Source organism: Nitrobacter hamburgensis X14 (assembly GCF_000013885.1).
In the GTDB taxonomy this organism is placed as follows: Bacteria; Pseudomonadota; Alphaproteobacteria; order Rhizobiales; family Xanthobacteraceae; genus Nitrobacter; species Nitrobacter hamburgensis.
The window spans coordinates 1,190,403-1,305,745 of record NC_007964.1 but is presented as its reverse complement, the minus strand read 5'-3'; the positions used below and the strand labels follow the sequence as shown (position 1 = coordinate 1,305,745).

General features: G+C 62.5%; 91 protein-coding genes, 1 tRNA gene and 2 pseudogenes (2 of these 94 cut by a window edge). 46 read left to right on the top strand and 48 right to left on the bottom strand.

Annotation, left to right across the window (positions count from 1 at the left end):
- From NHAM_RS05875 to NHAM_RS05845, 7 genes are all read left to right on the top strand, one after another.
- A protein-coding gene (locus NHAM_RS05875; protein ID WP_011509688.1) for a DEAD/DEAH box helicase crosses the window boundary here: on the top strand, positions 1-2,404 show its 3' portion. It extends 173 nt beyond the left edge of the window; 2,404 of the gene's 2,577 nt are visible here — the last part of the coding sequence; its start codon lies off the left edge, out of view; its stop codon occupies positions 2,402-2,404.
- A 394-nt stretch (positions 2,405-2,798) separates the two neighbouring features.
- Positions 2,799-3,596 (top strand): hypothetical protein, encoded by a 798-nt coding sequence (locus NHAM_RS05870; protein WP_011509687.1) that lies wholly within the window; start codon positions 2,799-2,801, stop codon positions 3,594-3,596.
- On the top strand, positions 3,589-4,746 hold the full coding sequence (locus tag NHAM_RS28035) for a DEAD/DEAH box helicase (protein ID WP_245270019.1): 1,158 nt from the start codon (positions 3,589-3,591) through the stop codon (positions 4,744-4,746). The genes NHAM_RS05870 and NHAM_RS28035 overlap by 8 nt, the downstream gene beginning before the upstream one ends.
- Positions 4,747-4,790: 44 nt before the next feature.
- Positions 4,791-6,890, top strand: coding sequence for a helicase-related protein (locus NHAM_RS28030; RefSeq protein WP_245270018.1), 2,100 nt, complete (start codon positions 4,791-4,793; stop codon positions 6,888-6,890).
- A gap of 510 nt (positions 6,891-7,400) precedes the next feature.
- Complete coding sequence (locus NHAM_RS05855; RefSeq protein ID WP_011509686.1) at positions 7,401-7,811, top strand: DUF3489 domain-containing protein; 411 nt, start codon at positions 7,401-7,403, stop codon at positions 7,809-7,811.
- Between the two features lie 3 nt (positions 7,812-7,814).
- Positions 7,815-8,315 carry a DUF2924 domain-containing protein gene (locus NHAM_RS05850; protein ID WP_011509685.1) on the top strand — a complete coding sequence of 167 codons (501 nt, stop codon included), beginning with the start codon at positions 7,815-7,817 and terminating at the stop codon, positions 8,313-8,315.
- The gene (locus NHAM_RS05845) at positions 8,312-9,961 is read left to right on the top strand and encodes a recombinase family protein (RefSeq protein WP_011509684.1); all 1,650 of its coding nucleotides are present in this window, start codon (positions 8,312-8,314) and stop codon (positions 9,959-9,961) included. The genes NHAM_RS05850 and NHAM_RS05845 overlap by 4 nt, the downstream gene beginning before the upstream one ends.
- Positions 9,962-10,629: 668 nt before the next feature.
- On the opposite strand, the gene NHAM_RS05840 is transcribed toward NHAM_RS05845, so the two are convergent.
- Positions 10,630-10,704: transfer RNA gene (locus NHAM_RS05840), tRNA-Val, on the bottom strand.
- 74 nt (positions 10,705-10,778) lie between these two features.
- A complete protein-coding gene (gene cpdR / locus NHAM_RS05835; protein ID WP_009797255.1) occupies positions 10,779-11,138 on the bottom strand; it encodes a cell cycle two-component system response regulator CpdR in 360 nt (119 codons plus the stop codon).
- Positions 11,139-11,322: 184 nt separating this feature from the next.
- Here cpdR and NHAM_RS05830 point away from each other — a divergent pair, with 184 nt between their 5' ends.
- A complete protein-coding gene (locus NHAM_RS05830) occupies positions 11,323-12,210 on the top strand; it encodes an N-formylglutamate amidohydrolase (protein WP_011509682.1) in 888 nt (295 codons plus the stop codon).
- A 536-nt stretch (positions 12,211-12,746) separates the two neighbouring features.
- Positions 12,747-13,529, top strand: coding sequence for a histidinol-phosphatase (gene hisN, locus NHAM_RS05825; protein ID WP_041358814.1), 783 nt, complete (start codon positions 12,747-12,749; stop codon positions 13,527-13,529).
- A gap of 120 nt (positions 13,530-13,649) precedes the next feature.
- Here hisN and NHAM_RS05820 read toward each other — a convergent pair whose 3' ends face one another.
- Positions 13,650-14,594, bottom strand: a complete 945-nt coding sequence (locus tag NHAM_RS05820; protein WP_011509680.1) for an alpha/beta fold hydrolase — start codon at positions 14,592-14,594, stop codon at positions 13,650-13,652.
- A gap of 223 nt (positions 14,595-14,817) precedes the next feature.
- Between NHAM_RS05820 and NHAM_RS05815 the strand changes: the two genes are divergently transcribed.
- The 7 genes and pseudogenes from NHAM_RS05815 (at position 14,818) to NHAM_RS05785 (ending at position 24,865) form a co-directional block, all read left to right on the top strand.
- Positions 14,818-15,279, top strand: coding sequence for an Hsp20 family protein (locus tag NHAM_RS05815; protein WP_011509679.1), 462 nt, complete (start codon positions 14,818-14,820; stop codon positions 15,277-15,279).
- 619 nt (positions 15,280-15,898) lie between these two features.
- Positions 15,899-20,662, top strand: coding sequence for a glutamate synthase large subunit (gene gltB, locus NHAM_RS05805; RefSeq protein WP_011509678.1), 4,764 nt, complete (start codon positions 15,899-15,901; stop codon positions 20,660-20,662).
- Between the two features lie 80 nt (positions 20,663-20,742).
- Complete coding sequence (locus tag NHAM_RS05800) at positions 20,743-22,197, top strand: glutamate synthase subunit beta (protein WP_011509677.1); 1,455 nt, start codon at positions 20,743-20,745, stop codon at positions 22,195-22,197.
- Between the two features lie 198 nt (positions 22,198-22,395).
- A pseudogene (locus NHAM_RS29230) lies at positions 22,396-22,572 on the top strand (IS630 family transposase); the annotation flags it as partial.
- Positions 22,573-22,681: 109 nt separating this feature from the next.
- Positions 22,682-22,900 (top strand): annotated as a pseudogene (locus tag NHAM_RS29225) (transposase); the annotation flags it as partial.
- Positions 22,901-22,992: 92 nt separating this feature from the next.
- Positions 22,993-24,102, top strand: coding sequence for an IS5-like element ISNha7 family transposase (locus NHAM_RS05790; RefSeq protein WP_011509106.1), 1,110 nt, complete (start codon positions 22,993-22,995; stop codon positions 24,100-24,102).
- A 436-nt stretch (positions 24,103-24,538) separates the two neighbouring features.
- Positions 24,539-24,865, top strand: coding sequence for a hypothetical protein (locus NHAM_RS05785; protein WP_245270017.1), 327 nt, complete (start codon positions 24,539-24,541; stop codon positions 24,863-24,865).
- Between the two features lie 52 nt (positions 24,866-24,917).
- Here NHAM_RS05785 and NHAM_RS05780 read toward each other — a convergent pair whose 3' ends face one another.
- Both NHAM_RS05780 and NHAM_RS05775 read right to left on the bottom strand, forming a co-directional pair.
- Complete coding sequence (locus tag NHAM_RS05780; protein ID WP_011509675.1) at positions 24,918-26,537, bottom strand: SGNH/GDSL hydrolase family protein; 1,620 nt, start codon at positions 26,535-26,537, stop codon at positions 24,918-24,920.
- Positions 26,538-26,709: 172 nt separating this feature from the next.
- Positions 26,710-28,155 (bottom strand): lytic murein transglycosylase, encoded by a 1,446-nt coding sequence (locus tag NHAM_RS05775; RefSeq protein ID WP_011509674.1) that lies wholly within the window; start codon positions 28,153-28,155, stop codon positions 26,710-26,712.
- A 224-nt stretch (positions 28,156-28,379) separates the two neighbouring features.
- Here NHAM_RS05775 and galU point away from each other — a divergent pair, with 224 nt between their 5' ends.
- The 5 genes from galU to NHAM_RS05750 all read left to right on the top strand — a co-directional run bounded on the left by galU (position 28,380) and on the right by NHAM_RS05750 (position 31,457).
- Entirely contained in the window at positions 28,380-29,255 is an 876-nt protein-coding gene (gene galU / locus NHAM_RS05770) for a UTP--glucose-1-phosphate uridylyltransferase GalU (protein WP_011509673.1), read from the top strand.
- A gap of 4 nt (positions 29,256-29,259) precedes the next feature.
- Entirely contained in the window at positions 29,260-29,529 is a 270-nt protein-coding gene (locus NHAM_RS05765) for a hypothetical protein (RefSeq protein ID WP_011509672.1), read from the top strand.
- Between the two features lie 178 nt (positions 29,530-29,707).
- Positions 29,708-30,430: a peptide-methionine (S)-S-oxide reductase MsrA gene (gene msrA / locus NHAM_RS05760; RefSeq protein ID WP_011509671.1), complete on the top strand. Its 723-nt coding sequence runs from the start codon at positions 29,708-29,710 to the stop codon at positions 30,428-30,430.
- 21 nt (positions 30,431-30,451) lie between these two features.
- A complete protein-coding gene (gene msrB, locus NHAM_RS05755) occupies positions 30,452-30,865 on the top strand; it encodes a peptide-methionine (R)-S-oxide reductase MsrB (RefSeq protein WP_011509670.1) in 414 nt (137 codons plus the stop codon).
- Positions 30,866-31,184: 319 nt separating this feature from the next.
- On the top strand, positions 31,185-31,457 hold the full coding sequence (locus NHAM_RS05750; RefSeq protein ID WP_011509669.1) for a hypothetical protein: 273 nt from the start codon (positions 31,185-31,187) through the stop codon (positions 31,455-31,457).
- A gap of 9 nt (positions 31,458-31,466) precedes the next feature.
- Here NHAM_RS05750 and NHAM_RS05745 read toward each other — a convergent pair whose 3' ends face one another.
- Entirely contained in the window at positions 31,467-32,018 is a 552-nt protein-coding gene (locus NHAM_RS05745) for a DUF4112 domain-containing protein (RefSeq protein ID WP_011509668.1), read from the bottom strand.
- Positions 32,019-32,330: 312 nt separating this feature from the next.
- On the opposite strand from NHAM_RS05745, the gene NHAM_RS05740 reads away from it, so the two are divergent.
- Positions 32,331-32,549, top strand: a complete 219-nt coding sequence (locus tag NHAM_RS05740) for a hypothetical protein (protein WP_011509667.1) — start codon at positions 32,331-32,333, stop codon at positions 32,547-32,549.
- 43 nt (positions 32,550-32,592) lie between these two features.
- Here the strand turns inward: NHAM_RS05740 and NHAM_RS05735 are convergent, their stop codons facing one another.
- Entirely contained in the window at positions 32,593-34,149 is a 1,557-nt protein-coding gene (locus NHAM_RS05735; RefSeq protein ID WP_011509666.1) for a hypothetical protein, read from the bottom strand.
- A 60-nt stretch (positions 34,150-34,209) separates the two neighbouring features.
- A complete protein-coding gene (locus NHAM_RS05730) occupies positions 34,210-35,502 on the bottom strand; it encodes an adenylosuccinate synthase (RefSeq protein ID WP_041357750.1) in 1,293 nt (430 codons plus the stop codon).
- Between the two features lie 416 nt (positions 35,503-35,918).
- Here NHAM_RS05730 and NHAM_RS05725 point away from each other — a divergent pair, with 416 nt between their 5' ends.
- Positions 35,919-37,487, top strand: coding sequence for a S10 family peptidase (locus NHAM_RS05725; RefSeq protein ID WP_011509664.1), 1,569 nt, complete (start codon positions 35,919-35,921; stop codon positions 37,485-37,487).
- 29 nt (positions 37,488-37,516) lie between these two features.
- On the opposite strand, the gene NHAM_RS05720 is transcribed toward NHAM_RS05725, so the two are convergent.
- On the bottom strand, positions 37,517-37,714 hold the full coding sequence (locus NHAM_RS05720) for a DUF2273 domain-containing protein (RefSeq protein WP_011509663.1): 198 nt from the start codon (positions 37,712-37,714) through the stop codon (positions 37,517-37,519).
- 129 nt (positions 37,715-37,843) lie between these two features.
- Here NHAM_RS05720 and ybaK point away from each other — a divergent pair, with 129 nt between their 5' ends.
- Positions 37,844-38,317: a Cys-tRNA(Pro) deacylase gene (gene ybaK, locus NHAM_RS05715; RefSeq protein WP_011509662.1), complete on the top strand. Its 474-nt coding sequence runs from the start codon at positions 37,844-37,846 to the stop codon at positions 38,315-38,317.
- 5 nt (positions 38,318-38,322) lie between these two features.
- On the opposite strand, the gene serA is transcribed toward ybaK, so the two are convergent.
- The 7 genes from serA to NHAM_RS27485 form a co-directional block, all read right to left on the bottom strand.
- Positions 38,323-39,912, bottom strand: a complete 1,590-nt coding sequence (gene serA / locus NHAM_RS05710; protein WP_011509661.1) for a phosphoglycerate dehydrogenase — start codon at positions 39,910-39,912, stop codon at positions 38,323-38,325.
- A 161-nt stretch (positions 39,913-40,073) separates the two neighbouring features.
- The gene (locus NHAM_RS05705) at positions 40,074-41,246 is read right to left on the bottom strand and encodes a phosphoserine transaminase (protein WP_011509660.1); all 1,173 of its coding nucleotides are present in this window, start codon (positions 41,244-41,246) and stop codon (positions 40,074-40,076) included.
- A gap of 610 nt (positions 41,247-41,856) precedes the next feature.
- Positions 41,857-42,681, bottom strand: a complete 825-nt coding sequence (locus tag NHAM_RS05700) for an outer membrane protein (RefSeq protein ID WP_011509659.1) — start codon at positions 42,679-42,681, stop codon at positions 41,857-41,859.
- A 210-nt stretch (positions 42,682-42,891) separates the two neighbouring features.
- Positions 42,892-43,764, bottom strand: a complete 873-nt coding sequence (locus NHAM_RS05695) for an outer membrane protein (RefSeq protein ID WP_011509658.1) — start codon at positions 43,762-43,764, stop codon at positions 42,892-42,894.
- Between the two features lie 301 nt (positions 43,765-44,065).
- On the bottom strand, positions 44,066-45,313 hold the full coding sequence (locus tag NHAM_RS05690; RefSeq protein ID WP_011509657.1) for an MFS transporter: 1,248 nt from the start codon (positions 45,311-45,313) through the stop codon (positions 44,066-44,068).
- A gap of 139 nt (positions 45,314-45,452) precedes the next feature.
- Positions 45,453-46,799, bottom strand: coding sequence for a phosphoglucosamine mutase (glmM, locus tag NHAM_RS05685; protein ID WP_011509656.1), 1,347 nt, complete (start codon positions 46,797-46,799; stop codon positions 45,453-45,455).
- 361 nt (positions 46,800-47,160) lie between these two features.
- Positions 47,161-47,325 (bottom strand): hypothetical protein, encoded by a 165-nt coding sequence (locus NHAM_RS27485; protein ID WP_011509655.1) that lies wholly within the window; start codon positions 47,323-47,325, stop codon positions 47,161-47,163.
- Positions 47,326-47,640: 315 nt separating this feature from the next.
- Here NHAM_RS27485 and NHAM_RS05675 point away from each other — a divergent pair, with 315 nt between their 5' ends.
- Positions 47,641-48,780 carry an alpha-hydroxy acid oxidase gene (locus NHAM_RS05675; RefSeq protein ID WP_041357746.1) on the top strand — a complete coding sequence of 380 codons (1,140 nt, stop codon included), beginning with the start codon at positions 47,641-47,643 and terminating at the stop codon, positions 48,778-48,780.
- A gap of 168 nt (positions 48,781-48,948) precedes the next feature.
- Here the strand turns inward: NHAM_RS05675 and feoB are convergent, their stop codons facing one another.
- From feoB to NHAM_RS05630, 9 genes are all read right to left on the bottom strand, one after another.
- On the bottom strand, positions 48,949-50,829 hold the full coding sequence (gene feoB / locus NHAM_RS05670; RefSeq protein ID WP_011509653.1) for a ferrous iron transporter B: 1,881 nt from the start codon (positions 50,827-50,829) through the stop codon (positions 48,949-48,951).
- Positions 50,826-51,143, bottom strand: a complete 318-nt coding sequence (locus NHAM_RS05665) for a FeoA family protein (RefSeq protein ID WP_041357745.1) — start codon at positions 51,141-51,143, stop codon at positions 50,826-50,828. Before NHAM_RS05665 ends, feoB begins: the two co-directional genes overlap by 4 nt.
- Before the next feature lie 114 nt (positions 51,144-51,257).
- Positions 51,258-52,115 (bottom strand): shikimate dehydrogenase, encoded by an 858-nt coding sequence (locus tag NHAM_RS05660; protein WP_011509651.1) that lies wholly within the window; start codon positions 52,113-52,115, stop codon positions 51,258-51,260.
- Between the two features lie 128 nt (positions 52,116-52,243).
- Complete coding sequence (locus NHAM_RS05655; protein WP_011509650.1) at positions 52,244-53,995, bottom strand: SulP family inorganic anion transporter; 1,752 nt, start codon at positions 53,993-53,995, stop codon at positions 52,244-52,246.
- A 55-nt stretch (positions 53,996-54,050) separates the two neighbouring features.
- On the bottom strand, positions 54,051-54,326 hold the full coding sequence (locus NHAM_RS05650; RefSeq protein ID WP_011509649.1) for a helix-turn-helix domain-containing protein: 276 nt from the start codon (positions 54,324-54,326) through the stop codon (positions 54,051-54,053).
- Positions 54,327-54,447: 121 nt separating this feature from the next.
- On the bottom strand, positions 54,448-56,547 hold the full coding sequence (locus NHAM_RS05645; RefSeq protein WP_011509648.1) for an elongation factor G: 2,100 nt from the start codon (positions 56,545-56,547) through the stop codon (positions 54,448-54,450).
- 145 nt (positions 56,548-56,692) lie between these two features.
- The gene (locus NHAM_RS05640) at positions 56,693-57,175 is read right to left on the bottom strand and encodes a DUF992 domain-containing protein (protein ID WP_011509647.1); all 483 of its coding nucleotides are present in this window, start codon (positions 57,173-57,175) and stop codon (positions 56,693-56,695) included.
- A 180-nt stretch (positions 57,176-57,355) separates the two neighbouring features.
- Positions 57,356-57,916 (bottom strand): DUF992 domain-containing protein, encoded by a 561-nt coding sequence (locus NHAM_RS05635; RefSeq protein ID WP_011509646.1) that lies wholly within the window; start codon positions 57,914-57,916, stop codon positions 57,356-57,358.
- 354 nt (positions 57,917-58,270) lie between these two features.
- On the bottom strand, positions 58,271-59,473 hold the full coding sequence (locus tag NHAM_RS05630; protein ID WP_011509645.1) for a pyridoxal phosphate-dependent aminotransferase: 1,203 nt from the start codon (positions 59,471-59,473) through the stop codon (positions 58,271-58,273).
- A 239-nt stretch (positions 59,474-59,712) separates the two neighbouring features.
- On the opposite strand from NHAM_RS05630, the gene NHAM_RS28835 reads away from it, so the two are divergent.
- From NHAM_RS28835 to NHAM_RS05620, 3 genes are all read left to right on the top strand, one after another.
- A complete protein-coding gene (locus tag NHAM_RS28835; RefSeq protein ID WP_283805367.1) occupies positions 59,713-60,294 on the top strand; it encodes a glycosyltransferase family 87 protein in 582 nt (193 codons plus the stop codon).
- The gene (locus NHAM_RS05625; protein ID WP_283805366.1) at positions 60,252-60,914 is read left to right on the top strand and encodes a glycosyltransferase family 87 protein; all 663 of its coding nucleotides are present in this window, start codon (positions 60,252-60,254) and stop codon (positions 60,912-60,914) included. The genes NHAM_RS28835 and NHAM_RS05625 overlap by 43 nt, the downstream gene beginning before the upstream one ends.
- Before the next feature lie 198 nt (positions 60,915-61,112).
- Positions 61,113-61,766 carry a glutathione S-transferase family protein gene (locus NHAM_RS05620; RefSeq protein ID WP_041357742.1) on the top strand — a complete coding sequence of 218 codons (654 nt, stop codon included), beginning with the start codon at positions 61,113-61,115 and terminating at the stop codon, positions 61,764-61,766.
- A 105-nt stretch (positions 61,767-61,871) separates the two neighbouring features.
- Here NHAM_RS05620 and NHAM_RS26485 read toward each other — a convergent pair whose 3' ends face one another.
- On the bottom strand, positions 61,872-62,123 hold the full coding sequence (locus NHAM_RS26485) for a hypothetical protein (RefSeq protein ID WP_041357741.1): 252 nt from the start codon (positions 62,121-62,123) through the stop codon (positions 61,872-61,874).
- Between the two features lie 118 nt (positions 62,124-62,241).
- On the opposite strand from NHAM_RS26485, the gene NHAM_RS05610 reads away from it, so the two are divergent.
- A complete protein-coding gene (locus NHAM_RS05610; protein WP_011509643.1) occupies positions 62,242-63,393 on the top strand; it encodes a PQQ-dependent sugar dehydrogenase in 1,152 nt (383 codons plus the stop codon).
- A gap of 30 nt (positions 63,394-63,423) precedes the next feature.
- Here NHAM_RS05610 and NHAM_RS05605 read toward each other — a convergent pair whose 3' ends face one another.
- From NHAM_RS05605 to aceA, 3 genes are all read right to left on the bottom strand, one after another.
- Positions 63,424-63,981, bottom strand: coding sequence for a hypothetical protein (locus tag NHAM_RS05605; RefSeq protein ID WP_011509642.1), 558 nt, complete (start codon positions 63,979-63,981; stop codon positions 63,424-63,426).
- Between the two features lie 226 nt (positions 63,982-64,207).
- The gene (locus NHAM_RS05600) at positions 64,208-64,414 is read right to left on the bottom strand and encodes a DUF4170 domain-containing protein (RefSeq protein WP_011509641.1); all 207 of its coding nucleotides are present in this window, start codon (positions 64,412-64,414) and stop codon (positions 64,208-64,210) included.
- A gap of 12 nt (positions 64,415-64,426) precedes the next feature.
- Entirely contained in the window at positions 64,427-65,734 is a 1,308-nt protein-coding gene (gene aceA / locus NHAM_RS05595) for an isocitrate lyase (RefSeq protein WP_011509640.1), read from the bottom strand.
- Between the two features lie 167 nt (positions 65,735-65,901).
- On the opposite strand from aceA, the gene NHAM_RS05590 reads away from it, so the two are divergent.
- Entirely contained in the window at positions 65,902-67,353 is a 1,452-nt protein-coding gene (locus NHAM_RS05590) for a helix-turn-helix domain-containing protein (RefSeq protein WP_011509639.1), read from the top strand.
- Positions 67,354-67,529: 176 nt separating this feature from the next.
- Here the strand turns inward: NHAM_RS05590 and NHAM_RS05585 are convergent, their stop codons facing one another.
- From NHAM_RS05585 to soxC, 3 genes are all read right to left on the bottom strand, one after another.
- Complete coding sequence (locus NHAM_RS05585) at positions 67,530-68,639, bottom strand: IS5-like element ISNha7 family transposase (RefSeq protein ID WP_011509106.1); 1,110 nt, start codon at positions 68,637-68,639, stop codon at positions 67,530-67,532.
- A 332-nt stretch (positions 68,640-68,971) separates the two neighbouring features.
- Positions 68,972-69,538, bottom strand: a complete 567-nt coding sequence (locus tag NHAM_RS05580; protein ID WP_011509638.1) for a c-type cytochrome — start codon at positions 69,536-69,538, stop codon at positions 68,972-68,974.
- A complete protein-coding gene (gene soxC, locus NHAM_RS05575; RefSeq protein WP_011509637.1) occupies positions 69,525-70,802 on the bottom strand; it encodes a sulfite dehydrogenase in 1,278 nt (425 codons plus the stop codon). The genes NHAM_RS05580 and soxC overlap by 14 nt, the downstream gene beginning before the upstream one ends.
- 600 nt (positions 70,803-71,402) lie before the next feature.
- Between soxC and NHAM_RS05570 the strand changes: the two genes are divergently transcribed.
- Positions 71,403-72,707 carry a lytic murein transglycosylase gene (locus NHAM_RS05570; RefSeq protein ID WP_011509636.1) on the top strand — a complete coding sequence of 435 codons (1,305 nt, stop codon included), beginning with the start codon at positions 71,403-71,405 and terminating at the stop codon, positions 72,705-72,707.
- Positions 72,708-72,901: 194 nt separating this feature from the next.
- Positions 72,902-73,405: a DUF1993 domain-containing protein gene (locus NHAM_RS05565; protein WP_041357740.1), complete on the top strand. Its 504-nt coding sequence runs from the start codon at positions 72,902-72,904 to the stop codon at positions 73,403-73,405.
- A gap of 108 nt (positions 73,406-73,513) precedes the next feature.
- Here NHAM_RS05565 and glpD read toward each other — a convergent pair whose 3' ends face one another.
- From glpD to NHAM_RS05530, 6 genes are all read right to left on the bottom strand, one after another.
- Positions 73,514-75,058, bottom strand: coding sequence for a glycerol-3-phosphate dehydrogenase (glpD, locus tag NHAM_RS05560; protein ID WP_011509634.1), 1,545 nt, complete (start codon positions 75,056-75,058; stop codon positions 73,514-73,516).
- Positions 75,059-75,255: 197 nt separating this feature from the next.
- Entirely contained in the window at positions 75,256-75,492 is a 237-nt protein-coding gene (locus tag NHAM_RS28025; RefSeq protein WP_041357739.1) for a hypothetical protein, read from the bottom strand.
- Positions 75,493-75,703: 211 nt separating this feature from the next.
- A complete protein-coding gene (locus NHAM_RS05545) occupies positions 75,704-76,168 on the bottom strand; it encodes an acyl-CoA thioesterase (RefSeq protein WP_011509632.1) in 465 nt (154 codons plus the stop codon).
- 45 nt (positions 76,169-76,213) lie between these two features.
- Positions 76,214-78,304, bottom strand: coding sequence for a 3-hydroxyacyl-CoA dehydrogenase NAD-binding domain-containing protein (locus tag NHAM_RS05540; protein WP_011509631.1), 2,091 nt, complete (start codon positions 78,302-78,304; stop codon positions 76,214-76,216).
- Between the two features lie 7 nt (positions 78,305-78,311).
- Positions 78,312-79,595, bottom strand: coding sequence for an acetyl-CoA C-acetyltransferase (locus NHAM_RS05535; protein ID WP_011509630.1), 1,284 nt, complete (start codon positions 79,593-79,595; stop codon positions 78,312-78,314).
- Positions 79,595-81,865, bottom strand: coding sequence for an acyl-CoA dehydrogenase (locus NHAM_RS05530; RefSeq protein WP_011509629.1), 2,271 nt, complete (start codon positions 81,863-81,865; stop codon positions 79,595-79,597). The genes NHAM_RS05535 and NHAM_RS05530 overlap by 1 nt, the downstream gene beginning before the upstream one ends.
- Positions 81,866-82,404: 539 nt before the next feature.
- Between NHAM_RS05530 and NHAM_RS05525 the strand changes: the two genes are divergently transcribed.
- Positions 82,405-83,844, top strand: coding sequence for an ArnT family glycosyltransferase (locus NHAM_RS05525; protein ID WP_245270016.1), 1,440 nt, complete (start codon positions 82,405-82,407; stop codon positions 83,842-83,844).
- 82 nt (positions 83,845-83,926) lie between these two features.
- Here NHAM_RS05525 and NHAM_RS05520 read toward each other — a convergent pair whose 3' ends face one another.
- From NHAM_RS05520 to NHAM_RS05510, 3 genes are read right to left on the bottom strand one after another with little or no spacing between them, the layout of a single operon-like run.
- Positions 83,927-84,538 (bottom strand): TetR family transcriptional regulator, encoded by a 612-nt coding sequence (locus NHAM_RS05520; RefSeq protein ID WP_011509627.1) that lies wholly within the window; start codon positions 84,536-84,538, stop codon positions 83,927-83,929.
- An 18-nt stretch (positions 84,539-84,556) separates the two neighbouring features.
- Complete coding sequence (locus NHAM_RS05515) at positions 84,557-87,691, bottom strand: efflux RND transporter permease subunit (RefSeq protein WP_011509626.1); 3,135 nt, start codon at positions 87,689-87,691, stop codon at positions 84,557-84,559.
- Between the two features lie 14 nt (positions 87,692-87,705).
- Positions 87,706-88,830 (bottom strand): efflux RND transporter periplasmic adaptor subunit, encoded by a 1,125-nt coding sequence (locus NHAM_RS05510; protein ID WP_011509625.1) that lies wholly within the window; start codon positions 88,828-88,830, stop codon positions 87,706-87,708.
- Positions 88,831-89,349: 519 nt separating this feature from the next.
- Between NHAM_RS05510 and NHAM_RS05505 the strand changes: the two genes are divergently transcribed.
- The 5 genes from NHAM_RS05505 to NHAM_RS05485 all read left to right on the top strand — a co-directional run bounded on the left by NHAM_RS05505 (position 89,350) and on the right by NHAM_RS05485 (position 94,563).
- Positions 89,350-91,446, top strand: a complete 2,097-nt coding sequence (locus NHAM_RS05505; protein ID WP_011509624.1) for a methyl-accepting chemotaxis protein — start codon at positions 89,350-89,352, stop codon at positions 91,444-91,446.
- A 201-nt stretch (positions 91,447-91,647) separates the two neighbouring features.
- Positions 91,648-91,863 carry a CsbD family protein gene (locus NHAM_RS05500; RefSeq protein ID WP_011509623.1) on the top strand — a complete coding sequence of 72 codons (216 nt, stop codon included), beginning with the start codon at positions 91,648-91,650 and terminating at the stop codon, positions 91,861-91,863.
- Positions 91,864-92,121: 258 nt separating this feature from the next.
- Entirely contained in the window at positions 92,122-92,889 is a 768-nt protein-coding gene (locus tag NHAM_RS05495) for a rhodanese-related sulfurtransferase (protein WP_011509622.1), read from the top strand.
- The gene (locus NHAM_RS05490) at positions 92,882-93,094 is read left to right on the top strand and encodes a SlyX family protein (RefSeq protein ID WP_011509621.1); all 213 of its coding nucleotides are present in this window, start codon (positions 92,882-92,884) and stop codon (positions 93,092-93,094) included. Before NHAM_RS05495 ends, NHAM_RS05490 begins: the two co-directional genes overlap by 8 nt.
- A gap of 152 nt (positions 93,095-93,246) precedes the next feature.
- Positions 93,247-94,563, top strand: coding sequence for a DUF3422 family protein (locus NHAM_RS05485; RefSeq protein ID WP_041357737.1), 1,317 nt, complete (start codon positions 93,247-93,249; stop codon positions 94,561-94,563).
- Positions 94,564-94,615: 52 nt separating this feature from the next.
- On the opposite strand, the gene NHAM_RS05480 is transcribed toward NHAM_RS05485, so the two are convergent.
- Positions 94,616-95,602, bottom strand: coding sequence for an NAD(P)H-dependent flavin oxidoreductase (locus tag NHAM_RS05480; RefSeq protein WP_011509619.1), 987 nt, complete (start codon positions 95,600-95,602; stop codon positions 94,616-94,618).
- A gap of 418 nt (positions 95,603-96,020) precedes the next feature.
- Here NHAM_RS05480 and NHAM_RS05475 point away from each other — a divergent pair, with 418 nt between their 5' ends.
- The 4 genes from NHAM_RS05475 (at position 96,021) to NHAM_RS05460 (ending at position 102,380) form a co-directional block, all read left to right on the top strand.
- Positions 96,021-96,650, top strand: a complete 630-nt coding sequence (locus NHAM_RS05475; protein ID WP_049769297.1) for a DUF2478 domain-containing protein — start codon at positions 96,021-96,023, stop codon at positions 96,648-96,650.
- Positions 96,651-96,940: 290 nt separating this feature from the next.
- Positions 96,941-97,228, top strand: coding sequence for a hypothetical protein (locus NHAM_RS05470; protein ID WP_011509617.1), 288 nt, complete (start codon positions 96,941-96,943; stop codon positions 97,226-97,228).
- 799 nt (positions 97,229-98,027) lie between these two features.
- Positions 98,028-101,291, top strand: a complete 3,264-nt coding sequence (locus NHAM_RS05465) for a tetratricopeptide repeat protein (protein WP_011509616.1) — start codon at positions 98,028-98,030, stop codon at positions 101,289-101,291.
- Between the two features lie 270 nt (positions 101,292-101,561).
- Positions 101,562-102,380, top strand: coding sequence for a formate/nitrite transporter family protein (locus NHAM_RS05460; RefSeq protein WP_011509615.1), 819 nt, complete (start codon positions 101,562-101,564; stop codon positions 102,378-102,380).
- Between the two features lie 830 nt (positions 102,381-103,210).
- On the opposite strand, the gene NHAM_RS05450 is transcribed toward NHAM_RS05460, so the two are convergent.
- The 3 genes from NHAM_RS05450 to NHAM_RS05440 all read right to left on the bottom strand — a co-directional run bounded on the left by NHAM_RS05450 (position 103,211) and on the right by NHAM_RS05440 (position 105,038).
- Positions 103,211-103,612, bottom strand: coding sequence for a PadR family transcriptional regulator (locus NHAM_RS05450; protein WP_245270015.1), 402 nt, complete (start codon positions 103,610-103,612; stop codon positions 103,211-103,213).
- Between the two features lie 390 nt (positions 103,613-104,002).
- A complete protein-coding gene (locus NHAM_RS05445) occupies positions 104,003-104,221 on the bottom strand; it encodes a hypothetical protein (protein ID WP_011509613.1) in 219 nt (72 codons plus the stop codon).
- A gap of 619 nt (positions 104,222-104,840) precedes the next feature.
- Complete coding sequence (locus NHAM_RS05440) at positions 104,841-105,038, bottom strand: hypothetical protein (RefSeq protein ID WP_041357734.1); 198 nt, start codon at positions 105,036-105,038, stop codon at positions 104,841-104,843.
- Between the two features lie 445 nt (positions 105,039-105,483).
- Between NHAM_RS05440 and NHAM_RS05435 the strand changes: the two genes are divergently transcribed.
- Positions 105,484-106,233, top strand: a complete 750-nt coding sequence (locus tag NHAM_RS05435) for an HAD-IA family hydrolase (RefSeq protein ID WP_011509611.1) — start codon at positions 105,484-105,486, stop codon at positions 106,231-106,233.
- Positions 106,234-106,338: 105 nt separating this feature from the next.
- Here the strand turns inward: NHAM_RS05435 and NHAM_RS05430 are convergent, their stop codons facing one another.
- Together NHAM_RS05430 and NHAM_RS26480 are read right to left on the bottom strand one after the other, a co-directional pair.
- The gene (locus NHAM_RS05430) at positions 106,339-107,700 is read right to left on the bottom strand and encodes a glycosyltransferase (RefSeq protein ID WP_011509610.1); all 1,362 of its coding nucleotides are present in this window, start codon (positions 107,698-107,700) and stop codon (positions 106,339-106,341) included.
- 294 nt (positions 107,701-107,994) lie between these two features.
- Positions 107,995-108,222 (bottom strand): hypothetical protein, encoded by a 228-nt coding sequence (locus tag NHAM_RS26480; protein ID WP_157043541.1) that lies wholly within the window; start codon positions 108,220-108,222, stop codon positions 107,995-107,997.
- Positions 108,223-108,444: 222 nt separating this feature from the next.
- On the opposite strand from NHAM_RS26480, the gene NHAM_RS05420 reads away from it, so the two are divergent.
- The 3 genes from NHAM_RS05420 (at position 108,445) to NHAM_RS05410 (ending at position 114,308) form a co-directional block, all read left to right on the top strand.
- Positions 108,445-109,338 carry a hypothetical protein gene (locus tag NHAM_RS05420; protein WP_011509608.1) on the top strand — a complete coding sequence of 298 codons (894 nt, stop codon included), beginning with the start codon at positions 108,445-108,447 and terminating at the stop codon, positions 109,336-109,338.
- A 159-nt stretch (positions 109,339-109,497) separates the two neighbouring features.
- On the top strand, positions 109,498-111,954 hold the full coding sequence (locus tag NHAM_RS05415; RefSeq protein ID WP_011509607.1) for a glycosyltransferase family 2 protein: 2,457 nt from the start codon (positions 109,498-109,500) through the stop codon (positions 111,952-111,954).
- Positions 111,955-111,956: 2 nt separating this feature from the next.
- The gene (locus NHAM_RS05410; RefSeq protein ID WP_011509606.1) at positions 111,957-114,308 is read left to right on the top strand and encodes a glycosyltransferase family 2 protein; all 2,352 of its coding nucleotides are present in this window, start codon (positions 111,957-111,959) and stop codon (positions 114,306-114,308) included.
- Between the two features lie 124 nt (positions 114,309-114,432).
- On the opposite strand, the gene rfbD is transcribed toward NHAM_RS05410, so the two are convergent.
- Positions 114,433-115,343, bottom strand: partial view of a dTDP-4-dehydrorhamnose reductase gene (gene rfbD / locus NHAM_RS05405; protein WP_011509605.1) — the 3' portion only. The gene runs 4 nt beyond the window's last position; the window shows 911 of its 915 coding nt (coding positions 5-915); its start codon lies off the right edge, out of view; it ends in the stop codon at positions 114,433-114,435.

The window sequence follows — 115,343 nt, the reverse complement described above, 5'->3', positions numbered from 1 at the left end:
CGCTGACCATCGCGACCAAGCCTATCGAACGATGACGTCCGCTTTCGATCTCTATGGTGCATCGGAACTACCTCTTGACCAAGCCACGCGCGTCGTTTTGGCCCGCTTGGGTAACTTCCCTGCCCTAGCTACGCGTCCCTCTATCCGCGACGCCATGCCCTCCCTGCCAGCCAGCCTTATCACTGAGGAACTCATCGTTTCGGATCGCCGAACCATTACACGTCGCGATCGTTCAGTTCTGCTCACCCACTACCAGTTCGGCCTCTGGCGTCGCTTGGTTGCTGGAGAACGAGTGGCGGTCGCAGCACCGACCTCCGCGGGCAAGTCATTTGTACTGCAGAATTTCATTGCCGCGCGCTTGGAGGGGTCAAGTCCCCAGACGATCGTCTATATCGTTCCGACTCGTGCCCTGATCGCGCAGGTCTCCGCTGACGTTCGCAAACTCCTCATCATCGATGACGGGACTTCCGGCGACGTCGATGTGATCACCGTTCCCGTAGAGGCAGGGCAGCCCCTACCCAGGCGCGCCATCTACGTTCTTACCCAAGAACGGCTTAGAATGATGCTGAGCGCCCATCCCACCTTCCATGCACAGATTATCATAGTCGATGAAGCCCATTCGGTCGGCGATGGCGCGCGGGGCGTACTTCTGCAATGGACAGTAGACGACCTATTGCAGCGTCTACCGACGACCCAACTCCTGTTTGCCAGTCCTGGCATTCGGAACCTCGACGTCTTTGGACGGATGTTCGACGTTGATGACATAACGATCATGCCCAGCGGCGACCCGACGGTCGCCCAGAATTTTCTGGTCGCGGCGTTTGATGACGCGGAAGCAGGAGACCTGACTGTCCGCTACGTTGAGCCCGCACGTACATTGACTGAGATTGGCCGATTGGCCTTGGGGCGTCGCTCGGTCACCCGTGTCGAGAAACAGGTGAATCTCGCCATCAGTTTAGGTCAGGGCGCGTCCAACATTGTCTACGCGAATGGCGCAGGCGACGCCGAGCATATCGCGCTTGAAATCGCTGGCCGACTCGATCGCCCGCCTACGGCACGAAGACAGGCACTCGCCCAGCTGGCGGCGGAGACCGTCCATTGGTCATATGCGTTGGTGACATGCGCGAAGAAGGGAGTCGCGTTCCATTATTCGAACATGCCGACGCAAATTCGCACGGCCGTCGAAGAAGCGGTCATACGGGGCGACATTGACTATCTCGTCTGCACCACGACCCTGCTCCAAGGCGTTAACCTTCCCGCTAAAAACCTCTTTCTCTGCCGTCCTGAAAAGGGCGACCGGGTCCCGCTGGAATCGGTCGACTTCTGGAACTTAGCCGGCCGCGCAGGGCGGCTCATGAAAGAATTCCAAGGCAACATCTTCCTCATCGACTACGATCACTGGCGCAAGAAGCCGCTTGACCACCCTCGCGACGCGACCGTCATTCCAGCCGTCGAGGCGGGCCTCCTTCAGAAAGGCGCCGACCTTTTACGCGTCATCGAGCGGCCAGAGACCCAGCGCCGTGAGATTGACCACGTCGACGCTATATTCGGTCGGCTACTACATGAGCATTTCTCCGGCACACTCTCGAAGATGTTAAGCCGTATCCCTTCGTACGGCGACGCGACACCAGGTTCTCTAGCGCTTCAAAAGGCAATTGCCGAAGCAGCCGTTGACATCACCCTACCTACCAGTGTGCTACGCATTAGCCCTAACATCTCGCCCCACAAGCAACAGGCCCTTTATCAAATGCTGCGCTTGCGGGCCGAAAGTACACCAGCGAGTGCCATGGCCCTCATCCCTAAACATCCGAGTGACCGTGATGCCTACCAATCCTACGCCGACATTCTCGAAATCTGCCATAAGATCATCGAGGGCCGACCCGATACCTCGCGACTACATCGCTTCCTTGCACTCATCGCGGTGTTCTGGATGCGCGGACGGCCCCTACCACAGATCGTTCAAAATCAACTGCGTCGAAACCCTGATCGTGATCGCCGCGAAATCATTCGTGATACGCTCGAACTTGTTGAGAAGCGGGTACGATACCAATGCGTCCGGCTGTTCAGCTGCTACGGCGCAGTACTTGCCGAAGTACTCCAAGACGTTAATCTTCCGGATGCTGTCAAAACGTTGCCATCAATTCCCCTATTTCTGGAGCTTGGCGCATCGGACAAAACAACGCTCAGCCTAATGTCGAACGGACTGTCCCGTGCCACCGCGACACGTTTGACGCCTCGTGCTCCGTCACGTGACTTGGAAACAGAAGACGCCATGGATTGGCTTCGCCAAGCCCCGGTGGAGACCTATCGCCTTCCGGCCCTTTTGCTTGAAGAGATCCTAGAGATTCGAGGTGACAAAGCTGCGGTGACACCAGACGACGCCGAACGTCATCGTGAAGAGTAAGCCCCCGGGTTAGACTCCGCCACCGCGATACAGCAGATAGATTTCTGCCGATCACGATCCGTCGCGTTGACATGGGGCATTGCTGCTTGGCGACCCATAGGCTCGAAAATAGGTAACTGTCGTTGGGCAGGACACCATCTAAAGCGGACCTCCAATATCTCTTGTGCGGCCAACGGCTACAGGTGCTTCTCGGTCGCACCATCCTTGTTTTTATGGTACGGTCAAAAAGGGAATAAGGGGGCGAAGCTGCATTGAGTAGATCAATTGTTTGTTCGTGTTGCACGAACGAAAAATATGTCTGTGTTTTCATTATCATATTTCGAACTTGTTGCGTTACGCTTGGTGTCGCTCCGGGTACGCCTCTGACAGTTCGACGATCACTTCTATCTCACCCATGACCCTGACGCTCGCCCCACTCGATCATGGCGAACTCTGCCATGGCTGGACATGGACTATCGACGATGAGGATGTGCTCGCCGAGCGAGTCGCACGTATTGTGCTCGGCCAGTATCGTCATGTCGCCAAAATCCTGACAGGCGCGGGCGTGCCAGGTCCTGCTGCTAATGCTGAGCAGGCGAACGCCGCAATCAAACAACTGACCATCGCTGAGGACGATGATCCCTGGCACCGCGATGGCTGGCTATTCCAAGCAATCTCGTGGATCGCCGCACACCAGCAGCCCTCCGCGTCACTGACCCGGATGCCACATATACGCAAAGCCGATAAAGGCTTTGACGGCATGCAACTCGAACTCAACGAAGCTGGCACTGCGGTCATCGCGGTCGTCGTCTTCGAGGACAAGGCCACCGACAATGCCCGTGACACTATCCGCGAGGATGTCTGGCCGGGTATCGTCGCGCTCGAAAAAGGCGAGCGGCTGAACGAACTTAGCCAAGAAATTAGCGGGATGCTCGACGCGCGCGCCGCAGCCGATCCTACATTCGATCTCGATACCGCGATCGCCAATACGCTATGGCACGACGCCCGGCGCTACCGCGTCAGCATAACTATCGGTGACACCCACAACGACGCCGATTCCCGCGCGAGACTGTTCAAGGGATTCGACGAATCCGCGCCTGGCGCTGCCGCTCGCCGCCGCGCCGACACCATTTACCTACCAGCAATGCGCAACTGGATGGCGGGCTTCGCCGCGCGTGTGATCGTCAAAATCAAGGCCATTGCCAATGTTTGATCCGACGACTGCGGCGCTGATCCGGGCGGCCCCCCCGCTCCAGGGGCTCGACCTCAATAATCTGCCTAAACAGCTGACCGAAGCATTTGCCAATATCGTTTCGGCGCGTATCCGGTTGCGCGGTGCGTCCATTGAAGCGGACGATGAAGCGATGCTCGCGACAATCGCTCAGCTTCGTCGCATTGCCGCCGCTCACGAAACCTATGCCGCTTTGCTACCGGATCGCGAGAATCGCGCCTCGGCGGCGTTCGTTGCGGCCTCGGCACATCAAACCGTCTCGCTCGCGTTGCGCAGAACCGAGACCACTAGTCACGTCGACACGGCAGCAGTTAGCCCTGACATCTGCGCTACGCTGCTTTTCCTTCTAGCGGAAGCGCATGCCGATGCCGCCGAGGCTGCCAAGCGTATCGTGCCTGCAGCGGGCGCCGGACCAATCGAGCGCGCCTTGTTGTTGGCGATCCGTGGCCTTGCGCAAGGAAGATTCGGGGAGGTTGTGGGTGCGGAAGAGCCAGAAATTAATCTCGATGGCGAGGACCTTGGATTCCGTGCCCTCGACGCGCTTCGCCTGCTGCTGCTACGCGGCGTCACCAATCTCGCGCGGCAATTGCGCTTGCGCATTGACCTCGCGCCCGAGGCGGGCGGCGCCTTACCGGCGAGGGCGCTGTTCGCCCAAGTGCGCAACCTTGCCAGCGAACAGATTGATGGCGCGGGCGTGGCTGGTGAAACACTCCTTAGCCTTTATAGCGGCCCTTTGCATCTCGCCAATTTGCTGCTCGGGCTCGAGGGCGACTTGATTGGAACCGCGCTCAGTCGCATCCCGACACCGGGCGGAGTCGATGACAATGGCTGGTGGCAGATACTCCGTCGCATGGCCCTGCAGCGACCCTATCTCTGGCGCAATCATCGCGAGGCGATCGAGAAGGGCTATCTTGAACAAGGCGTATCCTCGGCGATTAGTTTTCCGACGGGTGGCGGCAAGTCGACACTTGCAGAACTCAAGGTCGCGACCGCGCTTCTACGCGGAGAGAAGGTCATTTTCCTCGCGCCCACCCATGCGCTCGTCGGACAGACTCAGCGCTCACTCAAGGGGACCTTCCAAACTACAGCATTCTTGCCGATGTCGAGGATGATGTTGGCATCGGTGATGTAGTAGTGCTCGGTGAAGTCACTGTCATGACACCCGAACGTTGCCTAATGCTGCTGTCGGTCGATCCCGATGCTTTCGCTGGCTTAGGACTCATCGTTTTCGACGAATGCCATCTTCTTCATCCGCGCGAGGACGATAGGAGCCGGCGCGGGCTCGACGCGATGCTCGCCATCCTTAACTTGACTCGCATCGTCCCTGCCGCCGACCTGCTGCTACTCTCTGCCATGATGAAGAACACCCAGGAGATCGCCGGCTGGGTAGCTCATCTGACCGGCCGGCAATGTCTAACGCTCGACTTGAGCTGGAAGCCGACCCGACAGGTACGAGGCTGCGTCGTCTATCCCGCCGAGCAGATCAACACACTCAAGACCGACATCACTCAAGCCCGCATCGACTACCCTAATCACAACATGCCGCCCGCTTCGGTGAAAAATGCGTTACTTGCGCAGCCTTTCGGTCTGTTCAGTCTCCTTCAGACCTGGTCGACCACTGACCGCAGTGACTACGCTTTGCTGCAGCTCCTCACGGATCGTCGCCTGCTATCGAGCGGCCGCGCATCGGGCGGGAGCTGGTACTTAACTCCCAACGGCAACGAGACGAGCGGCGCGATCGCCGCTGCCGCGGCGAGCGCGGGCATGAAGACATTGGTGTTCGTACAAACTACCGTCTTTTGCGAGAGCTGCGTCAAAGGGTATCCGGCCCGCGTCGCTGCCAGCCAGATCGCGCTAAATGAGGAAGAGCAGAAATGGCGGACTCTTGCCGAAGAAGAGATGGGTGGAGCCGGCTATTGCTACATGATGCTCGCGGCTGACGGCACGCTTCGGATGGGGGCCGCCAGCCATCATGCGTTGCTTCTACGCGAAGAGCGCGAACTACACGAAAGCCTGTTTCGCCGCCCGGACGGCATCAAGGTGCTATTCGCGACCTCAACGCTTGCGCAGGGCATGAACCTGCCGAGTGAAGCCGTCATTATCTCGGGCGATAGCCGATTCGATCCGCAAGCTGACAAAATGCAGAAGCTCGAGGCGCATGAACTGTTGAACGCCGCAGGGCGTGCAGGACGCGCCGGTGAAGGTGCGCAAGGTTTCGTGTTGCTTGTGCCGAGCAAGGTCATCGACTTTGACAACCAAAACAGCCAAATCAACGGCCATTGGATGGACCTGCAAGCAATCTTCGAACAGGCTGACCAATGCTTGGTCATCGATGACCCGCTGAAACTTGTGCTCGACCGCATACACGACGGAGTCACGCAGACCGGCGCCTCAGCTTATATCTTGAGCAAGCTGCCGCTGGCGATCGCCGGCGCTGAGGCCGATCCAGCCGCGTTACTGCTCAACAGGAGCTTCAGCGCCTATCGCGCGCTAATTGCTGCTGATACCGACTGGCTGAGCACGAGAGTTGCGTCGGCTCTAGCCGCACGAGCCACTCTGGACCTGCCCGAACCCGACCGCTGGATCGAGCAGGTCTCTAGCGCAACCGGCCTCTCCGTCACGTTGCTTCAACAGATCGTCGAACGGTTGGATGCCAACGCCTTTTCAGGAACAGCGATCGAGGTGACCGAGGCTTTGCTCGACTGGCTCGATGCGCATCCGAGCCAGTTGCTCAGCTTAGTGCGGCCGGAGAGCCTAGAGGAAATGTTTGGCACACCGTACAAAAACCTCACCGACGATGAGGCACGGGGAAAACATGCGTTGTCCTGGTTACGGAAGCTTTGGCCTATTTGGATGTCCGGCGTACCGCTGTGCGAACTCGAAAAGGCATTTCTCGGAGGCAGCACCAATCTCAAGCAGTGCAAAAATGCTCGCCATTTCGCGTTGCGGCTCGTGCCCGATCTTGCATTTCTGGCGGGCCTCCCTGGACGGTTACTCGCGGCACGGCTGCGCGCCGCCGACGACCAGACACCCGTCTCCTCCGTCTTGGCTACACTGAGCAGCGTCGTCCGTGAAGGCTGCGACAGCCCGGACAGTCTGGCGGTGCGCCTCCATTTGACACGCTCGGTATCACGTATTGCCGCCCGCAAACACTATGACGCTATTCGCCAACATATTCAGCCGGGCAATCCTAACGAGAGCTTTGACGAGACTTTGGAGCGTATCCGGCATGCTGACGTCGTCGCCACCTTCAACAATCTCGGCGGCCACAGCTAACCGGCCAATTCAGACGCCATTACTCAATAAACGCAAGATAATGCGCGCCCACAGGCGCTACTAGTTTTACGCCTCCAGTGGAGGAGGGAATCGGCTCTAGATCGAGTGCTCACGCTGCAAGACGCAGCGGGACGTTGACCTTATCTTGTCCCCAACGGCAGGAGGACAAATATCGTCCGAAAGGTACCAACGGAATTCCCCGCTCGAATCCCGATGGGTTCGCGGTTTTGTTCGGAATGGTGGAAATCTGGCGCGCCAGAAGAGATTCGAACTCCTGACCCCCAGATTCGTAGTCTGATGCTCGTCTGAGACCTTTCACACCCGGCACCGATCCGAGAAGCGAGCAACAAGATTGCTCAGAAAGGACTGGCTTTGCTGCGGCAACGGAGCGTTACTGCGGCTGTTATAGTGAGCGAATAGGCTCGTCAGGATCTTGCCCCGCCGGCTTTTGGCCACTGCGGGGCCGCGGCGGTGGGGCGCGATAGATGCTCCACAAACGACGGAGATCCCATGACGAAAGCCAAAGCAAAGCAGCGAGCCACGACCAGACAACCTGCCTCAAAATTAGCTGCTACCCGATCCGTTAAAGCCAAACGAGTTGGCCTCAAGGCAAAAAGCTTAGCGGTATCGAAGGTATTGCCGACTGCCGACTCACCCGCCTTGCCAATGAAAGCATCGAGCGCTCGCGTCGATTCCAAGCAAGCTCGGGTGCTCGCTCTGCTGCGATCGACAAATGGCTGCACGATCGAAGCCATCGTTAAGGCGACGGGTTGGCAGCAGCATTCGGTGCGTGGGTTCTTTGCCGGTATCGTTCGTAAGAAACTGAAGCTCGATCTTGATTCCGAGCTTGTTGATGAGGTCCGACGCTATCGCATCAAACCTCCAGCAGATGGGGCCGGCAAATCAGCCAAGGCCACCTGATCGATGGCGCCGCGAAGACAATCACGTCGTACAATTGATGCGGCCTCTCTTGAGATCGAGATCGCGCGTCTGGGTGATCTCGATCTCAAGGCCCTTCGTCTCCGATGGCAGGGTGTGACGGGTCGCTCGGCGCCCGTTCACCTGCCGAAACATCTACTGTTCGCAATGCTCGCCTACCGCATCCAGACCGATGCCTTCGGCGATCTCGATGCGGGGATGGTGCAGATATTGAAGGCTGCCGTTGGATCAGGCGGATCGGCTGCGATCACCAAACTGACCGACAAGGTCGACCGGCGTAACCAGGAACTCGCGCCGGGCGCGATCTTAACTCGCGAATGGAATGGACGTGACCATCGGGTGATGGTGCTCGCCGATGGCTTTGCCTTTGAGGGCAAAACCTATGACAGCCTGTCCAAGGTCGCCCTTGCCATCACCGGAACCAGATGGAATGGGCCACGGTTCTTTGGCCTGCGGGCCGCACCGCAGTCCGCGGGGCCGCAATGACATCGACTGGTAAGTCAGTATCTGGCAAATCCGTCCGGTGCGCGATCTATACCCGCGTCTCGACCGATGCCGGGCTCGATCAGGAATTCAACTCGCTCGATGCCCAGTATGATGCCTCTGAGGCCTATATCCGCAGCCAGGCGCATGCGAACTGGACGCTGAACAAGATGCGCTATGACGATGGAGGGTTCTCGGGCGGATCAACCGACCGCCCTGCCCTTCAAAAGTTGCTCGATGACGTCAGGGCGCGCAAGATCAATGTCATTGTCGTCTATAAGGTCGACCGCCTGACGCGTTCCCTGGCCGACTTTGCCAAGCTGGTTGAGCTGTTCGACGCTCATGGCGTGTCATTCGTCTCGGTGACCCAGCAGTTCAACACGACAACATCGATGGGCCGTTTGACCCTGAATGTTCTCTTGTCCTTTGCCCAGTTCGAACGCGAGGTCACAGCCGAGCGTATCCGCGACAAGATCGCCGCCTCCAAGCGCAAGGGCTTGTGGGTCGGAGGAATGGTTCCGCTCGGTTACGCGCTGAGCGACGGCAAGCTCTCCATCCACGAGGACGAAGCAAATACCGTCCGGCTCATTTTCGAACGCTACCTTGAATTGGGCAGCGTCAACCGCCTGGTCGCTGATCTCAAGACCAGAGGACTGACCTCCAAAGTTCGCAAGCTCTCGAGCGGTGCCACCAGGGGCGGCGTTCCGTTCACCCAAGGCGCGCTGTTCTATATGCTGCGCAACCGGTTCTATATTGGCGAGGTGACATTCAAGGGAGAGGTCCTGCCCGGACCACAACCGCCCTTGCTTGAGCGGCCCCTGTTCGAGGCCGTCCAGGCCAAACTGACCGAACAATGGTCGCATCGGACGAGAGCCAGGCAAAAATCCGAAGCGCTTCTCACGGGACTGCTGTTCGACGATGCTGGCAACCGAATGATCCCAACTCACGCAACGAAGAATCGCGTGCGCTACCGCTATTATATCTCTCAACCGCTGCAACGCGGTCATTCCGATGATCCGGTGGGGTCCATCTCTCGCGTCCCCGCAGATCAGATCGAGGCGCTGGTCACCGATGCCGTGCGCGACCGGCTGACGGCGTCTGGCGAATGGTCACAGTCGCTCTCGGAGCAAAATGCCGTTGCAGCCCATGTCGCAAAAGTCGAGGTTCGTGCCAAACAATTGGCTGTTACCATTAAGGCGATTGAACCGACGCCACATCATCATCGCGAATTGGCTCAACACGACGATGCCGACACCATGCTCGGACAAGGCGAGACCATCCTGATTCCCTGGACCAAGCCGCCGATGCGCAAGTTCCGAGACGTAATCCAACCCGCATCCGCTTCGACCCAGCGAACACGACCGATCCGCGCCGAGCGTCGCGCTGGCCTGATCCGTGCCATGGCCCGCGGCCGGCAATGGCTGGACGAGATCGTCTCCGGACGATTGACCATCGAAGAGATTGCGGTCAGGCAAAAATGCAGCGTTCGGCAAATCAATCTGACGCTGTCGATGGCTTTCCTCGCGCCGCCACTGGTCAAGGCCGCGATCGAAGGCCGCCTGCCCCGTGGCATAGGCATCGCGGAACTCCGCGATGCACCGCCCGAGTGGTCGAAACAGTATATGAAGCTCGGATTGCCCGCGCTTTAGTTATGGTCGTCGGAACGGCGGCTACGCCTACCAACCCTGTCACTTCTGGTGTTCTTATCGTCTCACGAATCATCTCTGTGTGGGGACGCTGCGTGGGATTGGGTTGGTATCGTTTCAGATTGGCGTGTTGAAGGTACTGTCTGCGCACCCGGACGGGCCGTAGCGACCGTCGACACGATCAAACGCAACCTCGCAATGCTGTCCTCGCGTGAGTGCAGCGCTCCGCTTCGGCGGCTTGCGACTCTCAATCCCAAAATCGACGCCTTCTCCACAGAACCGATCCTTCGTATCCCGCCAAGCTTGGCAGATTACCAAAGCGGGCCGCACCACGCAGGCGCAGTTGCAATCCGGCGAAGCCATCGAGGCGTCAAAAGAGCAGCCCTCCTCATGCCAAAACAAATACCCATCCGTGCACAATGACCACTCGCTGACATCATCCCCAGGGCCAGTGTCACGCGCCGGGATTTGCGCGACGCCCGGCAGCAGGCCGTTATTCCGAGCTAAATGGAACCCTGCCAGGAACGGGAATTTTTGGACCAGAGACAGGGGCCGATAAACGGACACATCCACGAACGGAGACAGCCACCCACAAAACCAGGGCCGGAAAGCCCCGCCAACGGCGGGCCTTTCCTATCGGTCTCTATACAATGACAAAATCGTAGGCTGAGTGGTGGGCGCGACAGGGATCGAACCTGTGACCCCTACCATGTCAAGGTAGTGCTCTCCCGCTGAGCTACGCGCCCGGAAACTTCCGCATGGGGTCGCCGCGTCCTATATCGGCTCCGGTACGGACAGGCAAGGACGAGTGTAACCCGGATCAGGCCGCCAGCATCTTGTTCACTTCGCTGACCAATTCCCGCAAGTGAACGGGTTTGGAGAGCACCTTGGCATTCTTGGGCGCCTCCGAATCGGAATTCAGCGCCACGGCCGCAAAGCCGGTGATAAACATGATCTTGATGTCGGGGTCGAGCTCCGAAGCGCGACGCGCCAGCTCGATCCCGTCCATTTCCGGCATCACGATATCCGTGAGAAGCATTTCAAATGGCTCCTCGCGCAGTCTCTGATAGGCTGACAGGCCGTTATCATAGGATGAGACCTTGAAACCGGCGTTTTCCAGCGCCTTGACCAGAAATCGGCGCATGTCGTTGTCGTCTTCGGCGAGGAGGATTTTGTGCATGGTGATGGTGTCGGGGCCCGGCTTGGAGGAGCAGTCGCCCCACTAAGCCTGATGGTGGTAAATTTGGGGTGAAGGCGAACTTTGGCTTGGCAGAATGGCTGCGATTATCGACAATGCAAGCTCAAACGTCTGTCCAGACGACGTTCGGCAGGCGGCGGCGCAATTTCAGGGACGACGCCCGGCGATGACCCAGTTTGACGGCGACCAGCCGCCCCCTTTCGAGATCGCGGAGCCGGCGATATGGCGGTCTCCCATCATCTTTAATTCCCCGCATTCCGGCTCGGTCTATCCGGAGCAATTCCTGGCCGCGTCGCGAATCGATCTGGCCAGCCTGCGCCGGTCCGAAGATTCGTTCATGGACGAACTGATCGGCGGCTTGGCCGACGCCGGCTTTCCGGTGGTGCGGGTCAACTTTCCCCGCTGCTACGTCGATGTAAACCGCGAACCTTACGAGCTCGATCCCCGGATGTTCACCGGACGGTTGCCGAGCTTCGCCAATACGCGATCGATGCGGGTCGCGGGCGGCCTCGGCACCATTCCGCGCGTGGTCGGCGACGGCCAGGAGATCTATCGCGAGCGCCTCAGCGTGGACGACGCGCTCGGCAGGATCGAGTTGCTCTACAAACCCTATCACCGCGCGCTGCGCCGGCTGATTCACAAGGCGCATCAGACGTTCGGGACGGCTATCATTATGGATTGCCACTCGATGCCGTCGGCCGGCATCTCGCACGACGAACCGAGGCGGCCGGATATCGTGATCGGCGATCGCTATGACACCAGTTGCGCGCCATTGCTTCCGAACATCATCGAGGACGTGATGAGCGGCCTCGGCTATTCGGTCGCACGCAACAAACCCTATGCCGGCGGGTTCATCACCGAACATTACGGCAATCCGGCCAGCGGACTGCACGCGGTTCAGCTCGAACTCAACCGCGCGGTCTACATGAACGAACGGCGGCGCGAGCGCGGCCCGCGCTTCCGGCAGGTTGCAACGGATTTCACGACGCTCGCCGACGCACTTGCCGCCATCCCGCTCGGCGATCTCGGGACGTTCCGGTCCGCCGCAGAGTAAAATCGTCGGCCGCTCATGCAGCGGTTCAGACGTTCGCCGCCCGGCGGATCGACAAACGAACCTCCGAATCTGAAACGGGACGGAAAAGAAAAAGGGCCGCTCGTCAAAACAAGCGGCCCAAGTCTAGGGAGGAAACGCCCAAGGAGGGCAGCGATAGCGCAATAGCTACCGCACTGCAGCAATATGAGACCGCGCTGCACAAAATGCAAGGGGTTTCGGACGATCTCTTTCAGAATTATGTATAATTTCATTTCTCTGAGCGTGAGCGCGAAAAACTTGATTATTCAATGATAACAGTTATTTAAGCAGATTCCGGCATGATCGTCACGATCCGGCCGCAATGCTTGAGGCCGCGATTTCCGGTCTGGTGATTGCATTTGTAATCACATCCCGCACCCACGGACGAACGATTCGAACGCGGGATAACTGCTCCGCAATGGAATTGCAGACGGTGCGGCCTCCGATCTGGGCATGTATAGGAGGCGTTCAGCTTGGGCGCGCGCGCAGTGCAACCGCCGCCCGGAGAGGTAGAAGCCGTGACGGTGATCGATTTTACCGCCTTCATAGATCGTCTCGCGACGGCCTCGGGCGAAACCATCCTGCCGTTCTTCAGAACGTCTCTTCTCGGCGTCGAAAACAAGTGCGTCAGCGGTTTCGATCCGGTCACGGAGGCGGACCGGGCAGCCGAGGCGGTGATGCGCCGGATGATCAAGGCGAGTTTTCCGCAACACGGCATCGTCGGCGAGGAATTCGGCAACCAGAACGAAGACGCCGAATATGTCTGGATGCTGGATCCGATCGACGGCACAAAATCCTTCATCGCCGGCTTTCCGATCTGGGGCACGCTGATCGCGTTACTTCATCGCGGCATGCCGGTGTACGGCATGATGCACCAGCCCTACATCGGCGAGCGGTTCAGCGGCGACAACGGCTCCGCGAGCTATCGTGGCCCGTCGAGTGTGCGCAAGCTCGCGGTGCGCCGGTGCGCGTCGCTGAACGAGGCGACATCGTTCACGACCAGCCCGCTATTGATGAATTCCGACGACCGCGCAGCCTTCGGCCAGGTCGAGGCCGAGGTACGGCTGACGCGCTATGGCGGCGACTGCTATTCCTACTGCATGCTGGCCGCGGGCCATCTCGATCTCGTCATCGAGACGGAACTGAAACCCTATGACATTGCCGCATTGATTCCGATCGTCAGCGGAGCGGGTGGCGTGATCACAACATGGGAGGGCGAGCCCGCGCAGGGCGGTGGCCGCATCGTCGCCGCCGGCGACCCGCGCGTGCACGAGGCCGCGCTCAAGCTGCTGAATCGTTAGAGCCTTTTCGCTTCTGATGAAATCAGAAGCGGGCTCTATGATTTTGATCTGACGCGTTTTCTTCACGCGAACCGGTATCCGCTTCGCTCGAAAACGCTCCAGGCCCGCGCAAGCCCGGCCCTAGAACAGCGGCGTCCCCGGCACGAAGGCGTCGAACGCTGCCCAGAACTGGCCGCGGTATCGATCCTGTTCCTGCAGGATCTCGTGCTTCGATCCGGCGATGACGAGGTGCGCGCCGCAGCGCAGATGATAGGCGAACTCCTCGACCGCCGGGGTGGAGACGATGGTATCGTCGCCGGCCGCGATCAGCAGCAGCGGCTGGCGAATCTTCGACGGATAATTCACGGCGCGAAATTCATGCATCGCCCGGAAAGCGGTATCGGCCCACGCCACCGTCGGTGAGGCGATTCCGAGCGTCGGATCTTCCTCGAGGATCGCGACGTTGCGGGCGAACCGGACGGGGTCGCTGGTGAGGGGATTGTCGATGAAATCGGCGACGCCGGTGAGTTGGTCGCCGCCGCCGGGAACGTAGCGACCGCCCTGTCCGAACAGCCGCATCGCGCGCAACAGCGCGCGCGCCGGAAACGAGGTGGTATGTCCCGGCAGATCGATCATCGGCGCCGACAGCACGATACGATCAAACCAGCGCTGGCCGGCGTGCGCCACCCGCAGAAGCACCGCGCCTCCCATCGAATGCGCCAGCGCGAAGTACGGCGGCGGACAATCCGGCAGCACCACCTGCTCCACAAAGGACCGGACGTCGATCTCGTAATCGGAGAAACGGCGCACGTAACCCTTGCGCGGATCGTACGACTGCCGCGCCGAGTGCCCCTGCCCCCGCCAGTCGATCATCGCCACTGCAAAACCGCGGTCTCGCAGGTCGCACACGGTCTCGAAGTATTTTTCGATCTGCTCGCCGCGCCCGGTAAACACGCAGACCGTCCCCTTTCGCCCCGGCGGCGGCGCCCAGCGCGCAAAGCGCAGATCGACCCCGTCGGAGGTCCTGACGGTGCCGCTGACGTAATCGTCCGGAACCGGATTTGCGGGGATCGAAACAAGCCTCATGACCGGACCGGCTGGAGGAAAAGCCCTGAAAAACAAGAGGGCGGGAACGTCAAAAAAGCAAGCGCGTCCCGCCTCTTGAAGGCGTCTGGAGTTCTTCCCATATCATCTCAGTGCAGGCCGCTACCAGTGTTTCCGGAACCGGAACATCAGGATGCACACAGACGAAAGCCCGGCCCGATTGGCGGGCGGGTCCACTCAATGTCGCTCAATGGAGGACTGACCTATGCGTACTTTCGACCTCACCCCGTTTTATCGTTCCACCGTCGGCTTCGATCGCCTCTTCAACCTGCTTGACCAGGCCAACGGCGATGCGCCGGGCTATCCGCCCTACAACATCGAACGCACCGGCGAGAACGCGTATCGTATCAGCGTCGCCGTTTCCGGCTTCGCCCAGGACGAGCTCTCCATTGTCGCGAAAGAAAACACGCTGACGATCAAGGGCGAAAAGGTCGCCAACGAGAATGGCAAGGACAAGCCCGAGGTGCTGTATCGCGGCATTGCGGCCCGCGCCTTCGAACGCGCCTTCCAGCTCGCCGACTTCGTGCAGGTGAAGAGCGCCTCGCTCGAAAACGGCCTGCTCCACGTCGATCTCGTCCGCGAGATTCCGGAAGCCAAGAAGCCCCGCAGCATTCCAATCGCGGCTAGCGCGCCCTCCGCGCCGGTGGTCGAGAGGGCAGCCGCCTGATCCAGATTTCGACAATTACGGTTGTCGGATGCGGAAGCGCCCCGGTTTTGCCGGGGCGCTTTTGTTTTGAATGGCGTCCAACCGGGCGAGTCCCGAGTCGTCCCCGCGCGCGGGGACGACAACAAGGATTGCACCTATGGCAACCGCCAAACGGTCAGCTATTCCCGGAACAAGCGCGACAGGCGCCGACTCCGTACCGGCCGGCTTCTCCTGCACCGAGGTGGGTAATCGGGGGTATTTGCTCCAAATCCGGGGCGCTGCCCCTACCGCGCCTTGGGGCGTCACTTCCAAGCAATCAGGGACTCCCAGACGCTTGTGTGATAGAGAAAAATTTGGCAGTGTCACGGTTAGGACAGCAAGGCTGTCTTAATTTCGACAGTCAGCTTGGCATGAGATCTTGTCACGAAATGCGGACGTCCGACGCCCGGATATGGACCCGGCAAGCCGGTTGTCCGTCGGGGACGTTGGGCGCCTGGTTTGAATCCTCAAAACTTCGGCTCGCGACGTACGAGTGGTGGCTCCAGGGTTGCATAGGGGCGCTGCGAACGTCCGAGGTGCCAAAGATGCGGATTACGTTTCGGGACGCCAGATCCCGGCCGGGAAAGGGTACTGGACCAAGATGAGCGGGCCATCGTTCGAGCGGGAGAACATAGGGCTGGAATCACTGACAGCGGCTTCGGTCACGAAACCGCTTGAACACGCGCATGAGCATACAGGTCACGAACATGCGCTTCACGAACATACTTGGCGTCCGCCGGCGGAAGGCCTCTACGACCTCAGCCAGGAAAAGGATTCCTGCGGCGTCGGTTTCATCGCCAACATCAAGGGCAAAAAGTCCCATCAGATCGTCTCCGACGCGATCAGCATTCTCTGCAACCTCGAACATCGTGGTGCGGTCGGCGCCGATCCGCGCGCCGGCGACGGCGCGGGCATTCTGGTGCAGATTCCGCACGTTTTTTTTGCGCGCAAGGCGAAGGAGCTTGGCTTCACGCTGCCAAGGCCCGGCGAATACGCCGTCGGCGCGCTGTTCATGCCGCGCGAGACCGCCTGGCGCGAAGTCATCCGGAGCATCATCGCCGACCAGATCAAGGCCGACGGCCTGACCCTGCTCGGCTGGCGCGAGGTGCCGACGGATAACTCCTCGCTCGGCGAAACCGTCAAGCCGACCGAACCCGCCAACATGCAGGTGTTCATCGGCCGCAACGGCACGGCCAGGACCGACGACGAGTTCGAGCGGCAACTCTATATGCTGCGCAAGTCGATCTCGCATGCGATCTTCCAGCGCCGCGAGCGCGGCCTATCCGGCTATTATCCGGTGTCGATGTCGTGCCGCACCGTGATCTACAAGGGTATGTTTCTCGCCGACCAACTCGGCAGCTACTATCCCGACCTGCACGAACCGGATTTCGAGTCGGCGCTGGCGCTGGTGCATCAGCGCTTCTCCACCAACACCTTCCCGACCTGGTCGCTGGCCCACCCCTATCGCATGATCGCGCACAACGGCGAGATCAACACGCTGCGCGGCAACGTCAACTGGATGGCGGCACGGCAAGCGTCGGTGCATTCGGAGCTGTACGGCAAGGACATCAGCCGGCTGTGGCCGATCTCCTATGAAGGCCAGTCCGACACTGCCTGCTTCGACAACAGTCTCGAATTCCTGGTGCAGGGCGGTTATTCGCTCGCGCACGCGGTCATGATGATGATCCCCGAAGCATGGGCGGGCAATCCCTTGATGGACGAACCGCGCCGCGCCTTCTACGAGTATCACGCGGCGCTGATGGAGCCGTGGGACGGTCCGGCGTCGATCGCGTTCACCGACGGCCGCCAGATCGGCGCCACGCTCGACCGCAACGGGCTGCGGCCGGCGCGCTATCTCGTCACCAGCGACGATCGCATCGTGATGGCGTCCGAGATGGGCGTGCTCAAGATTCCGGAAGACCAGATCATCACCAAGTGGCGATTGCAGCCCGGCAAGATGCTGCTGGTCGATCTCGATGAGGGGCGCCTCATTCCCGACGACGAGATCAAGGCCACGCTGGCGAACAGCAATCCCTATCGCGAATGGCTCGGCCGCACCCAGATCCAGGTCGAGAACCTGCCGGATGCGGCCGCCAGGGCCACACGCTCGAACCTGCCGTTGCTGGATCGTCAGCAGGCATTCGGCTATTCGCAGGAAGACATCAACATCCTGATGAGGCCGATGGCGTCCACCGGCGAGGAAGCCTCGGGCTCGATGGGCAACGATACGCCGATCTCGGCGCTGTCGAACCGTCCGAAGCAGCTCTTCACCTACTTCAAACAGAATTTTGCGCAGGTCACCAACCCGCCGATCGATCCCATTCGTGAAGAGCTGGTGATGAGCCTGGTCTCGATCATCGGACCGCGGCCGAACCTGTTCGACCTCGAGGGTCTCGCCTCTACCAAGCGGCTCGAGGTGCGGCAGCCGATCCTGACCGACGCCGACCTCGAGAAGATCCGCTCGATCTCCGATGTCGCGGAATCGCAGTTCGTCTCGCGCACCCTGGACATCACCTTCCACGCCGGCCTCGGCGCGGCCGGCATGGAGCAGGTGCTCGACGAACTCTGCGCGCGCGCGGAAGCCGCGGTGCGCGAGGGTGTCAACATCATCATCCTGTCCGACCGCATGGTGGGCATCGACCGGATTCCGATCCCCTCGCTGCTGGCCTGCGCCGCCGTGCATCATCACCTGATCCGCGTGGGCTTACGCACCTCGGTCGGCCTCGTCGTCGAATCCGGCGAGTCGCGGGAAGTGCATCACTTCGCCTGCCTCGCCGGCTACGGCGCCGAGGCGATCAATCCGTATCTCGCGTTCGAGACCATCATCGCGATGAAGGATCGCCTGCCCGGCAGCCTCGACGACAAGGAAATCGTCAAGCGCTACATCAAGTCGATCGGCAAGGGTCTGCTCAAGGTCATGTCGAAGATGGGCATCTCGACCTATCAGTCGTATTGCGGCGCGCAGATCTTCGACGCCGTCGGGCTGAAGGCGGAATTTGTCGCGAAGTATTTCGCCGGCACGCACACCCGCATCGAGGGCGTCGGCCTCGCCGAAATCGCGGAAGAGACCGTGCGCCGTCATGCGGATGCGTTCGGCGACATGCAGATCTACAAAACCGCGCTCGATGTCGGCGGCGAATACGCCTACCGCACCCGGGGCGAGGATCACGCCTGGACTGCGGAGTCGGTATCCAACCTGCAGCACGCCGTGCGCGGCAATTCGCAGGAGCGCTATCGCGCGTTCGCAAAGACGCTCAACGAACAGTCCGAGCGCCTGTTGACGCTGCGCGGCCTGTTCAGGCTCAAGACCGCCGAGGACGAGAAGCGCAAGCCTGTCGCGCTCGACGAGGTCGAGCCGGCGAAGGAGATCGTCAAGCGCTTCGCCACCGGCGCGATGAGCTTCGGCTCGATCTCGCGCGAGGCCCATACCACGCTCGCGATCGCGATGAACCGGATCGGCGGCAAATCCAATACCGGCGAAGGCGGCGAGGAAGCGGACCGCTTCAAGCCGATGCCGAACGGCGATTCCATGCGCTCCGCGATCAAGCAGGTCGCCTCCGGCCGCTTCGGCGTCACCACGGAGTATCTCGTCAACTCCGACATGATGCAGATCAAGATGGCGCAGGGCGCCAAGCCTGGCGAAGGCGGACAGTTGCCCGGCCACAAGGTCGACGCCACCATCGCGCGCGTGCGCCATTCAACCCCCGGCGTCGGCCTGATCTCGCCGCCGCCGCATCACGACATCTATTCGATCGAGGATCTCGCGCAGCTCATCTACGACCTGAAGAACGTCAATCCGGAAAGTCTGGTCTCGGTCAAGCTCGTCTCCGAGATCGGCGTCGGCACGGTCGCGGCGGGCGTCGCCAAGGCCCGCGCCGATCACGTCACCATCGCCGGCTTCGAGGGCGGCACCGGGGCCTCGCCGCTGACCTCGATCAAGCACGCAGGTTCGCCGTGGGAGATCGGGCTTGCCGAAACCCACCAGACGCTGGTGCGGGAAAGGCTGCGCTCGCGCATCATCGTACAGGTCGACGGCGGATTCCGCACCGGACGCGACGTCGTGATCGGCGCACTGCTCGGGGCCGACGAATTCGGCTTCGCCACCGCACCCCTGATCGCCGCCGGCTGCATCATGATGCGCAAGTGCCATCTCAACACCTGCCCGGTCGGCGTCGCGACCCAGGACCCGGTGCTGCGCAAGCGCTTCACCGGCCAACCCGAGCACGTCATCAACTACTTCTTCTTCGTCGCCGAGGAAGTACGCGAGATCATGGCGCAGCTTGGCTATCGCACCTTCAACGAAATGATCGGCCAGGTGCAGATGCTCGACCAGAGCGCGCTGGTGACGCACTGGAAAGCCAAGGGGCTCGACTTTTCGAAGCTGTTCTACCGGCAGAAGGAAGCGCCGGGCCAGAAGATCTATCACACGGAGGGGCAGAACCATCGCCTCGACAAGGTGCTGGACCGCAAGCTGATCGCGCAGGCAAAGCCGGCGCTCGACCGCGGCGCGCCGGTGACGATCGAGACCGGGATCAACAACACCGACCGTTCAGCCGGCGCGATGCTGTCGGGCGCTGTCGCCAGGATCTACGGCCACACGGGCCTGCCGCTCGACACCATCCAGGTCCACCTCAAGGGCACGGCAGGACAGGCGTTCGGAGCCTGGCTCGGACGCGGCGTCACCTTCGACCTCGAGGGCGAAGGCAACGATTATGTCGGCAAGGGCCTTTCCGGCGGGCGCATCATCGTGCGGCCGCCGGCGAACTCCGGCATCGTGCCGGAAGAGTCGATCATCGTCGGCAACACCGTGATGTACGGCGCGATCGAGGGCGAGTGCTACTTCCGCGGCGTCGCCGGCGAGCGCTTCGCCGTGCGCAACTCCGGCGCGATCGCCGTCGTCGAGGGCGCGGGCGACCACTGCTGCGAATACATGACCGGCGGCATCGTCGTCGTGCTGGGCAAGACCGGGCGCAACTTCGCGGCCGGCATGTCCGGCGGCGTCGCCTACGTCCTCGACGAGAGCGGCAATTTTCCGAAGCTGTGCAACCTCGCGATGGTCGATCTCGAACCGGTGCTGTCGGAAGAGATGATCAATGCCGGCACCTATCATCACAGCGGCGACCTCGAGGCGCACGGGCGCGTCGATGTGTTCCAGAACCTGCTGGAATCCGATGTCGAGCGGCTCCACGTGCTGGTCACGCGCCACGCCAAGCTGACCGGATCGAAACGCGCCGCCGCCATCCTCGAGAACTGGAAGGCCTATCTGCCGAAGTTCCGCAAGGTGATACCGGTTGAATACCGCCGCGCGCTGAAGGAATTGAAGGCCAACGCGGACGCCGAACCGAAGATCGCGATCGGGGCGTAACATTCACCGGCGTCATTCTGGAGTGAGCGCAGCGCGCATCCCGGAATGATGACAGAGAGTTTGCAGAGGCATCAGGTTCGATGGGCAAGATCACGGGTTTTCTGGAAATCGAGCGGCACGACCGCAAGTACGAGCCGGTTGCGGAGCGTGTGACGAACTTCAAGGAGTTCGTGATTCCGCTTACCGAAAAGGAGACGCGCGACCAGGCCGCGCGCTGCATGAACTGCGGCATCCCCTATTGCCACGGCACCGGCTCGGTCGCGCCCGGCGCGCCCGGCTGCCCGGTCAACAACCAGATCCCGGACTTCAACGACCTCGTCTATCAGGGCAATTGGGAAGAGGCCTCGCGCACGCTGCACTCCACCAACAATTTCCCGGAATTCACCGGCCGCATCTGCCCTGCCCCGTGCGAAGCGTCCTGCACGCTGAACATCGACGACAACCCCGTCACCATCAAGACCATCGAATGCGCGATCGTCGATCGCGCCTGGGACAACGGCTGGCTGAAGCCTGAGATCGCGCCGCAAAAGACCGGCAAGAAGGTCGCCGTGGTCGGATCCGGACCCGCCGGGCTTGCCTGCGCGCAGCAACTCGCGCGCGCCGGCCACGAGGTGCACGTCTACGAGAAGAACGCCAAGGCCGGCGGCCTGCTGCGCTACGGCATCCCCGACTTCAAGATGGAAAAGCACATCATCGATCGCCGCCTGGCGCAGATGCAGGCCGAAGGCGTCACCTTCCATTACGGCAAGATGATCGGCGGCAGCGCAGCCGATGCGATCGACCCGGCGCAGCTCGTCAGGGATTATGACGCCGTGGCTTTGACCGGCGGCGCGGAGGCCTCGCGCGATCTGCCGATCCCCGGCCGCGATCTCGGCGGCATTCACTTCGCGATGGATTTTTTACCGCAGCAGAACCGCCGCGTCGGCAACGAAAAGGTCGGCGCGCCGGATATTCTCGCTACAGGCAAGCATGTGGTGGTCATCGGCGGCGGCGACACCGGCTCCGACTGCATCGGCACCTCGTTGCGGCAAGGCGCCAGGTCGGTGACGCAACTCGAGATCATGCCGCCGCCACCGGAGCATGAGAACAAGGCCCTGACCTGGCCGAACTGGCCCTTGAAAATGCGCACATCATCGAGCCAGGCCGAGGGCGCCAGGCGCGACTACGCGGTGCTGACGCAAAAGTTTTCCGGCGCCGACGGCAAGGTGGCCAAGCTGCACTGCGTGCGCGTCGACGATAAGTTTCAGTCGGTCGCCGGCAGCGAATTCGAGCTCGACGCCGATCTTGTGCTTTTGGCGATGGGATTCGTGCATCCGGTGCACGAGGGCCTGCTCAAGACGCTCGGCCTCGACCTCGACCAGCGCGGCAATGTCCGCGCCAATACGCAGGACTACCGGACCTCGCTGCCCAAGGTTTTCTCGGCCGGCGACATGCGCCGCGGCCAGTCGCTGGTCGTGTGGGCAATCCGGGAGGGGCGCCTGTGCGCCCGCGCCATCGATCAGACGCTGATGGGAGCCACCACGCTGCCGCGGTGAGCCGCGCGGCGCTGTTGCTCCGCCGCCGTCGTCTGGCTCGCCCGGCGATCCATCATCTCCGAAAGAAAAATACGCGTCATAGGCAGAGCAGAAACAGCGCCTTCTTCGAACTGCTAGAGCGTCGGGCGATCATTTGGAATCGCGGCGGATTCACAAACGAGGCTCAAGGTGATTCAAAGTCTGCGGGGGTGATTTGCCATGCCGCATCCTTTGTCGAACGATCTGCGTGAGCGTGTTGTTGCCTATGTCGAGGCGGGGAACTCGTGCCATGGGGCTGCTGCCCGTTTTGGGACTTCGGTATCTTTTGCGGTGAAGCTGATGCGGCGCTGGCGGGAGACGGGTCGGGTCGATCCGCGTCCGCGTGGCGGGTTCCGGCATGGCAAACTCGGTCAGCACCGCGACTTCATTCTTGCGACAGTCGCGGCCGAGAGCGACATCACCATGCCTGAACTGGCGGAAAAACTCGCCAAGGCCAAGGGAAAAAGCCATCCGCGCACGGGGCGCGTGGCTCCTGTTCCTGCCGCCCTACAGCCCGGATCTCAATCCCATCGAAATGGCCTTCGCAAAACTGAAAGCTCATCTGCGAGCCGCCGCAGCCAGAACCATCGACGCTCTCTGGAAAGCCATCGGCAACATCTGCGCGCTCTTCTCTCCGCAAGAGTGCTCAAACTACTTCAAAGCCGCAGGATACGGATTCAATTGACTACCCGAGGCTCTAGCAGGCTGTTGAAGAAGTCTCTGGCGCAGCGGTTCTGGGCATGATTCTCTTGATGCGGATGCGTCGAGGGGGGAGCGATGCGGGGAAGCGACGAACGGTCAGGCTCGCTGTTCAGCTATGTGGACTTGGAGGCTCGGATTCGCTCCGACCATCCGCTGCGAACGATCCGACAGATCGCGAACGCGGCGTTGAATGATCTGTCGAGGGACTTTGACAAGCTCTACACGGCGTTCGGCCGTCCCTCGATCGCACCGGAGAAGCTGCTTCGGGCAATGCTGCTGCAGGCATTCTACGGGATCCGCTCGGAACGGCAGTTGATGGAGCGGCTGGAGTTCGACCTGCTGTTGCGCTGGTTCGTGGGCTTGGGCGTGGACGACCCGGTGTGGGACCACTCGACCTTCTCGAAGAACCGCGACCGATTGCTTGAAGGTGAGATCGCCGCGAAGTTCTTGAACGCGCTGATGGGGCAGCACCAGGTCAAGCGGCTGTTATCAAGCGAGCATTTTTCGGTCGACGGCACGCTGATCGAGGCGTGGGCATCGATCAAGAGCTTCCGGCGCAAGGACGGCGGTGACCAGGACAGTGATGGACCGGGACGCAACGCCGAGCGCAGTTTCCACAACGAGAAGCGCTGCAACGAGACGCATCAGAGCACGACCGATCCCGAGGCACGGCTCTATAAGAAGGGCGGCGGCCAGCCGGCGAAGCTTTGCTACATCGGCCATGCCCTGATGGAGAACCGCAACGGACTGGCGGTGCTGGGTGGCGTGAGCCGGGCGACCGGAACGGCGGAGCGGGATCAGGCGTTGGCGCTGATCGACTGCCACCGCGGCCAAAGCGAGCGGCGGATCACGCTGGGCGCCGACAAGGCCTATGACGTCACCGCATTCGTCGAGGACTTAAGACGGCGTTCGGTCACGCCGCACATCGCCATCGACGGGCATTTGAGCAAGACCGGAAAGCCGCGCAAGACCGCGATCGACCAGAGGACTCTCCGTCATGCCGGATATGCCGTCAGCCAACGCTGTCGCAAGCGCATCGAGGAGGTGTTCGGCTGGATCAAGGCCTCCGCCGGACTTGCCAAGATCAAGCTGCGAGGCCGCGACCGCGTCAACGCCACCTTCACCCTGGCGCTGGCGGCCTACAACCTGATCCGCTTGCCCAAACTCCTGGCAGCCGCCGCGTGAAACACAAGTCGTGCACCGTCAAGATGCTCGATCAGGACCCTGATGGTGGCGCCGCCCGCAGATCACGCTGACTCCATTCCATATCCGTCTCCGTGGGAAACTTCTTCAACAGCCTGCTAGAGCCTTTCCGCTTCTGATGGAATCAGAAGCGGGCTCCACCTTTTGTTTTGATGCGTGTTCTTCATGCAAACGGCACCTACTTCGCTCGAAAACGCTATAGCGCAAGACGCCGACTCGGATCGGTCATCGAGACCCATTCCGACAAGCGATCTGGTGCGGGAATTGAGGAATTTTTCCGGTCACACCGGCAGTCATCCACACGCCCAAACGTAACCGTGCACAGAGACAATCTGTGAATTGATCGTCGTCCTCCTCACGTTACTCTCGCGACAAAGTGGGGGGCGGGGAAGTGACGGCATCGCGTTGGATAGTCTTCTTGATCGCCGTCATCACGACGCTCCCGGCGCAGGCAATGTCGCGTCACGTCGCCATCAGCGCCGGTTCCTTCTTCGCCGCCGCCGTGCGCTGCGAGGAGCAACACCTGATCACGTCCGGTCAGGTCGAAGACCTCCTGAGGGCGCTGGACCCCTATCTTTCGAAATCCGACAAGGCCAACATGGCGGCCGGCCATGCGCGCGGCGCGAAGGACTTGCAGGTGTTCGTCGCGGCCGAGAAAAAGTGGGTGAGCTTCACGGCCGATGCCACGAGCTGCTACCGCGTGCAGGGCGTGCTCGACGACTACAGGGCGCAGCTCGGGGAGTAAGACCGCAACGACCCCGCGCCCGTGGCGTCATGCCGGGGTCGGGCCCGGCAAACTATCGCGAGAACAGGTCCGAGAAAAATCCGGCCGGTCCGGAATTGGCGGGCGGGCGCGATACGGCGCGCGGCTTCGGCGCCTGCTGGGGAGGCGGCGGAGTGCGGAATCCCGATGATCCTTCCGACCGGGCCTGCTCGGCGGAATGAGCCGGGTGCGGCTTCTTCGGCGGGGGCGCCGCAGCCGGAGTGGCGTCGTTCGGCGCAGTCGTCGCCACCGGTGCGTCGGCCTTGGCCGGTTCGAGGCCAACCTCACGGCGCGGCCAGACGAAATCGTCGGCACGCCCGGCCGGCGCGGCCAGGGGTTCGCCCTTCACCAGCGTTCGCGCGGCCAGCGCATCGACGGCTGCCGGACGGCTGCCGGGGCCACCGAGCAACTGGTCGGTTCCGACCGAGGACGCCACCAAGGGTAGGATCGGTCCCGCGAGCGGGCGCGGCGCCGGTTGTCCCGGTTTGACATCGGTATCGGGCGTGCCGGGCTCGGTGGGGAGTGCGATCGGGCCGGACCGTGCCGCCAGCACGCGCGTGATCTCGCGCTCGACATAATGCGCGAGCTTGTGCGCGCCGGCCTTGGTGAAGTACACGCCATCGTAGGACCGCAGCCGGCGGGTCTGGCCTTCGAAGTCCGGTCCCTGCTGGATGTAGCGGCCGGCCTCATCGACGAATCCGTCCCAGATATCGACATAAGTGATGCCCGCTTTATCCGCGGCGTCGCGATAGAGCGAGTCGAGGTACAGCATGTCGGATGTCGATTTCGTACCGCGCACGGCAGGCAGGCCGACCCAGAACACCGGTACGCCCTTCGACTTGAGGACCGCGATCATCTCGTCGATCTTCCTGCTGTAGAGTTCGGTCCAGCGATCGCTGCGAAATTCGGCGACTCCGCTGGGCGAGCGCGCGCTTTTCTCCTTGGCGGTCGTGAGTTGATCGCCGTCGGCCTCGTCGGGCGGCAGTTCGGAATCCGCCGGCTTGTCGTCGAGCTTGGCGGCGGCGGCGGCATCCGTTTTGTCGTTCTTGTCCGCGCCGGCCTTCTTCTTGTCCTCCGCCTTGCCGCTCTTGTCCTTCTCCGGCGCTTCGCGAATCGACATGCGGTCGTGCAGGCCGAGCATGATCACGATGGCATCCGGTTTTTCGGTCGCGAGAATGGCTTTTGCCGCGGCCTCCCAATCGGCAGGTTCACCCTTGGGCTGATAGCGAATGAGGCCGGAGACGGTCTTGTGCTTGCGGATCACGCCCATGTCGGGCGTCTCATTGAGGGCATCCTCAAGGCCGTAAGCGAGCCAGTCGGCCATGGCGTCGCCGAGCACCAGCACATTGCGCTCGGGCACGGTGTCGCGTTTTTCAGGCGGCGGTGCGTGCGAATAATTCTCGGCCGGCCGCTGCTGTTGTTGCTGGTGCTGCTGCTGCCTCGGCGGCGGTTGTTGAAAGGGTGCGAAGAACGGATTGTCGGAGCCGAACCAGCCGCCGCCTCCGCCGCGATGCGCCGGACGCTGCTGCTGGAATCCGAAATCGAAGAACTGCGCCGACGCGGGCGCGGCGACCAGCGTCGCAACGACGACGGCCAGCACGATCAATAACCCACGTTCGGTCAGTCGGCGAAGCAGCGATTTCGGTCCGGGCATGTGCGCGATCGCAATGAGAGTCTGGCCAAGACTATAATACAAGACTGTAATAGCGGAATCGGGCCGCAAGCGGGCAGCTTTCGCCGCATAAGCCGGGCAGCGGCCCGCGGCGTCAAGAGCGCGGCCGGCGAGCCGAGCCCAAAGGGTTGCTGCCGCCGCCCCTTACGGACTTTTACCGCCGCCGCAGCCGTTCCAGCACGTCGGACGACGCAAATCCGTCGGCAGGCGCCCCGCTCGAAGCCTGAAAGCCGCGCAGCGCCTTCCGGGTCAGGCTGCCGATCTGGCCGTCGGGGGTTCCGCGATAGAAACCTTGCCGGGCCAGAAGCTGCTGCAATTCCAGCCGTTCGCCCCGGGACAGCACTCGTTCCTGCCGTGGCCAGGACTGGACGAACGGCGCCCCGCCGCGCAACCGGTCGGCGAAGTGGCCGATCGCCAGCGCATAAGCCTCCGCCGGGTTGTATTTCATGAACACCCGAAAATTCTGCAACATCAGGAAGCCCGGCCCGTCGGCGCCGGCGGGCGCAAGCAGATAGGCGCGGTCGGCGGGATGCGGGAAGGTCTTGTTGCCCGCGCGCCGGATGCCGAGATGCTCCCACTGCGCGAGCGTCATCGCCTTGGCGCGGTCCGCCAGCATGTAGTCGAAGTTTTGGGGCACCACGACCTCGTAACCCCAGGTCTTGCCGGTCTGCCAACCATCCTTTCTGAGATTGTTCGCGGTGGAAGCGATCAGATCGGCGGGATCATCGACCACGTCGCGGCGGCCGTCGCCGTCGCCATCGACCGCGAAGCGCTTGAACGCCGTCGGCATGAATTGCGTGGGGCCGAACGCGCCCGCCCACGAGCCGCGCATCTGCTCCGGTCGCAGGTCGCCACGATTGAGAATTTCAAGCGCCGCCAGGAACTCGTCGCGGAAATACTTCTGGCGGCGGCCGACGCAGGCCAGCGTCGCGGTGGATTGCAGCACGCTGCGATCGCCCATCCGGGTCGAATAGTTCGACTCGATGCCCCAGATCGCCGCGATCGCATAACGATCGACGCCATAAGCCCTCTCGGCCGCGTCGAATTGCGGCTTGTAGGTCGCGAGGATTTCGCGGCCGCGCGCGAGCCGCGCATCGTTGACCAGAATATCGAGATAATCCCAGATCGCCTTGGTGAACTCTGGCTGCGAGTCCATCAGGTCCATGATGCGCAGATCGGGCGACAGTCCCGCGGTGAAGCGCTCGAAATTCTGGCGCGTCACGTGACGGCGTGCCGCGTCGGGCCACATCGCCGCAACACAGTTCGGGAAATTTGCCGCGGCCTGACGAATCGCGCTCGCCATCATCAGCGGATGACCCGATGCGCCATCCTCGCCGCTCCAGGACGACGACGCCGAACTCGCGGGCCGGGGCGCCGGAGCAGGCTGAAGCGCCGCCGATCCGCCGTGCGGGGCCGCCGATGCGCTCTGTGCGCCTTTTGCGAGCGAACCGGTGAAGAGATTATCGAGAAAGCCCTGAATGGGGTCGCCGTTCGATGTCTGCGCGCGCGTCTCGCCCGGCAGCACGAGCGCCGCAAGTACCACGACTGCCGCCGCCATTCCTGTTCCGCGCATCCGCATCTGCACCACCGTCGCAACCATGCCTGACCCGTATCGACGAGTATCCCCGTTCAGGAGGCCCTGTCACGGTTTCCATCGGCTTAACAGCTGGTCTTTTTTCATAACCAGATGACGACATTTGGTCGCGGTTCGATCCTGGCAGCCGACCGCCACCACAGATCCGCCTTTGTTCGGCGCTGCAAAACCGGCTAACACCATACCGACCGATCGCACTCATCCCGCCCCGCAAAACAATCCGCAGAATCATGAAAATCCGCAAAGCCGTTTTCCCCGTCGCCGGCCTCGGCACCCGCGTCCTTCCCGCCACCAAGGCTATGCCGAAGGAAATGCTCACGATCGTCGATCGGCCGCTGATCCAGTACGTGGTCGACGAAGCCAGGGAAGCCGGCATCGAGCATTTCGTTTTCGTCACCGGCCGCAACAAGAGCACGATCGAGGATCACTTTGATCGCCAGTTCGAACTGGACGAAACGCTGAAGGCGCGCGGCAAGAAGGCCGAGATGGACGTGCTGGCGCAATTCCAGCCTGAGGCGGGCGCCATGAGTTTTACCCGGCAACAGGCGCCGCTCGGGCTCGGCCACGCGGTGTGGTGCGCCCGCGATATCGTCGGCGAGGAGCCTTTCGCGGTGGTGCTCCCCGACGAACTGGTGCTGAACACACCAGGCTGCCTCAAGCAGATGATGCGGGCGGCGGAGGAACTCGGGCCGAAATCCAACATCGTCGCCGTCGAAGCCGTGCCCGACGATATGACCCACAATTACGGCATCTGCGGCGTCGGCAAGCGCAACGGCAATATCTTCGAGATCGACGGCATGGTGGAGAAGCCGCCCAAGGGCACGGCACCCTCCAATCTCTCCATCACCGGGCGCTACATCCTGCAGCCCGAAATATTCAAGATTCTGGAAACCCAGGAACGTGGCGCCGGCGGCGAGATCCAGCTCACCGACGCCATGATCATCCTGTCGAAATCGCAAGCCTTCCACGGTCTCGAATTCGCGGGCGAGCGTCACGACTGCGGCTCGCGCGCGGGTTTCCTGCGCGCCAACATCGCATTCGGGATGGCGCGCGCCGATCTGCGCGACGGCTTGCGCGCGGAAATGCAAAAATATCTCAAGGCGTAATGCCGTGAACAACTACGATGCCCTGCGCGATTATCTGAAGCGGCAGACTGCGGTCGAATTCGTACTCGGTTTTGCGCAGATCGAAGAGATCATCGACGCGGCATTGCCTCGCGCGGCCCAGCGCGCGTCATGGTGGGATACGACCCGCGCGCCGGATGAAAAGATGCCGCAGCGCGAGGCCTGCATCGAGGCGGGCTATATCGCGACGCGCCTTGGCGACAACGAGGGTGTGCGTTTCCGCCGCGCCGACGCCCGACGGCCGCGCTTCAGGTGACAGCAAGCCGAAAGCCGAGCCAGGTCTGATCCCATGACGGTCACCGGCTGACATCCTCGAGAAACCGGTTTTTCTCACGGATTCGTGTGCCTGCGACGGCACGACCGCAGCTAACAAACCGGCAACCTCGACGTATCTTGCACGTATTCCTTCAAATCCAACCGTGCGAAGGACGCCCATGACCCGTAACCCGTTCGGTCGTAATGCCCTCGTCGCCGCTGCTGTCGCCGGCACAGTTGCACTGTCGTGGCTTCTCACCGGAGCTTCGCGCGCCGCGGGAGACGCCGTGATCATTCCGCCGCCGGCCCTGGATGCGAAGGCTGCCGACGGCATCCAGACCGCGGTCGTCGCCGGCGGCTGCTTCTGGGGCGTGCAGGGCGTGTTCCAGCATACCGCCGGCGTGGCCAACGCAGTCTCGGGTTATGCGGGCGGCGCGAAGGAGACCGCGAAATACGAGACGGTGAGCACCGGCACCACGGGACACGCGGAGTCGGTCGAGATCAAGTTCGACCCGAAGCAGATCAGCTATGGAAAAATCCTGCAGATATTCTTCTCGGTGGTGCACGATCCGACCCAGCTCAATCGCCAGGGACCGGACACCGGGACCCAGTATCGCTCGGAGGTTTTTACGCTCAACGGCGAGCAGAAAAAGGTCGCCGATACCTATATCGCCCAGCTCGATGCCGCCAGGGTCTATAACAAGCCGATCGTGACCAAGGTTGGAACGCTGCAGGGATTTTTCCCGGCCGAAGCCTATCATCAGGACTATCTGACGCGGCACCCCAACCAGCCCTATATTGCGTATTATGACCTTCCGAAGATCCGGAACTTGAAGACAATTTTTGCGGACAACTATATCGAGAAGCCGACGCTGGTCAGCAGCGTCAAGACGACCGACTGACTGCGCGGCAAAGGAGAATCCATGCCAGACAGCAAAACGATGCCGCCCAAAATCACGAAGAGCGACAGCGAATGGCGCAAGGAGCTGACGCCGATGCAATACGCCGTTCTGCGCGAGAAGGCGACCGAGCGGCCGTTTTCCGGCGAATACGAACACGAACGCCGCAAGGGCACCTATGTCTGTGCCGGCTGCGGACAGACGCTGTTCGAATCCGACGCCAAGTTCGATTCGGGTTGCGGCTGGCCAAGCTTTACCGCGCCCGCGGCGGACAGTCAGGTTGATGAAGAACGCGACGTCAGCCTCGGCATGATTCGCACCGAGGTCCTGTGTTCGAAGTGCGACGGCCATCTCGGCCATGTCTTCGACGACGGACCCGGCCCGACCGGTCTGCGTTACTGTATTAATTCAGCGGCCTTGAAACTCGAGCCCAAATAACGGCGCGGGCTGCCCTGAATCCGACGTTGCCCCGCGTAACCGGGCTCCGGTTTCGCGGAGACTGCTTGGCAGGCCGATACGGACATGGCTGGAACAATTGGCCGTCCCGGCGCCATGGCATTGATATCAATATCTTATTCCAAAATTACAGGGTGGGACCCAGGATTCATTATTCCGGCCTGAGAAGGTCGCAATTTCCGCTCCCCATACCTATATAAACGAGACATCACGGACATGCTGTATGCCGGGCGACCGCCAATGGGCCCTCGCTTGCAGTATGGCTCGTTCCAACGCGCAATTATTGTAGAGGTTCCCCGCCATGGCATTCAGCTTCAAGAAATCCGCCGAACTGTTCCCGGCTGCTATCCGCAAGAAAAAGCGCGCGGGCTTTGCCTACCGCCGTTTCGACACCGCGGCCGACGCAGTTCGTTTCGCGATCGAGGAACTGCCGGCCGACTCGCTGAACGGCGCGTATCTCCAGGTGGACGAAGCCCGCTTCGACCAGAACGGCATCCGCTCGCTTTATGAGAGCCAAGAGTTTCCGCTGCCCCGCAAGCCAAAGCCGGAAGCCGCGTCGCAGGACGCAGCATAACAATCTCCACTAACGCGGCTGCCGGTCAAGCCATCGTCTCAGCATCCGCATATTGCGGATGTTGGCACGGAACATCACGTCGAAGGCATCGCCGGCCACCGGCACCAATCCGACCACCCCGTCAACCGCGACGTTGCCGAGCATTCGCGCAGTGATATGCCAGGGTGCGCCGAGCGCCCGCGCTTCACGCACAAGCCACAGCGAGATCGCGGTGGTGAGGATATCGCCGATCACCGGCACCAGTCCGATCAGACCGTCGATGCCGTAACGGATCTTCGTTCCCGGCACGACGAAGGCGACATCGAGCAGCTTCGCGATCGCCTCCAGCCGCGCCAGCCGCTGCTCGCGGGTGAGCGGCTGAAACGCCGCGCTGAAATCGAAGCCGGACGCGGACGGGCCGTGCTGAAACGCTCCGAATGCGCTCGCGTCAAAGCCATCGGCGCCCAGCGGACCCGGATCAATTTCACGACCGTCCTGATCGATGATCTTTGCGCGCGCCGACGATCCCCGGGACCGGGCGGTGTTGCGCGAAAACAGGTCGTCGTCGGGCATGGATTTCATTGGCTTTCACATGGGTCTTTTCGGCAGCTTCTGCAACCTGCGTTACGCGGCCGCGCACGATCACGATTATGTCTCCTGTTCCATCAGGTCGGCCACGCGCATCGCATCGTCACGACGCATTCGGCATCATCCGCGTCTCATGATGGCGGCAATATAGCTGTTCGCGCCTACGCAACCGCGTGCGGTTGTTTGCGCCGACACGTGGTCGACGTCATGGGCCGCATCGCCCCGACATCTCCCTTTCCGCGACTCAACTCCGCCCCATTGCGACGCCACCGTTTGCACTCCATCGCGAGTGAAGGAGCGCATTGCATGAGTCAGGTTCCACCGCAGAAATTCGACGCCGAGTATGTCGCGCATCTGCGTGAGCTGCTCAACATCGCGGTCGAGCAGATCGGACCTGAGCACCGCACACCGGCGACCAAAGCGAAGATGGCCGAGGCCCTGGTACGCAATGCCGCCGACGGCATCACCGACGCGCATCATCTGATGGACGTGACCGTGCGCGCAGGCGAGGACGGCACCGCCTAGCCGCGCCTGTGCCCGGTAGCGAGGCCGCGTCACGATTTTAAGGCTATTCGCCCCAGGCGGTGAAGGCCTCGTTGAAGGCGCGCTCGCCGGGCGCCCCCTTCTCGATGGCGATGATGGCGCGGCGCTGGTTGGTATAGACCAAAGGCACGTCGAACCACGAGCGCTCCTTCAGGAGTTGGAGATTGCGCGAGCGGTCGGCCTCGACGTTGGACAGTCCGACCAGGAAGAAACCGTCTGTGACCTTGACGGCGAGTCCCGCCAGCGGCGTGCCGCGAGCCTGTTCGTTGGACTTCATCAGAATGCCCGGCACGTTGGAGACGCCGCCGCCTTCAAAATCCTGCGGCAGTACGAAGGTCAATTCCGCGGTATGACTCGCCGGCAGCGAGGTGTCGGTGTTGCGGCGGAACGACATCGTCATCTTGAACTGGCGTTCGGGGATGTCGATGTCGGCGCGCACGGCGATCTCCGGCGTCTTGCCGGCTACGCCCTTCACCTCCTCGGTGCGCCACACCACCGACCCGACATACTGCTTGCCCTTGGGGTCGGACGGGTCCTCGTCATAGAGCACGACGCGCTGGGCGACCGGCGCCACCGTCTCAGACGACGGCGGCTGACCGACCCGATCGGTGATCTTCGGTCTCGGCCCCGGTGTCGCCGGTTTCGGTATCTCGGAGGTCTGGTCCGGCGACGAACTGAACAGCCCGCGCACCGTCGAGACCGCCTTCGGACCCCAGACGATCCCAGCCCCCGCAAGGATCAGCACGAGACCGACGGCGATCGCGCTCTTGAACGGAAAGCCAAAGCCGCCGCCGAACACACGCTTCGGCTTGTCGCGGCCAGGTTGCGGCCACGAACGCGGCAGGGGCGGCGGCTGGTCGTTCGCGGCCTCGCCGGACGATTGATCGTAAGGATACGCCCCCTCGAACGCGCCGCGATCCTCCAGACTCGGCTCCAGCCGGTCGAATTCGGGTGACGGCGAGGGCACGTTGGCGTAGGTGCGACGGGCCGAGCGATTGGCCTGCGCCGCGGCGCGGCCGAGGTCGTCGGCGTCCGCGGTGACATCACGGAAGCCCGGGACCGGAGGCGGCGGCGGACGATCGGACTCGGGATTGCGGCGCGGCTGGCTCTGGCCCTGCCGCTCGCGGGGGGGCGGCGGCGCATCCTGCACAGGAATCGGCGGCGCGGGCGGCCTCCACGACGACGGCGGCGGCGGAGCGGGGGGCTGGTCGGCGCGCGGGTTGCGCGGTTGAGGCGTCGCATTGGCGCGCGGACGGAGGTGCGGCGGCGATGGCGCGGTCGCGTCCTGCGACTTCATCGCCGCGCGGGTCGAGGCACGGAAGGCATCGCCGGAACGCGAACCGCTGCCACGCGAGGCGTCGCGGGCACGCTGGGCGGCCTCGGACTCGACCTTGCGCACGGCCTCTTCCAGCGACAGCCGTTCGCGGGTGATCTCGGATTCGCTTAAAGGCGGTTCGACGCTGCGGAGCTGCGCGATCAGCGCGGTTCGCGCCCGCTCATAGAGCGCGCGCCGCTGCTCACCGGGCGCGTTGGCGTCCAGTCCGGCGATGGCGCGCGCGATCAGCGGGTAATAATCAGCCATATCTCCTCGATGCCGCGAACATTAACCTTGAACGCATTCCCGTAACATCTCGTTAAGTCGTCAAGCCTCAAACGGGTTCTGCACCAGGATGGTGTCCTCGCGTTCGGGGCTGGTGGAGAGCAGAGCCACCGGACACCCCACCAGTTCCTCGATCCGGCGGACGTATTTGATGGCCTGGGCCGGCAGGTCGGCCCATGAGCGGGCGTTGGCGGTCGGCTGCTTCCAGCCCTCGATGGTCTCATAGATCGGCTCGACGCGAGCCTGAGCCCCCTCTCCGGCCGGCAGATGGTCGATCTCCTTGCCGTCGAGCCTGTAGCCGGTACAGACCTCGATGGTGTCGAAGCCGTCGAGGATATCGAGCTTTGTCAGCGCCAGACCGTGGATGCCGCTGGTACGGACAGTCTGCCGCACCAGCATGGCGTCGAACCAGCCACAGCGCCGCTTGCGCCCGGTGTTGACGCCGAATTCCTTGCCGCGCTGACCGATCAGTTCGCCGATCTCGTCCTTCAGTTCGGTCGGAAACGGTCCCTGGCCGACGCGCGTGGTGTAGGACTTGCAAATGCCGAGCACGTAGCCGAGCGCACTCGGCCCCATGCCGGTGCCGGTGGCGGCCTGGGCGGCGACCGTGTTGGAGGAGGTGACATACGGGTAGGTGCCGTGATCGACATCCAGCAACGCGCCTTGCGCGCCTTCGAACAGGATACGCTTGCCTTCGCGGCGCTTGTGATCGAGCAGATTCCACACGCTGTCAGCATAGGGCAGCACCCGCGGCGCAATTGCGGCGAGATCCTTCAGCAACGCACCGCTATCCACTTCCGCGATGCCGTGGCCGCGACGCAGCGCGTTGTGATGGGTAAGCAGCCGCTCGACCTTGTGCGGCAGGGTCTGCGGGTCGGCGAGGTCCATCAGGCGGATGGCGCGGCGGCCGACCTTGTCCTCATAGGCCGGGCCGATGCCGCGCTGGGTGGTGCCGATCGCCGTCGCCGCGCTGGCGTTCTCACGTAGTGAGTCCAGTTCGCGATGCAGCGGCAGGATCAGCGTGACGTTCTCGGCGACGCGCAGGTTGTCGGGGCCGATTTTGACGCCCTGCCCTTTCAGCTTCGCGACCTCGTCGACGAAGGCCTGCGGATCGAACACCACGCCGTTGCCGATGATCGACAGCTTCGACGAGCGCACCACGCCCGAGGGCAGCAGCGCCAGCTTGTAGGTGTTGCCGTCGATGACGAGCGTATGACCGGCATTGTGGCCGCCCTGGAAGCGGACGACGATATCCGCCTGCTCCGACAACCAGTCGACGATCTTGCCCTTTCCCTCGTCACCCCATTGGGCACCGACGACGACAACGTTGGTCATTTCGCGGGTATTCCTTGCAAAGGTGAGGCGCGCCAGGCACCGAAACAAGACAGATAAACGGACGTTGCTGCTCGCGTGCAAAGCGTCCCACCGGATAAAGGATGCGTGCGATGGACGCAAGCCGGAACGGCCGCCAAATGGTCACGACACCGCATCCAAACCATTGATTTGCCCAGAAAATCCAAACGCAGGCCGGGCCGCAGCCTGCGACTCCCGCCCGGTCCGGCGGCGACGGCGCGAAGATATCGCGGCCCTGAAAGTCGCGCATCCTCACCGTCGCGGGTTCTCCGGGCGCGAAGCCGATGCGGCCGGCCGCTTGCACAGGGTCCCGTACCTGCCACAGTTTCAGGCAACGCTTGACGGTCAAGGCTTGGGCCTCCGCTCAAACGGCCAGACGACTAAAGGAGTAGCAGCAGATGCCCGGTCCACTGTTCCGCCACGCCTGCGTCGGAGCGATGCTGCTGGCGATGCTGCTTGCCTCCGCCGCCCACGCCGAGGACGCCGCGCCCGGCGCGCCATCGCATCAGGTAGAGGCGAAGCAGCCCGGTCCGAAGGGCAGCGGCGACAGCGCGCACGACGGTTCTGTCGCAACCGCGACCGACCATCGCCGTCTGCCGCCGGACTCCACCACTAGGCATAAGCTGGTGCTGCCAGACCGCACGCTGGCCTTCACCGCAACCGCGGGCGCGATTCGAATTTTCGACGACAAGGGCGAACCGCAGGCGGACATCGCCACCACGGCCTATCAGCTCGACGGCGCCGATCCCCGCAGCCGCCCGGTGACCTTCGTGTTCAACGGCGGTCCCGGCGCGTCCTCGGCGTGGCTGCAATTCGGCAGCAACGGCCCATGGCGCATCGCCATGGACCGCGCGATCGCCGGTTCCCCTACCCCGCCGGCGCTGGAACCGAACGCGGAAACCTGGCTCGACTTCACCGATCTCGTCTTCATCGATCCGCTCGGCACCGGCTACAGCCGCATGGTGGCGAGCGGCGACGAGGCGCGGAAACGCTTCTTCACGGTCGACGGCGATGTGGCTTCGATCGCGCTGGTAATCCGGCGCTGGCTGGAGAAGGCCGATCGGATGCAGTCGCCGAAATTCATCACCGGCGAAAGCTATGGCGGCATCCGCGGGCCGAAGATCGTCCGCAACCTGCAGACTCGGCAAGGCGTCGCCGTCAACGGACTGATTCTGATCTCGCCGGCGCTGGACTTCGGCGACGTGCTGGGCACCGGGCTGACCCGGTTCGTGGCGAGCCTTCCGAGCATGGCGGCGGTCGCACGGGAGAAGGAAAAGGGCGGACCACTGACCCGCGCCGACATGGCCGACGTCGAAGCCTACGCACGGGGCGAGTTCCTGAGCGACCTCGTCAAGGGGCAGGCCGATGCGGAGGCAACGCGGCGGCTTGCCGACCGCTTCGCGGCGTTGACAGGAATCGACCAGGCGAAGAGCCGCCGCCTCGCGGGGCGATTCGACATCAGCGAATTTCGCCGCGCCTTCGACCGCCGCGACGGCAAGGTAACCGGACGTTACGACGCGTCGGTGCTCGGGTTCGATCCCTACCCGGACACAAGTGCCAGCGACTTCAACGATCCTTCGGAGGAGCCACTGCTGACCGCACTGACATCGGCGGCGTTCGAACTTTATGCGCACAAGCTGAACTGGCGGCCGCAAGGTTCCTATGAACTGCTCAGCCGCACCGTCAACCGGGAATGGGATTTCGGCAAACACCGGAATTCCGTCCAGTCGGTATCCGACATTCGCGAGCTGCTCGCTGCGGACCCCAAGTTCAAGCTGCTGGTCGCGCACGGATTATTCGACCTGGCGACGCCGTATTTCGCCAGCAAGATCCGCCTCGATCAACTGCCGACCTTCGGCTCGCGCGACCGCGTCAAGCTCGTGGTCTATTCCGGCGGCCACATGTTCTATTCGCGCGACGACTCGCGTCAGGCACTACGCGACGAGGTTCGCGCGCTGATGAGGTGATATGTCCGTCGGACACGAGGACAGCCGCCTTATCGCGCGGGCACGTCGATCGGTTGGCAATTGGATCGGCCCGACATCACGCAGTCCTGGATTTGGCTCGCAGACCTCAGCTCGCGCGCGAGCCAGAGGCCGACCACCAGCAGGATGGCCGCGATGACCAGCCCGGCCAGCGTGCGCCCGCGGTGTCCATCCGGCTCGGGATCGTTTTGCGGCGCGGACTTATCCATCAGACAACTCGTTCATCGATCGGGCGCCGCCGGCGCGACGGGATTTCCCGCATGTCCTTTTCATGGCAAAACGACCGTCGCAAAATGTCTCGCCCCATCCAGCGGCGATGACATCAGGGTCAGGCCACGATGTCAAAAACCACGCGCGCGACCCAGGCGCTGACGAAGCTCGGCGTAGCCTTCACGCTGCACAGCTACGATTACGATCCGGACGCCGACAGCATCGGCCTGCAGGCGGCGCAGGCGCTGGGCGCCGAACCAGGCCGTGTGCTGAAAACGCTGATGGCCGAGGTCGACGGCAAGCCGGTCTGCGTCATCGTCCCTTCGGACTGCGAAGTCAGCATGAAGAAACTCGCGGCTGCATTCGATGGCAAGGCGGCACGGATGATGCGTCCGGCCGACGCCGAACGGCTCACCGGCTACCACGTCGGCGGCATCAGTCCGTTCGGGCAGAAGAAGCGCGTACCGATCGCGATCGAGGCGGCGGCGCTCGGCGAGACAAAAGTCTTCGTCAACGGCGGACAGCGCGGCCTGCAGATCCAGCTCGACCCCAACGACGCCCGCGCGGCGCTGAAGGCCATCGCGGGGCCGCTTGTGGCCTGACGCTGTCAGAACGTCAGCGCCTTCACCTGCTTGACCTGCGGCAGCGCCTGCACCTTCGCGAGAACGTTCTCCGGCACGTTGCCGTCAACCTCGACCAGCGCGATGGCATCGCCACCCTGACCGTGACGGCCGAGATTGAAGGTCGCGATGTTGACGCCCGCGTCGCCGAGCAGCGACGCGAATTTGCCGATGAAGCCGGGTTTGTCCTCGTTGGTGACGTAGATCATCGACTTGCCGAACTCGGCATCGACACGGATGCCCTTGATGTCGACAAGGCGCGGCTTGCCGTCGGCATAGACCGTGCCGGACACCGAACGCTTCTGCCGCTCGGTGGCGACCGTCACCGTGATCAGGCTTTCGTGGTCGCTCTGCGCGGCGCGCACCACCTCGTCCACCACCATGCCGCGCTCCTTGGCGACGACCGGCGCGGACACGACGTTGACGTCGCCCAGCATCGGCCGCAGCAGGCCCGACAGCGCCGCCGAGGTCAGTGCCTTGATCTTCATTTCGGCGACCTGCCCCTCATAGGTGATGATCACCTTGGAGATGCCGGTCTCCGTAAGCTGACCGGCGAACGAGCCGAGCTTTTCCGCAAGCTCGACGAACGGCTTCAGCTTCGGTGCTTCTTCCGCCGTGATCGAGGGGAAGTTGAGCGCGTTGGTGATCGCACCGGTGAGCAGATAGTCCGACATCTGCTCGGCGACCTGCAGCGCGACGTTCTCCTGAGCTTCCGAGGTGGAGGCGCCAAGATGCGGCGTGCAGATCACGTTGGGGTGACCGAACAGCACGTTCTTGGTCGCCGGCTCCTCGACAAACACGTCGAACGCCGCACCCGCGACATGCTTGGCATTGAGCGCATCGGCCAGCGCCTGCTCGTCAACCAGGCCACCGCGCGCGCAGTTGATGATGCGCACGCCCTTCTTCATCTTGGCGATGGCGGCAGCGTCGATGATGTTGCGGGTCTTGTCGGTCAATGGCGTATGCAGCGTGATGAAATCGGCGCGCTTGAACAGGTCTTCAAGCTCGACCTTGTCAACGCCGAGATCCTTGGCGCGCTCCGGCGACAGGAATGGATCGAACGCGATCACCTTCATCTTCAGGCCGAGCGCGCGGTCCGCGACAATCGAGCCGATGTTGCCGCAACCGATGATGCCGAGAATCTTGTTGGTGATCTCGACACCCATGAAGCGGTTCTTCTCCCACTTGCCGGCCTGGGTCGAGGCATCGGCGGCGGGAATTTCGCGCGCCAGCGCCAACATCAAGGTGATCGCATGTTCGGCGGTCGTGATCGAATTGCCGAACGGCGTGTTCATCACGATGATGCCCTTGGCGGTCGCGGCCGGAATCTCGACGTTGTCGACGCCGATACCGGCGCGGCCGATCACCTTCAGCTTTTTGGCATTGGCGAGAATTTTCGCGGTGGCCTTGGTGGCCGAACGGATCGCAAGGCCGTCGTAGTTGCCGATGATCTCGGCGAGCTTGTCCTTGTCCTTGCCGAGCGCGGGCTGGAAATCGACCTCGATGCCGCGATCCTTGAAGATCTGCACGGCGGCAGGGCTGAGCGCATCGGAAATCAGAACTTTCGGTTTGGTCATGATGTTGTTCTCCACCTCCCTTGAAAGGGAGGGTCGGCGCGCAGCGCCGCGGCGGGATGAAAGGGTTTGAATTGCGTGGCTGGCGAGTTGGGAAACGATCGACACCCCACCCGCCATGCCTTCGGCATAACGACCCTCCCCTCAAGGGAAGGGTGGGAAGATCACGCCGCCTTGGCAAGCGAGGCTTTGGTCTCGGCGAACGCCCAGTCGATCCACTGTGTCAGCAGCGCGACGTCGCTCGCCTCCACCGTGGCGCCGCACCAGATGCGCAGGCCCGGCGGCGCGTCGCGGTAGTGCCCGAAATCGTAGCCCGCGCCTTCCTTCTCGACAGCGGCAACGAGCTTCTTGGCGAAAGCGGCTTGCGCTTCCGCAGGCAACGACGTGATTGCGGGATCGATGACCTTCAGACACACCGAGGTATTGGAGCGGATCGCCGGATCGGCGGCGAGGAAATCGATCCACGGCGTTTTCGCCGCCCAGTCGCTGAGCGCCCTGGTGTTGGCATCGGCGCGCGCGATCATGCCCTTGAGGCCGCCGACCGACTTGGCCCAGTTCAGCGCATCGAGATAGTCCTCGACGCACAGCATCGACGGCGTGTTGATGGTCTCGCCAACGAAGATGCCGTCGATCAGTTTGCCGCCCTTGGTCATGCGGAAGATCTTCGGCAACGGCCACGGCGGCGTGTAGCTTTCCAGCCGCGCCACGGCGCGCGGCGACAGGATCAGCATGCCGTGCGCGCCCTCGCCGCCCAGCGCCTTCTGCCAGGAGAAGGTCACGACATCGAGCTTGGCCCAGTCGAGCGGTTGCGCGAAAGCGGCCGAGGTCGCGTCGCAGATGGTGAGGCCTTCGCGGTTCGCACTGATCCAGTCGGCGTTCGGCACGCGAACGCCGGAGGTGGTGCCGTTCCAGGTAAAGACGATATCCGACTTCGGGTCGGCCCTGGCGAGGTCTGGAAGTTCGCCGTAGCCCGCCTTGAGCGTGGCGACGTCTTTCAGCTTAAGCTGCTTGACGACATCGGTGACCCAGCCTTCACCGAAGGATTCCCAGGCGATCATGGTGACGGGGCGCGCGCCGAGCAGCGACCACAGCGCCATCTCCACCGCGCCGGTATCCGACGCCGGCACGATGCCGATCTTGTAGTCGGTCGGAATTTCCAGAACCTCGCGCGTCAGATCGATCGCGAGCTTCAGGCGCGCTTTGCCGATCTTCGCACGATGCGAACGGCCGAGAGCTGCGTCCTTGAGATTTTGGGGAGTCCAGCCAGGGCGCTTGGCACAGGGGCCGGAGGAGAAATGCGGCACGGTTGGCCGCGAAGCGGGCTTCGCAACGGTCATGATCTATCCTTCCAGATAGCAAGCCTCCCGTTGGGGGGAGGTGTCCCGCCGCTGGGGATATGGGACTCACCCGCTTTCGTCAAGAATTTTCCGGGCGATCACGCGCGATTGACAATGCGCCGCCCCCCGACACCGCGCCGTCCACGGCCGGAAGATGGGATCAAGAGTTTGACAGGCTTCACCAGTTGAGACCGGTGCCTGTCGTGATGCGTGACGACCCGTTCAGACCGGTGCTTGGGTGGCGGTGGTTGAGGACCCGCCTCCGGCCCTACGGTCAGCCTATGCCCGCGGCATTAGCCTATACCAGCGGCATAGGCGCTCAGTGCCAGCAAACTGATGAAGGTCGCCGCGACAAGTGCGAAAAAGGTCATTCGGGTATGCATGCGTTGCTCCATCGTTATTGACGGAATCAACGGGCAGCATTCACCACCGTTCCAGTTCCTTTACCGCGAATCCGGTTCCTTACCGCTAGACGCACGATCTGCAGAGTGCGGGGAACGCGCTTAGCACCGCCTATCATCCCGACAAGGCCGCTACGAGTCCGAGTTGCGCAGGCGAGGACTTCGAGCTTCGAACGCGCGGAACAGAGACGCTCCATGCGCGTTCGCAGTCAGAACTTGTAGCCGACGCCGGCGCGAACGGTGTTGACATTTGTGTCGATCGAGGAGGTGAAGCGGATGTATTCCCATTCGACGCGCGCAAACAGGCCGCCAATCAGATTGACGTCAAGGCCTACACCCGCCGAATAGCCGTAGATCAGATGGCTGTACTTGCCATCGGTGCCACTGACATTAAAGGGCACGTTTGTGAAACCGGGCGCCGCAGCCGGATTAACCTGTGTCCCGAAGATGTGCGCGCTGCGTACGATATCGGCTTGGCCGAGCGCTACGCCGCCGAACATATAAGGAAGGAAAGCACCAACAACATACCCGGCGCGAGCGCGCAGCGTTCCCATGTCCGAAATCGACATGGTCGCTGTGCTTTGATAAGTCACGCCATCGGTATACCCAAGAGAATCGGTAAAAAAGCGGGACATCGAGTCGCTTCGGCTGCCGCCAAATTTGCCGTGCATATAGTTGGCTTCGACACCGATCACGACATCATCCCACTGGCTGTTGTAACCGACGAATCCGCCCCAGCCGTCGCCCCGTACCGAAGCCTTGCCTCCCAGCGGCCAGGACGAGACCTGCCCTGAGTTTTCGATGGCCGTACCGCTGAGCAGCCGTGCCGCAACGTTTCTGGTCGCACCGGTGAAGTTCATGTCAGATTCGCCGACGCCGGCCTGCCCGCCGACGTAGTAGCCCTGCCATACGGTCCGGACCGTGCCAAAACCATCGGACAGCGACCCGCGCAGAATCGGAAGGTCGGGCATGTCGGCGGCGTATGCTCCGTGCGCTGTCCCGCACATGACTGCCGCCAGCAGAAGTCTACGCATCGCAACGCTCCATCGCCACAACCTGGGTTACGGCAATCATCGCCTGTTAACCTTAATCAATCGTTGTCGCACAGCGCGATCGATCCACATTCTCGACAAAATCCTGACGCGCTCCAACGCGGTCGTAACCGCCGAAAGCCGGCCGCACCAAAAGAAAAAATGGCGCGGGAAACTCCCGCGCCGTTAAGAACTATTAAGAGATAATAAGGCTCAGCCCTTGGTGACCAGCGGCGGCGCATAGACCGGCGGGCTGTTGAGATCCCAGCGCACGCCAAGCTTCACGTCATGTGAGGTGATGTCGTGAAACTTCATTGCAACGCCCCTGGTGAAGCCGTCGTAAGTCGACACAGCGCCCGTCGTTCCCGAACCGAGATTGACGTAGCTGTAGGCCAACTCAATCGTGAGCCCCGGATTGACGCGATAGGCCAGACCGGCATGCGCGGCCCAGGCGAAATTCCACTTCGACGCAGCCGGAGCACTGGCGTAACTCGGATTGGGACCGCCCAAGTAATAGCTATCGGTGGCTGAGCTGTAATTCACGTTGTTGGAACCGTTATCGGTATAGTTCGCGATATTGACACGCGCGACACCGACACCGGCACCGATGAAGGGAGTGATGCACCACCAGGTACCGAGATCGACGTAACCGTTGGCCATCACCAACCATTCCGACTTGGTGGCATTATAGTTATCGACACCCTGTCCGACGAGACCGTAGGCCGGGAAGGTTATCAGGTCGGTGCCCTTGAAATTCGAGTTGCCACGATATTGACCCGTGATATCGCCGCGGAACCAGTTGTTGAACTGATAGCCGAGACCGACCCCGAAGATGCCGGCGGTATCAAACGCCGTGCTCTGATTGAGCGACGTTAGTGACGCGTTACGGCCATCCCCCATCGCAATGTTCTTCACGCGCTGATTGCTGAAGCCGATATCGCCGCGCAGATACCAGCCGCCGAACTCCGCGACCGGCGGCGGCGCGTAATACTGAGGAGGCGGCGCAATCGGCATGTCGGCGGCGAATGCGGCCGATGACAACAATGATGCCGCTCCGGCGGCGACGAGAAATTTAACGCTACGCATCGGCTTCGTCCCTTTGTCCGGTGAGGCAGACGAGGCCCCACTCCCGAAATCAAAGGGACGATGACACCAAATGCTTAAGCGCCGCTTAACCCTAATTTTTAAGGTTGATATCCGGTGAGTTTCTTTCGACAGCGGTACGAAGCGTCGCAGCTTCGCCACACTTGTTAACCGTTCGTTGACAAAAGACCGCGGCGGCGCTCATAGCGTTTTCGAGCGAAGTGGATACCGGTTCGCGTGAAGAAAACGCGCCAAATAAAAAACATAGAGCCTCGCTTCTGATTCCATCAGAAGCGGAAACGCTCTACCCGTGCCGGATTTTCGGCATCTTCGGCAGGAACATCGCAAGCAGGCCGATCGCCGGCAGGAACGCGCAGGCCTGATAGACGAACTCGATTCCCTTCGCGTCCGCGACCTCACCGAGCAGCGCCGCTCCAAGTCCTCCGGCGCCGAACGCAAAGCCAAAGAACATCCCCGAGATCATGCCGAAGCGATGCGGCATCAGTTCCTGCGCGAACACAATGATCGCTGGCATCGCCGAGGAGATGACAAAGCCGATGACGATGCTCAGTATCGCGGTCCAGAACAGGTTGGCGAACGGCAGCAGCAGGGTGAACGGCAGCACTCCGAGGATCGAGAACCAGATCACATAGCGACGGCCGATCCGGTCGCCGATCGGGCCGCCGAAATAGGTGCCGACCGCGGTTGCGGCGAGGAACATGAACAGGAATATCTGCGACGTCTGGGTCGAAACGCCGAACTTGTGAATCAGGAAGAACGTGTAGTAGCTGGTCAGGCTCGCCATGTAGATGAACTTGGAAAACACCAGCACGATCAGGATGGCGATCGCCAGCGCCGTGCGCCGCGGTGACGGCGCGTTGGGCTGGCGCGCCACCGCCTTGCTGACGCGTGGGGCGATCAGCGGCTTGTACCAGCGCCCGATTCGCCAAAGGATCAGGATCGCGGTTGCCGCAATCACAGAGAACCAGGCGATGCTCGGCTGGCCGAACGGCACCACGATCAGCGCCGCCAGCATCGGCCCCATCGCCGAGCCGAAATTGCCGCCGACCTGAAACACCGCTTGGGCGTATCCATAACGTCCGCCCGACGCCATCCGCGCGATGCGCGAGGACTCCGGATGGAACACCGCGGAGCCCAGACCGACAAGTCCGGCGGAAACAAGGATCATCCCGTAGACATGCGCTACGCTCAGCAGCAGCAACCCGACGAAAGTAGAACCCATGCCGATGGCGAGCGAGAACGGCTGAGCCTTCTTGTCGGTGACATAGCCGACCACGGGTTGCAGCAGCGACGCCGTCACCTGAAATGCCAGAGTAATCATTCCGATCTGGGCGAAGTCGAGCGCGTAGTTCTCCTTCAGGATCGGATAGACCGAGGGAATCAACGACTGCATGGTGTCGTTCAGAAAATGCGAGAAGCTGATGCCGCCGAGCACAAGATAAACGGGACCGACGGCCGCCTTTTCGGCAACCCCGGGAACCACGACCGGCGCGACCTGCGTTTCCTCGGAGGCGATGACGGGCTTGTCCACGAACGGATTCCGGGTTGTTTCGACCGGCGCCTGTTACGATGCGGGCACCCGGCCGACCAGCAACAATAGATTATAGCAGGGATGCAGCGGGAGTTGCTCGCGGACCCCGCTCACGATTTCAAGGCTCTTATCGGCGATTTCACGCCGCCGCCGGGCCGCCCAGCGCGGAAACGATCGTGTCCACGACGTCCTCGACCAGGATACGGTCGTCGCCCTCGCCCATCACGCGGATCACCGGCTCGGTTCCGGAGGAGCGGACCAGCAGGCGGCCATGCCCGTTGAGGCGCTTCTCGCCCGCGGTAATCGCCGACTTGACCTCGGCACGATCCAGCGGCTTGCCGCTGCGATAGCGGTAGTTCTTCAGGATCTGCGGCAGCGGCTCGAACTTGTGGCAGACCTCGGAAACCGGGCGGCCCAGCTTCTGCACCACGGCAAGCACCTGAAGCGCGGACACGAAGCCGTCTCCGGTGGTCGCATAGTCCGACAAGATGATGTGGCCCGATTGCTCGCCACCGAGATTGTAGCCCTGCTTCAGCATCTGCTCGAGCACGTAGCGGTCGCCGACCGGGGTCCGCACCAGCGACAACTCTTGCCCCTCGAGGAAACGCTCAAGACCGAGATTCGACATCACCGTGGCGACAATCCCAGGCTTGGTCAGCCGGCCGTCTTCCTTCCAGCTCTCCGCGATCACGGCGAGAAGCTGATCGCCGTCGACCACGTGGCCGCGCTCGTCGACGATGATGACGCGGTCGGCGTCGCCGTCGAGCGCAATGCCGATATCGGCGCGCATCTCGCGGACCTTGCGGCACAGCGCCTCCGGCGCGGTGGAGCCGCATTCCTTGTTGATATTGAAGCCGTCGGGCTCGACGCTGATCGGAACGACGTCCGCGCCCAGTTCCCACAGCGCCTCGGGCACCACCCTGTAGGCAGCGCCGTTGGCGCAATCGACCACCACTCTCAGCCCGTCGAGGCTGAGTTCGCGGGGCAGCGTGCGTTTGGCGAATTCGATATAGCGATCGTGCACGCCGTCGATGCGGCGGGCGCGACCGAGGCCCGTGCTCTGCGCCAGTTTCTTGTCGAGGTTTTCGTCGAGCAACTGTTCGATCTGCTTTTCGACGGCGTCGGACAGCTTGAAGCCTCGCGGGCCGAACATTTTGATCCCGTTGTCCTCGAACAGGTTGTGCGAGGCGGAGATCATGACGCCGAGGTCGGCGCGCATCGACTTGGTCAGCATCGCCACCGCCGGCGTCGGCATCGGGCCGAGCAGCAGCACATCCATGCCGACCGAGGTGAAGCCCGCGACCAGCGCATACTCGATCATGTAGCCGGAGAGCCGGGTATCCTTTCCGATCACGACGCGATGACGGTACTCGCCTCGCTGGAACACCAGTCCGGCGGCCTGCCCGACCTTCATCGCAAGTTCCGGCGTGATCAGGCCGTTGGCGCGGCCACGGATGCCGTCGGTTCCGAAATACTTGCGGCTCATCCTACCCCCCCAGGCGCCCTTGAAATGCTCGCCGCCGCGCTTGAGACCAGCCCGCCGAATCGTTGACTGTCAAGCATCGAGCGAAAGCCGCTTATAACGCCCTGAAAGCTAAAACGACTTCAAAAAATATAATGAACCGTTACCGGCATCTGGCGGAAAAAAGTCGTATTCCGTTGAAAAGACGGATTAATCCCCGGTCTCGAGAATCTGGCCGTTTCAAGAACCTGCCTTGGGCCACTGCCCGGCTGCCGATGCGAGCGATTCCAGCAGGTATATCGCAAAAGCGGATGCCGCTTTTGCGATGGGAATACGCGCAAGTTATTAATCGAGAGCATCTTCTTCGCGTGAACCGGATCTCCACTTAGCGAGAAGAGGCTCTATGACGGTCAACCTTGTTCTTTGGCGGTTTCCCGGGCGCCGGCTGGGTGACGCTCACCGGGTCCGAGCCGGGAAACGACTCTTCCAGGCCGCGATTGAGTTCCTCATCCAGCTCTTTCTTGGTCTTTTGCGACCGGTCGTCCTGCATAGCGACGCTCCTGAGCATAGCATTCTTCCACTGTAGTCCTCGAGCGTTTTCGAGCGAAGCATGTCCTCGGGCTTGACCGGAGGATCGATACCGGTTCGCGTGAAGAAAACGCGTCAAATCAAAATCGTAGAGCCCCCTTCTGATTCCATCAGAAGGCTTTAGGTGTAACGCGCCCATGGCACGTTCCGTTCCTCCGAAACGTGAGATCAGGCCGGATTTTGCGGCCCATCCATGCTAGGTGAGTTTTCGGATCCGGCGGCGCGAACCTGAGGGCAGGTGATACCCGCCCGAATACACCAAGGTCCGGACATGTCGATGGATCGCATCACCTGCATCGAGGATCTGCGCGAGGTCCACAAGCGCCGCGTGCCGAAGGCGTTCTTCGACTACGTCGATCGCGGCTCCTATTCCGAGCAGACATACCGCGCCAACCACGAAGACTTGCAGGCAATCAGGTTTCGCCAGCGGATTCTGGTCAATATCGCGAAGCGCGATCTCGCGACCGCCATCCTCGGCGAGAAGGCGAACCTGCCGCTGATCCTGGCGCCGGTCGGCTCGACCGGGATGCAGTACGGCGACGACGAGATTCACGCCTGCCGCGCCGCGCAGGCGGCCGGCATCCCGTATACGCTGAGCACGATGTCGATCAATTCGATCGAGGACGTGGCGGAGAGCGTCGAGAAGCCGTTCTGGTTTCAGCTCTACGTCATGAAGGATCGCGGCTTCGTCAGGGAATTGATCGAGCGCGCCATGGCGGCGAAATGCAGCGCGCTGGTGCTGACGGTGGATCTGCAGGTGCTGGGCCAGCGCCATCAGGACATCAAGAACGGCCTGTCGGTGCCGCCGCAACTGTTCAGCCTCGCCAACATGATCGACTTCATAAGCAAGCCGTCATGGCTGATCGGCACGCTGCGCGCCAGGCGGCGGAATTTCGGCAACATCGCGGGGCACGTCAAAGGCGTCGACGATCTCGGTTCGGTGGCGGGCTGGGTCGCCGAGCAGTTCGACGCCACGCTGAGCTGGAGGGATGTCGACTGGATCCGCGGCATATGGCCCGGAAAGCTGGTCATCAAGGGCATCCTCGACGTCGGAGACGCCCGGGAAGCAGCGAAGATCGGCGCACAAGCGCTGGTGGTGTCCAACCATGGCGGCCGTCAGCTCGACGGCGCCCAATCCTCGATCGAGGTGCTGCCGGCGATCGTCGATGCGGTCGGCTCGAAAATCGAGGTCATGTTCGACAGCGGCATCCGCTCGGGCCAGGACGTGATGCGCGCGCTCGCGCTCGGCGCAAGATCCTGCATGATCGGCCGCGCCTATGTCTACGGCCTCGGCGCGTTCGGCGGCCCGGGCGTCACCAAGGCGCTCGACATCATCGCGAAGGAACTGAGCGTGACCATGGGCCTGTGCGGGGTCAACACGATTGCCGAAATCGACGGCCGCGTACTGGCAATTTAGAGCATGATCCCGAAAAGTGGAGCCCGGTTTTCGGATAAGATCATGCTCGATAGAAAGGATAAGGCCAGAGTCTGATTCAACGCAGTTGAAACAGACTCTGGCTGACGATCGAGCCACCGGATATCCGGCATCAACGCCTGCAAATGCCAGCGCGTGCCGGATCGGCAATCAACCCCAACCCAGCGCCAGCGCGATGCGGTAGGTAACGAACGCGGCCAGATAGGCCATCGACAGCATGTAGAAGAATGTAATCAGCACCCAGCGCCATCCGCCGGTCTCGCGCTTGATGACGGCGAGCGTCGAGGCGCATTGCGGCGCAAAGACATACCAGGCGAGAAACGCCAGCGCGGTCGCGAGACTCCATTGTCCGGCGAGCATGTGACCGACCTGGTCCGCCGCCTCCTTGCCGCCCTCGATCGCATACACGGTGCCGAGCGAGGCCACCGCCACCTCGCGCGCCGCCATGCCGGGAATAAGCGCGACGCTGATCTGCCAGTTGAATCCGATCGGCGCGAGCACCGGTTCGATCCAGCGGCCGATCATGGCCGCAAGACTGAAATCGATCGCGGGTTCGGTAGCGCCCATCGGCGGGCGCGGGAACGACGCCAGAAACCAGATCAGAACCATCATGGAAAAGATCGTGGTGCCGGCGCGCTTCAGAAACGCCATCGCGCGCTGGTAGAGGTTCATCAGCACACTGCGCAATTGCGGCAGCTTGTAATCCGGCAGCTCCAGCATGAAGGGCGGCGTCGCGCTGTCACGCCAGAAAAAGCGATTGGCCACGAACGATACCGCGAGCGCGCTGAAGATGCCCGCCGCATAGAGCCCGAACATCACGAGCCCCTGCAACCCGAGAACGCCGAGCACCGGCCGGTTCGGCACGAAGGCGGCGATAATCAGCGTATAGACCGGGATGCGCGCCGAGCAGGTCATCAGCGGCGCGACCATGATGGTGGTCAGCCGGTCACGCTTGTTATCGATCACCCGCGTCGCCATGATCCCCGGAATCGCGCAGGCAAAGCTCGACAGCAGCGGGATGAAGGCGCGACCGTGCAGTCCGGCGCCGCCCATGATGCGGTCCATCAGGAAGGCCGCGCGCGCCATGTAGCCGAGATCTTCGAGCAGCAGAATGAAAAGAAACAGAATGAGGATTTGCGGCAGGAACACGATGACGCTGCCGACGCCGGAGATCACGCCGTTCTGGACGAAGCTCTGCAACAATCCTTCCGGCAGCACGGTCGCGGAGAACGCGCCGAGCGCATCGAAACCCTGGGTGATGAGCTCCATCGCCGGTTCAGCCCAGGCGAACACGGCCTGGAACATCACGAACAGCAGCAGGAGCAGCGAGACCATGCCCCATATCGGATGCAGCAGCACGGTGTCTACACGCGTGGTCCATGTATCGGGCTTGGCCGGCTCGCTGACCGCGGCGCGGATCACGCGATCGGCCTCGCGCTGCGCCGCGCGCAGGTCGGACACGGCCGGCGTCGTCCACTCGCTCGCGACAATGGCCTCGGTCGGCTTGCCGGCGATGTCATCGATCCGGCGCAGCAGATCGTCGATGCCGCCGCGCCGCACGGCGGTCGATGTGACGACCGGTATGCCAAGTTCGGCGGAGAGCTTGTCGAGATCAATGTCGACGCCGCGCCGCCGCGCGATGTCGATCATGTTCAGCACCAAAAGCATCGGCCGGTGAACGCGCTTCAATTCGATGACGAGGCGCATCGCCACGCGAAGATTGGTGGCATCGGCCACGCAGAGCAGAAAGTCCGGCGGACTTTCGCTCGCAAACTTGCCGAGAATGACGTCGCGGGTGATATCCTCGTCCGGGCTGCGGCCCCGCAATGAATAGGTCCCCGGCAGGTCGATCAGGTTGACCAGGTGGCCGGATGCGGTTCGCAAAACCCCCGACTTTCGCTCCACCGTGACGCCGGCGTAGTTGGCCACCTTCTGTCGGCTGCCCGTAAGCGCATTGAACAAGGCGGTCTTGCCGCTGTTCGGCGTTCCAACCAGGGCGATGCGCCAGTCATTGACCTCGATCGCAGTCATTCAGCGGCATCCGCCGACGGGCTGTGATCGCCAACGATAATCGCCATGGCTTCGCACCGGCGCAGCGCGATTGTCGTGCCGTTGACCCGGACCGCGATCGGATCCCGGCCGATCGGCCCTTCATGCAGGATCTGCACCGACACGCCTTCGACGATGCCAAATTCAAGAAGACGCCGTTCGATCTCCATCGCCGACACGCCAAGGTGGTCGCCGTTGACCATGATGGCGCTGACCCGGCCGCAAAAGCCGCGCCGCGCGAGGCCGAGCGGCGTGGTCTGCGTAGCTTCGGGGATACTGGTGTCGAGATCGGACATAATGATCGCTTTGAGATGACGGTCTACCAACTGGATCAAGCTTTCCCGGGGGTCAAGACAAAGAGGGTTGATTGGTCGCCAGATTAGAATGGTTAAAAATATTGGGCGCAAACCTCAAGTCGCGGGATGAGGTATCCGGAGGTCGGCCTCGACCAGCGCGCGCAATTCCGGCGACACCGCGGGACGCTGCCCGAACCACAGCTCGAATCCACGCACCGCCTGATGCAGCAGCATGCCGAGGCCGTCGGCGGTTCTGAGGCCCCGCGCCCTCGCCGCCGCAAGCAGCGGCGTTTCCAGCGGCACATAGACCAGATCGGCGACCACCGCATCCAGCGGCAGCAGCGGCAGTTCGATATCCAGCGGCGGCTGCCCCTTCATGCCGAGCGAGGTGGTATTCACGAGCAGACCAGCGCGCGGCAGCACGTCGCCGAGCCCGCTCCAGGCCAACGGCATAACCGTCGCGCCGAATTGATCCGCGAGCGCCTGCGCCCGCTCCATCGTGCGGTTGACGAGATGGATGCGCTTGATGCCGCGTTCGATCAGGCCGAACACCACGGCCCGGGACGACCCGCCGGCGCCAAGCACCAGCGCATCCCCGGTGCGATCCCAGCCCGGCGCGGCGGCATCCAGATTGCCGATGAAACCCTCGACGTCGGTATTGGTGGACCGCAGGGTCTTACCATCATAATAAAGCGTGTTGGCGGCGCCGATTGCCCTGGCGCGCTCGTCGGGCGCGGTCAGTTGCAGCGCCCGCTCCTTGTGCGGAATCGTGACATTGGCGCCGACGAAGCCGTGCGTCGACAGATGCATGATGAATTCGGCAAGGCCCTCGGGCGGAATCGCCTCGATGTTGTAGCCGCCCGCGATTCCGTGCAAGCGCAGCCAGTAGTGATGGATCAGCGGCGAGCGCGAATGCGCGGCAGGCCATCCGATCAGGCAGGCGGCGCGGCCTTTGGTCTCGGCTGTCATCATGGGTTCCGTCGCATGACGCGCCCGACAATCGGGCGGCACGGCCGGATGAGATCATGCAAGCCGCGGCCGCTGTCAATGCCGCCGGCGCAATCGCCGGTGCCGCGGCACCGCAAGCCTCTCGATGGGACTCACGGCGCCGGCTGCGCGTCTATCGCGGCGATCGGCGGCGCATGGCGGGCCGCCTTGATGTCGGCAACGGCCCGCGCAATGGTCTCCCGGAATGTCGCGCGTGGCGGCCTGACGCCGTGGGTCAGGAGCGCCCGGCGCACCACCGGCGACGCGCCGGTGATGAAAAACGAAACCCCCTGCCGCCGCGCCTTGGCGGCGACACGGCTGATGGCGTTCGCCGCCGTGGAGTCGAGGAACGGAACCGCCGCGAAATCCACGACGAACGCCTTTTGCCGCTCCATGATCGCATCGAGCACCGATCCGACCTCGGACGCCGCGCCGAAGAAGAAAGCCCCGGTGATGCGGTATATGACGACGTCGGGATCGCTCACCATAGCGGCGTCGTAGGGTTGACGGTCGCCATTGGCGTCATCGGCCCTGTCCTCGGCGGCCAGAGGCACATTGGCCTCAATGCCGGTGATCTGCGCCATGCGATGGATGAACAGCACCGCGCCGAGCGCAAACCCGACCAGAATGCCCTCAGTGAGACCGCGGAAAACCGTCAGCAGGAAGGTGGCGAGCAGCACGACGGCATCGCCCCGCGATGCGCGAATCAAGGTCGCGAATTCGTGTTTCTCGACCATGTTCCAGGCGACCACGGCCAGCACCGCGGCCAGCGCCGCGAGCGGAATGTAGCTCGCCAGCGGCGCCGCGATCAGCATGAACAGCAGCAGGAACGCCGAATGCAGCATCCCCGCGACCGGGCCGCGGGCGCCGGCGCGGATGTTGGTTGCGGTCCGCGCGATCAATCCGGTGACGCAGAGACCGCCGAACAGAGCGGACGCGACGTTGGCGACGCCCTGCGCCATCAGTTCGCAATTCGAGCGGTGCCGCCGTCCGGTCATGCCGTCGGCAACCACCGCGGACAGCAGCGACTCGATCGAGGCCAGCAGCGCGAAGGCCACGGCGTCCGGAAACACCGCCTGGACCTTGTCGAGCGAGAATGCCGGCCAGGCCGGCCACGACAACTCGCGCGGAATGCCGCCGAAGCGGGTGCCGATGGTCTCCACCGGCAGCGATAGCGCCCATGCGGCAACGGCGGTCACCACGATGGCGATCAGCATACCCGGCCAGGCCGGCCGGAACCTCTTCAGACCGGCGATGATGACGACGGCGATGACGCTGACCGCGACCGCGGACATGCTGACGGTGTCGCCGGCCCGCGCCAGGGCTTCGAGCTTCGGAACCAGTTGGCTCGGCTCCTTCGCCAGCGTGATTCCAAGGAAATCCTTGATCTGGCTGGCAAAGATGATGACGGCTATGCCGGCGGTGAACCCGACCGTGACCGGATAGGGAATGAACTTGATGTAGGTGCCGAGCCGCAGCAGGCCGGCGGCGATCAGCAAGACACCCGCCATCGCTGTCGCGAGGATCACGCCGTCGATCCCGTGACGCTCGACGGTCAGCGCCACCAGCACGATGAATGCGCCGGCGGGGCCGCCGACCTGAAACCGGCTGCCGCCGAGCAGCGAGACAAAAAATCCCCCTATGATGGCGGTGGTGAGACCGCGATCCGGCGTGGCGCCGGAGGCGATGGCAATCGCCATCGACAGCGGCAGCGCAACGATCGCCACCGTGAGGCCGGCGACGACGTCGGCGCGGAAATCGGCGCCGCGATAGCCCTCGCGCAACACGGTGACGAGTTTCGGCGTGAACAGTTCTGCAAAGGTCGGCTTCCGGATCTGGTGGGGTCGTCCGTCCGCAATGCTCATCCCGCAGTTTCCCTCGCATCGCGCGATCACGGGACAGCGCGAAGCCGCGATGATCTCAAACAGCCGGGCGGCGCGACGGCGATCCGGGTTGCTTCAGGCGAACGCCACGCCCGCCGCTGTCGCTACGGGCATGTTCGCCGATCAATTCGACGCCGGCACGGTCGAACGCGTCGACCACCTTCACCAGCGTACCGACCACGCCGCGCACCGGCCCCTCGCTCGCCTCCATCCGCTGAATGGTCGGCAAGGACACGCCAGCCAGCGCGGCGAGCGTTTTCTGGTCAAGGCCCAAGAGCGCACGCGCTGCACGCATCTGGAAAGATGTGATCAACGCTTGGCCTCCATATCCAAGCTATTATAAATGATGTTTGAGATCATGACAATGATGCATTATACATCATTGTCATGGCAAGACGACCATCAAAACCGGCATCCACTTTTGCCGAATAGCGCTAAGCCGCGACCCGACGCGCGGCAATGATCTGATCGGCGGTCCGGCCGATGACTTCGGCCATGCGATCGAACTGCCGGGTAAAACTGCCCGCTCCCGCCGTCGCCGACCTCAGTTCGACGATGAGATCGCCGATCTCGGCTTCCGGCATCGTGGCGCGCACGCAGTCCCAACCGGTCCACCCGTTGCGACTGTCGAAACCAAGAATCTGGCCGCGCCGTGCCGACAGGATGGCGTTGACCTTCGCCGTCGCCTCGCTCGGGCATACGATCTCGACCACATGGATCGGCTCCAGCAGCACCGGCTGACATTTCGGCAACGCTTCGGCGACCCCCATGCGCGCGGCGGTGCGGAACGCCTGATCCGAGGAATCGACACTGTGATAGGAGCCGTCGGTCAGCGTCATCTGCACATCGATCACCGGAAAGCCGAGCGGACCACGCGAGAGTCCGTCCACCACGCCCTCCTCCACCGCGCCGATATAGTTGCGCGGCACCGCGCCGCCGACGATCTTGTCGACGAAGACGAAGCCCGAGCCGCGCGGCAGCGGATGGATCTCCAGCACCACGTCGCCGAACTGGCCATGCCCCCCGGACTGCTTCTTATGGCGTCCGCGCTGGGTAACGGGCTTGCGGATGGTTTCCTGATAGCCGATCGCGGGCGGATGCGACTTCACGTTGACGCCGAAGCGATCGTGCAGCCGCTCCAGCGCAACGCGCAGATGCATCTCGCCCTGTCCCCACAGCACGGTGTCGTGGGTCTGTGCATTGTGAACGACAGCGAGAGAGGGGTCTTCCTCGTTGAGCTTGATCAGGGCTTGACCGAGCTTGACATCGTCCTTGCGGTCTCCGGCCGCAACCGCCATCGCCAGCACCGGCGCAGCCGGCGCGACGCCGGCCAGCGAGGGCGGTGCGATCCTGGCGGTCGTCAGCGTATCGCCGGTCTTGACGGTGTCGAGCTTGCCGAGCGCTATCGTATCGCCGGCTTCGGCAGACACTCGCTTGGTCTCCTGCGCGCCGGTGGCGGCGAGAATGCCGGAGATTTTTCCGGCTTCGCCCGACGACGCCTGCACCGGCGCGCCATCGTCGAAACGACCTGTCAGCACCCGCGCCAGCGACAGCTTGCCGCCGTGCTGAAGGTGCAGGGTCTTGAACACGTAGGCCAGCGCCTCCTTGCTGTCAGCCACGCCTATGCGCTTCGCCGTCTCGCCGATGCCGGGCGCTTCGTGCCGCAGCGCCTTCATCAGCCGCAGCACGCCATTCGCGCGCGCAGCCGAGCCGAGCAGCACCGGACAAATCTCGCCTTCGCGCAGTTCGCGTGCGAGATCGTCGAATACGGCATCGCGCGGCGGCGTAATATCCTCGAGCAACTGCTCCATCAGCGCGTCGTCGTGATCGGCGAGTTTCTCCAGCATCGAAAACCGCGCGTCCTTCTCGCGGTCGAGATCGCCGCCGTTCAGTTGGACGACTTCGGAAGCCATGTGCTCGCGATAGACAAAGGCGCGCTCCAGCGCGAGATCGACGAACCCGGCGATCAAATCGCCGTTCCAGATTGGAATCTGCCGCAGCACCAGCGGGGTCCGGGAGGCCGGCTGCAACGTCGCCAATGTTTCGCGAACGCGCTCGTTCGCCTTGTCGATCTTGTTGAGAAACAGAAAGCGCGGAATGTTCAAATCTTCCAGTTCGCGCAGGATGATCTGCAACTGCGGCAGCTTGCGCTCGTCGGCTTCGCACACCACCACCGCGGCATCGACCGCGGGGATCGCCGCGCGCATGTCGTGCGCGAATTCGATCGAACCCGGACAGTCGATGAAGGTGTAGGTTTCGCCCATGAAGTTGGTAGTGGCCGGGGTCTGCCCGACGCCCATTTTATGCTGGCGGGCTTCGGGACTGGCGTCGCCGACGCTGGTTCCGTGATCGACACTGCCTGCTTTGGGAATTGCGCCGGTGCGCGCGAGAATGGCTTCGAGAAGTGTAGTTTTACCGCTCTGGAACGGGCCCACCAGCGCAATACACCGGGGACCCGACGCTAGAGTGCCTTGTGGGGTGCCTTGTGGAGTGCCTTGTGGAGTGCCTTGGGGACTTCTGAGGTCTTGTCCCATCGCCGCCTCCTGATCTGGAAGTCGGCCCATGATTGGGTCGGCGCAACGATGCTCCTCCCGCCGCCTGAATTTGGCAAGCGCGAAAACGCCGCGCTGCATTGCCTCGCCGATCGCTGCAAGAGCCGAGCGGACTCACCAAGGGTTGTTAGCGGCCCGGCCGCAATTCAAGTGCGGCGAGACCCGCGGCAATGTTGAGGCCGACCTGGCCCTGCACGCTGAGCGGTTGCAGGGCGATCGCATTGGCGGAGCCGCCGATCAGAACGTTGCCGCCAACGCCGATGCCGACCGAGGCGCTGCCTTGCGCGCCTGCGTAGTCGCCGGAGAGATCGCCAGGTCCGAGCCGCGCCACCGGCGCGTAGACGCCCCAAGCCAGCGCCGATTCCTGGGTGATGCCGAGATCGACACCGACCTTGCGGATCGTGGCGACATAGCGATCTTCCGGCAGGCCGTCCGCGTGAAACACGCAACCGAGATTGGTCACCGAGCCGACAATGAATCCGACGCTGGCTCCACCGCGGCATTCGAGAACGCCGACCTTGACGCGCTGCGCAGGCTGCTGCGCAAGAGCGCCCGCGAGCGACACGATCAGCGCCGCGGCGACGCCCGCCAGAACTGGAATACCGCGCATCAAAAGCTCCGAATTCGAAACTGCAATGCAGAAAAGGACCGCCACAATCATGGCGCGCGCATTTTTATGGCACACCGGCCCAGATCTCGCCAGACCACGTCTCACCAGACACGACGCTGCGGTCATAAACACCAAAAAAAGAGGCCCGCTGTCGCGGGCCTCCTCGGTCGTCCGATCCGATCAGCGTGAGTGCTTATGATGATGCCGATGATGATGACGGCGATGGTGATGCCGATGCCGCTTGTAGCGGGGCGCCGCACGCACATTTGCCGGACGCAGATCGACATCGACGATGCCGGCCACGGCGCTCAGACCGGTCTGGCCCTGCAGGCTCAGCGGCTGTAGCGAAATCGAATTGCCGGACCCTCCGACCAGCAGGTTGGCGCCGAAGCCGACACCGACCGTGGCGTTGGCGCCCACCCCGCCGTAGTGACCGGCCAGCGCGCCGCTACCAAGCCGATAGCTCGGCGCATTGACCGCCCAGGCGAGCCCGGTCTGCGACGTCACGCCGAGATCAAGGCCGAAGCGCTGGACGCGCGCAATATAGGGCTGCGCCGGCGCTCCGGTGTTGCTGTGGAAAACGCACTGCAATTCCGTCGTCGAGCCGACCACATAGCCTACGTTCTGGCCGCCCTCGCATTCGAGGATACCGGCCTGAACCTGATGCTGCTGGGCATGAGCAGCCGCAAACGACGCCACCAGCGTCACGGCGGCCGCGGCGAGAAGTCTTGGGAAGTGCATGAGTCGATCTCCGCTTGGGGATTGAGAAGGCGGCTGGACATGATGGAGCCGCCGTGTCCAAAACAAGGCAACCGCCACGTCAAAACATCAAAATGCCGGGAACGTTGCTAAAACTTGATGAACACCTCAACACCATGGCCGGGACGAAACACCCGAAGCAAAACTGTTCGGCCTAACCGGGCGGGGTAACCATTGCTGTCGTCTCCGCGAAGGCGGTGACTCATAACCCCTGACATCGCGACCTGACATCGGCGATAAGTCACGTCTTCGTCTCAACGGCGGGGACACGGCGGATGGGTCCCCGCCTGCGCAGGGACGACATCCGGTAATGACCCCGACGCCGCACCCGCTCCGTCAGCGCAGGTTGCCGCAGAAGCGCTGGATCCGCTTGCAGGCCTCCTCGAGGTCCGAGGTTTTGGTGGCATAGGAGATGCGGAACGCCGGTCCGAGGCCGAACGCCGACCCCTGCACCACCGCGACGCCTTCGGCCTCCAGCAGTTCGGTGACGAAATCCCCGTCGGTCTCGAGCGTCTTGCCCGACGGCGCGGTCTTGCCGATGGTCCCGGCGCAGGACGGATAGACGTAGAATGCGCCTTCCGGCCGCGGGCAATCGATGCCCTTGGCCTGGTTCAGCATCGCCACCACGAGGTCGCGACGCTCCTTGAACACCTTGTTGTTGGCGCCGATGAACTCCTGCGGACCGCTCAACGCCTCGACCGCCGCCCATTGCGAGATCGACGACGGGTTCGAGGTCGACTGCGACTGGATCGTCGCCATCGCCTTGATGAGTTGCGCGGGACCGCCGGCATAGCCGATGCGCCAGCCGGTCATGCAGTAGGCTTTCGACACGCCGTTCACCGTCAGGGTACGGTCGAACAGCTTCGGCTCGACCTGCGCCGGCGTGGTGAATTCGAAGTTGTCATAGATCAGATGCTCGTACATGTCGTCGGTCATGACCCAGACGTGCGGGTGCTTCACCAGCACATCGGTCAGCGCTTTCAGCTCGGCGCGCGTATAGGCCGCGCCGGTCGGGTTGGACGGCGAGTTGAGGATGATCCACTTCGTCTTCGGCGTGATCGCCTTCTCCAGCGCGTCGGGCTGCAGCTTGAAGCCGGATTCCGCCGGGCACACGACAGGCACGGATTCGCCGCCCGCCAGCGCGACCATTTCGGGATAGCTGACCCAGTACGGTGCGGGAATGATCACCTCGTCGCCTGGATTGATCGTCGCCATCAGTGCGTTGTAGAGCACCTGCTTGCCGCCGGTGCCGACGATAACCTGGTTCGGCTGGTAGGTCAGGCCGTTCTCGCGCTGGAATTTGGCGATAATCGCCTGCTTCAGCTCGGGGATACCGTCGACCGCCGTATACTTGGTCTTGCCAGCCTCGATCGCATGGACCGCGGCGAGCTTGATGTTGGCCGGGGTATCGAAATCCGGCTCGCCGGCGCCGAGGCCGATCACGTTCCGTCCCTCCGCTTTGAGCCGACGTGCTTTATCCGTGACCGCGATGGTCGCGGACGGCTTCACACGGTCGAGCGCAGCGGACAGGAACGACATCGTCATCTCCTAGCAAGCGTGGCTGATCACCAATTCCACGCGGTGTCATTGAACGGGATCGCGGCACATTAGAGTGCGTTACGTTGCACCGCAAGAAGCTTGCGATAACTGTTCCGCTGACAATGCCGTTTCAGGGAAAATTAAACGGAGGCACCTAACCTGCAACCTTGCATTCACTCCTCAGTCACCGGCCGATGACGTCTTCCTGGCGACAATTTCAGAGTGGCGAGTGGCTGACGGTGGCCCGCATACGGGCCTATAGCCTGATTCTGCTGACCCTTTACGCGCTCGCCGTAGTCGTCTGGATTGCCTTGTCCCACGGCCTGTCGGATGCCAACGGCAAGCCGCTCGGCACCGATTTCGCCAGTTTCTATGCCGCGGGATCGTTGGTGCTCGATGGTCGCGCGGCAAGCGTCTACGACATGGCGGCGCACTATGCCCGCGAACAACTGTTGTTCGGGGCGCACACCCCCTATTACGCGTGGTTCTATCCGCCCTTCTTTCTGCTGATCGCAACACCGCTAGCGGCGTTTCCCTATCTGGCGGCGCTGGCGATCTGGCAGTTCGTCACGTTTGCGGGTTATTTCGCCGTGATGCGCGCCATCTTGCTGACCGCTCCATTGACGCGCAGCCAAACCGTTCTCGGCCTGCTGGCGACGGCGGCGTTTCCGGGCGGTCTTCATCAACCTGGGCCACGGTCAGAATGGCTTCCTGACGGCAGCGCTGTTGGGCGGGGCGTTGATCGCACTGCCGCGCCCGTCCGATTCTGGCCGGCGTATTGTTCGGCCTGTTGGCCTACAAACCGCAATTTGGGCTGGTGATCCCTGTCGCCCTGCTCGCAGCCGGCCAGTGGCGGAGCATCGGCGCGGCAGCGCTGACGGTGGCAGCGTTGGCGCTGGGAACGGCGGCGTTATTCGGGCTGGATATCTGGACAGCTTTCGCGGCATCGACCGAGCTTTCGCGCAAGATGCTGTTGCAGGATGGCGATGTGGGATTCGAAAAGCTGCAAAGCGTCTTTGCCGCCGTACGGATGTGGGGCGGCAGCGTCTCGTTCGCCTATGTGATGCAAGGCCTGGTCTCGGCTGTTGTCGTCGGGAGTGTGGCGTGGGTCTGGCGCAGTTCGCGCGACGATCGCGTCAAGGCTGCGACACTGAGCGCCGCCACTGCGTTGGCGTCGCCGCACATCCTCGATTACGATCTGATGATCCTGGGACCAACGATTGCTTTTATGACAGTCGCCATCGCCAGGCGCGGCGCGAAAAGTTACGAGATCAGTGCATTGGCGGCAGCGTGGCTGGTGCCGCTGGTAACGCGCGGGGTCACCGGCGCGACCGGCATACCGCTCGCACTGGTGGCGATGATTGCGCTTTACGGGGTCATTCAATATCACGCGGCCAGAGGAGACAGCCCGAATTTGAGGGTAGCCTTCAACGCATCGTGATCCGACGACGCTTTGCAGACGGGATGATTTTCCGAAAAACCATCGGATGGCGGCAGTTTCCGGCTATTCGTGCGGCGCAACATGTCCCCACCTCAATATGTTCCAGAGCTGAGGCCTTGCGGCAGATCGATGCCATCCTCATTGTCAGATCGCGCTATCGGCAGTCTTACCGCGCAGCAACGGGATCCAACGACGCGAATGTACAAGCTCTATTCGATGCAGCGCTCGGGAAACAGCTACAAGGTCCGTCTTGCGTTTGCCTTTCTTGGCGTACCTTATCATGCCATCGAGATCGATATCCTGCGCGGCGAAAGCCGCACGCCGGATTTCCTCGCCAAGAATCCGAGCGGACAGGTGCCGTTGCTGGAGGTAGGGGAAGGCCGCTACCTCGCGGAGTCCAATGCGATCCTGTGGTATGTCGCGATCGGAACCGCGCTGGCGCCGGAGTCTCCGATCGAGCGCGCCGAGGCGCTGCAATGGATGTTCTTCGAACAGCACGCGCTGGAGCCCAATATCGGCGCGGCCTATTTCTGGCTCTCGCTGGTCAAGGGCGGCCGCGATCTGCAGACCCATGCGCTGGAAGACTGGATGGAGCGCGGCTATGCGGCGCTTCAGGTCATGGAGAATCATCTCAGGACTCACGACTTCTTTGCCGCCGGCCAGCTCACCATCGCCGACATCGCGCTTTATGCCTACACCCATGTCGCCGACCAGTGCGACTTCGACCTCGCGACGTTTCCCTCGATCCGGGCCTGGCTGCGGCGGGTTGAACAGAAAATCGGCTTCGTGAGCATGGACGGGAGTGCGGCTCCTTCAGGCAATGCCGCGACGCGCATCGCCGCCGGGACCTGATCTTCGCGGTCGGGCGGCGGGTGGGGAGTTCAGCCTTCGGCAAGGGCATGGATGGACTAAGGGAAACGCGGGATGGCGCCGATTCCGCCTCGCTTTGGACATCTTTCAAGTCGGCTGCTGCCCCAATCCCGCCCGCGCCCGATGAAAGATTGCGGTGCTGTAGGTGATTCGCCCGTCTTTGAAGGATTGATTCGCGATGCGATCGCAGGGCACCAGCGGAGGGTTCGGGGGACGCATCACACGCGTCGCTTCCACACGCCTCACCAAAGCTGTTGCCGCCTCACTGGCAATCGCGGCCTTCGCTATCTGCCTCTCTTTGGCGTTCGCGGTGATGTCGATCAAGGTCGCGATGGCCATGCCGATCCCGACCTGAACCGGCTGTTTGAGTCCTCGCAGCCCCCGATCCGCCTCGCGATTTTGTGACGGGCGCCCGCGTTTGCCTGTGTGACCATCCGCTCGACGACAGGAGCGTTCGATGAAGACACCGTTCGTCTGGGCTACGGCCACCCTGAGCGCGGCCATCGTACTGACGACCTCCTTCGTCATCGCGACCGGTGTGCGCAGCGAAAGCACGTCGTTCACATCGTCGGCCGGACAGCTGCAGGTCAAAACTGTCGGCAGCGGCCTCAATCATCCGTGGGGCCTCGCCTTCCTGCCGGACGGCCGGATGCTGGTCACCGAGCGGCCGGGTCGCATCCGCATCGTCGGCCGCGACGGCGCATTGTCGCCGCCGCTGAAGGGGGTGCCGACACCTTATGCCAGCGGCCAGGCCGGCCTGCTCGATGTCGCGCTCGACAAGGATTTCGCCAGCAACCGCACGCTCTACTTCTGCTACTCGGCGGAGCGCGGCGGCCAGGCAGCGCTAGCCCGCGCCGAACTCGACGAAGCAAACACACGGCTCGACAACACCAAGGTGATCTTCACCGAGCACAGTCGGGGCGGCAGCAACAATCACGGCTGCCGGATCGCGCAAGGCTCCGACGGCGACCTGTTCGTGACGCTCGGCGATCATTTCCAGCCACGCGACGAGGCGCAGGATCTCGGCGAGGACAACGGCAAGATCATCCGCATCAAACCCGACGGCGCCATCTCGCAGGACAACCCCTTTATCGGCCGCAAGAACGCACGGCCTGAAATCTGGAGCTACGGCCACCGCAACGGCCAAGGCCTCGCATTCAATCCCGCGACCGGCGACCTCTGGGAAATCGAGCATGGCCCGCGCGGCGGTGATGAAGTCAACATCATCGGCAAGGGCAAGAACTATGGCTGGCCGGTGATCGGCTACGGCATCGATTACAACGGCGCGAAGATCCACGACAGCACGTCGAAGCCGGGCATGGAACAGCCGATCAAGTACTGGGTGCCGTCGATCGCCCCCTCCGGCATGGCCTTCTATACCGGCACGCTGTTTCCGGCATGGCAAGGCAGCCTTTTCACCGGCGCACTCAAGGCAAAGATGCTGGTGCGGCTCTCGCTCAAGGACAATGCTGTCACCGGCGAGGAGCGGCTCTTGCAAAATCTCAACGAGCGCATCCGCGACGTCAGGCAAGGGCCGGACGGCGCGCTGTGGCTTTTGACTGATAGCACGGCCGGGCGCATCTTGCGGGTATCGCCGGCCGGGAAATGATTTTTCGCGCCGCGATCACCGTGCCGCGCGTCACGGATTCCTGAGTGCCGCGAACAGCGCAAAGCCGAACAGCACGACGACGCCGACGATGAATCCGAACGCAAACGTCCAGAGGCTGCGGCGGCGCGGCTTCTCCTTCGCCTCCGCTTGCTCCGGTAGCATCGCCACCAGCGCCCGCTCCCGCTCGATCATGCGGCGGGCGACATAATCCGTGACGGCATTGACGATCGCGGCCGCGTCATAGGATTCCGCGAGCACGATCCGGCCATGGCGGGTATCCTGCACAAAGCGGTACATGCGCTTGTCGCGGCCCATCAGAATGTGCGCCACTATGTCGATCCACAACCGCGGTGTGTCTCCCTGGCTGATACCCCGATCGAACAGGTCGATCTGATCGGGCACCTGCGCAAACAGCGGATCGAGCGCCTCGTTCAAAATCTCAAGCCGCGCCACTTCCGCATCGCGCAGATCGACGACGACACCGGTGCGATCGGCGGCCTCGATCCGCGCCTGTCGCAACGCATCGCGCAGCCGCACCGGCTTCGCGGTTTCCGCCGCTCCCGTTCCCATTCTCGGTGCGTCCGACATCGGTCGCCTTCCCCGCAGATCCGGCCGCGTTAACCTGCCGGTAACCATGTAACCTAGCAGCAACCCTGTCTCGAGAAAAGCCCTTTTAGTTCCAAAGGCTTATAATGCACCGCCCGCTCCGGACCCGGGCCGCAAATCCCTGTCCCCAAACGAACAAACGGCCCCGCCCGATCTCCCGGGCAGGGCCGTCCGTTCCTTGGACGCTTCTTGTTAATCCTGCGATGGATCAGCTCGCCATGCGGTTAGGCTCTTCCACGATGGAGAAGCGCACGCCGGCGCGGTGACGGTTTTCCTCGGACACCACCCTCCAGGCGTCCTCGGCTTCCTTCCGCGTCTTGAACGGACCCTGCACCTGCGCCGATCCTTCCACGAGCTTGTGGAAGTTCATCGAACCGAACTCACCGCCAATCACCCAGAAATTGCTGCCGGTCATGAGAGCCTCCTTTTATTCAGCCGCCTGAACCCTGATCTGTGATCCTTGCGACTTGAACTGCGCGGTCTCAGTCGAGTCGTGAAGCGCGGTGGTCGACGACTGGCCGCCGGTGATCGTGGTCGAGACCAGATCGAAGTAGCCGGTGCCGACCTCGCGCTGATGGCGCGTCGCCGAGTAGCCGAACTTCTCCGAGGCAAACTCGGCCTGCTGCAGGCGGGAATACGCCGCCATGCCTTCGGCCTTGTAGCCCCGCGCCAGTTCGAACATGCCGTGATTGAGCGAGTGAAAGCCCGCCAGCGTCACGAACTGGAACTTGTAGCCCATCGCGCCGATCTCCTTTTGGAACTTGGCGATGGTGTCCTTGTCGATGTTGGCCTCCCAATTGAAAGACGGCGAGCAATTGTAGGCCAGCATCTTGTTCGGATAGACCTTCTTCACGGCTTCGGCGAACTTGCGTGCGCCATCGAGATCCGGCTTCGAGGTCTCCCACCACAACAGATCGGCATACTTGGCGAAGGCCAAACCGCGCTTGATGCAGTGATCGAGGCCGGTGCCGGGCTTGAGGCGATAGAAGCCTTCCGCCGTGCGCTCGCCGGTGATGAACTCGTGATCGCGCTCGTCGACGTCCGAGGTGATGAGCTTGGCGCTCTCCGCATCGGTGCGCGCCAGCACGAACGTTGGTGTGCCGCAGACATCGGCGGCGAGCCGCGCCGCGATCAGGTTACGCTCATGCGCCGCGGTCGGGATCAGCACCTTGCCGCCCATATGGCCGCACTTCTTTTCCGACGCGAGTTGATCCTCGAAGTGGACGCCGGCCGCGCCCGCCTCGATATAGGCCTTCATGATCTCGAACGAGTTGAGCGGACCGCCGAATCCCGCTTCGGCGTCGGCCACGATCGGCACGAACCAGTCGATCTTGGCGCCGCCTTCGGAATGCTCGATCTGGTCGGCGCGCTGGAAGGTGCGGTTGATGCGGCGGCACAGTTCAGGACCGGCGTTGGCCGGGTAAAGGCTCTGGTCCGGATACATCGTGCCCGCGGTGTTGGCGTCGGCGGCGACCTGCCAGCCGGAGAGATAGATCGCGGGCAGACCGGCGCGCGCCTGCTGCATCGCCTGGTTGCCGGTGACGGCGCCGAGCGAATTCACATAGGGCTCCGTCTTCAGCGATTCCCAGAGCCGGTTCGCGCCCTTCTCGGCCAGCGTGTACTTGATCTCCACGGAGCCGCGCAGCCTTTCGACGTCCGCCGGGCTGTAGGGACGGCTGATCCCCTCAAAACGGCCCTTCGGGGCGGGAACGAGCTGCTCAAAGGTCTTGGACATCATTATCTCCAGTCCACATCTATGACATTGCGTCGCAACATGTGACCTTAGATAACGCCAAACCGATCAATTCGCATAGACGTATTGCTTTCAAATGATGATGTCGTGTAACACATATACATGTAATAGTTGTTATGTTGTAATTTTTGTCACAAAAGAGAGCGGACATGGCCACCAATTCAGGCAAAAAGCTCTTCGTCGGGCCGCGCTTCCGTCGCATCCGCCAGCAGCTCGGGCTGTCGCAGACCCAGATCGCGGAGGGACTCGGCATCTCGCCGAGCTACGTCAACCTGATCGAGCGCAACCAGCGGCCGGTCACCGCGCAGATCCTTCTTCGCCTCGCGGAGACCTATGACCTCGACCTGCGCGACCTCGCCACCGCCGACGAGGACCGCTTCTTCGCCGAGTTGAACGAGGTCTTTTCCGATCCGTTGTTTCGCCAGATCGACGTGCCGAAGCAGGAGCTGCGCGATCTCGCCGAACTCTGCCCAGCCGTGACCCATGCGCTGCAGCGCCTCTATGCCGCCTACACCGAGGCGCGGCGCGGCGAGACGCTGGCGGCCGCGCAGTTCGCCGACCGCGACGAGGGCACCGGCGCGCGCTTCGAGGCCAATCCGATCGAACGCGCCCGTGACCTGATCGAGGCCAATCGCAATTATTTTCCCGAACTGGAGCAGGCGGCGGAAACCCTGCGCGACGAGATCAGTGTTCCCGCGCAGGACCTGTTCGCAGCCTTGAGTGCGCGGTTGCGGGAAAAGCATTCGATTCAGACCCGCATCATGCCGGTGGATGTGATGCGCGAGACGCTGCGCCGCTTCGACCGTCACCGCCGCCAGCTTCTGATCTCCGAACTGGTGGACGGCCCCGGCCGCGCCTTCCAGCTTGCGTTCCAGATCGGACTCGCCGAATGCACGCCCGGCTTCGAGGCGATCATCGCACGCGCCGGCGCGCTCGACGACACCTCGCGTCAACTCTACCGCATCACGCTCGCGAACTATTTCGCCGGCTGCGTACTGATGCCCTACCAGACCTTCCATGCCGCAGCGGAATCGCTCGGCTACGACATCCACGTGCTGGCGCAGCGTTTCAACACCGGCTTCGAGCAGGTATGTCACCGCCTGACTACGCTGCAGCGGCCGAACGCGCGCGGCGTGCCGTTCTTCATGCTGCGCGTCGACAACGCCGGCAACGTCTCCAAGCGGTTTTCATCCGGCACGTTCCCGTTCTCGAAGTTCGGCGGCACCTGCCCGTTGTGGAACGTACACTCGACTTTCGACACGCCGGATCGCCTGTTGAAGCAGGTGATCGAGCTGCCCGACGGCAGCCGCTACTTTTCGATTGCGCAGATGGTGCGCCGCCCCGTCGCGCCGCATCCGCAGGCGCAGCCGCGCTTCGCCATCGGCTTGGGCTGCGAAATCCGCCACGCGGCCAAACTCGTTTATGCGACGGGCATGGACCTTGCGACTGCGGAGGGCACGCCGATCGGCGTCAACTGCCGGCTGTGCGAGCGCGAGAACTGCGCCCAGCGCGCCGAGCCGCCGATCACGCGCACGCTGATCCTCGACGAGAACACCCGCCGCATGACGAGCTTTGCGTTTTCGAATGCGAGAGAGGTGTGAGAGGGAAGTGACGGGGCGGACGCCAACCGTTGGCTGCTGGTCGCCAGCACCAAGCGCTAGCAGGCTGTTGAAGAAGTTTCCCACGGAGACGGATATGGAATGGAGTCAGCGTGATCTGCGGGCGGCGCCACCATCAGGGTCCTGATCGAGCATCTTGACGGTGCACGACTTGTGTTTCACGCGGCGGCTGCCAGGAGTTTGGGCAAGCGGATCAGGTTGTAGGCCGCCAGCGCCAGGGTGAAGGTGGCGTTGACGCGGTCGCGGCCTCGCAGCTTGATCTTGGCAAGTCCGGCGGAGGCCTTGATCCAGCCGAACACCTCCTCGATGCGCTTGCGACAGCGTTGGCTGACGGCATATCCGGCATGACGGAGAGTCCTCTGGTCGATCGCGGTCTTGCGCGGCTTTCCGGTCTTGCTCAAATGCCCGTCGATGGCGATGTGCGGCGTGACCGAACGCCGTCTTAAGTCCTCGACGAATGCGGTGACGTCATAGGCCTTGTCGGCGCCCAGCGTGATCCGCCGCTCGCTTTGGCCGCGGTGGCAGTCGATCAGCGCCAACGCCTGATCCCGCTCCGCCGTTCCGGTCGCCCGGCTCACGCCACCCAGCACCGCCAGTCCGTTGCGGTTCTCCATCAGGGCATGGCCGATGTAGCAAAGCTTCGCCGGCTGGCCGCCGCCCTTCTTATAGAGCCGTGCCTCGGGATCGGTCGTGCTCTGATGCGTCTCGTTGCAGCGCTTCTCGTTGTGGAAACTGCGCTCGGCGTTGCGTCCCGGTCCATCACTGTCCTGGTCACCGCCGTCCTTGCGCCGGAAGCTCTTGATCGATGCCCACGCCTCGATCAGCGTGCCGTCGACCGAAAAATGCTCGCTTGATAACAGCCGCTTGACCTGGTGCTGCCCCATCAGCGCGTTCAAGAACTTCGCGGCGATCTCACCTTCAAGCAATCGGTCGCGGTTCTTCGAGAAGGTCGAGTGGTCCCACACCGGGTCGTCCACGCCCAAGCCCACGAACCAGCGCAACAGCAGGTCGAACTCCAGCCGCTCCATCAACTGCCGTTCCGAGCGGATCCCGTAGAATGCCTGCAGCAGCATTGCCCGAAGCAGCTTCTCCGGTGCGATCGAGGGACGGCCGAACGCCGTGTAGAGCTTGTCAAAGTCCCTCGACAGATCATTCAACGCCGCGTTCGCGATCTGTCGGATCGTTCGCAGCGGATGGTCGGAGCGAATCCGAGCCTCCAAGTCCACATAGCTGAACAGCGAGCCTGACCGTTCGTCGCTTCCCCGCATCGCTCCCCCCTCGACGCATCCGCATCAAGAGAATCATGCCCAGAACCGCTGCGCCAGAGACTTCTTCAACAGCCTGCTAGGGAGTTTCGAGCGAAGCATGTCTCGAGTTTGACCCGAGGATGAGCGCCGTTTCGCGTGAGAAAAAGTGTCAAATCAAAATCACAGAGCCTCGCTTCTGATTCCATCAGAAGCGGAAGACGAACGCCAGCCTGCTCCGCTTGCAGCACGGAGCAAGTCTATTTCTCTGGCGCACGCCGGCCGGCCACTGCCGTTACGGTGGCCGTTTGGTGTTGGAGTGAGAGAACCTTTTTATCTGGCACCGATGCGTGAATTCATCTGTAGAGTTGAGGCTCGGGCCGTGCGTCAGGAATAAAGCCGTCCGCGTTGGGCATCGCCACCTTTGGCAAGGTCTTCGCATCCATGGTCTCAGTCGGTTTAATGATCTTGGCTTGCGAAAGGATGTAGGCGACCACCGCATAAACCTCGTCGTCCGTGAGCGAACCGGGCGCGCTGAACGGCATCGCCCGCTTGACATAATCGAACAAGGTCGTTGCGTATGGCCAGTAACTCTCCACCGTCTTGACCGGAGTCTTGCTGGCAAGCGAACCCCGGCCGCCGAGCAGACGATCACCGCCTATGCCCTTCGCCGGATTGCCTTGCATTTTGTCGCCGTGGCAGGCCGCACAACTGTTGGCAAAAACCTCCGCGCCCGCTTTTGCCGTACCGCTCCCCGGGGGGAGTCCTTGGCCTGAAGGCGGAATTGAGAAGTATTTGGCCACCTCATCCGCCGTTGCAGCCTGGCCGACACCGAAGTGATCGATGACAGATTGAGCGCTTGCGCCACCGGAGAACAGGAAGATGCCGATCATGAAGGCGAAATATTTCTTATGCATGGACATTGGTCACATCTCCCGCCTCGCTGACGGCCCAGCTCTGAATCGCATTGAGGTGATAGATCGAACCAAATGGCCCGTTATCACCGCGGATTGCGATGAGCTGCTTGAGGGTGGGCTGGACATAACCGGTCTCGTCGGTACAGCGGCTCTGCAGAACCGCGGTCTTTCCATCCCACATCCACGGGAAACTGAATCGCACCGTGCACATGGGCTCGGCCAGCGATTCCAGTCGCGCCGGATACCAGGTCTTTCCTGAATCGACCGAGACATCGACAGACTGGATTCGCCCGCGCCCGGTCCATGCAAGGCCCGTGATGTCGTAGAAACCCGGGCCCGGCAGTTTCATGTCTCCCGATGGAAACGTGATGACCGACTTGGCGTCCATGTCCAGGCTGAATATGCGCGCCTTACCATTGCCGAGAAGATCGGTGTACTTCGAGGTCTCCTCGCGCGTCATGAACGGCTTGTCGCTGACCTGCAGCCTGCGAAGCCATTTGATGTGGGTATTTCCCTCATAACCGGGAAGAAGAAGCCGCAAGGGATAGCCCTGTTCGGGACGTAGCGCTTCACCGTTTTGTCCGTAAACGATGAGGGCGTCCTTCAGCATTTTCTCCATGGGAATGCTGCGCGTCATGACGGCGGCATCGGCGCCTTCGGCCAGCACCCATGCCGCATCAACCTTCAATCCGGTCTCGCGCGCGAACGTCGCGAACTGAACGCCGGTCCATTCGGATGTGCTGAGCAGTCCGTGCGTTCCCTGCACGGTCTTCATGGTCGGCTTGTTCCACTCCGTCAGACCGTTGCCGGAACACTCGATGAAATGCTTGCGAGTCACGGAAGGCAGCCGCTTGATATCGGCCATTGAGAACGTCATCGGCTGATCCACCATACCGTGGATCAACAGGTTATGCTTCGCCGGGTCGATCGTGGGGATACCGCCGTGATGACGTTCGAAGTGGAGCCCCGATGGCGTGATATTGCCGAGGCTTTTATCGAGCGGAGTCAGACTCCAGGAAGTGTTCTCGTTGGGCGTCGGATAACGCATGCGAACTTCGGTCTCGAATTGAGACCTCGTTCCATAGCTTCCATCGGCGACGGGCCGTCCCTGTTCTTTGGTCGGGTCGGCCGGGACATCGTAAAGGACCGCCCCGGGCGGAGCCTTCGGCGTTTCGGCACGAGCGATCCTGGATGCGCCCGCTACTCCGACGATTGAGCCTGCTGCAAACAAAAAGCCGCGTCGGCTCGATATCGCGCGACGCGGGAACATCCCTTCTTTACATTCGCAATCTTCTTGCAGCCGCTGCGCGATATGGCGCTGTTCGGCCGAAACCATCTGCTCGAACATCCGGCGAGCCTGATCGTCATAAACGACCTTTTCATTGCTATTCAAGTTGCTCTCCCTCAAGAGATTCCACTATCAATTGAGAACCGCACTACGCCTAGTGAAGCCTCAACTCGATGCTCAACTCGAAGTTCCCGTGGCAAAAACACGCACGGCAGAGTAGCCTGCCGGTCAGTATGCTTGTAAAATAACAAGCCGGTGATGCCGGGCTTGGATGTCGGTGAGGTCGAGGACCTGCTCGGCCCGGATTCGCACGGCGATGAAGGCCAAAATCAAATACGGCCTGCCGGCGGATTCACGGCGCAGTGCTTGTCGCGTTCACGTGCCCACAGATGCGCAACTGCGTATCGGTGAATGACGAAAAAGCGCGTACGTCAATTCGTGCAAATTCCATCATTGCCGGGCTTGACCCGACAATCCATCCAAACAAGAGTTGCGTCGATTCTTTTTCGGATAGGTAGCCGGACTATCTTCGCGAAGACGCGCTTCGCGCTTTTGTCCGGCCATGACGCACCGGGATTCACAATGCTCCTTCGATTTTCTCCGTTCGCCATTGTCCCCGTGTTGCTCGCCACCCTCGCTTTCGCCTCCCCCGCGCTCGCCCAGCGCGGCGCGTCGTGCCACAACGGCATGAGCTTTCCGCAATTTCTGCGCGGTCTCGAACAGGACGCGCAAAAAGCCGGCGTGTCGCAGCGCGCGATCAGCGCGGCCGCGCCTTACATGGTCTACGATCAGGGCATCGTGAACCGCGATCGCGGCCAGCGCGTGTTCGGGCAACTGTTCACGCAGTTCGCCGGCCGCATGGCCTCGGAAGCGCGGCGGGTGCGCGGGCAGAAGCTCATCAAGCAGCACGCGCAGGCGTTTGCACGCGCCGAGAAGCAATACGGCGTGCCGGCGGCGGTGATCACCGCGTTCTGGGCGCTGGAGAGCGACTTCGGCGCGGTGCAGGGCAAGCTGTCGACGCTGCGCTCGCTGGTGTCGCTGGCCTATGACTGCCGCCGCGCCGAGATGTTCCACGACGAGACCATTGCCGCGCTGAAGATCGTCGACCGCGGCGATCTCACACCGTCTGAAATGATCGGCTCGTGGGCCGGCGAACTCGGCCAGACGCAATTCCTGCCGCGGCATTACTACGACTACGCCGTGGACTACGATGGCGACGGCCGCCGCGATCTGATCCACAGCGCCGCCGACGTGATCGGCTCGACCGCGAACTACATCGCGACGGGGTTGAAATGGAAACGCGGCGAACCGTGGCTGCAGGAGGTGCGGGTATCGCCGAACGCGCCTTCACATTTTCCCTGGGATCAGGCCGATCTCACCAGCAAACATCCGCGCAGCCAGTGGGCGGCGTGGGGCGTCGCTTTCGCCGACGGCAAACCGCTGCCGCACGACCAGCTTCCGGCCTCGCTGCTGCTGCCGATGGGACGCAACGGCCCGGCGTTTCTGGCTTACGACAATTTCGGCGCGTACACAGAGTGGAACAACTCGCTGATCTATTCCACCACCGCCGCCTATCTCGCCACGCGCATCGCAGGCGCTGCGCCGATGCGAAAGCCGTCAGCGCAGGTGGCGCAACTCACCTTCGCGCAGATCAAGCAATTGCAGCAGTTGCTGGTCAAGGCGGGCTACGACGTCGGCAAGGTCGACGGCGTGCTCGGCCAGCAGACCCGCAGCGCAGTCAAGGCGATGCAGGTCAAGTACGGCCAGCCTGCGGATTCCTGGCCGACCGCCGAATTGCTGGCGCGTATGCGTGGTCACGCCGCACCCCCGGCAGGGCCGGCTGAGGCGACGGCGGAGCCGCCGCGTCCGGTTCGGCCGCATCGTTAAGCGTAGCGGTCATTCGGGCGCAGCGTCAGCGGCGATCCCGACCGCGAAGCGATCGACAAAAATTCCGCCATGGCTGGATTTATTCCGGCCATGGCGGAGGTTGCGGCATGCGGCGCGGCTCCCCATGTGCAGATGGCGGCGCGCTGTGCTGTATCTCGTCTTCACCCCGCATCATCGAACAAAAAGAGCATCCCATGTCATTTTACGATTCCGCCGCGCCGGCCTTCCTGCAAACGCTCGGTGCCCTCTCCGACATTCTCAGCAAAGCCGAAGCCCATGCCGTCGCGCGGAAAATCGCGCCCGAAACGCTGCTGACCGCGCGGCTCTATCCGGACATGCTACCGCTGACGCGCCAGATCCAGATCGCCTGCGATTTCGCCGTGAAGACCTGCGCGCGGCTGAGCGGTTCGGAGGTGCCGAGCACGCCGGATACGGAAAAAACCTTTGACGAGTTGCAGCAGCGCCTCGCCAAGGCGACGGATTACGTGAAGGATGCCGCGCCGGCTAAATTCGAAGGCGCGGAAAATCGCGATGTGACCTTCCCCGCAGGCCCGGACAAGACGATGACGCTGAAGGGTCAGCAGTATCTCAGCCATTTTGCCTTGCCGAATTTCTACTTCCACGCGACAACCGCATACGACATCCTGCGCCACAACGGCCTCGAGATCGGCAAGCGAGACTTCATGGGCGTGAAATAAGAGTCGCCCGGCGGCTATACCGACTATCCGGCACTCCACGGCAAAACGCAGGCGGCGGAGTAGCCGCAACACCCTCGACCACGCGCGTGACCAAGTCGAGGGCGACGGTCATGATCGCGCTCCTGCTTCCTGCTGGGGACGCTTGGCTTGCGTCCGCTGCGCGGCGAACCAGTCGTCGAGCGCGGCGATCTCCGCCGCGGACATCCGCAAGCCCAGCTTGGAGCGCCGCCAGACGATGTCGTCCGCAGTGCAGGCCCATTCGTCGGAGATTAAATAGCGGACCTCGCGCTCGGTCAGTGTGCCGCCGAATCCCCGACCGAGATCGGCCATGGATTTCGCCGCGCCCAGCACCTTGGCCGCGCGGGTGCCATAGGCGTGCGCGAGACGGTTCGCGTGCGCCGGCGCGAGGTAAGGATAGTCGCGCATCAACGCCGCCGTCAGCGCCGCGACCGCCGGCACGGCCATGTCGCCGCCCGGCAGCGGCGCCTTCGCGGTCCAGCCCTCGCGCGCTTTGGTGCCCTTCAGATAGGCCGACAGCTTTTCCAGCGCTTCTTCTGCGAGCCGGCGATGGGTCGTGATCTTGCCACCGTAGACCGAGAGCAGCGGCGTGCCGCCGGGCGTATCGAGTTCGAAGACATATTCGCGGGTCGCGGCCTTGGCCTCGCTGGCGCCGTCGTCGTAGAGCGGCCGCACGCCGGCATAGGTCCAGACCACGTCCTGCGGCTTCACCGGCTTCGCCAGATACTCGCTGACGGACGCGCAGAGATAGGCGATCTCCTCGTCCGAGGCCTTCACCCTGGCGGGATCGCCGTCGTAATCGCGATCGGTGGTGCCGATCAGGGTGAAATCGTCCTGATACGGAATCGCGAACACGATCCGGCCGTCGCTGTTCTGGAAGATGTAGGCGCGGTCGTGGTCGTAAAGCTTTCCGACCACGATGTGCGAACCCTGCACCAGCCGCACTCTTGCGCGAGTGTTGACGCCGGCGCCGAGCCCCAGCACCCGTTCGACCCACGGGCCGCCCGCGTTGACCAGCACCCGCGCCGCGATGGTGCTGCGTTCTCCGCTCAGCGTGTCCTCGACCGTGAGGTGCCAGAGGCCGCCGGTCTGACGGGTCTCGACCGCGCGCGTCCGGGTCCGGATATCCGCGCCGCGATCGGCCGCATCGCGGGCGGTGAGGACGACGAGGCGGGCGTCGTCGACGAAGCAGTCCGAATATTCGAAACCCTTGCGGTAGCGGCCGGGGACCAGCGGCTTGCCGACCTCGTCGCGCTTAAGGTCGAGCGAGCGCGTCGGCGGCAGCAGCTTGCGCCCGCCGATGTGATCGTAAAGGAACAGGCCGAGCCGCAGCAGCCATGTCGGCCGCAAGCCCGCGTGATGCGGCAGCACGAAGCGCAGCGGGCGGATGATGTGGGGCGCGATCCGCCAGAGGATTTCGCGCTCGATCAGCGCCTCGCGAACCAGATGGAATTCATAATATTCGAGATAGCGCAGCCCGCCATGTACGAGCTTGGTCGACAGCGACGAGGTGCCGCTGGCGAGATCGTTCATTTCGCACAGGAAGACCGAATTGCCGCGACCCGCCGCGTCGCGCGCGATCCCGCACCCGTTAATGCCGCCGCCGATGATAGCGAGGTCGAAAACCTGACCCACGGACGCCCCTTACGTTTTTTAATGCAAAATACCGGTGTCAAAACACCATACGACGCTGCCGAACGCGCGGGCGATGTTCAGGATATCGGATTGACGCTGGGCAAGCCCGGACACTGCAGCCCCTCAAGACCTACGGAAGTCCCATGGTGCTGATGTCGGGTGAAGCGGTCAACGCGTTATTTGCGCGCCGGGCAACGTCAAAATCGAAATTTTGGTAACGCCCGACGGAGCGATTTCACGAAATCGGGACACGCGGATTTTTGCGACAACGCGCGCTTCTTCGCGGCACGCTCCGCTTCACGGGCACTGCGGAACAGCTTGCCGTCCAGGGAGCTAAACCGCCGAGAGGCCGAAAAGAACCGGAACCCGGCGCGATCGCGCACCACAATGCCGGCGGATTCCGAACCGACTTCGATGATATAGGTATTCGACATGTCCCACTCGCATTTTTCCGGCCGGGAGGCCGCGCAAATAACGGGCATCGGGAAGAAACGTTCCCTGTCGTACCATCAGGATATGGACATGGTTCTCGCGTACGCAACTAGAATCCGTCGAGGTTTGATGACCCGTCGGATTGCTGGATTCCGAATCGCCTTGCCGTGCAAGCCATCCGGAATGACCTGACTGCGAGAAGTGGGATGCCGACTACGCCGGAACCGGCCGGTCGGCCTGCGGGACTTGCCGCTGCGGGACTTCCCGCGGGTTGCCCTGATCGTCGATCGCGACATAGGTGAACTTGCCGTCGGTGACGAGGATGAACTGCATCTCCTTGCGGCGCATCACCCAGGCTTCCAGATGCACCGTAATCGAGGTCTTGCCGATGCGGACCAGCGTGGCATGCACGGAGACGAGATCGCCGACAAACACCGGCTTGCGGAAATTCATGGCGTCGATCGCGACCGTCACGGTGCGCGACTTCGCGAGCTTGGACGCGAAGATGCCGCCGCCGATGTCCATCTGGCTGAGCAGCCAGCCGCCGAAAATGTCGCCGTTCTGGTTGGTGTCCGCGGGCATCGCCAGCGTGCGCGTGCAGAGTTCACCGAGCGGCGCGGTCTCAGTGATCGCCGGGGCGTGGACGGCCGTTGCGTCGGTCATAGGAGCGTCAGTCATGGGGCGTCCGTCATCGGTCTGTCGAAGGCATTATCACGCGTCGCCTCACTTGAACGCATCCCAGCCGGGGTCCGGCGCAAAACGGACGCCGAATTTTTCCGCGAGCTCGCGCAGGTTGGCGGCGACATTCTCCGGGCCACGGGTGCGCGCATAGTTCAGCGGGCCGCCGCGGAACGGCGCGTAGCCGGTGCCGAAGATCATCGCACCGTCGACCAGGTCGGCATCGTCGACGATGCCTTCGCGCAGGCACGCGACGCACACGTTCGACATCGGCAGCACCAGGCGGTCGATCATTTCCGGCGTGACCTGCGACCTGCTCGCGGTGCCCTTGTCGGCCTTGCCGTCGCGCCACGTGTAAAAACCCTTGCCGGTCTTGCGGCCGAGTTCGCCCTTCGCGACCTTTTCGCGCAGCCAGTCCGGCGGCTGTGGAAGAGCTTCACCGAACTTCGAGCGCAGCTCGTCGCCGACGGCGAGGCAGATGTCCAGCCCAACCTGGTCGGCGAGTTCGATCGGCCCCATCGGCATGCCGAATTTTTCCGCCGCAGCATCGATCACGGTCTTGTCGATCTTCTCGTCGAGCATCACCATGGCTTCGAGCATGTACGGCGTCAGCGCACGGTTGACGAGGAAACCCGACGAACTCTGCACCGGCAGCGGCAGCCGGTCGATGGCGCCGACGAACGCCATGGCCTGTTTCAGCACCTGCGGGTCGGCGGCATCGTGGCTGACCACCTCAACCAGTTGCAGCCGCGACACTGGATTGAAGAAGTGCAAACCCACCAGCCGCTCCGGATGCTGCAGCGTGGTGCGCAACTCCTGCAGCGGAATGCTCGAAGTGTTGGTGGCGAGGATCGCGCCCGGCTTCATCCTCGGCTCGAGGCCGGCATAGACCTTCTGCTTCAATTCGAGCTTTTCGGGCACCGCCTCGATGATGAGATCGGCATTGCGCACGCCTTCGCCGTTGAGATCGGGCATCAGGCGGTCGAGCGCATCGCGGATCCCGGTGCGCTTGCGGACGATTTTGCCGTAGAGGTCGGATGCGCGCTTGATCGCGCCGGCGATCGGCTCCGGCTTCATATCCGCGAGCGTCACCCGGATGTCCTGATGCGCGCACCACGCGGCGATGTCGCCGCCCATGGCGCCGGCGCCGATGACGTGCAGGTGCTTCACCAGGTTGCCGCCGCCCGCGAGTTTCTTCATCTGCTCGCGCAGGAAGAACACCCGGATCAGGTTCTGCGCCGTCGACGTTACCATCAGGCCGGCGAAGGAACGCTTTTCGGCCGCAAGCATCGCGGCCTTGCTGCCGCCATGCTTCTCCCAAAGGTCGATCAAAGCATAGGGCGCAGGATAATGCTCCTTCGATGCGGCCTTCTCCGTCTCCCGACGCATCCGCGAGGCGAGAAAGCCGCGAACGGGGCCGAAGTTAAGCAGCCAGTTGGGCGCATTAGGCCGGGCGCGTTTCAGCCGGCCGGCCACCGCATCCTTCACCGCGTTGCGGACGTGGCGCTCCTGGGTCACGGCGTCGACAAGGCCGAGCGCACGCGCTTTCCGCGCGTCGATGGTCTTGCCGGTCAGCATCAGCGTCATCGCCTGCATCGGATTGACCAGCCTGGTGAACCGCGCGGTGCCGCCGAGTCCGGGATGCAGCCCGAGCATCACTTCCGGGAAACCGAACCGCGCATTGTCGATGGCGATCCGCGTCCGGCACGCCAGCGCCAGCTCGAGCCCGCCGCCGAGGCAGAAGCCGTGGATCACGGCGACGCTCGGAATCTTCATCGCCTCCAGCCGGTCGATGATGCCGTGGGCGCGACCGATCGTCGTTTCGACCTCTTCCGGATCGGCGGCACCGCGGAACTCGTTGACGTCGGCGCCGGCGATGAAGCCGGACGGCTTCGCCGAGCGGATCACGATGCCGGCGGGCGGCTGGCTTTCCAGCACGCTCACGATCGCGCCGAACTCCTCCATCACCTCCGACGACAGCGTGTTGGCGCTGGAATCGGCGCGGTCGAACAGCACCCACGCCACGCCGTCGGCATCGCGCGTCAGCTTGAAGTTGCGATAAGGGCCGCTTGCATCGGGTTTCGGCCCGAGCTCCAGCACGCGATCCTTGAGAACGTCCAATATCCTGGATTCCATGACGTCCTCACACCATCTCGATCAGCATGGCACCGCCCTGCCCGCCGCCGATGCATTCACTGGCGATACCGCGCCTGGTGCAGAGCCGCTTCATGGCGTTGACGAGATGCAGCACGATGCGGTTTCCCGAAGTACCAACGGGATGACCGAGGCTGACCGCGCCGCCATCGACGTTGAGTCTGGCGCGGTCGATCGTGCCGGCCGCACCGTCGAGGCCGAGCACCTCGCGGCAGAATTTCTCGTCCTTCCACGCGGCGAGGCAACCGAGCACCTGCGTGGCGAAGGCTTCGTTGAGCTCCCAGGTCTCGATGTCGTGGAGCGATAGCTTGTTGCGCTTCAACAGCTCGGTCACTGACAACGTCGGACCGAGCCCCATGATCGAGGGATCGAGCGCCGACCACTGGCTGTCGATGATCATCGCCTTCGGCTTGAGACCGTGTTTGATGACGGCATCCTCCGATGCGAGAATGGTCCAGCAGGCGCCGTCGGTGATCTGCGACGAATTGCCGGCGGTGACCTGGCCCCACGGCCGCTCGAACACCGGCTTCAGCTTCGCCAGCGTCTCCATCGAGGACTCAGGGCGCACGCCGTCGTCGTGATCGTAGAATTTGCCGTCGCGCGCGAACGCGGTTTCCAGTTCGCCCTTGAGCCAGCCTTCGGCCTGCGCCTTCGCAAGCCGCTTGTGGCTTTCGACCGCGTAGGCGTCGGACTGTTCGCGGGTGATGCCGAAAAGGTGGCCGACCACCTCGGCGGTCTGGCCCATGTTGAGTTCGGTGATCGGATCGGTCAGCCCGCGCTCAAGCCCGATGATCGGCTTGAAATAGGGCGGCCGCGCTTTCGCGATCGCCTTGATTTTCGCAACGATGCCCTTGGCGCCGGCGACGCCTGCGAACCAGCGCACGCCCTGCTGCGGCCACACCAGCGGCGCATGGCTCAACGCCTCCGCGCCGCCCGTCAGGATCAGGTTGGCGTTGCCGTCGCGGATATAGCGGTAGCCGGTGTCCATCGACTGCATGCCCGAGCCGCAGTTGATCTGCACCGTGAACGCCACCATCGCCTCGCCCATGCCGAGCCGCAGCGCGGCGACGCGGGCCGGGTTCATCTCGTCGGCGATGACGTTGACGCAGCCGAGGATGACCTGATCGAACGCGTCGGGCGCGAACGGCTGCCGCGCCAGCAACGGCCGTCCGCATTGCACCGCCAGATCGACCGGCGTGAACGGCCCCGGTCCGCTGCGCGCTTTCAGGAAGGGGGTTCGGCTGCCGTCGATAATATAGACCGGACGCACCATCAGCCTACCGCCCTCGTCTCACTCAACTCCTGCACGACCTGATGCACGCCGGCGGGCTTCTTGTAAATCGGGGACAATGCCTCCGGCGCGAAGTCGTCGACCTCGATGACGCGGACCACCGCCTCGTGCGCCGCCTTGTATTGCTCGGCTTCGACCTGGGTGATGACGCCCTGCTTCACCGCCTCGTCTGCGTCGTGCAGTCGCGCCGCGCGCATCCGCCTGAACACGTCCTCCGCGGCAGTCACCAGCAGAAACGCCTTTTCCAGCAGCGCCGGGCTACTGCCATCATCGACCTGCGAGAGCCCCGACGTCAGGCGGTCACGCGCGACAGAGGGCTCCAGCACCAGTTGCGCGCAGGCATGGACGACCGCGTCGCTCGGCCCGCGCGCCTGCGCGCCCAGCGGCTGGATCATGAATTTGAGCATGAGCGCGACGAAGCGGTTCGGCAGGTTCGCCAGGATATCAGCAAACCGCTGCTCGATGGTGCGGAAGCCAGTGGCCATGCACCATTCGACCATCGGGAGATCGACCTCCTGACGGCCATCGTCGTGCCAGCGCTTGATGACGGCCGACAACAGATACAATTCGGAGAGAATATCGCCGAACCGCGCCGACAGCATCTCCTTGCGCTTCAGCTTGCCGCCGAGCGTCAGGAGCGCCATGTCGGCGCACAATGCGAAGGCCGACGAATAGCGCGAGAGCTGACGGTAGAAGCCGGTCACCGCGCCCGCATCATCCGGCGCGGGCGCGAACACCCCGCCGCTCCAGCTTCGGCCCCAAGCGCGGAACAGCGTGGTGAAGCTGTGGGAGATATGAGCCCAGAACGCCTTGTCGAAGGTATCGAGGCCCCGGAGTTTGTCGGCGTCGCCGAGCGCATTCATCTCCTGCAGCAGAAAGGGATGCGCGCGGATCGCGCCCTGCCCGAAGATGATGAGGTTGCGCGTCAAAATGTTGGCGCCTTCCACCGTGATCGAGACCGGCACCCCGCGATAGAGATTGCCGATGTAGTTTTGCGGTCCGTCGATCACGGCCTTGCCGCCGTGGATGTCCATGGCGTCATCGATCACGGTGCGCAAGCGCTCGGTGGCGTGCAGCTTCATGATGCCGGAAATGACGGCGGGATGGTGGCCCTCGTTGAGCGCGGCGCAGGTCAGCCGCCGCGCCGCGTCGATCAGATAGGCGGTTGCGGCGATCCGCGCCAACGGCTCCTCGATGCCCTCGAACTTGCCGATCGGAATGCCGAACTGCTCGCGGACGCGGGCATAGGCGCCGGTGGTGCGCGCCGCGAAGGCCGCGCCCGCCGCCGACAACGAGGGCAGCGAGATGCCGCGCCCGGCCGCCAGCGCCGTCATCAGCATCTTCCAGCCCTGACCCAGACGCTCCCTTCCACCGATGACGTAGTCGAGCGGGATGAAGACGTCCTTGCCCCAGTTCGGACCGTTCTGGAACACCTGCATCGCCGGCAGATGGCGCCGGCCGATCGACACCCCCGGCAGATCGGTCGGGATCAGCGCCACGGTGATGCCGAGGTCCTCCTGCGAGCCGACCAGATGATCCGAATCGTAGGCCTTGAAAGCGAGGCCGAGCAGCGTCGCCACCGGGCCGAGCGTGATGTAGCGCTTGTGCCAGTTGAGCCTGAGCCCGATCACCTCGCGGCCCTCGAACATGCCCTTGCAGATGATGCCGCTGTCGACCATCGCCGCGGCGTCGGAGCCGGCTTCCGGACTGGTCAGGCCGAAGCACGGAACGTCGCGGCCGTCGGCGAGGCGCGGCAGCCATTTTCCCTGCTGATCCCTGGTGCCGAAGCGCATCAGCAATTCGCCGGGGCCGAGCGAATTCGGCACCATCACCGTGACTGCGGCGGTCAGCGAGCGCGACGAAATCTTGCGCACCACTTCCGAATGCGCATAGGGCGAGAAGCCGAGTCCGCCGTACTCGGTCGGAATGATCATGCCGAAGAATTTTTTCTGCTTGATGAAACTCCAGACCTCGGGCGGCAGGTCGCGCCATTCCCAATTGATCTTCCAGTCGTCGAGCATGGCGCAGAGTTCGTCCACCGGGCCGTTGAGGAACGCCTCTTCCTCCGCGGTCAAAGTCGCCGGCGAGGTCGCCAGCAGCTTCGTCCAGTCGGGATTGCCGGTGAACAGATCGGCGTCCCACCAGACGTCGCCGGCCTCCAGCGCCTCGCGCTCGGTATCCGACATCGACGGCAGCACGCGGCGCGCCCAGGAGAAGATCAGCTTGGAGATCACGTCACGGCGAAAACTCATCGCAATGTCCTCTTGTTCGGGTAGTCCGCACGGTCGGTCCGGTTGGGATTGCTAAAGGCAATGCCTTTACACCTATAAAGGAAATATCCTTAAAATAGGGAAAACCGCGTTTCATTTCATGTTTCTTAATTGAAAACTAAGCGGAATTGGGCGGCTGGAGCCCCGCCTACAACGACAAGATAGCGCAAGAGTTCCGAAAACGCGATTTGCGAAAATGTGATCGTCTTCGGGGGTAGCCCTTGCAGGTGGCGTGGCCAATACCTGTCATTTATGGCGCGCTTCCAAGAATGCCGAGCCTTGCAATTCAGCCCTTGCAGTTCAGCCAGCCCCGTCCTTCAATTCGAACGACAATTGGCAGACTGTAACTGACATTGCTGGCGTCGGGCCGGGCATTCCGGGCTTGTGCTCCCGTCCAAGTGCCTGATAGCACGCTTTTCGTCGCGGCTAACTTTTTTGGGGCGTCGATGAGTCAAGCGAGCGCTGGCGAGCCGTCTACGATTACGCGATACTGGAGCCTTTTCTTCCGACCAGGCGAATGGTTGCTTTCCAGGTTTTCGCGTTTGGAGCAATCCCGTTGGCCCGTCCTCTGGGTAATAGGTCTGTTCCTCGCTCAAGCGATCCCTGCCACAATCATTCGCGCCTCGAACCTGGAGGAAGGCACGGTTCTGGCCATTGCGCGCGGTGCCGTGGAGGACGGCCATTGGCTCACGCCCTTCGTTTACGGAGAGCGGTTCGTCGAAAGACCCGTTCTGTTGTCATGGATAACGGCGTTTTTTGGCGAGTTAACCGGCGGTGTCACACTTTGGTCATTACGTATTCCGCACCTTTGCTTCTTCCTTGCGGGGACATTGCTGATCTACAACCTGCTCCGGTCCGTCACCGGCAAGAGTGCGGCTATTTTCGGCGCGCTGTGCTGGATCAGCATGCCTGTTGTCGCACCCAAGTTCATCAATGCCGAGCCCGACATCGTTCTCGCGACTTTGCTGTTTGCAGCTTTTTGCGTCTGGTGGCAGGGAACTGCCGACAAGAGCATGACGTTTGGGCGATGGCTCTGCGTGAGCATCTTGATCGCCCTTGCCGGCTTGACCAAAGGACCGCAGCCCGTCGCTTACTTTACTCTCGGCGTTGGCGCTTACATCCTTCTGAAGCAGCGTGATCAGATTCCAGCATTCATCGCCGCGAACTTATGCTCGGGGCTGATCATCGGCGGCTGGTATGCCATCATTTATCACCCCAGCGATATGGAAACCTGGGAAGCTCATTCACGCCTGTCGCATACGACCAACGGCCTTGCCACGATTCTGGGCCATCTGGATTTCGTCAAGAGTTTAGCTATCGAATTTTTGCCGGGATCCATTTTGATAGCACCGGCAGTTCTGATCGCCGTCCGCAGATGGCGAAACACTCGAAACGACCTCAACACCCGAAACGACCTGCTGCTTGCCGCGATCCTCTACTCCGTGGCTTGCACCCTGGTTCTCTTGTTCTGGCCGGGTAAAGTGGCCGCGCGCTATGCGATGCCGGGGACGATGACACTAGCGGTCATTTGCGGACTGATGTTTGAGAGCTGGCGCCATAGCCACCCCAAAGTCATCGCGTCAGCACTGGTTGTGACTTATCTGATCTTTTCCGCGCTGCTCGTACGAGGATGGGTGGCGATGCCTTTCTGGCCGCATCTTTTTCAGGAGAGTCGAATAGCAGGCACCGCGATCTCCTCCGTTATCCAGCAGCATCCGGGACCGCTATATGTGATCGGCAGCTCAACTGAACGCAATATGCTGGTTTACGTCCCGAGCCGGATCCGCGCGATGACACTGGACGACTTGGCGCGGCTGCAAACCGACTCAATTGCAGTGCTGCTTCCTGAAGAACGGCAAGCTTTAGCTCGTCAAGCTCCCACCCTGCAGCTTATTGACCGCGCTGATCTGGCGAGGAAGCCCTATAGCGTCGTTGAGATTTTGCCAAACGGGTCGCGCTAGTGGAGTGCTGCGCGCCATTCCCGCGGGCAAATCCTTGCCGGTCACGCCGTTCACCCCTGATATTCTGCGCGTATTGTTTTTGTTATTTGCGCCCCCCGCCGCGCGGCGCAAGGCCGGCAAGCACGAAATCGATCATCTGATCGAGCGTCGGCCCCGGCTTGTCGACGCATTGCGCGATCATCTGCGGATGGAAGAAACGCATCATCGCCGTGCATGTGCACAGCGACGCCAGCGGTACGTCCGGCGCCTCGAACTCGCCGTTCGCCGCGCCCTGGGCGATCACCTCGCCGATAGTCGCGGCGATATCCTCCATATGCGCCTTGCAGACATCCCAGTCTTCTTCCATGGCAATGGCGACCATCTCGTGAAGCTTGGAATCGCCGACATAGCGCTCGCTGTTCATGTGATGGATCGTCGACAGCAATTCCCGCAACCGCTGTGCGGCCGGACCGGGCGCGGCCCCGATCGCCTGCGCCGCGTCCTCGACCTCGCCCATCAGCCGCCGTGCCACGCCATGGTGGATCGCCTTCTTCGAGTCGAAGAAGCGATAGACGTTGGCGGGCGACATCCGCAGCACCTTCGCGATGTCGGCGACGGTGGTCTTTTGATAGCCGATCTCGCGGAACAGTTTCTCCGCCACCACCAGAATCCGGTGGCGCGTATCAGCCTCGGTGTTGTCTGTGATCATCGCCATGAGAGAACCAATCTTCACTTATTCCGCGGCCTGAGCAAGCGGAAAAGCGAGCTGCGTCTCGTACGGTACGGGCTCGGCCTGCTCCGGCTCGCCGCCGCGCTCATTAAGGCTCTTCCTGAACCACAGCGCGTAGAGACCCGGCAGATACAATAGGGTCAGGAAGGTCGCAACGAACAACCCGCCCATGATGGTGATCGCCATCGGGCCCCAGAACGCCGAGCGCGACAGCGGAATCATCGCAAGGATCGCGGCCAGCGCCGTCAGCACCACCGGCCGCGCGCGGCGCACCGTCGCTTCGACGATCGCCTCGCCGCGGGTGAGGCCGTGCGCGACATCGGCCTCGATCTGATCCACCAGAATGACCGCGTTGCGCATGATCATGCCGGCCAGCGCGATCAGGCCGAGCAGCGCCACGAAGCCGAACGGCTGGTTCGCGACATTGAGCCCGAGCGAAGCTCCAATGATACCGAGCGGTGCCGTCATGAACACCAGCACGAGCCGCGAAAAACTCTGCAACTGGATCATCAGCAGCGTCAGCATCACGATGACCATGACCGGAAACAGCACGAAGATCGAAGCGTTGCCCTTGGCGGACTCCTCGAACGCACCGCCTGCCTCGATCCGGTAGGCCGGCTGCAGGTGATCGCGAATCTCCTGCAATTTCGGCCAGATCTGGTTGGTGACGTCGGGCGCCTGCACGCCGTCCACCACGTCGCCGCGCACCGTGATCGCCATGTCGCGGTTGCGCCGCCACAGGATCGGCTCCTCGTGGGCGTATTCGATCTTCGCGACCTGCGACAGCGGCACCGCCACGCCGCCCCGCGACGTCACGGTGAGATCGCCGACGCCGGCGAGGTCGAGACGCTCCGACGGGATTGCACGCGCGACGACGCCGACCTTCTCGATGCCGTCGCGCACCGTCGTCACCGGAACGCCCGAGATCAGCATGGCGAGCGCCTGCGAGACATCCTGCGGCGTCAGACCGAGCGCACGGGCGCGATCCTGATCGACCACGAGCTTGAGATACGGCGTCTGTTCGTTCCAGTCGAGGTTCGGATCCTTCACATTCGGATTGGCGCGCACGACGTCGCGCACCTTGTAGGCGATGTCGCGCACCACCTTGGGATCGGGGCCGATCACCCGGAATTGAACGGGGAAGCCGACCGGCGGACCGAAGTTGAAGCGATCGACCCGGACCCGCGCCTCGGTCAGCGCGCCGTCATCGACCGCTTTCTCGATCTTTGCCTTGATCCGCTCGCGGGCCTCGACGTTCTTCGCCACGATCACGATCTCGGCGAAGGATTCGTTCGGCAGTTGCGGATTGAGTCCGAGCCAGAAACGCGGCGAACCCTGGCCGACATAAGCGGTGTAGGTGGCGATATCGTTATCGTCCTTCAGGAGCTTTTCGGCCTCTTTCACCGACTTCTCGGTGACGCCGAACGCCGTACCTTCCGGCAGCCGCAGTTGCAGGAACAGTTCGGGCCGCTCCGACAGCGGGAAGAACTGCTGCTGGACATGACCGAAGCCCACGACGGCGACGACGAAGATGCCCGCGGTCGCAGCCACCACCTTGATGCGGTGGTTGACGCACCACTGGATCACCGCGCGCAAGGCCCGATATACCCGCGTCTCGTAGATCGCGTGCGGATCGTGGTTGTGGCCGACTTTGATGGTCGGCAGCAACTTGACGCCGATATAGGGCGTGAAGATCACCGCGACGAACCAGGAGGCGACCAGCGCGATCGCCACGATCCAGAAGATGCCGCCGGCGTATTCGCCCACGGCCGAATTGGCGAAGCCGATCGGCAGGAAGCCGGCTGCCGTCACCAAAGTGCCGGTCAGCATCGGAAACGCGGTGGACTCCCAGGCAAAGGACGCGGCGCGAAAGCGATCCCAGCCCTGCTCCATCTTCACCACCATCATCTCGACCGCGATGATGGCGTCGTCGACCAGAAGGCCGAGCGCGATGATCAAGGCGCCGAGCGTGATGCGGTGAAGGTCGAGCGACATCGCATTCATGACGATGAAGACGATCCCGAGCACCAGCGGCACCGACAGCGCCACCACGATGCCGGTGCGCCAGCCCAATGCGAGAAAGCTGACGAATAGCACGATCGCCAGCGCCTCGATGAACGAATGCACGAACTCGCCGACGGCGTGCTCGACCACTTTCGGCTGATCGGCGATGCGCTCGATGTTGATGCCCTGCGGCACCGCCTGCATGAACTCGTCGGCGGCCCTAGTGACGTCCTCGCCGAGTTGGAGAATGTTGGCGCCCTTCGCGGTCACGACGCCGATGCCGAGCGCCGGCTTGCCCTCCTGCCGTACCTTGAATGTCGGCGGATCGACGAAGCCATGGGTGACGGTCGCGATATCGCCGAGGCGGAACACACGCCCGTTGCTTTCGACCGGCGTCTCCGCCACCGCCTCGGCGCCATCGAGAGCGCCGGTAACGCGCAACGCCACCCGCTGCGACGAGGTTTCGACGGTGCCGGCCGGCGTTACCGCATTCTGTTTTGCAAGCGAATCGAAGATCGCCTGTGGCGCGATGCCGAGCGTGGCCAGCTTGGCGTGGGAGAACTCGACGTAGATGCGCTCGTCCTGGATGCCGTAGAGGTTGACCTTGGTGACGCCGTCCACCCTCAACAGCCGCTGGCGCAGACCTTCGGCAACCTTTTTCAACTGCGCGTAATCCGCGCCGTTGCCAGTCAGTGCATAAAGAATGGAATCGACATCGCTGAACTCGTCGTTGACCACCGGCCCGATGATTCCGGCCGGAAGGCTGCCCTGCGCATCGGCAAGCTTCTTGCGCAGCAGGTAGAACAGATAAGGCACCTGCTTCGGCGGGGCGGAGTCGAGGAAGGACACCTGCATCGCCGTGAAAGCCGGCTTGGAATAGGTCTGCACCTTGTCGAAATACGGCAGTTCCTGCAGCTTCTTCTCGATGGGATCGGCGACCTGGGTCTGCATTTCCTCCGCGGTCGCGCCGGGCCACATCACCGAGACGTTCACCACCTTGACCGTGAAAGAGGGATCTTCGGCCCGGCCCAGCTTCTCGTAGGAGAAGAAGCCGGCGACGCCGAGCGCGACGATCAGGAACAGAATCAGCGCCGGATGGCTCACCGCCCAGGCGGACAGATTGAAGCGCTTCATGGCACTCTCCGCGTTCAGAACGACAGCGACGACACCACCCGCACCTTCTGCGCGGGATCGAGTTTCTGCACGCCGAGCACGACGACCTTCGCGCCCTCGCCCACACCGCCGGTGATGATGACGTCGTTGCTCTCGTAGGATTTGACAGCGACCGGCTTCAGCGCGACGTCGCCTTTGTCATCGACGACATAGAGCGGCGACGGTCCGCCCTGGCTGAACAGCGCCGACAGCGGCACCCGCGCCACGCGCGAAGTGGCGGCGTCGGCAAGCGTCAGCGTAGCCGTCATGCCGAGCGAAACCTTGTCGTCGGCATCCGGCAGCGAGAACTTGGCGAGATAGGTGCGGGTCGCGGGATCGGCGGTCGGCGCGATCTCGCGCAGTTTCGCCGCATAGGTCTTGCCGGGCTCCGACCACAGCGACACGCGCGCGGTGCCGGTCCTGGCGCGACCGATCAGCGTTTCCGGAATCGCAACAACCGCTTCCTTTTCACCAAGGCGCGCGACGCGGATCGCGCCCTGACCCGCGGCGACCACCTGCCCGGCATCGACCAACGTCGCAGTCACCACGCCGCGGGTGTCGGACGTCAGCGTCGCATAGGACAGAGAATTCCGGGTCAGTTCGACCGAGCGCTGCGCGCGGTTCAGCCGTGCCCGCGCTTCGTCGGCGGTGGCCTTGGCCTGATCGAGCTGCGCGTCGGTGCTCCAGCCTTTCGTCCGCAGTTCCTGCGCACGATGCTCGGCGGCGGCGGCCTGCGCCAGCACGCCGGTGGCCGCATTCAATTCCGCCTGCGCCTGCTCGGCCTGCAATTTGAGATCGACTTCATCAAGGGTGGCGAGCGGCTGGCCGACTTCAACGGTCTGGCCGACCTCGACGAGGCGCTTCGCGACCTTGCCGGGCACCCGGAAACCCATGTCGGTCTCGATCCGCGGCTTGATGGTGCCGACGAAGCTACGGTCTGGCGTCTCCGCCTCGTAATGCACGGTGGCGGTCAGAACCGGGCGGGCCGGCTCGGCCTTCTCGGCGACCGATTCATTGCAGCCTCCCAGCGCCAGCGCCGGAAGGATGACCAAAACGAACGGCAAATACCTGGAGGACCAGAAGAACTTGGAAGACCAGGAGAAAGAGCGATGAGACAGCATCGGGAAAATCCTTCAGAAGCCTATCTCATGCCACTGTGGAATGTTTAATGATGATTGTCAATATTCATCATAGATCATGAAATCGTGAAGGATCGGGTTCCCGGTCAAGGGCCGCGGGACGACTCCGGGAAAAATAAAGGAGGCGTGCGGGATTGCGCGGCCGAGCGCCGCAAATCAGCGGCCGACGCAAGCAAGGGACGGCAATCCCGATCGCGATCAGGACCGATTATGCAACCGGCGCGACTGTTCGGGAGCGGTCTGGTTGGCGTCGAAAGCAAGTGAAGGTTGTGAGACCTTGCCCGCTCGCGGCGTTGATAAAATTTTAATCGTACCCGTTCAAAAATACCGCCGACTGAACGATTCAAATGGCCCGCAACCGCGGGCCTCTCTCGTCACTATGCGCGCATCAAGGCAACGTTCGTAACGCAAGTTCCCCAGAGGTTTAGAGACCGGTCCCCTGTCTCGACCCAAGAACTGTCGGTCGTTTGGGAATACTACCTGCATCGGAAGGATCCGAAAATGAAGGCGAAGATCAGCGTTACTCTGCCTGCTATCATCTCCGCGCTCGTCCTGATAGGCGCCCTTGCCGCCGGAATGGCGGCGTACCAAGCGTACGAACTGCGACAGAAATCCGAAGCATTTCTCGAAGTGAACCATATCTCGCAGTTGCTGTTACGAAGCGCCGGGCAATGGGCGGTCGAGCGCGGGCTCACGAACGCGCCGCTGAAGTCGCCCGATGCCCTGCCTACCGAACTCCGTCCCCAGATCGTCAACACTCGGCAAACCGCCGATCGCGCATTTTCGGAGGCCGCTCAACTGTTGCACGGGATTCCGGCGATGAAATCCGCACAGACGCAACTTTCGGAGGCCGAGAGCACGTTCCAGTCGTTCGTCGGTTTTCGCACGAGGCTCGATGAGAATCTTCCCAAACGGGGATCGGAACGGAGCCCGGAGGTCGTCGAGGGCTTCTCACCGGCAATCACCAAGCTGATCGACGTCTCCGGCAACAGGCTGCGACTGACATTGGAAACGCTGACCCGTCCGCCTACCGCGGCTCTGACGCAATTGGTCAGCGTACGTAATTTGACTGCGCAGATGGCCGAGAACGCCGGGAGAGAACGTGCGTTGGTCGGAGGGATCGTCGGCTCCCGCGCCAAGATCTCCACGAGCAGCTTCCGGACCATCGCTCGTTTCCGCGGAAATGTAGAGTTGGCATGGGAAACGATCTCACCGCTGCGGATGCGCACCGACTTGCCGAAAAAAGTCACGGATGCGATCTCGGGCGTCGAGAAGGACTATTTCCAGACCTATGGCCAGACACGCGACGGCGTGTTCGCGACAGCCGAGACGGGTGAGTACACGATCAGCGGCAACGACTATGTTGCGCGGGCGACCACCGCGATCAATTCGATCCTTCGGCTGGCCGATGCGGTCGGTGAAGCGGCCGATCAAGAAGCTACAAACGAAGCCGCAAACAGCACGTCCAAACTGCTCATTGCCGGATTGATATTGCTCGGCTGTATCGCTCTCGCGCTGATCAGCTTCTGGATTGCGTTCTCGCGGATCCTGCGACCGCTGTCTGCGCTGACCGGAGCGATGGGTGAACTCGCGAAAGGCAATTTTGCCGTGGTCCTGCCTGGACTCGACCGCAAGGACGAGATGGGCGACATGGCGCGTGCGGTCGAGACCTTCAAAGTCAAGGCCGAGCAGAAAGCGCGCGACGAAGCGGAAGCCAAGATGCAGCAGGATCAACTTGCCGCCCAACAGCGCAAGGCGGACATGCACAGGCTAGCCGACAGTTTCGAGGCGGCGGTCGGCGAAGTGATCCAGACGGTATCCTCGGCAGCAACCCAACTCGAAGGCTCGGCGACCTCGCTGACCCGGACAGCCGAACAGACCCATCAGCTTTCATCCGCTGTGGCCGCGGCCTCCGAGGAAGCAACGGTCAATGTTCAGTCCGTGGCCTCGGCCAGCGAGGAGATGGCCGCGTCCGTCACCGAAATCAGCCGGCAGGTCCAGGAAGCGTCGAGGATCGCGAGCGACGCGGCGCAAAAGGCGCATAGCGCCGACCAGCGGATCACTTCGCTGTCGCAGGCATCCACCAAGATCGGAGACGTGGTTGAACTCATCAACACGATTGCCAGCCAGACGAACCTCCTGGCGCTCAACGCAACCATCGAGGCCGCTCGCGCCGGCGAGGCCGGCCGCGGCTTCGCCGTCGTGGCGTCCGAGGTGAAGGCTCTGGCCGAGCAGACCGCCAAGGCGACCGCCGAAATCGGCCAGCAGATCACGAACATCCAGGCGGCGACGGATGACTCCGTCGTTAACGTGAAAGAAATCGGCGTTGTCATCGGCAGGATTGCGGAGATCTCCGCGACGATCGCCTCGGCAGTCGAAGAGCAAGCGTCTGCAACTCAGGAAATATCCCGCAACGTTCAGCAGGCAGCGGCCGGAACCTCGGAAGTTTCCTCCAATATTATCGAGGTCAGCAACGGAGCGTCCGAAACCGGTGGCGCCTCTACACAAGCCCTGGCAGCGGCAAAGACTCTGGCCGGCAATACCGATCGCCTCAAGCTGGAGGTCGAAAAGTTCCTCGCAACGGTCAGAGCCGCCTAATTTAGTGGAGCGAATTTGCCACCGCGCGTCGAGGACGCGAACCAGTATCAAATCCATCATGAGCGGATTGCTCCTTGCAACCGCTCATGACTTTTCCTCCCGGGAACTTTCTTGAACCAGATTCCGGATCACTCCTTTGCCGTCGCAGGAACGCTTCAAGGCTCGACGCGTTGTCTGGGCTCAACGCAAAGGAGACGACTTATGGGTTCCACCACAGACAAGATCAAGGGCGCCGCCAACGAAGTGATCGGCAAGGCCAAACAGGGTATCGGTGAAGCGACCGGTTCGGAGAAACTTCAGAGCGAAGGCGCTATGCAGGAAATGAAGGGCAAAGGCCAAAAGGCGCTTGGCGACGCCAAGGAAGCCGCCAAGGACGCTGCGGACAAGGCGGCAGACGCGGTCAACAAGAAGCTTTGATCTCGACCGAACGGTGCGTTTTAACATAACGGACCGGCCCTTGCGGGGGCCGGTCTTTTTTTGTGCGGCAAAGGACATCCCCATAGCCGCGCTCAGGCTGTCTTTTGTGGAAACCTGGACGATCGTATGCAACGACCGCTTGCCGCAATGCATGGGATGAACCGCTCCGCACGCGGAAGCCGGCGACGGAAAAAACGACATCGACCCGTGATCGATACATGGGTTTCGCGACGCGGCGCGGACTGATAAACCCTCGCCATGCTCAAGGTCGCCGCTCTGTACCAATTTGCACCGCTGCCGGATTTTCGCGAGGTGCGCGAGCCGCTGCGCGCGCTTTGCGTCGGGCTTTCCGTCAAGGGCACGATCCTGCTCGCCGGAGAAGGCATCAACGGCACCGTCGCCGGAATGCCGGACGCCATCGACGCGCTGGCCGCGGAGTTGCAAACCGGCACGCTGTTCTCCGGACGGCTCGACAATCTCGAGCTGAAATTCTCGCAGGCATCCGTGATGCCGTTCGCGCGGCTGAAGGTCCGGCTCAAGAAGGAGATCGTGACGCTCGGCGATCCCGCAACCGATCCGACCCGCGCGGTCGGCATCTATGTCGAACCGAAGGACTGGAACGGCCTGATCGCCGCGCCCGACACGCTTCTCATCGATACCCGCAATGCCTTCGAGGTGGCGATGGGCACCTTCGAAGGCGCCGTCGATCCGCAACTCGCGCGGTTCGGCGAGTTCAAGGATTTCGTCGCGCAAAAGCTCGATCCGGACAGGCATCGCAGGATCGCAATGTTCTGCACCGGCGGGATTCGCTGCGAAAAGGCCAGCTCCTATCTGTTGTCGCGCGGCTTCAAGGAGGTCTATCACCTCAAGGGCGGCATCCTGAAATACCTCGAAGGCATTCCCGAGAGCGAAAGCTGCTGGCGCGGCGAATGTTTTGTGTTCGACGACCGGATCGCGCTCGGTCACGGGTTGACGGAATCCAGACGCGCGGGCCGGCTCATGGACGGAGCGCCCGGCGATGACTGACAAGACTTTCGCGGATCGCATCGATGCGCTGGAGATGCGCCTGACCTATCAGGAGGAGACCATCGAGACCCTGAACCAGGCCGTCACCGCGCAATGGAAGCAGATCGACGCGCTGACGCGGCAGGTCGCCGAACTTGGCGAGCGCATGCGGGAGGCCGAAGCCAACCGGCCCGGCCCCACCAACGAGCCGCCGCCGCATTATTGAAGGCGACGTCGCCCGCCTGCTCCCGTACCGCCGTTGATCGACAATCGTTATCGGCCTATCAGGAGCGTCGCGCGATGTCCTGTCGTTTGCACGTCATCGCCACGTCGCTACAAGCCACGACAACAAGGCAACACACCGCCGGAGAGGATCGCATGACCGCGGAAGTCTCGATTGGGGACGGAGAGGCCGCCCGGCTGACGCCGCATCCGCTGCGGACCGCGATCCTGGGTGAGCTGCATGCCCGTCCCTTCACGGCGCTGTCCGTTCCAGCCCGCATCCTGCATTTCGCGTTCGAGACGGCCGGAGAACGCGCCCAGGCCGACCGCGCCAATCTCGCCGCATTCTGTTCGGCGCGCGGCCTGCCGGTGCCGACCTTTGCCGAGCGGCACTATCGCGTCACGTTGGGTACGACCGTGCTGCGATGGGAGCAGCATTCCGAATTCACGACCTATACCTGGGAGCTGCCCTCCCAACCTAACGGAATTCCGTTTCATCCGGCAGCCGCGGCGCTCGCTGCCCCGATGCAGCTCGTGCCGCAACCCGGTCCGCTTATTGTCGCCATCGATATGCACGTGCTCGCCGACGGGCCCGCCGTCCAACCGCCGGAGCGGCTGTTCGATCGCAACAGTCTCGCGCTTGCCGAAAACAGCGACGGTGCGGCGATCTACGCCACCGACTTCCAGCCCGATCCATCCGGCTTCGTGCGAATTCTGATAGTCGACCGCAAACTCAATCCGGATCGCGCCGGCGCGCTGGCGCAACGCGTGATCGAGATCGAGACCTATCGCACTTTGGCTTTGCTCGGCTTGCCGGAAGCGCAGCGGCTCTCGCCTTCGATCAGCGCCGTCGAGCAGCGGCTCGCGGAAGTGACCGACAAGATGCGCAACAACGGCAATCTCGCAGACAACCGCCACCTGCTCGACGAACTGACGGCGCTCGCGGCCGAGGTCGAGGCTGGCGCGGCTGCGAGCGTATTCCGCTTCGGCGCCAGCCGCGCTTATTACGAGATCGTGCAGCAGCGGCTGGCGACCATCGGCGAACGCAAGGTGTCCGGGCTGCCGACGTGGACGTCGTTCCTGGCGCGGCGAATGGCGCCGGCGATGCGGACCTGCGTGACCACCGAGGCGCGTCAGGAGAGCCTGTCGTTCAAGCTGTCGCGCGCAGCGAACCTGCTGCGCACGCGGGTCGACGTCGAACTCGAACAGCAGAATCAGGAACTGCTGAAATCGATGAACGCCCGCACGCGGATGCAGCTCCGGCTGCAGACCACGGTCGAGGGGCTGTCGGTCGCGGCCATCACCTATTATGTGGTCAGCCTGTTCGGCTATGTCGCCAAGGCGCTCCACGAGTCCGGGGCGGTCCCGATCGAGCCGGGTTATCTGACCGCGGCCTTTATTCCGGTCGCGGCGCTGTCGATCTGGTCGGTCGTGCGCCGCATTCGCCACAAGCATATCGGCCGCGACGGCTGACGCTTTTTGAAAGCGCCGCGACCACCCGACGATTTCATTTCCGCAATTCGCTCTACGCCGCCTTGCCGTCGAGCAGGCCGGTCAGGCGCCGGCGGATGATGCGCTCGGCATCGACCATGATGCGGTCGATCAGCTCCTTGCAGCTCGGCACGTCGTGGATCAGACCCACCGTCATACCGCAGCTCCAGGCGCCGGCATCCATGTCGCCGTCGATCATCACCTTGGGATAGACGCCGGCGACCTCCTCGATGATGTCGCCGATCTTGAGACTCTCGCCTTTTTCCCGTTCGATCTCCATCAGCCTTTCGACCTTGCGGTTGTTGAGCACGCGCTCGGTGTTGCGCAGCGCGCGCATGATCAGCCGGGTGTCGCGTTCGGAAGCGCCGACCAGCGCCTCCTTCACGTTGTCATGCACCGGCGCCTCCTTCGTCGCGATGAAGCGCGTGCCCATGTTCATGCCTGACGCGCCAAGCGCCAGCGCTGCGACGAGGCTGCGCGCATCCGCCATGCCGCCGGAGGCCACGAACGGAATCTTGAGTTCATCGGCGGCGCGCGGGAGCAGGATCATGTTGGGGATGTCGTCCTCGCCGGGATGACCGCCGCACTCGAAGCCGTCGACGCTAACCGCATCGCAACCGATCTGTTCCGCTTTCAGCGCGTGCCGCACCGAAGTGCATTTGTGGATCACCGTGATGCCGGCGGCCTTGAGCGCGGGCATGTACTGCTCCGGGTTGCGGCCCGCCGTCTCGACGATTCCGATGCCGCCTTCCACGATCGCCTGAATATATTCGGGATAAGGCGGCGTGGTGAACGCGGGTAGAAACGTCAGGTTCACGCCGAACGGCTTGTCGGTCATGCCGCGACAGCGCGCGATCTCCTTCGCCAGCAGGTCCGGTGTCTTCTGGGTCAATCCGGTGATGATGCCAAGACCGCCCGCATTCGAGACCGCGGAAGCCAGCTCCGCGAAGCCCACGTAATGCATACCGCCCTGGACGATCGGATGCTGGATGCCGAACAGTTCGGTGATGGCGGTTTTCACAAAAACTCCCGGTTTGCTGGCGGTGGCAAACGCTCCGGCAAACTCCCATTCCGCCGTCAGCTCGGCAAGCCGGATTCGGCGCCCTGCACCTACGCAATGGCTCGCCAAAACCTTGCATCGCTCTGAAATGGGCGCACTTGACATGCCGCTTTAGGTCGGTTTCACTCTCTTGGCATGTGCCTTTTTGTGGCCTGCCGGCCGCAGAATGAGGCAGTGGGTGCTGCGGAATGGACCGTGGCACCGCTGAATAACACATCTGCGGCTTTCTCTGCGCTGGATACGGCGCGCCGGAGAATGAACGCCACCGCAGACAGACATCCCCGAGCAGCGATCAAGGCTTGGCCGATTCAAGATCATGGCTGGTTCAAGATTGGCTGACTTTAAGACATGGCTGATTCAAGCATGGTTGATTCAAGACATGGCTGACGCAGACGAGGAAACGATGGAGCGGCGCCCTGCTCCCCAAATTTCCGCCGAGTATACGGACCTCGGCCTGAGTCTGATCGGGGTCGTGGCTTATGATGACGGTCTCGTCAGGGATGCTCTCATAGCTCAATGCGCAGCCGCTCTCGCCGCCTCCGGTTACAAGCTCGGTGGCGTCGTCCAGTCAAATCCGCATCGTGAAGGGCGGCGGCGATGCGATATGTATGTCAAGGATCTGTTGGGCGGTGACGAGGTCAAGATCTCGTTCGACCGTGGCAACGAAGCAAGGGGTTGCCGCCTCGACCAGGACGCTTTCGCGCGCATCGACGCCTGGATCGAACGTGCGGTGCTCGAACATGTCGATCTGCTGGTCATCAACAAGTTCGGCAGGGAAGAAGCGCAAGGCCGGGGACTGCGAGCGGTCATTGCCGAGGCCGTGATTGGCGAAATCCCGCTGATCATCGGCGTTTCCACGCAAAATCTTGGGGACTTCCTGGCGTTCGCCGGAGATTCCGCTACGCGTCTGAAGCCCGACATCGAGGCAATGACGGCCTGGTGCCGGAACGCGATCGAACGCCGGGCGCGCGATCGGTGCGAGCCCGGACTGCCGTCCGCGCGGGCATGAGGCGGCCGATGACCGGCAGGTAACCAACCAGGCTTGTCGTAAACCGCTCGGCCTTCCGTTCGCCTGCGGTCTCGCGAGAGCGGTTGGCGGATCTGCAAAAAGCTGTTGGCTGGATGAGCCGGAAAAGGCTAGTCTCGACCCGACGCATCGCGCCTTCGACAGACGCGAAGGACGTCACGCTGTCGGCCTTGCCCCTTTCTCACCGCCAGGAGCTTGCGTCCATGGCTCCGAAAGGCACCACCACACAGCAAGCTCCTCTATCTCCGACGTAAAACAGATGAAGCGACGCAATGGATGACAAGCATATCCTGCAGAATGCAACTCGCAGCGCAGCCCAGGCGGGTATGATCACGCTTGTGTTCGAGAATTTTACAGCCCAGCTCATACGGTATGTCCTCAGCGGGTACCTCCTTGACGATACTTCTCTTATGAGGCTCCGCGACGACTGCATCCGCGATTTGAAGAACTCCACAATGACCGGAATGTCGTTGGAGGAAGAGGCCGAAGTCTTCAGGCAGGCTGTCGAAAACGCGACGAAACTGCTCGACGCGGCGATAACGAGGGGACGGGAAGTTTAATACCCGAACGGTTCCGGCCCCTGTTGCGATGACAGACTGCCCGATCATTCGGAAACGAGCGGTTTATCGGGCCGCCCCTTCCGCGGGCGCGGGCTGCATCAGGTAAGCCCCTCTTGCCTCGACGCTTTCCCGTTTATCGGACCGGCCGCACGTTGACGCAGTGGTTTCAAGCCCGTACAGAGGGCGTGTTCTCGGGACGTTCCACGAGCCTGCCGACCTGTTCAGGCCCGGTCCAGTGCCGGTTCCTAAGCGATGGAGCATAGGATTCACCAAGTGGCCGCGGCCCTTGACACCACCTCACACCAGTTCGCCACCATGTGGTCGGAGTGAGGTAAGGGGTTTTCAGGTCGAACCGAAAACCAAGGATTCAAGAGAATGAAGAATGCCGTGAAATAGTGCTTGACTTGGAAAGCTCGTACAAGGCTTGGTCGGTTCTCACCCGCGCTACGGCATGCACATCGGCGCTGTCGCCGTTTCGTGGCACTCTAACCAGAGGCGTCAGTCACTTCGCTACTTCCATGATGGCTCCGGTTGCTTCGGGCTGGAGCGTCGCCGGTTGGGACTTGAACACCCGCTGGCAGACGCCACCTTTGCACGACACACGCTCCAAGCGGTCGTTCGAATGCGACCACGCGGAGGCCTTTCACGAGGTCGCCAATGGAGACTTGCGTGCCGGCGGTGCGGCGCGTCAGCGTGGATTCGACCTGAACGTTTCCTGGTTGATGTCGCGACGAAGCTTCCGGATTTGTCCAATTCCATGACGATGCTATAAAATCAGTTGTTCAGTGAGGTTCCCACGATGTCGCAATCGCGTCCGGTATCCGTTAGTAGCACGATCGAGGACATGCAGGCGGAGCGCAACGCGCTCGAAGCCTTTGCCAATGATCGCGCCCGCGACTTCGTTGGCAGGCAGTCGATCATTGCGCGCGTCACCGACCTCTGTCTCTCCCCCGCGAAAGAAAATCTCTCGCCCACGAAAGAGGCCACGTCGTGGGGCATCTGCATTACCGGCGATCCGGGTTCGGGCAAGAGCGCGCTGTTCGGCGAACTTCTCCACCGCATGAAGGGGACCGACGCTTTCGTTCTCGCTCACGCCGCCGGCGCGAATCCGCGCGCCTCATCGGTCGATGCCATGCTGCGTCGCTGGATCGTCGAACTCGGCAGCGCGCTCGGCGTCGGCAACGTTGACCTCGCCGCGAATATCGACCCGGAGATTGTCGAGAGGGCTTTCGTCTCGCTGCTCACGCGGATGGCGCCGCAGCGGCGCGTGGTTATGGTGATCGATGCGATCGACCAGTTCAAGAAGACCCCGCGCGGAAAGTTTACGACCTGGCTGCCGCGGATGTGGCCGACCAATACGCGGCTCGTCGCAACCGCCATTGACGGCGGCGCCTCCAAGGCGCTGGCCGAGCGTTCGGGCGTGGAAGCGTTGTCTCTGCCGCCGCTGGACGCGACCGAGGCACGTGGCATCATCGATGCCGTATGCAAACGCAATAACCGCCAGTTGGAGCCTTCGGTGATCGATGCGCTGCTGGCGAAGAAGCATGCGGGCGCGCCGGCGTCGGGCAATCCGTTGTGGCTGGTGCTCGCCCTCGAGGAACTGGAGCTGCTCGACAGCGATGATTTTGCCGACATGCAGCGCGAATATGTCGGCCCTCCGGAGGAACGCGTCGCGAGTTTGATGCTCGACACTGTCGGCGCCATGTCGACGGACATTTTACGCCTCTATCACGCAACGTTCGACAGCGCGGCCGAACTGTTGGGCCCCGCCGTTACGTCGGCCTTTATCGGTCTCATTTCCGCGAGCCGGACGGGATGGCGAGAGAGCGATTTTCGTCAGTTGCTGCCGCAGGTCAGCGGCGAACCCTGGGACGAACAGCGTTTCGCCGCGCTGCGCCGCCTGTTCCGCGGTCAGATTCACCAGCATGGCGATCTTGCGCAGTGGAATTTCAATCACGCCCAGGCGCAGGCCGCCGCCCGCTCACGCCTCGCGGCGCTGCGCATCTCGAATCCCCAACTGCACCTGTTGATCGCCGATCATCTTTTGACCCTGGCGCCGGACGACCTGCTGCGCGCGACTGAAACCATGGTCCACCTTCTGGCGAGCAAGGACGACACCCGTGCAGGGCAGTACTATGGCGATTCATCGTTGAGCGAGGCGGGGCTGCAAGGCGCCACGCGTGCGCTCGCCGACGCCATGATTTCGCCGGCGACAGGCACTCCGGCGAGCGCGGCGCAAGAGATTTGCCGTTTGCTTGACAACCCCGACAACGCTGTCCGCGCACTCGCGGCCGAGCGTTTCCTCTTCAATCTCGACGACGCGGCCGAACGGCACGTGTCGCCCGATGCCCGCATGACCGTCTTGAATGCGATCGAAAGCGCGTTCGAGCAGCTGCTTCGCACCGATCCCGACAACGCCGGCTGGCAGCGCAATCTATCGGTCGCACGCGATCGTGTCGGCGACGTGCTGGTGGCGCAGGGCAAGCTGCCCGACGCGCTGAAATCCTTCCGCGACGGGCTCGCGATCAGGGAGCGGCTGGCGAGCGCCGATCCCGGAAACGCCGGGCGGCAGCGCGATCTGTCGCTGTCGCACGAGAAGATCGGAGACGTGCTGGCGGTGCAGGGCAAGCTGCCCGAGGCGCTGGAAGCCTTCCGCAGCCAGCTCGCGGCCGCCGAGCGGCTGGCGAACGCCGACCCTGACAATACAGAGCTGCGGGTCGGTCTGTCGCTGTCGCACGAGAAGATCGGCGAAGCGCTGATGGCGCAGGACAAGCTGCCCGAGGCGCTGGAAGCCTTCCGCAACCAGCTCGATATCATCGAGCAGCTGGCGCGCGCCGCCGACACCGATGACAACGAGTGGCAGCGCGACCGGACGCTGTCCTACGATCGCATCGGCGACGTGCTGATGGCGCAGGGCAAGCTGCCCGAGGCGCTGGAGGCCTTGCGCGACGGGCTCAAGATCAAGGAGCGGCTGGCGAAGGCTCATCCCGACAACACCGGCTGGCAGCGCAGTCTGTCGCTCTCATATGATCGTATCGGCGACGTGTTGGTGACGCAGGGCAAGCTGCCCGACGCGTTGACAGCCTTCCGTACAGGACTCGCGATCGCCGAGCAGTTGGCGCGCGCCGAGCCCGACCACGTCGGTTGGCAGCGCGATCTGTCGGTGTCCCACTCCAAGGTCGGCGACGTGCATGTGGCGCAGAGCAGTCTGCCCGAAGCGTTGAAATCCTTCCATGAAGCGCTGACGCTCAGACAGCGGCTGGCACACGCCGACCCCGATAATGTTGACTGGCAACGCGGCCTGGCGGTGTCCAACGATCGTATCGGCGACGTGCTGATGGCTCAGGAGAATCTGGGCGAGGCGCTGAAGGCCTTCCAGGACCAGCTCGCAATTGCCGAGCGACTGGCGCAGGCCAACCCGGGCAACGCCGGCTGGCAGCGCGATCTGTCGGTGTCTCACGAGAAGGTCGGCGACGTGCTGGTGGCACAAGGCAATCAGGCCGAGGCGCTGAAAGCCTTCCGCAACGCCCTTGCGATCAGAGAGCGGCTGGCGCGCAACGACCCCGGCAACTCCGGCTGGCAGCGCAGTCTGTCGGTGTCACACGATTGTATCGGCGACGTGCTGGAATCGCAGGGCAATCAGGCCGAAGCGCTGAAAGCCTTCCGCAACGCCCTTGCGATCAGGGAGCGACTGGCGCAAAGCGACCCCGCCAACGTCGCCTGGCAGCGCGATCTTACGGTATCCTACGATCGTATCGGCGAAGTGCTGGAAGGGCTGGGCGATCAGGCCGAGGCGGTGAAAGCCTTTAACGAGGGGATCGCGATCAGCGAGCGGCTGTCGCTCGCCGACCCCGGCAACGTCGACTTGCAGCGCAGCGTTGCCGTGAGCCAGGGGCATCTGGCCGAGATGTATCGTCGATCCAATGACCACAACAATGCGCTGGCTGCGCTGCGGCAGGGACAAGCCGCCATGGAGCGCGTCGTCAGGCGCGCGCCAGACAATGCCGGCTGGAAGAAAGATCTGGACTGGTTCAACGAGCAGATTGAGACCTTGGCGGATTAATCGGCCCGCCCATCCGGACAAGCGAAAGATCGGCAGCGACGCGCTTTGCGGCGTCGCTCGCGATCTGATCGGCCGCGTGCATCGCGCTGCGGCCCGCGCGATCGCTGCCCCCCCCCACCCCCCACGCGCCTGTCAAGCCCGCGTGCGAAATCTCGTGCGCGCGGATCAGGACGCGTTGCACGATATGCAGATATCTGATATGCGTTTTCGCGGTAGCGGTGCTGCCTAAACGGCGGTGACCGGAAAAATCAAAATTTGGGGGAACGCGCAATGGCTGATTATGCGAATGCCGGCGTTGTAATCGAAACGGTACCGCCGTCGGAGATGGGAGCGGCGATAGCCGCGGATGCCGCCAAGAAAGCCAAATTCGGCACCATCCATCTCCTCATTCGCGGCTTTCTATGCACGCCCTTTCTGGCCTACGGAGCCTGTGTGGTATTTGCCATGGTCGCCGCTGGCATACCGCTCGCCGTGGCCGGACTTGTCTTTCCGGCCGGCTACGTCACGCTGAGCTTCCTCGGCCTGGAGATGGCGACCGGCAGCTTTGCGACGATGCCCATCGGTATGTACGCCGGCACGATCACGCCGCTCCAGTTGATTCGCAACTGGGCCTGGACTCTGGGAGGCAATCTGATCGGAGGAATATTCTTCGGCTGGCTGCTGTGGTTCTCATTGACCAAGGGTGGGGCCGTCCCGCCGGACGGCATGCTCAAAGTCATCGCCCAGACCGCTGAGGCGAAGGTGACCTATATCCATTACGGCGTCATTGGCTGGTGCGCCGCCATTGGCAAGGGCGTCCTTTGTAACTGGCTGGTGAGCCTGGGGTCCGTCATGTCCAAGGCCACGCGCAGCACCGTGGGCCGGGTGGTGCTGATGTGGATCCCCATCGGGATGTTCTTTGCACTGGGCTTCGAGCACACCGTGGTCAACATGTGGCTGTTCCCGACCGCTATTCTCTCCGGCGCCAACGTCAGCATCTACGAGTGGTGGGTCTGGAATCAGATTCCGGTCACCATCGGCAATATCCTGGGTGCGATGGTACTCAACGGCACGCTGTGGTACTTCACTCATACTCTGCAGAAGGATTAGCCTCTGCAGAAGGATTAGCGCGTATTCCGCAAAAGTGGATACCGGTTTTGCGGTCAGAATACGCGCAAGTTATTGATCGAGAGCATCTTCTTATGGCTAACCGGATTCCACTTGGCCGGAAAATGCTCGAGGGCGGTTGCTGATTGCACGGACTCAAGTCCGTGCTTCGGCGCCATGGGCGGGCATAGCCGTCGAAGAACGAACTCGCTTTCGACCGCTATGCCCCGCGCATCCATTTTCTTCCGAAGACGATGGGATGTTGCGGGTCAAGCCCGGCAAGGACGGATCATCGAGATGTTTCCGTTGAGGCACGGAGCACTCTCGCGGTTCACATCCATCGTCGGGCACCGATCTTCGGAGCCCGCCTGCCCGTTACGCACAGATACAGCAAGCCGCCTTCCCGGTCTCCGGCGACGCCGAAAGCCGGCCCACTACAGCGTTTTCGAGCGAAGCATGTCCTCGGGCTTGACCCGGGGATGGGCACCTGTTTTCTGGAAAAAACGCGTCAAATCAAAATCATAGAGTCCGATTCCGATTCCATCAGAAACGAAAAGGCTCTAGTTTCGCGGCGTCTCCGATCATTGCCGTGGCCTTATTTCGATCGGCGACGCGGCCCGCCCACTGAAAATCTCGCTGGCGGCCGCCACGACGCCAGGCGCAGAGTTGATCGGCGTTCCATAAGATCGAGCGGGGCCATTTTCAGCGACCGAAGCAGGCTCGCGTTACCGCGCCCCGTTCCACAAGCCGCAGCACCATCTATCTCCGCTGCCGGTTTCATCCCGGAGCGGAGAGGTTGATGGCAACCGCGAGCGTGTCATCTCGCGCAGGGTTTATTTTCTCTGCATAGACGCGCGGGCGAGGACATCCAGCAGGCCTTCCGTGGCGTCAGCGTCGGCGTCCTTCAACCTTTCCGCCATTCCAAGGGCGTTGCGCCAGCGGGTGACGCGTTCGCCGAGCGCATTCAGTCGGCCGAGGACGGCATCGGCGCGATCGCGGTTCTGCTCGAGAGAGGCGCGGCCTTCGTCGGTGATGGTGAAAAGCCGCGGGGGATCGGCAGATGCGGTCAGACAGTGCTCTTCCACGAGACTCGCCAGCATCGGGTGCACGACGTTGGGGCTGGGTAAGAACCAGTCGGCCGTCATTTTCTCGATCGTTTGGATGACCTCGTAACCATGACGAGGCGCCTCAGAAATGAGCGAGAGTGCAACCAGACGCAGATCGTCTTCGGCCACACCCTTTGATGATGGAGCCGTCATTTTTGTTCTCCGTGAAGGTATCTTGCTCGAAAGAAACCCATATTATGCTGTAACGCAAGACATATTTCTCCGGACGGCCAGACCGCGTCGCACCGCCGCAAGGCGAGCACCCATCGCCGTTTGCTTCGACATGCGTGCGACCGGATGGACGGCGTCTCGTGCGTGCGACCACCTTTTGCATCGGCTCAATCGCCAGCGGTCGCGCGTCGGCTGCGGTCTGCCACCGGAAGCCGCTCCGCAGCTCACCGTTGGTCCGAAATTTTGCACGGGTTGGTTGCCGGCCGAGGGAAAAGCTCGGGAAACCCGTCAGACCGCGGGGTCGCCGACGACACTATCGCCGCGCTCCGGCCCATTCGTGCAACGGCTTCATGAAATTTCGACCGGGAGATTCCACTCCGGCCGCGGCGCAAAATCCTCGTCCACCCGCTTCACATGGAGGCCGCGCGGCAAAACCTGACCGCCCTCCTCGTCGGCGACCGGAAGATCTGAAATACGGCCCGCCCGCAGCGCTTCCTTCCAGACGTCCAGTTCCGTCGACGCCGATTTGCCGATGCGTCTGTCGCGATCGAATAGTGCGTAAGGCATCGTGTTCCTCCCGAACTGCTCGGTTTATCAACAGGCGGAAGGCTTGGCCGTTCCTCTTGCGCCCCTCATCGGATGAGGCCGGACGCGATCCCATTAACGCGGTTCTTTTTGCGAGCGGCTGCCTGTTCCCGTCACGTTCTGAATGGCGTGGCGGGGCATCGGCGACTAGGCTGCGCACGCTCGACAACAGCAACCTGACAAGCGCGGCGCGGCTGATATGGCTGATGCACATGAAGGCTTGCGGGAAAAGAACGCTGCGTTAATCGGGTTACAGCCGAATCACTGCAACATGGATCATCTTTGTGACGTATGGCTGCAAACAAGGTAACGGCAGTACACAGGGCTGAAAGATTTCCAGCTTCGCCTTCAAGCCATTCTCGAAAGCGGATGGCTCTTTTTTTGATCTCGTTCGAGACCGTCTTTCATCACATTCCTGCTTTCATCACATCCCCGATCCAAAAACCGCGGCCGATACTGGAATGCTTGGTGGCAAGATCCATCCGTGCACGGACTCTCGGCACAGCCTGTGCGTTGGCTACTTTTGGCTATCAAGCTCGCCCATCCCGGATGATGGCTTTGCGATCCGACGCCCTCGTGCGATGCGCCACTGACCCGACATTTACTTTGGCGTCTGCAACCCCGACGAATTCACCCACGCATCAATATGGGCGGCTGCGTCCGCCTGACGAGCCAGCTTTAACGCTTCGTCCCTGCGAGCGCCCGGCGACAGTTCGTCGGCAGCCTTGCAGGAATTAGCTGCAAACTCGACCAGACGATCTTTCAAAGACTTTAGCTGAGTAAAACGCCGCACCTTCATGCCGTTGCTCCCTTGTTTTGAAGGAGCGGAGCGCGAGCAGCGTTCTCCTGATCCCTCATTAGAAGCCACAACCATCGTGGTGGTAGGAGGGATTGTGCGCTTCCCGATGCGGGAATGCGAGTCAATTATTCACCAACGGAGCGGAGCGATCCAAACGATGTTAGGAATTTAGTCAAATGGCAAAAATCGCTGTTGTGTCGGTCCGTGGCGACCCGGATCGCGTTCGGCCGGTCGAAGGACCTCGCGTCCCAAGTGCGGCTTGCGCTGACCTCGATTGGCGCGCGTAATTCTAAAAAATGCGTCGCGACTTGCGTGGCGGCGTTGCGCAAATCGTCAAATTCGGATTTTGATGCGCGAACTGTGTGATAGCGTGACGTCGGTTCGAAGCAGTACAGGCATCTCGGCAGCATCCATCTGTTGATCTGTTCGTCGGTGTGTGAGGAAAATGAGCGAAACGTTTGCCGCAAACTTGCCGCCGGATCGTATCAGAGCGTTGATCGTTCAGGCGCGCGCCCTGATCCTTGATGTCGACGGAACGCTTGCCGAGACCGAAGAAGCCCATCGTCAGGCATTTAACACCGCCTTCGCCGGAGCCGGCCTTGATTGGCGCTGGGAACGCGCCGTTTACAAGGATTTGCTTCGAGTGGCAGGAGGGAAGGAGCGCATCCGCGCCTTCGACGACGCGCGAGATGGGCAGCCACCGCTGCTGTCGGATTCCGAGATCGCGGAACTTCACCAAATCAAAACCAGCCTCTACGCCGAGTTGATAACCAAGGGTGGCTGCCCGCTTCGGCCGGGCATTCGCGCCCTGTTGGATGCGGCGCGGCAGCGCGGACAGTCCCTGGCAATTGCAACGACGACCTCGTACCAGAATATCGATGTGTTGCTGTCGGCCTCGCTGGGCAAGGACTGGGCCGAGTTGTTTGCAGCTATTGCCGCCGGCGACGAGGTGCGAAGAAAGAAGCCTGCGCCGGACGTCTATCTGAAAGTGCTCTCGAAATTGAATCTGCCCGCGTCGCAATGCCTTGCCATTGAAGATTCCGGCATCGGTCTGGCTGCGGCGTCAGGCGCTGGAATTCCGGTCCTGATCTCGCGGAGCGCCTATTTTAGCGACGATGATTTCTCAGGCGCGGTTTGTACGGTCGACGATCTAACAGAACTGACGGGCATGTCTGAAGATGGCCCGGAAGCTTGATCGACGGGACTCCAAACTGTGGTTGATCTGATTCTCAAGAGTGGATGAGATCGATCCGGATCAGCGTAACGACCCTTTGTTCGAGATGTCTTGTTTGACCAGTCATCACGACGGCCCGGAGTCGCCCTTGTCTGACATTTTCATTTCGGTCGGGACGACCGGCTTTCGGGACGAGCGCCTGACGGCTCTTGGCCATTCCGACGCAGGACGTCCCGCCCAAACGGTTTGACGGGAGTGCGTCGCGGGCGCGTTCAGGTCGAGAAGCTGCCGCATTCGCGGAATGCAGATCCGCGCGGCGTCGTAGTGCTCGATAACGAAGCGGCGGGCGGACTCTCTGATTGCGTTAAACCGATCCGGTTCCTGAAGCGCTTCAACGACCCTTTCAGCAAGCTCATCGACCGCAAAAAAAGGAAACAGCACGCCGGTGTCTCCGGCACTGATGATTTCGCGCACCGGCGGCGTGTCGGACCCTATCACCAGGCAACCGGCGCTCATCGCCTCCAGCACCGACCAGGATAGCACGAAGGGGTATGTCAGGTAGACATGCGCCGATGACACCTGAAGTGCTGCAATAAAAGTGTTGTACGGAACACCGCCCATGAAATGAACGCGTGACATGTCCAACCGATCGCGCACCTCCTCCAGAAAGATCGACTTCCAGTTGCTGCCCGCTGGCGGCGGAAGGCCATAAGACAATCCATCCCTACCGATAATGACAATCTGTGCGTTTGGCCGGCATCTCAGTATTTCGGGAAGTGCGCGCATGAAGATGTGGTAGCCCCTGAGCGGCTCGAGGTTGCGCACGACGAATGTCACAATTTCATCCGAGCGACCGACCTGCCGACCGTTTGGAAGCATCAGGCGCGCCTGCGGATCAGGTCGCACGCGCGACGTATCGATTCCTTCATGAACGACTTCTATCTTGCTTTGATAATGCCTTGGAAAAGTCGACTGCTGCCAACATGTGGGCGAAATTCCGACATCGCAGTCTGCGAGGGCGAGCAAGGTTGTCGCATTCTTGAGCTGCAGTCCGATATGACCGTCCAACCCGGATGTCGGAAATTCCGAATCGAATCCGATGTCGCGCCCCTCGGCGCCGTAAAAAAACTCGCAATAGACCAGACTCCTCGCCTTGGGAAACATGGTGCGCAACGGCAGTGTTTCACCCCAGCCGGGATGGGCAAGGATCACATCCGGCGCGAATCCCGAGGCCGCCAATGTCGAAAGACTGTAGAGCACCTGCTCACCCCGGCGACACTCAAGGTCGAAACGTCTCGCAAACGGATGCGTTCCGGACACGTCCGCGTCGGGAAGAGCATATTTAATCAACTTGACCGAAGGCATCGGCTGCGCATTCGATGCGCCGATCGCGGCGAGTTCGAATCCTGGCTCATGGGCCAACGCCGTCGCCAGATTGCGGTACTGCGCCGGGAAATTATTGTGAACGAACAAAATCTTCATCGGCATGACATCTCAGTTGAGAGCGCGTTGAGGCTTGCGCGTTTCCTTTTTAGTAAAAATCTTTCGTCAGAGAAGCCTTCAATGGCAATCCCGTCCAATTATTCGTGCGTCGACAAATTCCAAATGAGTCGAGACTTTGTTCATCCAGCTTTCGCTTCCTTCTGACATCTTCCTGCCCTAAAAGTCGTCGAATAGTTGAGACTGCGTGATACGAATTCCGAAGTCGCTGTATAAATCAGAACACAAAGGCAAGCGCGGGGCATTCGCGATGAGGCTCAAATTCACACAACGTCCTTCCGATTACCCGCCGCAAATCCAGCATCCGGATTTGAGCAGCGTCGAGAACGTCCTGGATTCCGCCGAGAGCATCGCAGATTCCATCATATTGCTGAGAGATGAGAACGACAGGTTACGTAAGATGGCCGCATCGCTGAGCATGGAGGCTGAAGACATTCGGCGATCTCTTTCGCCGAGGAAATCGACTGCCTTGTTGGTGTGATCTTTAGCTCGGGACATGTGCTTCGCCATGACGGCAACACCGATCAGACCACGGTCATCATCGGTACCTTAGAGAGAATCTTGATTGGCCCCGTCCGCTATGCGACTCGGGTGTAGGGCCAACGATTTTGAAATGAGCAGACCATGAATGCGTAACGGGTTGATCGTCGGTCTGCGGGTTTCACGATAGCGGACCTTATCCGAGACAAGGCGGCTGCGCATGATGATCGGCACGGCTGAAGGAGATGACCAGTGGATCTGTTTCGGGGAACGACCAACGACACTGAGCAACAGAAAGTGCTGAGTCTCGATCGCGGACTGTTCTTTATAAACTACAAGAGCGCCGATGACTCCCTCTCGCCGCCTCACGTGATCGTCGCCCCGGCCGAAGGGCATGAGCGGCGGATGGAGATCATCCTGCATCCCGACGAGACCGAGCCAACGTTGTGGAAGCCAAATTCCGGCCTGGTGGTGAGGGTCAACACGCCCGGTACTTTGCAAGTTCAGGTCAGGCCGAGGAGACCTGGAGGATCGCGAGCTGCCATCGTACGCGTCGAACAGATCCAGGCCGGCCAAACGCCCGCCACCGCCGATCAAGGCAACGGCATGGAGCAGCACACGCATGTTGCAACGGAAGGCCTGAAGGTACTCGGCCATGTGGCCGGTCGCGGCGACATCATCGTCGGCCCCAATGCATGGATCGCGGGTCCGGCAGCGCCGTCTCGCGTGGAGGGCATGGCTCTGGAATGGCCGGACAGGCCCGCAAGCGTCGATATCCGCTACGCGGTCCAGTTCGCCAACGGTCAGACCGGCAGCGGCCGGATGGTGTCGCTCGGCACCTATGCCGGTACCCGCGGCCGGGCCCTGCCCCTTACCGCCGTGGTTCTCGAAATGAGCGGCACCGATGAACTGAAGTTTGTCGCCGAGGCAGGATTCCTGAATGCGCCAACCCTCCGCGCGGTGGGCAATCGCGTGGTGTTGTCGGGTCCGACCAATCGCGAACCGCTGGTCGGTATTCGCATCAGCATCGAGCGTATCGAAACCGCGAAACAGGTTGCGACACCTGCAACGCCGCGCAAGCCCGCCGGTTCGGCACGGGTGCGGGTCTTCCGCAGCCAGCAGCGTCAGACGGGCGCCGCCCGATAGATCATGGTCCAATCGGACGACATCGAATCATAAGCACATCTCTTTGTTCTGGCATCATGCTTTCGAAAGCCGGTTTCCGTTTTTCGGATCATGATGCGACGAAGGCCAGCAGCAGCTTCAAAGCGCCGACCAAGCGCCAACTGGTCAGGATACCGCCAGATGGTTCTCGGCACCGTCAGTGACACCCAGGCACGCGTCGGATTTTACTCGCATGTCATGGTCGAGCGCATGGCCGCGCAAGCGCTGAACGCTCAGGACTTCCTTGCGGCGTTCAAGTACGCTGATAGACGTTGCCGGGTCGGGCCGCCATCGGCTGCACATTGCTTGGTTCTCCGCGCGGAAGCGAACTGGAGGCTGGAACGCAAGGAGGCGGCCCTGGCCGACCTCGCTGAAGCGCTTCTCGTCGACCCATCCGATCTTGCCGCCAACCGTCGAATGCTCGCCTGGGCTAACGACGATCGACGGCGCACCGCGGCTGCCAGTCTGATCGGCCGTGACAGCAATCCGACGATCCTGCGCGTTGCCATCGAGGAGCTCTGGCGTGCAGGGGATCGGCACTGGGCCGCCTGTTCGGTGTTTGACAATCATGTGACGGGCTGGATCGCCTGGACCAGGGCAAACACGGTCGCAGTCAGCCTGGCAGTTGAAAACGGCACGCTCACCAGCGTTCTTGAACCCAATTCGTTTCATCCGCTAGCCAGCATGGAGGTTCAGGCGACGGCCTTTCTGGTTCGGCGCCCGCCATCGAGAGCGCCGCAAACGCTGACGCTGACATACAACGGCGAGATCATTCAGGTTCGACGGCTGGCTCCCAACCTGTCCACTCCACCGGACATCCGAACCGAAGCGTGCCGCTCAAACACGCCACGACACGACACCTCGGAACCCACCGTTATCGTTCCGGTGTACCGGGACGTACAGGCAACGCTCGACTGCTTTGTCAGCCTCATCAAGGCGCGCGCGTCGAGTGCGACCGGACAACACCCCTTCCGCATTCTGGCGGTTGATGATGCCACCCCCGAACCGGAGTTGCGGCGCTATCTGAACGAGCTTGCTGCCGACGGGGCGATCGATTGTCTCGTGAACGAGACCAATCTCGGCTTCGTCGGCGCGGTCAATCGCGCGCTGGAGAGCGTACCGGTTGGCGACGTCGTGCTGCTTAATTCCGACACCATTGTGCCGCCGAGCTTCGTTGAGCGATTGGCGGCCGTGGCGCATTCCGCACCGGACATCGGGACGGTCACCCCGCTGTCAAACAACGGCGACATCTTTTCATTTCCGACGCCGAACGATCTCAATCCGATGCAAGGCTACGAGAGTATTCTCGAAATCGACCGGGTCGCGAGCATCGCCAATGCCGGTGAGGTCATCGACGTGCCGAGCGGCATCGGCTTCTGTCTTTATATTACGCGCGACTGTCTCGCTGCCATTGGCGGACTCTCGGAAAATTTTGAGCGAGGCTATCTCGAGGATGTCGATCTTTGCCTGCGCGCCCGCGCCAGGGGTTTTCGCAACGTCTGCGCGCCGTCGGTCTATGTCGGGCATCACGGCTCGAAATCCTTCCGGCACGAGAAGCGAAGTTTGGTGCTTCGCAATCTGGAGGTTCTGGACCGGCGATTCCCCGGCTACCGACGGGAATGTCGCGCGTTCGAGATCGCGGATCCGTTACGACCGGCGCGTGCGAGGCTCGATCGCGCGCTGACCTGGCCCTCCGAGCCTTCGGTGCTGATTCTCGGCAACCGACGGGGATTCGCCGCCGTCGCCGAGGAGCGGGCGCGCCATCTCCGTCAGCGTGGCGAGCGCGCGGTCCTCCTGTTGCGGGAACGCGACGTCGTTGATCTCAGGGTCGCCGACGGCAGCAGCCCACAAGCCGTCCGGTTGAGCTTCGGCAGCGAGGCGGCCATTGCCGAGGCTGCCGATATCATCGCACGGCTGCGTCCCGGCCGTGTCGAGATCGTCGAGCCAAATCCGTTGCCGCGGTTGATCGAGTTGATACGGAAACTTGGCCTTCCCATCCATCCGTGGCTGACGGCAGGCGATCTTGGCGAAGCGGTCACCTCGCTTCCTGACGAGACGCCGCTTCTTGCTCCCGGCAAGACCGCCAAGGCGTTTGCGGAGGCTCGCTGGCCCAACCGCAAAATCGTGCTCCAGGATTGGCCAACCCGCCCGCTGACGCTGACGCCGATCCGTGGCGCGAGCCAATCGCTGGCCATCGTACCATCTGCGCCCTCGCCCGCGTCCTTCCGCTTGATGCGACGATTGGCAGAGCGTCTGCAGCAGCGAGGGCCATCCAGATCGATCGTCATCGCCGGCGCGACCTGTGACGATGATCGTCTGATGTCTTACGCGAACGTTTTCATAACGGGCGCGGTCGCAGCCGACGAGATCGGCGATGTCCTGGTGCCGCATAATCCAGGTTGGCTGCTCACGGACTTCGAGGAACCGGCGTTCGGACATCCTCTCATCGAGACCGCAAGACGGGCCTCGATACCGGTGGCATACCGCGACTGGTCCGCCGGATCGGCCAAACCGCGCAAGGGTGATCTTGCCATCCCAGCGGACGCGGACGACCAGGAACTTGTCGATGCCGTTCTCGCGTGGGTCGGGCTATCCTGAACATGGCGCGCGTCATCCGAGCCCGCAAGGAACCGATCGCCAAGCCGAAGCTGGTCAGCCGACTCGCGCTCTGCGACGACGGCACGGTGTCCGGTTTCGTGTTCGATCCGCAGACTCCGGAACGCCACTTTACGGTCGACATCCTGCTTGACGGCCTGGTGCTGAAGACCGCCTACGCCGATGCCTTCGTCCCCGAACTCTCCCGGCAAGACCGGAACGGCGCTTGCGGTTTCGCGGTGACCATCGAGCCCGATCTGCTCCGTGCCGCGCGGCATCTTTCGGCGCGCCTCGCCAATCTCGGGACTTCCGTCGGCCACCCCATCGACCTTGAGAATGACAGCGCAGCCCTGGTCGATCTGCGCCCGACCTGCAAACTGCGTTGGCTGGGTGGCCTGCACTTCCAGGGCTGGATCGACAGCGAAGCCGCCGTCACCCTGGAAGCGATCGTCGATGGAGAATCCGTCGCGCAGGTCCGCGCCGTAGCCTGGGCGCACATCGGCGGCGATACCGAGGGGGACGCCTCGCGCAACATTCGCGCCTTCGATTTTCACGCCCCGCAACGCTTTGCCGACGGGCGTGTCCATCGAATCCTGCTGCGGAAAGAGAATGGCGAACAAATTCCGGCAACGGCTGTCTTCGTTGCATTTCCCGATGGCCTCGCCGGAATGATCGACGTCATCGGCGGTTATGGCGCCGAGCGGTTGCGCGGCAAACTGTACGATCAGCTTATTCCCGCTTCGCTGCCCCTGCACGACTATGCCGACTGGCGCGATCGCTTCCCGCTGCCGGAGCCGCAGCCAAGCCCGCTTCGGCTGGCCGTCGTGATCGCCGGCAGCGCCGGAGCCCAACAGACGCTCTCCACCCTGGAGACGCAAAGCCACGAGAACTGGACCGCGGGCGCGATCGACGGTCAGCCGCTCCTGATCGACAGCGACGCCCTGCTGGAGTTTCTCGAGAACGCCGCATCCGATGCGCGGCACGTCGTCGTGACCATGGCGGGCGTGTCGCTCGAACGCAACGCCTTGGCACGCATCGCCGCCGCATTCGACGTCCATCCCGACGCGGTGGCGATATATGGCGACCTCGACTTTCTCGCTGACGACGGCCGCCTCTGGCCGCTTGCCTTTCCGGCGTTCGATTACGAAAGGATGCTCGAGCAAGGGTATTGCGCGCATCTGTTCGCGGTCCGGCGCGACGCCCTGATCGCGGCCATCGAGGCGCGTCCGGACAACCTCTACCGCCTCTTCAACTGCCTGCTGGATCAGGCCGGTCCGCTGCAAGCAGATATCCTCCACTTGCCCGGAGCGTTGGCGACGATGCCGAAGCTCGACCGGGCAAAAACCGGCTCCCTGCTGTCCGCCGCGAGCTATCTGCACCTGCGGGCACGCGGAATCGATGCGGACATAACCGAGCAGCAAGGCAATTTGTTTCCCGCTGTTCGAATCAAGCGGCCGTTTTCGCAGCAGCGGGTGACCGTGATCATCCCGACGCGCGACCGCGTTTCTCTCCTGCGCCGATGTCTCGACAGCATCGCACCCGCGGTCGAACGCTGTGGCGCCGATATCCTTGTCGTCGACAACGACAGCGCCCATCCGGAGACGATCGGCTTTCTTGCAGATCTGCCGCGACGCGGCATCCGGACATTGCGGATCGAGGGGCCGTTCAACTTCGCAAGGCTCAACAATCAGGCCATTGCTACGCTCGACAGCGACATCCTGTGCCTTCTGAACAACGACATCGAGGCAAGCTCCGATGACTGGCTCGAGGAGATGCTTACGCGCTTGGGCGAACCGGAGGTCGGTGCGGTCGGCGCGCTGTTGACCTGGCCTGGCGGCATCATTCAGCACGGCGGGGTGGTGTTGGGGATGAATTTTTCGGTCGCCCACGCCTTCACAGACCGATTCAGCGGTGACCCGGGCTTTCTCGATCAACTCCTCGTGGCGCATGAATGCAGCGCGGTGACCGCGGCCTGCCTTGCGACCCGACGAAGCGACTATCTTGCGGTCGGCGGAATGGACGAAGCCCGCTTCGCCGTGACATTCAACGATGTCGACTATTGCCTCCGCCTGCGCGAGGCCGGCAAGCGCATCGTCCTGACGCCGCACGCGAAGCTGATCCACGCCGAATCCGCCAGCCGTGGCAGCGACAATCGCGCCAACCGGCGGGACCGGTTTGAACATGAGCTCAATTTGCTCCGTGCGCGCTGGGGCGAGGTGCTCAACGACGACCCGGCCTACAATCCGCAACTGTCGCGCGATGGTGTTCCGTATGGCGGGCTGGCCTGGCCTCCGGGACCACGGGTCCCTCGGTACAATCGGCCGCCGCGCGCCGGCGATCTGCCGTTGGGGTTTTGACGAGGCGCTCGAGCGCTTTCGAGCGAAGACCCGAGGATGGATACCGGTTCGCGTGAAGACGCGCGTCAAATCAAAATCATAGAACCTCTTCTGATTCCATCAGAAGCGGAAAGGTTCTAATCACTCAGCGGCCCGCCAGTTCGCGTTGCCGGGCAACGAGGCTGTCGAGCTCCGACGATAATGCTTCCTGCCAGGTCGGTGTGGTCACCCTCAACCGATCTCTCAAGCGCGACAGGTCGAGCCTGGAATTGCCGGGCCGCTTAGCCCTGGTCGGGAAATCGGCCGTCGCAATCGGAGTGATCATCTCCACGGCGAGCTTCACACCGCGCGACTTCAGCCCGGCGACGATGGCGCTTGCGAAGCCGTACCAACTGGTCTCGCCGGCGCAAGCGAGATTGACCACACCGCCGTTGCGCGCGAACAACCCTTCCAGGTTCGACCCGTTCGACACTACGATGCCGGCAACGGCAGCGGCGATCGCGCTTGCCGTGGTCGGCGCGCCCACCTGGTCGGCGACAATGCGCAATTCCTTTCGTTCACCAGCCAGCCGCGCGATGGTGCGCAGGAAATTGGCTCCGCTCGCTGCGTAGACCCAGGAGGTGCGCACGATCAGATGCGGCCCACCGGCCACCCGGATGGCAAGGTCGCCGGCGAGCTTGCTCGCGCCATAGACCGAGAGCGGGCCCGTGGGACTGTCCTCGCGCCATGGCCTGTCATTCGAGCCATCGAAAACATAATCGGTTGAGAAATGAATCAGCGGCACGCGATGCCGTGCCGACCACGCCGCGATCGCCGCAGGCCCCTTGGCGTTGACGAGGAAGGCAAGCTCGCGCTCGTCCTCCGCGCGGTCCACCGCGGTATAGGCCGCGGGATTGATGATGAGATCGGGTTTGAAGCCATCGAGCGCCTCGGCAAGCGTCTCAGGCTTCGACAGGTCGAACGCGATGCGTGACGGGGCGATGACCGTGCCGCCTTTTTCCAGCAGCGGCCGCAGCGCCCCGCCGACCTGACCGTTGGTACCCGTCAACACGATCC

Bases quoted from the DNA above. Each gene is read 5' to 3' on its own strand.
- NHAM_RS05610 (WP_011509643.1), top strand. From the start codon at position 62,242: ATGAAGACACCGTTCGTCTGGGCTACGGCCACCCTGAGCGCGGCCATC.
- NHAM_RS27485 (WP_011509655.1), bottom strand. From the start codon at position 47,325: ATGCAGGACGACCGGTCGCAAAAGACCAAGAAAGAGCTGGATGAGGAA.
- NHAM_RS05460 (WP_011509615.1), top strand. From the start codon at position 101,562: ATGGCTGATTATGCGAATGCCGGCGTTGTAATCGAAACGGTACCGCCG.
- msrA (WP_011509671.1), top strand. From the start codon at position 29,708: ATGACCCGTAACCCGTTCGGTCGTAATGCCCTCGTCGCCGCTGCTGTC.
- NHAM_RS05635 (WP_011509646.1), bottom strand. From the start codon at position 57,916: ATGCACTTCCCAAGACTTCTCGCCGCGGCCGCCGTGACGCTGGTGGCG.
- NHAM_RS05515 (WP_011509626.1), bottom strand. From the start codon at position 87,691: ATGAAGCGCTTCAATCTGTCCGCCTGGGCGGTGAGCCATCCGGCGCTG.
- NHAM_RS05590 (WP_011509639.1), top strand. From the start codon at position 65,902: ATGGCCACCAATTCAGGCAAAAAGCTCTTCGTCGGGCCGCGCTTCCGT.
- NHAM_RS05570 (WP_011509636.1), top strand. From the start codon at position 71,403: ATGCTCCTTCGATTTTCTCCGTTCGCCATTGTCCCCGTGTTGCTCGCC.
- NHAM_RS28035 (WP_245270019.1), top strand. From the start codon at position 3,589: ATGTTTGATCCGACGACTGCGGCGCTGATCCGGGCGGCCCCCCCGCTC.
- ybaK (WP_011509662.1), top strand. From the start codon at position 37,844: ATGTCAAAAACCACGCGCGCGACCCAGGCGCTGACGAAGCTCGGCGTA.
- NHAM_RS05440 (WP_041357734.1), bottom strand. From the start codon at position 105,038: ATGAAGGTGCGGCGTTTTACTCAGCTAAAGTCTTTGAAAGATCGTCTG.
- NHAM_RS05855 (WP_011509686.1), top strand. From the start codon at position 7,401: ATGACGAAAGCCAAAGCAAAGCAGCGAGCCACGACCAGACAACCTGCC.
- NHAM_RS05605 (WP_011509642.1), bottom strand. From the start codon at position 63,981: ATGTCGGACGCACCGAGAATGGGAACGGGAGCGGCGGAAACCGCGAAG.
- NHAM_RS05520 (WP_011509627.1), bottom strand. From the start codon at position 84,538: ATGGCGATGATCACAGACAACACCGAGGCTGATACGCGCCACCGGATT.
- NHAM_RS05430 (WP_011509610.1), bottom strand. From the start codon at position 107,700: ATGCCGATGAAGATTTTGTTCGTTCACAATAATTTCCCGGCGCAGTAC.
- soxC (WP_011509637.1), bottom strand. From the start codon at position 70,802: ATGTTCCCGCGTCGCGCGATATCGAGCCGACGCGGCTTTTTGTTTGCA.
- glmM (WP_011509656.1), bottom strand. From the start codon at position 46,799: ATGAGCCGCAAGTATTTCGGAACCGACGGCATCCGTGGCCGCGCCAAC.
- NHAM_RS05545 (WP_011509632.1), bottom strand. From the start codon at position 76,168: ATGACTGACGCTCCTATGACCGACGCAACGGCCGTCCACGCCCCGGCG.
- NHAM_RS05630 (WP_011509645.1), bottom strand. From the start codon at position 59,473: ATGTCGTTCCTGTCCGCTGCGCTCGACCGTGTGAAGCCGTCCGCGACC.
- NHAM_RS26485 (WP_041357741.1), bottom strand. From the start codon at position 62,123: ATGGCCATCGCGACCTTGATCGACATCACCGCGAACGCCAAAGAGAGG.
- NHAM_RS28025 (WP_041357739.1), bottom strand. From the start codon at position 75,492: ATGTCGAATACCTATATCATCGAAGTCGGTTCGGAATCCGCCGGCATT.
- NHAM_RS05695 (WP_011509658.1), bottom strand. From the start codon at position 43,764: ATGCGTAGCGTTAAATTTCTCGTCGCCGCCGGAGCGGCATCATTGTTG.
- NHAM_RS05435 (WP_011509611.1), top strand. From the start codon at position 105,484: ATGAGCGAAACGTTTGCCGCAAACTTGCCGCCGGATCGTATCAGAGCG.
- NHAM_RS05485 (WP_041357737.1), top strand. From the start codon at position 93,247: ATGACCGCGGAAGTCTCGATTGGGGACGGAGAGGCCGCCCGGCTGACG.
- NHAM_RS05665 (WP_041357745.1), bottom strand. From the start codon at position 51,143: ATGTCCGATCTCGACACCAGTATCCCCGAAGCTACGCAGACCACGCCG.
- aceA (WP_011509640.1), bottom strand. From the start codon at position 65,734: ATGTCCAAGACCTTTGAGCAGCTCGTTCCCGCCCCGAAGGGCCGTTTT.
- NHAM_RS05800 (WP_011509677.1), top strand. From the start codon at position 20,743: ATGGGCAAGATCACGGGTTTTCTGGAAATCGAGCGGCACGACCGCAAG.
- NHAM_RS05510 (WP_011509625.1), bottom strand. From the start codon at position 88,830: ATGCTGTCTCATCGCTCTTTCTCCTGGTCTTCCAAGTTCTTCTGGTCC.
- NHAM_RS05465 (WP_011509616.1), top strand. From the start codon at position 98,028: ATGTCGCAATCGCGTCCGGTATCCGTTAGTAGCACGATCGAGGACATG.
- NHAM_RS05565 (WP_041357740.1), top strand. From the start codon at position 72,902: ATGTCATTTTACGATTCCGCCGCGCCGGCCTTCCTGCAAACGCTCGGT.
- NHAM_RS05845 (WP_011509684.1), top strand. From the start codon at position 8,312: ATGACATCGACTGGTAAGTCAGTATCTGGCAAATCCGTCCGGTGCGCG.
- NHAM_RS05640 (WP_011509647.1), bottom strand. From the start codon at position 57,175: ATGCGCGGTATTCCAGTTCTGGCGGGCGTCGCCGCGGCGCTGATCGTG.
- NHAM_RS05735 (WP_011509666.1), bottom strand. From the start codon at position 34,149: ATGGCTGATTATTACCCGCTGATCGCGCGCGCCATCGCCGGACTGGAC.
- feoB (WP_011509653.1), bottom strand. From the start codon at position 50,829: ATGACTGCGATCGAGGTCAATGACTGGCGCATCGCCCTGGTTGGAACG.
- NHAM_RS05750 (WP_011509669.1), top strand. From the start codon at position 31,185: ATGGCATTCAGCTTCAAGAAATCCGCCGAACTGTTCCCGGCTGCTATC.
- NHAM_RS05830 (WP_011509682.1), top strand. From the start codon at position 11,323: ATGACCCAGTTTGACGGCGACCAGCCGCCCCCTTTCGAGATCGCGGAG.
- NHAM_RS05410 (WP_011509606.1), top strand. From the start codon at position 111,957: ATGGCGCGCGTCATCCGAGCCCGCAAGGAACCGATCGCCAAGCCGAAG.
- NHAM_RS05870 (WP_011509687.1), top strand. From the start codon at position 2,799: ATGACCCTGACGCTCGCCCCACTCGATCATGGCGAACTCTGCCATGGC.
- NHAM_RS05505 (WP_011509624.1), top strand. From the start codon at position 89,350: ATGAAGGCGAAGATCAGCGTTACTCTGCCTGCTATCATCTCCGCGCTC.
- NHAM_RS05445 (WP_011509613.1), bottom strand. From the start codon at position 104,221: ATGCCTTACGCACTATTCGATCGCGACAGACGCATCGGCAAATCGGCG.
- NHAM_RS05535 (WP_011509630.1), bottom strand. From the start codon at position 79,595: ATGGTGCGTCCGGTCTATATTATCGACGGCAGCCGAACCCCCTTCCTG.
- NHAM_RS05725 (WP_011509664.1), top strand. From the start codon at position 35,919: ATGCCCGGTCCACTGTTCCGCCACGCCTGCGTCGGAGCGATGCTGCTG.
- NHAM_RS05475 (WP_049769297.1), top strand. From the start codon at position 96,021: ATGGCTGACGCAGACGAGGAAACGATGGAGCGGCGCCCTGCTCCCCAA.
- galU (WP_011509673.1), top strand. From the start codon at position 28,380: ATGAAAATCCGCAAAGCCGTTTTCCCCGTCGCCGGCCTCGGCACCCGC.
- NHAM_RS05775 (WP_011509674.1), bottom strand. From the start codon at position 28,155: ATGGTTGCGACGGTGGTGCAGATGCGGATGCGCGGAACAGGAATGGCG.
- NHAM_RS05675 (WP_041357746.1), top strand. From the start codon at position 47,641: ATGGATCGCATCACCTGCATCGAGGATCTGCGCGAGGTCCACAAGCGC.
- NHAM_RS05600 (WP_011509641.1), bottom strand. From the start codon at position 64,414: ATGACCGGCAGCAATTTCTGGGTGATTGGCGGTGAGTTCGGTTCGATG.
- NHAM_RS05495 (WP_011509622.1), top strand. From the start codon at position 92,122: ATGCTCAAGGTCGCCGCTCTGTACCAATTTGCACCGCTGCCGGATTTT.
- serA (WP_011509661.1), bottom strand. From the start codon at position 39,912: ATGACCAAACCGAAAGTTCTGATTTCCGATGCGCTCAGCCCTGCCGCC.
- gltB (WP_011509678.1), top strand. From the start codon at position 15,899: ATGAGCGGGCCATCGTTCGAGCGGGAGAACATAGGGCTGGAATCACTG.
- NHAM_RS05720 (WP_011509663.1), bottom strand. From the start codon at position 37,714: ATGGATAAGTCCGCGCCGCAAAACGATCCCGAGCCGGATGGACACCGC.
- NHAM_RS05580 (WP_011509638.1), bottom strand. From the start codon at position 69,538: ATGTCCATGCATAAGAAATATTTCGCCTTCATGATCGGCATCTTCCTG.
- NHAM_RS05585 (WP_011509106.1), bottom strand. From the start codon at position 68,639: ATGCGGGGAAGCGACGAACGGTCAGGCTCGCTGTTCAGCTATGTGGAC.
- NHAM_RS05700 (WP_011509659.1), bottom strand. From the start codon at position 42,681: ATGCGTAGACTTCTGCTGGCGGCAGTCATGTGCGGGACAGCGCACGGA.
- NHAM_RS05470 (WP_011509617.1), top strand. From the start codon at position 96,941: ATGGATGACAAGCATATCCTGCAGAATGCAACTCGCAGCGCAGCCCAG.
- NHAM_RS05530 (WP_011509629.1), bottom strand. From the start codon at position 81,865: ATGAGTTTTCGCCGTGACGTGATCTCCAAGCTGATCTTCTCCTGGGCG.
- NHAM_RS05815 (WP_011509679.1), top strand. From the start codon at position 14,818: ATGCGTACTTTCGACCTCACCCCGTTTTATCGTTCCACCGTCGGCTTC.
- NHAM_RS05820 (WP_011509680.1), bottom strand. From the start codon at position 14,594: ATGAGGCTTGTTTCGATCCCCGCAAATCCGGTTCCGGACGATTACGTC.
- NHAM_RS05730 (WP_041357750.1), bottom strand. From the start codon at position 35,502: ATGACCAACGTTGTCGTCGTCGGTGCCCAATGGGGTGACGAGGGAAAG.
- NHAM_RS05780 (WP_011509675.1), bottom strand. From the start codon at position 26,537: ATGCCCGGACCGAAATCGCTGCTTCGCCGACTGACCGAACGTGGGTTA.
- NHAM_RS05745 (WP_011509668.1), bottom strand. From the start codon at position 32,018: ATGAAATCCATGCCCGACGACGACCTGTTTTCGCGCAACACCGCCCGG.
- NHAM_RS05540 (WP_011509631.1), bottom strand. From the start codon at position 78,304: ATGGAATCCAGGATATTGGACGTTCTCAAGGATCGCGTGCTGGAGCTC.
- NHAM_RS05500 (WP_011509623.1), top strand. From the start codon at position 91,648: ATGGGTTCCACCACAGACAAGATCAAGGGCGCCGCCAACGAAGTGATC.
- NHAM_RS05660 (WP_011509651.1), bottom strand. From the start codon at position 52,115: ATGATGACAGCCGAGACCAAAGGCCGCGCCGCCTGCCTGATCGGATGG.
- NHAM_RS26480 (WP_157043541.1), bottom strand. From the start codon at position 108,222: ATGGCGAAGCACATGTCCCGAGCTAAAGATCACACCAACAAGGCAGTC.
- cpdR (WP_009797255.1), bottom strand. From the start codon at position 11,138: ATGCACAAAATCCTCCTCGCCGAAGACGACAACGACATGCGCCGATTT.
- NHAM_RS05645 (WP_011509648.1), bottom strand. From the start codon at position 56,547: ATGGGACAAGACCTCAGAAGTCCCCAAGGCACTCCACAAGGCACTCCA.
- NHAM_RS05490 (WP_011509621.1), top strand. From the start codon at position 92,882: ATGACTGACAAGACTTTCGCGGATCGCATCGATGCGCTGGAGATGCGC.
- NHAM_RS05705 (WP_011509660.1), bottom strand. From the start codon at position 41,246: ATGACCGTTGCGAAGCCCGCTTCGCGGCCAACCGTGCCGCATTTCTCC.
- NHAM_RS05620 (WP_041357742.1), top strand. From the start codon at position 61,113: ATGTACAAGCTCTATTCGATGCAGCGCTCGGGAAACAGCTACAAGGTC.
- NHAM_RS05415 (WP_011509607.1), top strand. From the start codon at position 109,498: ATGGTTCTCGGCACCGTCAGTGACACCCAGGCACGCGTCGGATTTTAC.
- NHAM_RS05850 (WP_011509685.1), top strand. From the start codon at position 7,815: ATGGCGCCGCGAAGACAATCACGTCGTACAATTGATGCGGCCTCTCTT.
- NHAM_RS05790 (WP_011509106.1), top strand. From the start codon at position 22,993: ATGCGGGGAAGCGACGAACGGTCAGGCTCGCTGTTCAGCTATGTGGAC.
- NHAM_RS28030 (WP_245270018.1), top strand. From the start codon at position 4,791: ATGCTGCTGTCGGTCGATCCCGATGCTTTCGCTGGCTTAGGACTCATC.
- NHAM_RS05655 (WP_011509650.1), bottom strand. From the start codon at position 53,995: ATGAGCATTGCGGACGGACGACCCCACCAGATCCGGAAGCCGACCTTT.
- msrB (WP_011509670.1), top strand. From the start codon at position 30,452: ATGCCAGACAGCAAAACGATGCCGCCCAAAATCACGAAGAGCGACAGC.
- NHAM_RS05740 (WP_011509667.1), top strand. From the start codon at position 32,331: ATGAGTCAGGTTCCACCGCAGAAATTCGACGCCGAGTATGTCGCGCAT.